102 protein-coding genes, 5 tRNA genes, 4 pseudogenes and 1 riboswitch (1 of these 112 running past the window's edge) are annotated in these 114,791 nt (G+C 69.7%); of the genes and pseudogenes, 81 read left to right on the top strand and 30 right to left on the bottom strand.

Translation table 11 applies throughout. The features are described 5' to 3' along the window. Window positions 1-589 carry the 3' portion of a class I SAM-dependent methyltransferase gene (locus ACFYWY_RS16415; RefSeq protein WP_389186039.1) on the top strand. The gene continues 35 nt to the left of window position 1, outside the view, so 589 of the gene's 624 nt are visible here — the last part of the coding sequence; the start codon falls outside the window, past its left edge; its stop codon occupies window positions 587-589. A 99-nt stretch (window positions 590-688) separates the two neighbouring features. Here ACFYWY_RS16415 and ACFYWY_RS16410 read toward each other — a convergent pair whose 3' ends face one another. Further along, the gene (locus ACFYWY_RS16410) at window positions 689-1,309 is read right to left on the bottom strand and encodes a YceI family protein (protein WP_389186036.1); all 621 of its coding nucleotides are present in this window, start codon (window positions 1,307-1,309) and stop codon (window positions 689-691) included. A 252-nt stretch (window positions 1,310-1,561) separates the two neighbouring features. Between ACFYWY_RS16410 and ACFYWY_RS16405 the strand changes: the two genes are divergently transcribed. After that, window positions 1,562-2,074 (top strand): hypothetical protein, encoded by a 513-nt coding sequence (locus ACFYWY_RS16405; protein WP_389186033.1) that lies wholly within the window; start codon window positions 1,562-1,564, stop codon window positions 2,072-2,074. A 75-nt stretch (window positions 2,075-2,149) separates the two neighbouring features. Here the strand turns inward: ACFYWY_RS16405 and ACFYWY_RS16400 are convergent, their stop codons facing one another. After that, window positions 2,150-3,361: a glycoside hydrolase family 64 protein gene (locus ACFYWY_RS16400; RefSeq protein ID WP_389186360.1), complete on the bottom strand. Its 1,212-nt coding sequence runs from the start codon at window positions 3,359-3,361 to the stop codon at window positions 2,150-2,152. Window positions 3,362-3,593: 232 nt separating this feature from the next. Between ACFYWY_RS16400 and ACFYWY_RS16395 the strand changes: the two genes are divergently transcribed. The 4 genes from ACFYWY_RS16395 to ACFYWY_RS16380 all read left to right on the top strand — a co-directional run bounded on the left by ACFYWY_RS16395 (window position 3,594) and on the right by ACFYWY_RS16380 (window position 11,946). Beyond that, window positions 3,594-7,409, top strand: a complete 3,816-nt coding sequence (locus ACFYWY_RS16395; RefSeq protein WP_389186030.1) for an endo-alpha-N-acetylgalactosaminidase family protein — start codon at window positions 3,594-3,596, stop codon at window positions 7,407-7,409. A 151-nt stretch (window positions 7,410-7,560) separates the two neighbouring features. Continuing rightward, complete coding sequence (locus ACFYWY_RS16390; RefSeq protein WP_389186357.1) at window positions 7,561-9,969, top strand: polysaccharide lyase 8 family protein; 2,409 nt, start codon at window positions 7,561-7,563, stop codon at window positions 9,967-9,969. Window positions 9,970-10,123: 154 nt separating this feature from the next. Then, window positions 10,124-11,707: an acyl-CoA carboxylase subunit beta gene (locus tag ACFYWY_RS16385; protein ID WP_389186027.1), complete on the top strand. Its 1,584-nt coding sequence runs from the start codon at window positions 10,124-10,126 to the stop codon at window positions 11,705-11,707. A gap of 26 nt (window positions 11,708-11,733) precedes the next feature. After that, window positions 11,734-11,946, top strand: a complete 213-nt coding sequence (locus tag ACFYWY_RS16380; protein WP_389186023.1) for an acyl-CoA carboxylase subunit epsilon — start codon at window positions 11,734-11,736, stop codon at window positions 11,944-11,946. Window positions 11,947-12,234: 288 nt separating this feature from the next. On the opposite strand, the gene ACFYWY_RS16375 is transcribed toward ACFYWY_RS16380, so the two are convergent. The 8 genes from ACFYWY_RS16375 to ACFYWY_RS16340 form a co-directional block, all read right to left on the bottom strand. Next, the gene (locus ACFYWY_RS16375; RefSeq protein WP_050791473.1) at window positions 12,235-12,816 is read right to left on the bottom strand and encodes an ATP/GTP-binding protein; all 582 of its coding nucleotides are present in this window, start codon (window positions 12,814-12,816) and stop codon (window positions 12,235-12,237) included. Continuing rightward, on the bottom strand, window positions 12,797-13,354 hold the full coding sequence (locus tag ACFYWY_RS16370; protein ID WP_389186018.1) for a DUF742 domain-containing protein: 558 nt from the start codon (window positions 13,352-13,354) through the stop codon (window positions 12,797-12,799). Before ACFYWY_RS16370 ends, ACFYWY_RS16375 begins: the two co-directional genes overlap by 20 nt. A gap of 92 nt (window positions 13,355-13,446) precedes the next feature. Then, window positions 13,447-13,860 (bottom strand): roadblock/LC7 domain-containing protein, encoded by a 414-nt coding sequence (locus ACFYWY_RS16365; RefSeq protein WP_307665799.1) that lies wholly within the window; start codon window positions 13,858-13,860, stop codon window positions 13,447-13,449. A 10-nt stretch (window positions 13,861-13,870) separates the two neighbouring features. Continuing rightward, window positions 13,871-17,011 (bottom strand): nitrate- and nitrite sensing domain-containing protein, encoded by a 3,141-nt coding sequence (locus tag ACFYWY_RS16360; RefSeq protein ID WP_389186015.1) that lies wholly within the window; start codon window positions 17,009-17,011, stop codon window positions 13,871-13,873. Between the two features lie 360 nt (window positions 17,012-17,371). Further along, window positions 17,372-17,953 (bottom strand): ATP/GTP-binding protein, encoded by a 582-nt coding sequence (locus ACFYWY_RS16355; RefSeq protein WP_307660891.1) that lies wholly within the window; start codon window positions 17,951-17,953, stop codon window positions 17,372-17,374. Then, window positions 17,934-18,341, bottom strand: a complete 408-nt coding sequence (locus ACFYWY_RS16350; protein ID WP_389186010.1) for a DUF742 domain-containing protein — start codon at window positions 18,339-18,341, stop codon at window positions 17,934-17,936. The genes ACFYWY_RS16355 and ACFYWY_RS16350 overlap by 20 nt, the downstream gene beginning before the upstream one ends. Window positions 18,342-18,468: 127 nt before the next feature. Then, window positions 18,469-18,882, bottom strand: a complete 414-nt coding sequence (locus ACFYWY_RS16345) for a roadblock/LC7 domain-containing protein (RefSeq protein WP_005311457.1) — start codon at window positions 18,880-18,882, stop codon at window positions 18,469-18,471. 9 nt (window positions 18,883-18,891) lie between these two features. Beyond that, the gene (locus tag ACFYWY_RS16340) at window positions 18,892-22,473 is read right to left on the bottom strand and encodes a nitrate- and nitrite sensing domain-containing protein (RefSeq protein ID WP_389186007.1); all 3,582 of its coding nucleotides are present in this window, start codon (window positions 22,471-22,473) and stop codon (window positions 18,892-18,894) included. 591 nt (window positions 22,474-23,064) lie between these two features. Between ACFYWY_RS16340 and ACFYWY_RS16335 the strand changes: the two genes are divergently transcribed. The 11 genes from ACFYWY_RS16335 (at window position 23,065) to ACFYWY_RS16285 (ending at window position 28,390) form a co-directional block, all read left to right on the top strand. Continuing rightward, on the top strand, window positions 23,065-23,223 hold the full coding sequence (locus ACFYWY_RS16335; RefSeq protein ID WP_389186370.1) for a hypothetical protein: 159 nt from the start codon (window positions 23,065-23,067) through the stop codon (window positions 23,221-23,223). A gap of 80 nt (window positions 23,224-23,303) precedes the next feature. Further along, window positions 23,304-24,089 carry a fumarylacetoacetate hydrolase family protein gene (locus ACFYWY_RS16330; protein WP_389186004.1) on the top strand — a complete coding sequence of 262 codons (786 nt, stop codon included), beginning with the start codon at window positions 23,304-23,306 and terminating at the stop codon, window positions 24,087-24,089. Next, complete coding sequence (gene gltX, locus ACFYWY_RS16325; RefSeq protein ID WP_389186001.1) at window positions 24,082-25,557, top strand: glutamate--tRNA ligase; 1,476 nt, start codon at window positions 24,082-24,084, stop codon at window positions 25,555-25,557. Before ACFYWY_RS16330 ends, gltX begins: the two co-directional genes overlap by 8 nt. Window positions 25,558-25,641: 84 nt before the next feature. Then, complete coding sequence (locus ACFYWY_RS16320; RefSeq protein ID WP_389185998.1) at window positions 25,642-26,361, top strand: HAD family hydrolase; 720 nt, start codon at window positions 25,642-25,644, stop codon at window positions 26,359-26,361. Between the two features lie 88 nt (window positions 26,362-26,449). Continuing rightward, window positions 26,450-26,521: transfer RNA gene (locus tag ACFYWY_RS16315), tRNA-Gln, on the top strand. Between the two features lie 22 nt (window positions 26,522-26,543). Then, window positions 26,544-26,616: transfer RNA gene (locus ACFYWY_RS16310), tRNA-Glu, on the top strand. An 83-nt stretch (window positions 26,617-26,699) separates the two neighbouring features. Next, a tRNA-Glu gene (locus ACFYWY_RS16305) sits at window positions 26,700-26,772 on the top strand. Between the two features lie 16 nt (window positions 26,773-26,788). Then, window positions 26,789-26,860, top strand: a tRNA-Gln gene (locus ACFYWY_RS16300). Window positions 26,861-26,881: 21 nt separating this feature from the next. Then, a tRNA-Glu gene (locus tag ACFYWY_RS16295) sits at window positions 26,882-26,954 on the top strand. Window positions 26,955-27,072: 118 nt separating this feature from the next. After that, window positions 27,073-27,426 (top strand): STAS domain-containing protein, encoded by a 354-nt coding sequence (locus ACFYWY_RS16290; RefSeq protein ID WP_389185995.1) that lies wholly within the window; start codon window positions 27,073-27,075, stop codon window positions 27,424-27,426. Then, window positions 27,416-28,390 carry an anti-sigma factor RsbA family regulatory protein gene (locus ACFYWY_RS16285; RefSeq protein ID WP_389185993.1) on the top strand — a complete coding sequence of 325 codons (975 nt, stop codon included), beginning with the start codon at window positions 27,416-27,418 and terminating at the stop codon, window positions 28,388-28,390. The genes ACFYWY_RS16290 and ACFYWY_RS16285 overlap by 11 nt, the downstream gene beginning before the upstream one ends. 70 nt (window positions 28,391-28,460) lie before the next feature. On the opposite strand, the gene ndgR is transcribed toward ACFYWY_RS16285, so the two are convergent. After that, window positions 28,461-29,177, bottom strand: a complete 717-nt coding sequence (ndgR, locus tag ACFYWY_RS16280) for an IclR family transcriptional regulator NdgR (RefSeq protein ID WP_389185990.1) — start codon at window positions 29,175-29,177, stop codon at window positions 28,461-28,463. 144 nt (window positions 29,178-29,321) lie between these two features. Between ndgR and leuC the strand changes: the two genes are divergently transcribed. The 4 genes from leuC (at window position 29,322) to ACFYWY_RS16260 (ending at window position 32,459) form a co-directional block, all read left to right on the top strand. Beyond that, window positions 29,322-30,746 carry a 3-isopropylmalate dehydratase large subunit gene (gene leuC / locus ACFYWY_RS16275; protein ID WP_389185987.1) on the top strand — a complete coding sequence of 475 codons (1,425 nt, stop codon included), beginning with the start codon at window positions 29,322-29,324 and terminating at the stop codon, window positions 30,744-30,746. A gap of 6 nt (window positions 30,747-30,752) precedes the next feature. Then, window positions 30,753-31,346 carry a 3-isopropylmalate dehydratase small subunit gene (gene leuD / locus ACFYWY_RS16270; protein WP_389185985.1) on the top strand — a complete coding sequence of 198 codons (594 nt, stop codon included), beginning with the start codon at window positions 30,753-30,755 and terminating at the stop codon, window positions 31,344-31,346. 104 nt (window positions 31,347-31,450) lie between these two features. Further along, window positions 31,451-31,678: a hypothetical protein gene (locus ACFYWY_RS16265; RefSeq protein ID WP_307660880.1), complete on the top strand. Its 228-nt coding sequence runs from the start codon at window positions 31,451-31,453 to the stop codon at window positions 31,676-31,678. A 142-nt stretch (window positions 31,679-31,820) separates the two neighbouring features. After that, window positions 31,821-32,459, top strand: coding sequence for an HU family DNA-binding protein (locus ACFYWY_RS16260; protein ID WP_389185981.1), 639 nt, complete (start codon window positions 31,821-31,823; stop codon window positions 32,457-32,459). Between the two features lie 136 nt (window positions 32,460-32,595). On the opposite strand, the gene ACFYWY_RS16255 is transcribed toward ACFYWY_RS16260, so the two are convergent. Both ACFYWY_RS16255 and cofC read right to left on the bottom strand, forming a co-directional pair. Beyond that, entirely contained in the window at window positions 32,596-32,799 is a 204-nt protein-coding gene (locus tag ACFYWY_RS16255; RefSeq protein ID WP_389185978.1) for a hypothetical protein, read from the bottom strand. A 22-nt stretch (window positions 32,800-32,821) separates the two neighbouring features. After that, a complete protein-coding gene (cofC, locus tag ACFYWY_RS16250) occupies window positions 32,822-33,505 on the bottom strand; it encodes a 2-phospho-L-lactate guanylyltransferase (protein ID WP_389185975.1) in 684 nt (227 codons plus the stop codon). Window positions 33,506-33,653: 148 nt separating this feature from the next. Between cofC and ACFYWY_RS16245 the strand changes: the two genes are divergently transcribed. From ACFYWY_RS16245 to ACFYWY_RS16235, 3 genes are all read left to right on the top strand, one after another. After that, a complete protein-coding gene (locus tag ACFYWY_RS16245; RefSeq protein WP_389185972.1) occupies window positions 33,654-34,406 on the top strand; it encodes a lysophospholipid acyltransferase family protein in 753 nt (250 codons plus the stop codon). After that, window positions 34,403-35,416, top strand: coding sequence for an NAD(P)H-dependent glycerol-3-phosphate dehydrogenase (locus ACFYWY_RS16240; RefSeq protein ID WP_389185970.1), 1,014 nt, complete (start codon window positions 34,403-34,405; stop codon window positions 35,414-35,416). Before ACFYWY_RS16245 ends, ACFYWY_RS16240 begins: the two co-directional genes overlap by 4 nt. A 65-nt stretch (window positions 35,417-35,481) precedes the next feature. Then, window positions 35,482-36,639 carry a D-alanine--D-alanine ligase family protein gene (locus ACFYWY_RS16235; RefSeq protein WP_389185967.1) on the top strand — a complete coding sequence of 386 codons (1,158 nt, stop codon included), beginning with the start codon at window positions 35,482-35,484 and terminating at the stop codon, window positions 36,637-36,639. Window positions 36,640-36,651: 12 nt separating this feature from the next. Here ACFYWY_RS16235 and ACFYWY_RS16230 read toward each other — a convergent pair whose 3' ends face one another. Then, window positions 36,652-37,134: a DUF3515 domain-containing protein gene (locus ACFYWY_RS16230; protein WP_389185964.1), complete on the bottom strand. Its 483-nt coding sequence runs from the start codon at window positions 37,132-37,134 to the stop codon at window positions 36,652-36,654. Window positions 37,135-37,154: 20 nt separating this feature from the next. After that, window positions 37,155-37,388 (bottom strand): Lrp/AsnC family transcriptional regulator, encoded by a 234-nt coding sequence (locus tag ACFYWY_RS16225; protein WP_108152814.1) that lies wholly within the window; start codon window positions 37,386-37,388, stop codon window positions 37,155-37,157. Window positions 37,389-37,615: 227 nt separating this feature from the next. Here ACFYWY_RS16225 and ACFYWY_RS16220 point away from each other — a divergent pair, with 227 nt between their 5' ends. Together ACFYWY_RS16220 and thiD are read left to right on the top strand one after the other, a co-directional pair. Further along, a complete protein-coding gene (locus tag ACFYWY_RS16220) occupies window positions 37,616-38,587 on the top strand; it encodes a thiamine-phosphate kinase (protein WP_307660873.1) in 972 nt (323 codons plus the stop codon). Between the two features lie 10 nt (window positions 38,588-38,597). Next, a complete protein-coding gene (gene thiD / locus ACFYWY_RS16215) occupies window positions 38,598-39,410 on the top strand; it encodes a bifunctional hydroxymethylpyrimidine kinase/phosphomethylpyrimidine kinase (RefSeq protein ID WP_389185960.1) in 813 nt (270 codons plus the stop codon). Between the two features lie 117 nt (window positions 39,411-39,527). On the opposite strand, the gene rpmB is transcribed toward thiD, so the two are convergent. After that, window positions 39,528-39,713, bottom strand: a complete 186-nt coding sequence (rpmB, locus tag ACFYWY_RS16210; RefSeq protein ID WP_215097120.1) for a 50S ribosomal protein L28 — start codon at window positions 39,711-39,713, stop codon at window positions 39,528-39,530. Window positions 39,714-39,971: 258 nt separating this feature from the next. Between rpmB and ACFYWY_RS16205 the strand changes: the two genes are divergently transcribed. From ACFYWY_RS16205 to mutM, 9 genes are all read left to right on the top strand, one after another. Next, on the top strand, window positions 39,972-41,564 hold the full coding sequence (locus ACFYWY_RS16205; protein WP_389185957.1) for a DAK2 domain-containing protein: 1,593 nt from the start codon (window positions 39,972-39,974) through the stop codon (window positions 41,562-41,564). Window positions 41,565-41,669: 105 nt separating this feature from the next. Beyond that, entirely contained in the window at window positions 41,670-43,853 is a 2,184-nt protein-coding gene (gene recG / locus ACFYWY_RS16200; protein ID WP_389185954.1) for an ATP-dependent DNA helicase RecG, read from the top strand. 143 nt (window positions 43,854-43,996) lie between these two features. Next, complete coding sequence (gene rsmD, locus ACFYWY_RS16195) at window positions 43,997-44,581, top strand: 16S rRNA (guanine(966)-N(2))-methyltransferase RsmD (protein ID WP_389185951.1); 585 nt, start codon at window positions 43,997-43,999, stop codon at window positions 44,579-44,581. Between the two features lie 26 nt (window positions 44,582-44,607). Beyond that, complete coding sequence (gene coaD / locus ACFYWY_RS16190; RefSeq protein WP_389186353.1) at window positions 44,608-45,087, top strand: pantetheine-phosphate adenylyltransferase; 480 nt, start codon at window positions 44,608-44,610, stop codon at window positions 45,085-45,087. A gap of 97 nt (window positions 45,088-45,184) precedes the next feature. Beyond that, window positions 45,185-46,273 (top strand): cell division initiation protein, encoded by a 1,089-nt coding sequence (locus tag ACFYWY_RS16185; protein ID WP_389185948.1) that lies wholly within the window; start codon window positions 45,185-45,187, stop codon window positions 46,271-46,273. 179 nt (window positions 46,274-46,452) lie between these two features. Further along, entirely contained in the window at window positions 46,453-47,058 is a 606-nt protein-coding gene (locus ACFYWY_RS16180) for a YceD family protein (RefSeq protein WP_389185944.1), read from the top strand. 2 nt (window positions 47,059-47,060) lie between these two features. Further along, a complete protein-coding gene (gene rpmF / locus ACFYWY_RS16175; protein WP_053675094.1) occupies window positions 47,061-47,234 on the top strand; it encodes a 50S ribosomal protein L32 in 174 nt (57 codons plus the stop codon). Window positions 47,235-47,253: 19 nt separating this feature from the next. After that, window positions 47,254-48,153, top strand: a complete 900-nt coding sequence (rnc, locus tag ACFYWY_RS16170) for a ribonuclease III (RefSeq protein WP_389185940.1) — start codon at window positions 47,254-47,256, stop codon at window positions 48,151-48,153. Window positions 48,154-48,279: 126 nt separating this feature from the next. Beyond that, complete coding sequence (mutM, locus tag ACFYWY_RS16165) at window positions 48,280-49,149, top strand: bifunctional DNA-formamidopyrimidine glycosylase/DNA-(apurinic or apyrimidinic site) lyase (protein ID WP_389185937.1); 870 nt, start codon at window positions 48,280-48,282, stop codon at window positions 49,147-49,149. On the opposite strand, the gene ACFYWY_RS16160 is transcribed toward mutM, so the two are convergent. After that, the gene (locus tag ACFYWY_RS16160) at window positions 49,113-49,499 is read right to left on the bottom strand and encodes a winged helix-turn-helix transcriptional regulator (protein WP_389185934.1); all 387 of its coding nucleotides are present in this window, start codon (window positions 49,497-49,499) and stop codon (window positions 49,113-49,115) included. The genes mutM and ACFYWY_RS16160 overlap by 37 nt on opposite strands. Before the next feature lie 55 nt (window positions 49,500-49,554). Next, window positions 49,555-50,361 (bottom strand): CAP domain-containing protein, encoded by an 807-nt coding sequence (locus ACFYWY_RS16155; RefSeq protein WP_389185931.1) that lies wholly within the window; start codon window positions 50,359-50,361, stop codon window positions 49,555-49,557. A 150-nt stretch (window positions 50,362-50,511) separates the two neighbouring features. On the opposite strand from ACFYWY_RS16155, the gene ACFYWY_RS16150 reads away from it, so the two are divergent. From ACFYWY_RS16150 to ACFYWY_RS16135, 4 genes are all read left to right on the top strand, one after another. Further along, window positions 50,512-50,793 (top strand): acylphosphatase, encoded by a 282-nt coding sequence (locus tag ACFYWY_RS16150; RefSeq protein WP_389185928.1) that lies wholly within the window; start codon window positions 50,512-50,514, stop codon window positions 50,791-50,793. A gap of 392 nt (window positions 50,794-51,185) precedes the next feature. After that, complete coding sequence (locus ACFYWY_RS16145) at window positions 51,186-51,404, top strand: hypothetical protein (protein ID WP_389185925.1); 219 nt, start codon at window positions 51,186-51,188, stop codon at window positions 51,402-51,404. Between the two features lie 161 nt (window positions 51,405-51,565). After that, window positions 51,566-55,120: a chromosome segregation protein SMC gene (smc, locus tag ACFYWY_RS16140; protein WP_389185922.1), complete on the top strand. Its 3,555-nt coding sequence runs from the start codon at window positions 51,566-51,568 to the stop codon at window positions 55,118-55,120. A gap of 215 nt (window positions 55,121-55,335) precedes the next feature. After that, window positions 55,336-56,757: a sugar porter family MFS transporter gene (locus ACFYWY_RS16135; RefSeq protein ID WP_389185919.1), complete on the top strand. Its 1,422-nt coding sequence runs from the start codon at window positions 55,336-55,338 to the stop codon at window positions 56,755-56,757. Window positions 56,758-56,837: 80 nt separating this feature from the next. On the opposite strand, the gene ACFYWY_RS16130 is transcribed toward ACFYWY_RS16135, so the two are convergent. Then, the gene (locus tag ACFYWY_RS16130) at window positions 56,838-57,809 is read right to left on the bottom strand and encodes an LLM class flavin-dependent oxidoreductase (protein WP_389185916.1); all 972 of its coding nucleotides are present in this window, start codon (window positions 57,807-57,809) and stop codon (window positions 56,838-56,840) included. A 121-nt stretch (window positions 57,810-57,930) separates the two neighbouring features. Beyond that, window positions 57,931-59,388, bottom strand: a complete 1,458-nt coding sequence (locus ACFYWY_RS16125) for a cytosine permease (RefSeq protein WP_389185913.1) — start codon at window positions 59,386-59,388, stop codon at window positions 57,931-57,933. 163 nt (window positions 59,389-59,551) lie between these two features. On the opposite strand from ACFYWY_RS16125, the gene ftsY reads away from it, so the two are divergent. Continuing rightward, window positions 59,552-60,775, top strand: a complete 1,224-nt coding sequence (gene ftsY, locus ACFYWY_RS16120) for a signal recognition particle-docking protein FtsY (protein ID WP_389185910.1) — start codon at window positions 59,552-59,554, stop codon at window positions 60,773-60,775. A 79-nt stretch (window positions 60,776-60,854) separates the two neighbouring features. Here the strand turns inward: ftsY and ACFYWY_RS16115 are convergent, their stop codons facing one another. Further along, complete coding sequence (locus tag ACFYWY_RS16115) at window positions 60,855-61,508, bottom strand: bifunctional DNA primase/polymerase (protein ID WP_389185907.1); 654 nt, start codon at window positions 61,506-61,508, stop codon at window positions 60,855-60,857. Window positions 61,509-61,936: 428 nt separating this feature from the next. Here ACFYWY_RS16115 and ACFYWY_RS16110 point away from each other — a divergent pair, with 428 nt between their 5' ends. From ACFYWY_RS16110 to ftsH, 6 genes are all read left to right on the top strand, one after another. Continuing rightward, entirely contained in the window at window positions 61,937-63,412 is a 1,476-nt protein-coding gene (locus ACFYWY_RS16110; RefSeq protein ID WP_389185904.1) for a hypothetical protein, read from the top strand. Between the two features lie 329 nt (window positions 63,413-63,741). Then, on the top strand, window positions 63,742-65,100 hold the full coding sequence (locus ACFYWY_RS16105) for an ammonium transporter (protein ID WP_389185901.1): 1,359 nt from the start codon (window positions 63,742-63,744) through the stop codon (window positions 65,098-65,100). Beyond that, on the top strand, window positions 65,097-65,435 hold the full coding sequence (locus tag ACFYWY_RS16100; protein WP_064070309.1) for a P-II family nitrogen regulator: 339 nt from the start codon (window positions 65,097-65,099) through the stop codon (window positions 65,433-65,435). The genes ACFYWY_RS16105 and ACFYWY_RS16100 overlap by 4 nt, the downstream gene beginning before the upstream one ends. Window positions 65,436-65,461: 26 nt before the next feature. Beyond that, a complete protein-coding gene (locus ACFYWY_RS16095) occupies window positions 65,462-67,915 on the top strand; it encodes a [protein-PII] uridylyltransferase (RefSeq protein ID WP_389185897.1) in 2,454 nt (817 codons plus the stop codon). 97 nt (window positions 67,916-68,012) lie between these two features. Next, the gene (gene ffh, locus ACFYWY_RS16090) at window positions 68,013-69,563 is read left to right on the top strand and encodes a signal recognition particle protein (RefSeq protein ID WP_389185894.1); all 1,551 of its coding nucleotides are present in this window, start codon (window positions 68,013-68,015) and stop codon (window positions 69,561-69,563) included. 192 nt (window positions 69,564-69,755) lie between these two features. Next, the gene (gene ftsH, locus ACFYWY_RS16085) at window positions 69,756-71,648 is read left to right on the top strand and encodes an ATP-dependent zinc metalloprotease FtsH (RefSeq protein ID WP_389185891.1); all 1,893 of its coding nucleotides are present in this window, start codon (window positions 69,756-69,758) and stop codon (window positions 71,646-71,648) included. A gap of 257 nt (window positions 71,649-71,905) precedes the next feature. Here the strand turns inward: ftsH and ACFYWY_RS16080 are convergent, their stop codons facing one another. Continuing rightward, window positions 71,906-72,754 (bottom strand): SAM-dependent methyltransferase, encoded by an 849-nt coding sequence (locus ACFYWY_RS16080; protein ID WP_389185888.1) that lies wholly within the window; start codon window positions 72,752-72,754, stop codon window positions 71,906-71,908. A 208-nt stretch (window positions 72,755-72,962) separates the two neighbouring features. Here ACFYWY_RS16080 and proS point away from each other — a divergent pair, with 208 nt between their 5' ends. The 21 genes and pseudogenes from proS to ACFYWY_RS15975 all read left to right on the top strand — a co-directional run bounded on the left by proS (window position 72,963) and on the right by ACFYWY_RS15975 (window position 91,722). Next, window positions 72,963-74,375 carry a proline--tRNA ligase gene (proS, locus tag ACFYWY_RS16075; RefSeq protein WP_389185885.1) on the top strand — a complete coding sequence of 471 codons (1,413 nt, stop codon included), beginning with the start codon at window positions 72,963-72,965 and terminating at the stop codon, window positions 74,373-74,375. Window positions 74,376-74,614: 239 nt separating this feature from the next. Next, on the top strand, window positions 74,615-75,208 hold the full coding sequence (locus ACFYWY_RS16070) for a hypothetical protein (RefSeq protein ID WP_389185882.1): 594 nt from the start codon (window positions 74,615-74,617) through the stop codon (window positions 75,206-75,208). 219 nt (window positions 75,209-75,427) lie between these two features. Beyond that, entirely contained in the window at window positions 75,428-75,868 is a 441-nt protein-coding gene (gene rpsP / locus ACFYWY_RS16065; RefSeq protein WP_389185879.1) for a 30S ribosomal protein S16, read from the top strand. A gap of 2 nt (window positions 75,869-75,870) precedes the next feature. Continuing rightward, entirely contained in the window at window positions 75,871-76,110 is a 240-nt protein-coding gene (locus tag ACFYWY_RS16060) for an RNA-binding protein (RefSeq protein WP_018850017.1), read from the top strand. Window positions 76,111-76,269: 159 nt separating this feature from the next. Next, entirely contained in the window at window positions 76,270-76,815 is a 546-nt protein-coding gene (rimM, locus tag ACFYWY_RS16055) for a ribosome maturation factor RimM (RefSeq protein ID WP_389185875.1), read from the top strand. After that, complete coding sequence (gene trmD / locus ACFYWY_RS16050) at window positions 76,815-77,636, top strand: tRNA (guanosine(37)-N1)-methyltransferase TrmD (RefSeq protein ID WP_389185872.1); 822 nt, start codon at window positions 76,815-76,817, stop codon at window positions 77,634-77,636. The genes rimM and trmD overlap by 1 nt, the downstream gene beginning before the upstream one ends. A gap of 131 nt (window positions 77,637-77,767) precedes the next feature. Beyond that, complete coding sequence (rplS, locus tag ACFYWY_RS16045; RefSeq protein ID WP_389185869.1) at window positions 77,768-78,118, top strand: 50S ribosomal protein L19; 351 nt, start codon at window positions 77,768-77,770, stop codon at window positions 78,116-78,118. Between the two features lie 71 nt (window positions 78,119-78,189). After that, entirely contained in the window at window positions 78,190-78,993 is an 804-nt protein-coding gene (lepB, locus tag ACFYWY_RS16040) for a signal peptidase I (protein WP_389185866.1), read from the top strand. Beyond that, window positions 78,986-79,991 (top strand): annotated as a pseudogene (gene lepB / locus ACFYWY_RS16035) (signal peptidase I); the annotation flags it as partial. The gene lepB (ACFYWY_RS16040) and the pseudogene lepB (ACFYWY_RS16035), both read left to right, overlap by 8 nt. Further along, entirely contained in the window at window positions 79,954-80,883 is a 930-nt protein-coding gene (gene lepB, locus ACFYWY_RS16030; RefSeq protein WP_389185863.1) for a signal peptidase I, read from the top strand. The pseudogene lepB (ACFYWY_RS16035) and the gene lepB (ACFYWY_RS16030), both read left to right, overlap by 38 nt. Before the next feature lie 72 nt (window positions 80,884-80,955). After that, window positions 80,956-81,735 (top strand): signal peptidase I, encoded by a 780-nt coding sequence (gene lepB, locus ACFYWY_RS16025; RefSeq protein WP_389185860.1) that lies wholly within the window; start codon window positions 80,956-80,958, stop codon window positions 81,733-81,735. 109 nt (window positions 81,736-81,844) lie between these two features. Further along, complete coding sequence (locus ACFYWY_RS16020) at window positions 81,845-82,363, top strand: NUDIX hydrolase (RefSeq protein ID WP_389186349.1); 519 nt, start codon at window positions 81,845-81,847, stop codon at window positions 82,361-82,363. Between the two features lie 54 nt (window positions 82,364-82,417). After that, window positions 82,418-82,726: a DUF2469 domain-containing protein gene (locus ACFYWY_RS16015; RefSeq protein WP_005311352.1), complete on the top strand. Its 309-nt coding sequence runs from the start codon at window positions 82,418-82,420 to the stop codon at window positions 82,724-82,726. A gap of 99 nt (window positions 82,727-82,825) precedes the next feature. Further along, a complete protein-coding gene (locus ACFYWY_RS16010; protein WP_389185857.1) occupies window positions 82,826-83,197 on the top strand; it encodes a YraN family protein in 372 nt (123 codons plus the stop codon). Beyond that, window positions 83,197-84,813 (top strand): YifB family Mg chelatase-like AAA ATPase, encoded by a 1,617-nt coding sequence (locus ACFYWY_RS16005; RefSeq protein WP_389185854.1) that lies wholly within the window; start codon window positions 83,197-83,199, stop codon window positions 84,811-84,813. The genes ACFYWY_RS16010 and ACFYWY_RS16005 overlap by 1 nt, the downstream gene beginning before the upstream one ends. Further along, window positions 84,813-85,310: pseudogene (locus ACFYWY_RS16000) on the top strand (DNA-processing protein DprA); the annotation flags it as partial. The gene ACFYWY_RS16005 and the pseudogene ACFYWY_RS16000, both read left to right, overlap by 1 nt. Before the next feature lie 298 nt (window positions 85,311-85,608). Then, window positions 85,609-86,934: a hypothetical protein gene (locus ACFYWY_RS15995; protein ID WP_389185851.1), complete on the top strand. Its 1,326-nt coding sequence runs from the start codon at window positions 85,609-85,611 to the stop codon at window positions 86,932-86,934. Next, a complete protein-coding gene (locus ACFYWY_RS15990) occupies window positions 86,931-88,847 on the top strand; it encodes a hypothetical protein (protein WP_389185848.1) in 1,917 nt (638 codons plus the stop codon). Before ACFYWY_RS15995 ends, ACFYWY_RS15990 begins: the two co-directional genes overlap by 4 nt. After that, a complete protein-coding gene (locus ACFYWY_RS15985; RefSeq protein ID WP_389185845.1) occupies window positions 88,844-90,994 on the top strand; it encodes a hypothetical protein in 2,151 nt (716 codons plus the stop codon). The genes ACFYWY_RS15990 and ACFYWY_RS15985 overlap by 4 nt, the downstream gene beginning before the upstream one ends. Beyond that, entirely contained in the window at window positions 90,991-91,482 is a 492-nt protein-coding gene (locus ACFYWY_RS15980; RefSeq protein WP_389185842.1) for a hypothetical protein, read from the top strand. Before ACFYWY_RS15985 ends, ACFYWY_RS15980 begins: the two co-directional genes overlap by 4 nt. 93 nt (window positions 91,483-91,575) lie before the next feature. Beyond that, window positions 91,576-91,722 carry a hypothetical protein gene (locus ACFYWY_RS15975; protein WP_389185839.1) on the top strand — a complete coding sequence of 49 codons (147 nt, stop codon included), beginning with the start codon at window positions 91,576-91,578 and terminating at the stop codon, window positions 91,720-91,722. 80 nt (window positions 91,723-91,802) lie between these two features. Here ACFYWY_RS15975 and ACFYWY_RS15970 read toward each other — a convergent pair whose 3' ends face one another. Next, on the bottom strand, window positions 91,803-91,994 hold the full coding sequence (locus ACFYWY_RS15970) for a hypothetical protein (RefSeq protein ID WP_389185836.1): 192 nt from the start codon (window positions 91,992-91,994) through the stop codon (window positions 91,803-91,805). Between the two features lie 259 nt (window positions 91,995-92,253). Here ACFYWY_RS15970 and ACFYWY_RS15965 point away from each other — a divergent pair, with 259 nt between their 5' ends. The 4 genes and pseudogenes from ACFYWY_RS15965 to ACFYWY_RS15950 all read left to right on the top strand — a co-directional run bounded on the left by ACFYWY_RS15965 (window position 92,254) and on the right by ACFYWY_RS15950 (window position 95,775). After that, window positions 92,254-93,252, top strand: coding sequence for a hypothetical protein (locus ACFYWY_RS15965; protein ID WP_389185833.1), 999 nt, complete (start codon window positions 92,254-92,256; stop codon window positions 93,250-93,252). Window positions 93,253-93,393: 141 nt separating this feature from the next. After that, a pseudogene (locus ACFYWY_RS15960) lies at window positions 93,394-94,077 on the top strand (DNA-processing protein DprA); the annotation flags it as partial. Between the two features lie 242 nt (window positions 94,078-94,319). Next, window positions 94,320-95,156 carry an RNA polymerase sigma factor WhiG gene (whiG, locus tag ACFYWY_RS15955; protein ID WP_307660839.1) on the top strand — a complete coding sequence of 279 codons (837 nt, stop codon included), beginning with the start codon at window positions 94,320-94,322 and terminating at the stop codon, window positions 95,154-95,156. Between the two features lie 61 nt (window positions 95,157-95,217). Further along, window positions 95,218-95,775: a TetR/AcrR family transcriptional regulator gene (locus ACFYWY_RS15950; RefSeq protein WP_389186347.1), complete on the top strand. Its 558-nt coding sequence runs from the start codon at window positions 95,218-95,220 to the stop codon at window positions 95,773-95,775. A 299-nt stretch (window positions 95,776-96,074) separates the two neighbouring features. On the opposite strand, the pseudogene ACFYWY_RS15945 reads toward ACFYWY_RS15950, so the two are convergent. After that, a pseudogene (locus ACFYWY_RS15945) lies at window positions 96,075-96,653 on the bottom strand (M23 family metallopeptidase); the annotation flags it as partial. A 258-nt stretch (window positions 96,654-96,911) separates the two neighbouring features. Between ACFYWY_RS15945 and rpsB the strand changes: the two are divergent. The 9 genes from rpsB to ACFYWY_RS15900 all read left to right on the top strand — a co-directional run bounded on the left by rpsB (window position 96,912) and on the right by ACFYWY_RS15900 (window position 106,734). Further along, window positions 96,912-97,856: a 30S ribosomal protein S2 gene (rpsB, locus tag ACFYWY_RS15940; protein ID WP_389185829.1), complete on the top strand. Its 945-nt coding sequence runs from the start codon at window positions 96,912-96,914 to the stop codon at window positions 97,854-97,856. Between the two features lie 106 nt (window positions 97,857-97,962). Next, the gene (gene tsf, locus ACFYWY_RS15935) at window positions 97,963-98,808 is read left to right on the top strand and encodes a translation elongation factor Ts (protein WP_389185826.1); all 846 of its coding nucleotides are present in this window, start codon (window positions 97,963-97,965) and stop codon (window positions 98,806-98,808) included. A gap of 159 nt (window positions 98,809-98,967) precedes the next feature. Beyond that, window positions 98,968-99,750, top strand: coding sequence for a UMP kinase (pyrH, locus tag ACFYWY_RS15930; RefSeq protein ID WP_389185823.1), 783 nt, complete (start codon window positions 98,968-98,970; stop codon window positions 99,748-99,750). Between the two features lie 127 nt (window positions 99,751-99,877). Beyond that, a complete protein-coding gene (frr, locus tag ACFYWY_RS15925; RefSeq protein WP_389185821.1) occupies window positions 99,878-100,435 on the top strand; it encodes a ribosome recycling factor in 558 nt (185 codons plus the stop codon). After that, window positions 100,435-101,553 (top strand): phosphatidate cytidylyltransferase, encoded by a 1,119-nt coding sequence (locus ACFYWY_RS15920; RefSeq protein ID WP_389185818.1) that lies wholly within the window; start codon window positions 100,435-100,437, stop codon window positions 101,551-101,553. Before frr ends, ACFYWY_RS15920 begins: the two co-directional genes overlap by 1 nt. A gap of 88 nt (window positions 101,554-101,641) precedes the next feature. Further along, window positions 101,642-102,748 (top strand): 23S rRNA (adenine(2503)-C(2))-methyltransferase RlmN, encoded by a 1,107-nt coding sequence (rlmN, locus tag ACFYWY_RS15915; RefSeq protein ID WP_389185815.1) that lies wholly within the window; start codon window positions 101,642-101,644, stop codon window positions 102,746-102,748. 19 nt (window positions 102,749-102,767) lie between these two features. Further along, window positions 102,768-102,889, top strand: a riboswitch (TPP riboswitch). Window positions 102,890-102,956: 67 nt separating this feature from the next. Continuing rightward, window positions 102,957-104,048, top strand: a complete 1,092-nt coding sequence (locus ACFYWY_RS15910; protein ID WP_389185812.1) for a thiamine ABC transporter substrate binding subunit — start codon at window positions 102,957-102,959, stop codon at window positions 104,046-104,048. A gap of 38 nt (window positions 104,049-104,086) precedes the next feature. Next, window positions 104,087-105,703, top strand: coding sequence for an ABC transporter permease (locus ACFYWY_RS15905; RefSeq protein ID WP_389185809.1), 1,617 nt, complete (start codon window positions 104,087-104,089; stop codon window positions 105,701-105,703). Further along, a complete protein-coding gene (locus tag ACFYWY_RS15900; RefSeq protein WP_389185806.1) occupies window positions 105,703-106,734 on the top strand; it encodes an ABC transporter ATP-binding protein in 1,032 nt (343 codons plus the stop codon). The genes ACFYWY_RS15905 and ACFYWY_RS15900 overlap by 1 nt, the downstream gene beginning before the upstream one ends. A 193-nt stretch (window positions 106,735-106,927) precedes the next feature. Here the strand turns inward: ACFYWY_RS15900 and ACFYWY_RS15895 are convergent, their stop codons facing one another. From ACFYWY_RS15895 to ACFYWY_RS15870, 6 genes are all read right to left on the bottom strand, one after another. After that, a complete protein-coding gene (locus ACFYWY_RS15895; RefSeq protein ID WP_389185803.1) occupies window positions 106,928-107,848 on the bottom strand; it encodes a hypothetical protein in 921 nt (306 codons plus the stop codon). Between the two features lie 83 nt (window positions 107,849-107,931). Beyond that, on the bottom strand, window positions 107,932-109,059 hold the full coding sequence (locus ACFYWY_RS15890) for an LOG family protein (RefSeq protein WP_389185800.1): 1,128 nt from the start codon (window positions 109,057-109,059) through the stop codon (window positions 107,932-107,934). Between the two features lie 69 nt (window positions 109,060-109,128). Continuing rightward, window positions 109,129-110,274 (bottom strand): hypothetical protein, encoded by a 1,146-nt coding sequence (locus ACFYWY_RS15885; RefSeq protein ID WP_389185797.1) that lies wholly within the window; start codon window positions 110,272-110,274, stop codon window positions 109,129-109,131. Then, the gene (locus tag ACFYWY_RS15880; RefSeq protein ID WP_389185794.1) at window positions 110,256-110,984 is read right to left on the bottom strand and encodes an ABC transporter ATP-binding protein; all 729 of its coding nucleotides are present in this window, start codon (window positions 110,982-110,984) and stop codon (window positions 110,256-110,258) included. Before ACFYWY_RS15880 ends, ACFYWY_RS15885 begins: the two co-directional genes overlap by 19 nt. Before the next feature lie 189 nt (window positions 110,985-111,173). Then, window positions 111,174-112,553 carry an aspartate aminotransferase family protein gene (locus ACFYWY_RS15875; RefSeq protein ID WP_389185791.1) on the bottom strand — a complete coding sequence of 460 codons (1,380 nt, stop codon included), beginning with the start codon at window positions 112,551-112,553 and terminating at the stop codon, window positions 111,174-111,176. After that, the gene (locus tag ACFYWY_RS15870) at window positions 112,538-113,029 is read right to left on the bottom strand and encodes an Lrp/AsnC family transcriptional regulator (protein WP_389185788.1); all 492 of its coding nucleotides are present in this window, start codon (window positions 113,027-113,029) and stop codon (window positions 112,538-112,540) included. Before ACFYWY_RS15870 ends, ACFYWY_RS15875 begins: the two co-directional genes overlap by 16 nt. A 180-nt stretch (window positions 113,030-113,209) precedes the next feature. On the opposite strand from ACFYWY_RS15870, the gene ACFYWY_RS15865 reads away from it, so the two are divergent. Then, complete coding sequence (locus tag ACFYWY_RS15865; RefSeq protein WP_389186344.1) at window positions 113,210-114,649, top strand: gamma-aminobutyraldehyde dehydrogenase; 1,440 nt, start codon at window positions 113,210-113,212, stop codon at window positions 114,647-114,649. Window positions 114,650-114,791 lie beyond the last annotated feature (142 nt).

Raw genomic sequence — 114,791 nt, 5'->3', positions numbered from 1 at the left:
CGTCAACGTCGCCTGCGGGGTCAAGGCAGCCGAACCGCTACGACGCCGCGTCTGCGAGGGCCTGGCGGGCGAAGTGGTCGAGATCGGATTCGGTTCGGGGCACAACGTCCCCTACTACCCGGCGGCCGTCACCGGCGTGACCGCGATCGAGCCCTCCGATGTCGGATGGCGACTTGCCCGCGAACGCGTCAGGGCGGCGAGCGTCCCGGTGCGGCGCTCCGGTCTGGACGGCCAGTCCCTGCCGTTCCAGGACGACAGTTTTGACGCCGCCCTGTCCACCTGGACGCTGTGCACCATCCCCGACGCCGTTGCCGCCCTGCGCGAGGTGCGGCGCGTGCTCAAGCCCGGAGGGACCCTGCACTTCCTGGAGCACGGGCTGGCTCCGGAAGAGGACGAAAACGTACGCCGCTGGCAACGACGGCTCGAACCGATGGAGAAACGGCTCTTCGGCGGGTGCCACCTCACCCGGCAGACCGTCGACATGCTGACGACCGCGGGGTTCACGATCACGGCGCTCGACGTCTTCTACGAGGAGGGCCTGCCGAAGTTCATGGGTGCCGACTCCCTCGGCACCGCCCTGTCTCGCTAGTCAGCGCTCCCGTACAAAATCGGTGTACGGGTATGACCGAGCGCCCGCCCTGGCCGTGGGGGACAGCAGGACGGGCGCGCTCAGGGGTCGGACCGACCGTCAGGCGGCGGCTTTGATCGCGGAGATGTCGAAGCTCAGCTTGACCTTGTCGCTGACCATGACGCCGCCGGTCTCCAGCGCCGCGTTCCAGGTCAGGCCCCAGTCGGTGCGCAGGATCTCGGCGCTGCCCTCGAAGCCGACACGCTCGTTGCCGTAGACATCGGTGGCGGAGCCGTTGAACTCCAGGTCGATGGCGAGCGGACGCGTGACGTCCTTGATCGTCAGGTCGCCGGTGATGCGGTACGAATCGCCGCCGAGCTGCTCCGCGCTCGTCGAGCGGAACGACATCAGCGGGAACTTCTCGGCCTCGAAGAAGTCGCCGGTGCGCAGGTGGGCGTCACGGTCCGCGATGCCCGTGTCGACGCTGGCGATCTGCACGTCGATCTCGGCGGTGGAGTGGTGGGGGTCGGTGCCGTTCAGCTGAAGGCTGCCCGAGAAGTCGCCGAACGCGCCGCGGACGTTGGTCACCATTGCGTGCCGGACGGTGAAGCCGATGCTGCTGTGGGCCGGGTCGATGGCGTATTCGCCGGTCAGCGCGGTCAGCGCGGGGTCGACGTCGAGCGTGGCGGTGGGGGTGGCGGTGGTGGTGGCGGTGTCGGTCTTGCGGTTGAAGAGACCCATGACGCGCTCCTTGGGGGACGTAGTGGCGTGTTGTTTAAGCTTCAACAGAGTCGACCCTAGACCTATTCCGTTTAAAGTTCAACATCTTCTCCAGAGGTTCACCCAGAGGTACGCGGCCGCCCTCTGGCGGACGCGCGTAGAACTCGGGCACCATCTCCTTGCTCCACCTGCACAGCCGTCCCGCCGGAAATGCACCGGTCCACGCCGGAACGCACAGTCCTCAACGGTCATCAGCAGGAGGGATCCCCCGCCATGAAAGTCCGCTCCGCACTCAGCGCGCTCGTGCTCGTTCTCGGCGCGCTCTTCGCCCCCGGATTCGGCGTCATCAGCGGCGCGACCGAAGCACACGCCGTCACCAAGATCAGCCACGCCACAGCGACCTCGATGTTCCGCTCGTCGGGAATCACCTGGTCCTCGTCGGGCGGCTGCTCCGACCGCAACAACCCGACGTGTACGTCCTTCTCGCAGCTCAACCTCGCCAGTGCGAAGGGAGCGCAGACCCTCAAGAGCGCGAGCGGCTGTGCGCTCAACATCACCGGTGGCACGGAGACCGGGCACGCGGGCGGCACGTACTCGCACTGGAACGGCTACAAGCTCGACTACAGCAAGTACACCTGCGTCGGGAACTACATCAGGAACACCTTCACCTATATCGGCGCGCGTCCGGGCGACGGTGCCCCGCAGTGGAGGTCCGGCTCCGGAAACATCTACGCGGACGAGGGCAACCACTGGGACGTCCTGTACTACAACTGCGGCGGCTGCTGAGCCGGTGCGGACGTGCGGGTGCCCGGCCGGTTCCCCCACGCCGGCCGGGCACCCGTCCGCGTCACGAGCCGAGGCTCAGGATCCGACGGTCAGCGTGAAGCGCCGCGGGTTGCCGTCGTGCGCCGCGCCGGAGACGTCCGGCTGGCCGTCCGGGCGGACGTCGTCGTACGGGAAGGCGTAGCCGATCGGGGTGTTGGCGTGCACGGCCCGGGAGAAGTGGTTCGTCGCCGGGTCGCGGTAGTAGTCGGCCGAGGTCGCCCCGTTCGGCTGGTCGGGGTGGGTCAGCAGGGTCGTCCGGTTGAACCCGGCGGCGAGCCTGGCCAGCAGGGCCTTCTTGTCGTCGGAGTCGCCGGGGTTGTTGGCGAAGGGCCCGTGGTTGCAGCTGAAGATGTCCTTCGAGGTGGGCTTGGCGAAGGTGTGGCCGCCGGTGAAGGTCAGCACGCCGCCGTTCACCCGCCCCGTGCGCACGCCGCGGCCGCCCTGGAGGTCGATCCGCAGGTCGGTGGAGCGGTACTTGTCCCAGACCCGGTTGATGTAGTTGTCGAACACGTTCCGGAAGGGCATCTCGGCGGGCCGGTCGAAGAACGGCGCCATCAGGTTCTGCGGCGAGATGACCCGTAGCACCTGGCCGCCCGAGCCGCGGATGACCAGCTTGTCCCAGGGCTGGCCGTCGCGGCGCGTCTGGGCCACGAGCTCGTCGGCGATCTTCTGGAGCGCGCCGTTCGGAAGCGTGGCGACCGTGTGGGTGGCGTCGCCGGTCAGCTTGAGGCCGATGGGGAGGGCGGTCACCAGGTCGACGTAGCTGATGTTGGCGTAGAGCTGTGTCGGGTTGAAGGTGAATTCCGCGAAGGACCAGGTGCGGCCGTAGTTGGCGTCGGAGCTGGTCGCGAAGGCCGGCTCGACGAGGGCGGGACCCGGGTTGACGAAGAAGTTCAGCTTGTTGTCGCGTACGAAATAGACGCGGGCGCCGAACATCTGAGGCAGGGACAGCACGACCGGGCCCGCGCCCGCCGCGCGCAGCGGGATGGCGCAGTCGACGGGGAGCGGGGTCTGGGGCGCGGAGGGGGACTCGGGGTAGTAGACGCCGCCGCCCGGGCGGAGCAGTACCCAGCGTCCGGTGCCCTGCTCGTGGCCGGTGACGTAGGCGTTGACCTTACCGGGCAAGGACTTGTTCTCCAGGGCCAGTTCGCAGGTGGGGGGCGCGGCCTTGGCGCGGGGGCTGAGAGCGCTTCCCCAGACGGGATAGGTGAGCGCGGTAGCGGCTGCGGCGGTGCCGGACAGGAACATTCTGCGGGAAATCACGGATGTACTCCTGTACTTGTGGGGGATCCACCACTCTTGCGACGGCGGGAGCGGTCGTCAATAGATGTGACTGAGAGCGCTCTCACATTCTTTGTCGCTTCACAAGTTGTCGATCGTGGAGGGGACTTGGACTAACGCGCGGCGGTAGTTGGACTGCTGGCCACAGGAGCGCACGACTTCGTTGACGGTGGCGAAAGCGACGGGCTAGTCAGTCCCCATGCCACAAAGACTCCGAGCGGCGTGCGCGCTTGCCGTCGCCTCATCCGCCGTGTTCGCCCTGGCCGGGCCCACGCTCCCGGCCGCAGCCGACGACGAGGCGTCCGTCGTCATCGGCTCAGGACAGCTCTCCGTCGCCGTCGCCGAGGACTTCCCGAGGGTGGTGTCGTACACCGACCGTGCCAGCGGGGCCACGCTCCTCGGGAGCACGAACGCGGTCGCGGAGATCACCCTCAACGGCAAGGCGTACGCCGTGCAGTTGAAGGGCGCGCCCGCCGTCACGGCGTCGAGCGCCGCGTACACCCTGACCTTCGGCGACCTGCCCGGCGTCGAGATCGACGCGACGCTCAGCGTCTCCGGCCGGACCACAGCCTTCAAGGTCACTGCCGTCCGCGACACCGAGGCCTTCCGGGTCTCCACCATCGACATCCCCGGACACGACCTGGTCTCGGTCGGCAGCACAGACGCCGGAGCCGCGACAGCCTTCACCCGGCTCGATCCGGACTCGACGAAGACCGCCGACGTCTTCGCCCCGGTCACGCCCGGCACCGCGGCGGACGCGGCACCGGTCGGAGCCTCGTACGCCCTGGTCAATACGGGACAGCTGGCAGCGGCCGTCGAGTCCAACTCAAGCTACGACAAGCCGGCCGGCGCGACCGGCGGCGACGACGCCCGCTTCTGGCACCAGGCCCGCAAGGCCGCCGACGGCAGCACCCGCGTCGGCGTCTGGTCCGGACAGTGGACCTACCGGGGGAGTGGCGCCCCGAAGCCGGAGAGCGGCAAGGATCTCCCCTGGGCGAAGGTCGTCGTCACGCCCGATGCCAACGGCGACCGGAAGGTCGACTGGCAGGACGGCGCGGTCGCCTTCCGCGCCATCGGGGTCAGGGCCCCGGGCAGTGAGCAGACGCCGGACCGGGTGATCACCCATATCCCGTTCAACTTCGCCAGTCAGGCCACCCACCCCTTCCTGCGCACCCTCGACGACGTCAAGCGCATCTCGCTCGCCACCGACGGGCTCGGCCAGCTCGCGGTGCTCAAGGGGTACGGGTCCGAGGGCCACGACTCGGCCCACCCCGACTACGGCGGCAACTACAACAAGCGCGCCGGGGGGCTCGCCGACCTCAACACGCTGCTGAAGGACGGCAGGAAGTGGGGCGCGACCTTCGGCGTGCACGTCAACGCCACCGAGTCGTACCCCGAGGCGAAGAATTTCAGCGAGAGCCTCGTCGACAAGACGAAGCCCGGCTGGAACTGGCTCAACCAGAGCTACTACATCGACCAGCGCCGCGACATCAACAGCGGCGATCTGGCACGCAGATTCCAGCAGCTGAGGGACGAGACCGACCGCAATCTCTCCTTCCTGTACATCGATGTCTACTACACGCACGGCTGGATCGCCGACAAGACGATGCAGGCCGTGCAGGCACAGGGCTGGAACGTCGGCACCGAGTGGGCCGACAAGTTCGAGCGGGCCTCGCTCTGGTCGCACTGGGCCAATGACCTGGACTACGGCGGAGCCACCAACAAGGGCCTCAACTCCCAGATCATCCGGTTCATCCGCAACAGCGAGAAGGACGTCTGGAACAACCACCCGGTCCTTGGCCAGACCGCCCTCGAAGACTTCGAAGGCTGGACCGGCGAGACTGACTGGAACGCCTTCTACGACAACGTCTGGCAGCGCGATCTGCCCGCCAAGTACCTCCAGCAGGAGCAGATCACCCGCTGGGACGGCAATGACGTGATGTTCACCGGCGGTGTGCGCGGCACGGTCGAGGACGGCCGCCGCACCTTCTACGACCACGGCCGCAAGGTCCTGGACGGCGAGCGCTATCTGCTCCCGTGGGACGGCGGCAGGAAGCTGTACCACTACAACAAGGCCGGTGGCAGGAGCAGTTGGACCGTGAGCGGCGCGTCGTCGTACACGGTCCACAAGCTCACCGACAACGGACGCGTGAAGGCCGGGACCGTACGGCCGGTGCAGGGCCGGATCACCCTGACCGCGGCCGCCGGGCAGCCGTACGTCCTCTACCCGGACCGCGCGCCCGCCGCGCAGAACCCGAAGTGGGGCGCGGGCGGCCCGGTCGCCGACCCCGGCTTCAACGACGCCGCCCTCGCCGCCTGGTCCACGCGCGGCGCGGTCGCCCGCGACACCGACGACCACGGCCGCAACAGCGCCGCGCTCAGCGGTACGGGCACCGCGTCGCTCTCGCAGCGGATCACGGGACTCGAAGCCGGCAAGCGGTACACCGCGTCCGCCTGGGTCGAGGTCGAACCGGGGAAGTCGCGCCGTACGACGCTGTCCATCGGCGGGAAATCGGTCGCCGTCGACCGCTCGACCGCCAAGAACCAGGTGGCCGCGTCCGACTGGCACGGCAGCTACTTCCAGCGGGCCAAGGTGAACTTCACCGCACCGGCGGGCGGCGTCGCGACACTCAAGGCCGAGGCGGCGCAGGGCAGTCCGGCGACGGTACGGATCGATGACGTACGGCTCGTCGCCAATGCGCCGACGAGCCGGTCAGGCGCGCTGGTCCACGAGGACTTCGAGGCCGTCGACCAGGGCTGGGGCCCCTTCCTCAAGGGCGACGCGGGCGGGGTCACCGACCCCCGCACGCATGTGAGCCAACTGCACGCCCCCTACACCCAGGCCGGCTGGAACGGAAAGCGGATCGACGATGTGCTGGGCGGGACCGAGTCGCTCAAGTCGCACGAGGAGAACGCCGGTCTCGTCTACCGCACCGCGCCCTGGACCGTCCCGATGCGGGACGGGCGCAACTACCGGGTCGAATACGACTACCAGTCGAGCCACGGGGGCGCGTACGAGTGGGTCACCGGATACGACGGCGGCACCAAGGCCGTCGAGACCCGCCGTACGCCGATCGGAGAGCAGCGGACGACCGGCCACTTCAGCGAGACCGTGACCGCGGGCTGCGGCGGCACCTGGACCGGGCTGCGCAAACGCGGCGACGCCCCGGACGGCGCGGACTTCGTGCTCGACGGCTTCACCGTCACCGATCTGGGCCCGGCCACCGAGCATGCGGCGTGCGGGACGCTGGCCGTCACGGCGGGCGAGGCCCTGGAGCCGGGTCACAAGAACGAGGTCACGGCCGCCTTCACCAACAACGAGGCGACTGCCGTGAGCGGTGTCTCGGTCGGGCTCACGCTCCCCGAGGGCTGGACGGCGGAGCCTGTGGGTCCGGTGACCTTCGACTCGGTCGCGGCGGGTGCGCGGGCGACCGGTACCTGGCAGGTGACGCCGCCGGTGGACGCCGCGTACCGGACGTACACGATCGGCGGGGCTGCTTCGTACGCGGTGGGCGGGGCCTCCCGGAAGCTCACGGCCGCGACCTCGGTGCGCACCCTGCCGCCACCGCCCGCCACTGACGCGTGGGCGAGCGACCTCGACTGGACGGCGTCCGAGAACGGCTGGGGACCGGTCGAGCGTGACCTGTCCAACGGCGAGACGGGCACGGGCGACGGCAGCCCGCTGAAGATCGGCACAGTGGCCTACGAGAAGGGACTCGGCAGCCATGCCCCCGCGAAGATCCGTTACTACCTCGGCGGAAAATGCACCTCCTTCACTGCCGATGTGGGTGTGGACGACGTCCAGACGTCGCGCGGCAGCGTGCAGTTCAGCGTCCTGACGGACGGCGCGGAGAAGGTGAAGTCGCCGGTCCTGATGGCTGCCGACGCCGCTTGGTCGCTCACTGCCGATGTCACCGGGGCCAAGTACGTCGACCTGGTCGTCGGTGACGGCGGCGACGGGAACGGCAATGACCACGCCGACTGGGGGAGTGCCCGCTTCCACTGCGGGGGCTGAGGAACGGCGCTTGCCCCTCGTGCTGAGGACGAACCGAGGGGCAAGCGCTTTCTCGCCTGGTCTGTCATGCCCATTGAAGGGACGGCGAAGGACTGCTAGACCAACGGGCAACCGGTCTACACCACTCCTGTCTCCGGAGGCTCCCGTGTCCGTGCCGCTCCCACCCGCATGGTCCCGCCGCACCTTCCTCGCCGCCACCGCGGGAGCAAGCGCTCTCACCCTGGGATTCACTTCCCGGGGACACGCCGCCGGACAGGACGAGTACGAGACGCTGCGCCTGCGCTGGCTGGAGATCAGCCTCGGGACCGGCTACGACCCGGCCGTGGAGCCCTACGCCTCCCGCCTCGCCGAGACCGGCGAGCTGGCCGCCGGATTCCGCGCGGCCATGGCCCCCACCGACACCTCCCTGTGGCCCGGCTACACCTTCGACCCGCCCTCCGGCATCACTCAGAGCTACAGCCGCCTGTGGACCATGACCCAGGCGTACGCGCAGCGGGGCACAGGCCGCACCGGCGACGCCGGGCTCCTCGCCGACATCATCCGCGGCCTCGACCACCTGGCCGCGAAGATCTACAACCCCTCCACCACCCGCTACGGCAACTGGTGGGAGTGGCAGATAGGCAGCCCCCGCCTCCTCATGGACATCGTCGCCGTCCTTGAGGACAAGCTCACCCAGGACCGGCGCGACGCCGCCTTCGCCGCCGTCGACCACTTCATCCCCGACGCGATGCTCGGCGACTACAGCGGCACATCCACCGGCGCCAACCGCGTCGACCTCTGCCGCTCCGTTGCCCTTCGCGGCGTCCTCGGCAGGGCCCCGGAGAAGATCGCACTCGCCCGGGACGCCCTCTCGCCCGTTTTCCCGTACGTCACCAAGGGCGACGGCCTCTACGCCGACGGGTCGTTCATCCAGCACACCTGGGTCGCCTACTCCGGCACGTACGGACAGGTCGTGCTCGACGGCCTCGGCCGCCTCTTCGCCCTGCTCGCGGGCTCTCCCTGGGCCGTCACCGACCCCAACCGCCAGATCATCCTGGACAGCGTCGAGCACGCGTACGCGCCTCTGATCTACGACGGGCTGATGATGGACAGCGTCAACGGCCGTGCCATCAGCCGGGGTTACCTCAAGAACGACGAGCGCAGGATCATGCGCAGCGACCACTTCCACGGGCAGGGCCTGATCGCCGCGATCGCCCTGCTCGCGGGCGGAGCCTCCGCCGCGGAGCGGGAGCGCTGGCACGCCAGGATCAAGGGCTGGATCGAGCGGGACACGGTGACACCGATCCTCACCGGCCGGCAGTTCGGCGTCGCCGACCTCTCCCGGCTGCACGCGGTCGCCGCGTCGCCCGTCCCGGCCGCGCCCGAGCCGGTCGGCCACCAGCTCTTCGCCTCGATGGACCGAGCCGTGCACCGCCGCCCCGGCTGGGCCGCGAACATCTCCATGGCCTCAGAGCGGATCTCGTACTACGAGTGCGGCAACGGCGAGAATCCGCGCGGCTGGCACACCGGAGCCGGAATGCTCTACTGGTGGCCGGGCGAGGCCGCGGGCGGCAGGTCCGCCGGGGTCGCCGGGGCCGCCGATGCCGACCGGGCCGACCGGGCCGACGGGGCCGACGGGGCCGACCAGTACACAGACTGGTTCTGGCCGACCGTCGACTTCTACCGGCTTCCCGGAACGACCGTGTCGACCAAGCGACTTGCCGACCGGGCGGGCGGCGAATGGGGCGTGCCCAAGCCCGCGGCGAAGTGGGTGGGCGGGGTGAGCGACGGCGAGTTCGCGGCCGTCGGCCAGCATCTGCTGGGCCTCGGCTCCACTCTCGAGGCCCGTAAGTCGTGGTTCTGCGTCGCCGACGAGGTCGTCTGCCTCGGAGCGGGCATCACCAGCAGCGACGGGGTGCCCGTCGAGACCGTCGTCGACAACCGCAACCTCGGCGAGGGCGGAACCAACGCCCTGACCGTCGGTCCCCGCTGGGCGCACCTCGAAGGCCACGGCGGCTGGATCTTCCCCGGCGGCACCGGCCGGCTGCGCACCCTGCGCGACGACCGCACCGGCGCCTGGAGCGACATCAACACCACCAGCTCCACCGAGCGCGTCACCCGCCGCTTCCAGACCCTCTGGTTCGACCACGGCACCGACCCGGTGGACGCCTCGTACGCGTATCTGCTGCTGCCGGGAGCGAGCCGCCGCACCGTCACCGCGCGCGCCCGCGACGGCCGTCGGGTGGAGATTCTCGCCAACAGCGAGGCCTGCCAGGCGGTCGCCGTCCGCTCCCTGGGGCTGACCGCCGCGAACTTCTGGCAGCCCGGTACGGTGGGCCCGCTCACCGCGACCGCGCCGGCGAGTGTCCTCGTTCGGAGTAATCACCGCACGGCAAATCTTCATATCAGCGAGCCGCCGCGCACCGGGGTGCCGCTGGAGATCACCTGGCACCACCCGGTGCACAAGGTGAACAGCAAGGATGCGTCCGTGGAGGTGCTCGCCACCGGCCGGTCGCTGCGGCTGCGAATCACCGGAGGCACCGCTGGAGTCAGTCACCACTGTGAGGTGGCTCTCAGGTGAATACCTTGTGGAACCTCCACAAAGCTTAGTGGCCGTGAGCTGGTACTAGGGCTGCAGTGCACGATGGTTCTGTTAAAGGGCGACAGGAGAAACGTCCTGAGACTGTACGGAGTCAACGGCAGGGTTTTCTTGGTCGGATCCGTAGGGTCGATGCATGACCGTTTTGGACGAGACCACCGGCGAGCCGAATGACGCGCGCGGGCGTGTGGCCGAGCTGCACGCCCTGCGCGACGAGGCACACCGCGGCCCCAGCGACCGTGCGACCCAGGCGCAGCACGCCAAGGGCAAGCTGACTGCCCGCGAGCGCATCGCGCTGCTGCTGGACGAGGGTTCGTTCAAGGAGGTCGAGCAGCTGCGCCGGCACCGCGCGACCGGCTTCGGCCTGGAGGCCAAGAAGCCGTACACCGACGGTGTCATCACCGGCTGGGGCACGGTCGAGGGCCGCACGGTGTTCGTCTACGCGCACGACTTCCGGATCTTCGGCGGCGCGCTCGGCGAGGCGCACGCCACCAAGATCCACAAAATCATGGACATGGCCATCTCGGCCGGGGCTCCGCTGGTCTCGCTGAACGACGGCGCCGGCGCCCGTATTCAGGAGGGCGTCTCCGCGCTCGCCGGCTACGGCGGCATCTTCCAGCGCAACACCCGCGCCTCGGGCGTCATCCCGCAGATCAGCGTGATGCTCGGCCCGTGCGCGGGCGGCGCGGCGTACTCGCCGGCGCTCACCGACTTCGTGTTCATGGTCCGCGAGACCTCGCAGATGTTCATCACCGGACCTGACGTCGTCAAGGCCGTCACCGGCGAGGAGATCAGCCAGAACGGCCTGGGCGGCGCGGACGTCCACGCCGAGACGTCGGGCGTCGCGCACTTCGCGTACGACGACGAGGAGACCTGCATCGCCGAGGTGCGCTACCTGCTGGCGATGCTCCCCTCCAACAACCGCGAGAACCCGCCGGTCGCCCACGCAGAGGACGCCGCGGACCGGCGTTCCGAAGTCCTGCTGGACCTGGTGCCGGCCGACGGGAACCGCCCGTACGACATGCACAAGGTCATCGAGGAGCTCGTCGACGACGGCGACTTCCTCGAGATCCACGAGCGCTGGGCGCGCAACATCATCTGCGCCCTGGCCCGGCTCAACGGCCAGGTGGTCGGCATCGTTGCCAACCAGCCGCAGTCCCTGGCCGGTGTCCTGGACATCGAAGCCTCCGAGAAGGCCGCACGCTTTGTGCAGATGTGCGACGCTTTCAATATCCCGATCATCACCCTTCTGGACGTACCGGGCTTCCTGCCCGGCGTCGACCAGGAACACGGTGGGATCATCCGGCACGGCGCGAAGCTGCTGTATGCGTACTGCAACGCGACCGTGCCCAGGATCTCGCTGATCCTCCGCAAGGCGTACGGCGGTGCCTACATCGTCATGGACTCCCAGTCCATCGGTGCGGACCTCACCTACGCCTGGCCGACCAACGAGATCGCGGTGATGGGCGCCGAGGGTGCCGCCAATGTCATCTTCCGCAGGCAGATCGCCGAAGCCGAGGACCCCGAGGCCATGCGCACCCGCATGGTCAAGGAGTACAAGGCCGAGCTGATGCATCCGTACTACGCGGCGGAGCGTGGCCTGGTCGACGACGTCATCGACCCGGCCGAGACCCGCGAGGTGCTGATCGCATCTCTCGCGATGCTCCGTACAAAGCACGCCGACCTGCCGTCCCGCAAGCACGGCAACCCCCCGCAGTAACCCTGCGAGACTGGAGCCCGAAGGCCATGAGCACTCCTGACGAGTCGTCCTCCTCCCTGCTGCGCGTCGAGAAGGGGCACGCCGACCCCGAGGAGCTGGCGGCGATCACCGCGGTGCTGCTCGCGCGGGCGGCGTCCCAGCCGGAGACCGAGGCGGCGCATCGCGGCCGCTCCACGGCGGGCTGGCGGCGCCTTGAGCGGCAGCGGGGCTTCCGCTCGGCGCACAGCTGGCAGGGCTGAGGCTGTCGCGTTTCCTTGACCCCAGCGCCCGGCACGGGCGCTGGGGTCTCGCCGTCTCCCCGGGCCTGCGGCCCCGCGCCGCAAACTCCCCCGGACTTCGTCCGAATCAAGCCCGTTGGGGGTCCCCCCGGACGAAGTCTGGGGGAGATTGAGGACAACGCCCGAAGGGCGTACGGGGTCCGGCGGCTTGGCCCCACCACGCGGCGGAGCCGCACATCGACACAGCAGGACGCCCCCGCGCTCCAAGCAGGAGGCGAGGGCGTCCGAGGCACGCGGCCGCGGTACCGGCTACCGCAGGCGCGCCATCAGTGCGTGCTCGACCAGCGTGATCAGCGCGCTCTTCGCGTCCGCACGGTGGCGCGCGTCGGTCGTGATGATCGGGGTGTCGGGCCCGATCTGCAGCGCCTCCCGCACTTCCTCCGGGTTGTACGGCTGGTGTCCGTCGAAGCCGTTGAGAGCTATGACGAAGGGCAGGCCGCTGTTCTCGAAGTAGTCGACCGCCGGGAAGCAGTCCGCGAGACGACGCGTGTCCACCAGTACCACCGCGCCGATCGCGCCGCGGACCAGGTCGTCCCACATGAACCAGAAGCGGTCCTGTCCGGGCGTGCCGAACAGGTACAGGATCAGGTCCTGGTCCAGGGTGATACGGCCGAAGTCCATGGCCACCGTCGTGGTGGTCTTGTCCCCGGTGTGGGTCAGGTCGTCGATGCCGGCGGATGCGCTCGTCATGACGGCTTCGGTACGCAGCGGGTTGATCTCCGAGACGGCGCCGACGAACGTGGTCTTGCCCACGCCGAAGCCGCCCGCCACCACGATCTTTGCGCTGGTGGTTGAGCGGGCTGCACCGCCGCTAGAGCTTGCGAAGTCCACTGAGCACCCTTTCGAGCAGTGTCACGGCTGGCTGGCCGCCGGCGGCCTCGTCGCCGCCGGGCTGGTGAATGGCGACAAGTCCGGCCTCCGCCAGGTCGGCGACGAGGATCCGGGCAACGCCGAGGGGAATGGTGAGAAGTGCCGAGATCTCGGCGACCGACTTGATCTCGATGCACAGCCGGCAGATCCGCTGGTGCTCGGGCAACTGCCCTTGCAGCCTTGACGGTTCGGCCGTGGTACTGACCAGTGCCTCAATGGCGAGCTGGTAGCGCGGCCGGGTCCGGCCGCCGGTCATGGCGTACGGGCGCACCAACGGGTTGTGCGTGCCCGTAGAGGGTGCGGGCTCCGCCCGCCGCTGCACCGGCTGGATCCGCGGCTGCTGCGGCTGGTCGTACGAGGGGTCGTACGGCGACTGCTGGTAGGGCGGCTGGGCGCCCTGTCTGCTCGGCGCGGAGGGAAAGTTGAAGCGGTTCTGGGAGTGATCACCCGGCGGTTGGTGAGCACCGTCATAGGGGCGTCCGCCCGGGGGTGTTGCCACGTTTCCTCCTCCGACTGCCGGTCGCCGGTCCATGTCCCTGTGGAGCCGCGCCACCGCACCCTATGGTGCGGTGGCGTGAAACGCACTGTCTGTTAATTGAGAAGACTGCCCTGGAGCTCCGCACGGAGGTCCGGGGTCAACACACTGCCCGCACGGTCCACCAGCAGAGCCATCTCGTAACCCACCAGGCCGATGTCGGCCTCCGGGTGCGCGAGCACGGCAAGCGAGGAACCGTCGGAGATGGACATGAGGAAGAGGAAGCCCCGATCCATCTCCACCACTGTCTGGTTGACCGCGCCGCCTTCGAAAATCCGGGACGCCCCCGCGGTCAGCGAGGTCAGACCGGAGGCGACCGCCGCCAGCTGATCGGCTCGGTCCCGCGGGAAACCTTCGGACATCGCCAGCAGGAGTCCGTCGGCGGAGACCACCACCGTGTGGGACACCCCAGGGGTGTTGTCCACGAAGTTGGTGATCAACCAGTTCAGATTCTGCGCCGCCTGGCTCATCGGGCTCACACTAACGCTCCTGGTTGTAGGTACTGCCCGAGCCGAAGCCCGGTCCGTTCGTGTCCGTTCCGGCGCTGCGTCCCTGCTGGACGCCGCGCCGCAGATTGCTCAACCTGCCACGTACGTCCTCCGGGGCGCGGGAGACCTGGGGGCCGCCCTGCGGCGTCTGCTCGGCGGTGCCCTCGACGAGATTGGCCTTGGGCACTCGCCGCGGAAGACCGGAGGGGGTTACCCCGCCCGCCTTCGGCTCGCGGAGCTTCTCCGCCCGCTGCCAGCGCTGGTCGTTGGTCGAGCGCCAGTCCTCGGGGCCGGCGCCGTTGCCGGCCGCCTCGGCCTGACCGCCCTGCGGAGCTTGCTGGGCCTGCTCCGCGGGCTGCTGCCACTGTTGCTGGGGCTGCGGCTGCTGGGTGCCGCCGCGCCGCGGCAGACCGGCGTCGGTCAGCGCGTGGCTGCTGCTCGGAGAGGGTCCCGGACGTTCGAAGCCTACGCGCTCCGGGGCGCTCGTGGGAGCGCCGGGGGCAGATTCCGATTCGGGCCGGTACTCCGGCTCGTACGCACCCTGGTACGTACCTTGCTCCGGCCACTCTGCCTGGTGGGACTGGGTGTCGAACTGCCCGTCGTACTGCGGCTCCGGCGTCTGCGAAGCCTGGTAAGTGGCTTCCGCATATGCCGATTCATGCTGCTCCTGGGGCCCCGGGTACCCGCCCGGCGACTGGTAGCCGTCGTACGCCTGCGGCTGCTCCTGGGCGTAGTCCTGCGCGTACTCCTGGCCGTACTCGGGGGCGTACTGCTGCTGCTCCTGCGAGTACTGGGCCTCGTCCCGGTAGAGCGGCCGCTCGCCGCCCTGAGCCTGCGCCTCCAGCTGCGCACGGCGCTCCTCGCGCAACAGCGAGCGGCCCACCGGGTCGAGCTTCGGAGCATCCTCGTAGCGGGAGTCGTCGAAGCCGAGCTCGGCGGCGGTACGCATCGGGGCACTCTGGATCGGGGCAGGCTCGAAAACCTGCTGCTCCGGAATGATCTGGGAGACCGTGAAGTCGTCCTCGGGCAGCGGCTCGCCACCGCCACCGTGGGTGATGGCGTCGGGCAGCATGACCAGCGAGGTGGTGCCGGCTTGCTCGCCCGAGGGGCGCAGCTGGACGCGGACGCCGTGCCGGTCGGCAAGGCGGCCGACCACGAACAGGCCCATGCGCTGCGAGACGGCGGCGTCCACCGTCGGCGGGTTGGCCAGCTTGTGGTTGATGTCCGCGAAGTCCTCGGCGGTCAGGCCGATGCCCTTGTCGTGGATCTCGATCATCACGCGGCCGTCGGGCAGACGGGTCGCGGTGACGCGCACCTTCGTCTGCGGCGAGGAGAACGTGGTGGCGTTCTCCAGCAGCTCGGCCAGCAGGTGCACAAGGTCGGTCACGGACTGGCCGTGGATGTCCGTCTCCGGGACGCCGGTCAGCTCGATGCGCTCGTACGACTCCACCTCGGAGGAGGCGGCGCGCAGCACGTCGACCAGCGGCACCGGCTGGTTCCAGCGGCGGCCCGGCTCCTCGCCGGCGAGGACCAGGAGGTTCTCGCCGTTGCGGCGCATACGGGTCGCCAGGTGGTCCAGCTTGAAGAGGTTCTCCAGCTGGTCCGGGTCGGCCTCGTTGTTCTCCAGGTCGGTGATCAGGGTCAGCTGGCCCTCGATCAGCGACTGGTTGCGGCGCGACAGGTTGGTGAAGATCGCGTTGACGTTGCCACGGAGCATGGCCTGCTCGGCGGCGAGCCGCACGGCCTCGCGGTGGACCTGGTCGAAGGCGCGGGCGACTTCGCCGATCTCGTCCTGGCTGTCGATCGGGATCGGCTGCACGCGGGTGTCGACGCGGCCCGGCTCCGTACGCGAGAGCTGGTCGACCAGCATCGGCAGGCGCTGCTCGGCGATGCCGAAGGCGGCGGTGCGCAGCTGGCGCATCGAGCGGCTCATCTGGCGGGCCATGAGGCCGGCCAGGATGAAGGCGGTGAGCAGGGCGATGACGACGATGGCGCCGTTGGTGATGGCGTCGGCCTTGGCGTCGTCGGAGATCGCCGCCGCCTCGGTCACGGCCTTGTCGACGAGTTCGTTCTCGATCTCGGTGTAGCCGTCGAACTTGGCGGTGGACGCGCCCATCCAGGTCTCGGGAGTGACGTCGAGCTTCCTCAGCTCCTTGGGGCTCAGCCCCTCGCCGATCTTGGCGGACATGCCCGCCAGAACCTGGCCGCTCTTGTCCCGCGGGGGGTTGAGGCCCAGGGCCTTGAGCTGCTTCTCGCCCGCGGCGGCCTTGCCCGCCATGATCTGCTTCAGCTTGTCCGTGTCGGCCTGGGTGCCGCCGGAGACGTACTCCGCGATCGCGATCTGCTCGAGGTAGTTGTACGAGTTGAACGCAATGGTCTGCTTGGCGCGGACGGTGTCGTCCGAGCTGGGGCGGACCAGCAGGTGAACGCCGATGGAGCGCTGGAGCGACGCGGCGGCCTTGGCCAGCTGGACCGCGTAGACCGTACGGCCGTAGGCGGTGATGTTGCCGGTGCCGAGGCCGAGCTCGTTGGAGAACTCCATCAGCGAGTGCTGGACCCTGACGTAGCCCTCTTCGGTGTTCACCGGGTCGAGGGCCTTGGTGTACGCGACCTGGCGGAGCTTGGCGAGGGTCGGCTCCTCCGAGCGGAAGAGACTCAGACGGCGATCCAGGCCCTGCTTGTCGGGCATTCCCTGGACGGCCTGATCGAACTTTTTCTTCGCGGCGTCCGTTGTCTCGTACGACTTGGTGACGGCCGGCTTCTGGCGGTCCGCCTCGCTGGTGGCGGAGAGCAGCGTCGCGGCCGTGAGGTCACGCTCGTTGAGCAGCGCCTGGCCGTACTCCGAGGCGGCGCGCACGATCAGCGCCGTCTTCTCGGCGTCCTGCGCCTCGTCCCAGGTGTCGATGGAGGACTTGACCTGGAAGCCGCCCATCACCAGACCGACGAGCACGGGTATGAGGAGGATCGCGTTCAGACGGGTGGGCACCCGCCAGTTTCGCGGGGACAGCCGGCTGGAGCTTCCGGCGGCCGGGGGCGGACCGGGCGCATCCGCAGGCGACGCCGCTGTGCGCGGCGGCGGGGTGAAGTTGCCCCGCGCCTGCTGCTCTGCGGAGCTCGTCATGCTTCGCCTCACTCGACCAACAACCTCTCGGCGTCGGCACCTACGCTGTGCCGTGTTTCGTTCAGAGCTCTACTACTAGGTAGTTCGCCAGATTCCAGCACGTCGAGTGGCCCCCTTCCAAACAGTTGGAATCAGCCATTCCGAGTGGTGCAGGCCTCAGATAAAACGGGCATAAGGAGCGAGCCCCGTCAAATGGCGAGGCCAATGTGAGCGCAGTGGTACCGCCCGTACGCACCGGGTGTCCGAGGCCTGGTAATTCTCTTTCGAAACGTTATGAACACGGAGGCGGACCGTGTCAATCGACACAGCCCGCCCCCTCACAACTACGACAACTGCCGTACGCCGTCTTCCACTTGACCGTCCAGTGACCGTCTACTTGAGCCGTGCCATCAGTGCGTGCTCGACCAGCGTGATCAGCGCGCTCTTCGCGTCCGCACGGTGGCGCGCGTCGGTGGTGATGATCGGAGCGTCCGGACCGATCTGGAGAGCTTCGCGCACCTCCTCCGGATTGTACGGCTGGTGTCCCTCGAAGCCGTTGAGAGCGACGACGAAGGGCAGGCCGCTGTTCTCGAAGTAGTCGACCGCCGGGAAGCAGTCCGCGAGACGACGCGTGTCCACCAGTACCACCGCGCCGATCGCGCCGCGGACCAGGTCGTCCCACATGAACCAGAAGCGGTCCTGTCCGGGCGTGCCGAACAGGTACAGGATCAGGTCCTGGTCCAGGGTGATACGGCCGAAGTCCATGGCGACGGTGGTCGTCGTCTTGTCCCCGGTGTGGGTCAGGTCGTCGATGCCGGCGGATGCGCTCGTCATGACGGCTTCGGTACGCAGCGGGTTGATCTCCGAGACGGCGCCGACGAACGTGGTCTTGCCCACGCCGAAGCCGCCCGCCACCACGATCTTCGCGCTGGTGGTTGAGCGGGCTGCACCGCCGCTAGATCTTGCGAAGTCCACTGAGCACCCTTTCGAGCAGTGTCACATCCGGCGTGCCGCCGGCCTCTCCGTTGCCCGGCTGATGGATCGCCACCATGCCCGCCTCCGCCAGGTCGGCCACGAGGATCCGGGCCACCCCCAGGGGCATCGACAGTAGCGCCGAGACCTCGGCCACGGACTTGACCTCACGGCACAGGTGGCAGATCCGCTGGTGCTCGGGGAGCAGTGTCCCGAGGTGCGCCGGGTCGGCCGTGGTGCTGACCAGCGCCTCTATGGCGAGCTGGTAGCGCGGCCGGGTCCGGCCTCCGGTCATGGCGTACGGACGGACCAGCGGCTGATCGCCCTCAAATCCGTACGACGCGTCGACTGAGGCGCCGTACGGATCGTAAGAGGCGGGTGGCGGGGTCATGAATCCTCCGGGCGTGACAGCAAGTGGTCGGCGAGCCGTCTGAGTGGGCCGGTGGGGGGCCTGTGGGCGACCTGACGGTGACTGTGCGTTGGCGTATGGCAGAAGCACCTGTGTGGGGTGGGCAGGTTCAGTGCAACAGGCTTCCCTGGAGCTCGGCGCGCAGGTCCGGAGTGAGGACGCTGCCCGCCCGGTCCACCAGGAGAGCCATCTCGTAGCCCACGAGGCCGATGTCGCAATCTGGGTGTGCGAGCACGGCCAGCGAGGAGCCGTCGGAGACGGACATGAGGAAGAGGAAGCCGCGCTCCATCTCGACAACGGTCTGGCTGACCGGGCCGCCTTCGAAGATCCGGGACGCCCCCGCGGTCAGCGAGGTCAGCCCGGACGCCACAGCCGCCAGTTGGTCGGCGCGGTCGCGGGGAAATCCTTCGGACATTGCCAGCAGAAGACCGTCGGCGGAGACCACCACCGTGTGGGACACCCCAGGGGTGTTGTCCACAAAATTGGTGATCAACCAGTTCAGATTCTGCGCCGCCTGGCTCATCGGGCTCAACTAACGCTCCTGCTGGTGAGTGGGGCCGAGGTTGAAGCTGCCGGTCGTCGAGCTGTTCTGCTGACGGCCCTGCTGAATGCCCCGACGGAGATTGGTCAGTCGGCCACGTACATCGTCCGGCGCACGCGAAACCTGCGGACCGGCCTGGTTGTTCTGCTCCTGTGCGGTGCCCGGCACAAGGTTGGCGCGCGGGACCCGGCGGGGCAGACCAGAGGTGGTGACGCCGCCGGCCGCGGGCTTCCTGACCCGCTCGGCCTGGCGTACCAACTCGTCATTGGGCGAGGCGCGCCAGGCGGCAGCACTCGCGTTGGGCGCGTTGCCCGGGGTCACCGGGGTCTGCGCCGGGGAGCGCTGCGGCATCGGCGGAACGGGACGGTCCGCCGGCTGCGGCGGCTGCTGCTGTGCCGGCTGACCGCCCTGCTGGCCGTTCTGAGCGCCGTGGAACCAGTTCGTCTCGAGCGTGTCGTACAGCGGCGTACGGCCGTCGCCGGGACCGGCAGGCGGGAGCGCCTCGGGCTGCGGCTGCGGGGGCAGCGCTCCCCCATGGCCTCCGGCGTGGGAGGTGCCCCCAGCGGGGCGCGGCGCGAAGCCGGCGTCGTCCCGCCCGCCGCGCTGGCGCGGTGCCTGCGGCGAGTTGAAATCGGGACGGGCGAACTGAGCGGTGGACGCCGGGTCCTGGGAGCCGGCCGGCGAGCCGTTCAGGTCCTGGCGGCCGTACTGGCCCGTGGACGAGGGGTCGGGCGTGCCGTACACATCGCCGCGTACGAACTGCCCGGTGGAGCCCGAAGCGGCGCCCGTGTTGGCGCCCCGCGGGGGCGCGGCGTTGAAATCGGGCCGTGCGAACTCCGCCGTCGAGCCCGGACCGCGGTTGGAGTCGCTGTCCTCGTGGCCACGCGGCGCGTCCGCCGCCGGACGCTGCTGCGGGGCGACCGGCTGCTCGTTGCCCCAGCTCGCGGCCTGAGGGCGCTGCGGGCGCTGGGGCTCCTCGCGACGCGGGCTGCCGCCGGGGAGCTCGGCGCGGGGGCCGCCGGAGGGCGGCAGCTGCCGGCCTCGGTCGCCCGCGGCCGGAGGACCCTGCTGGAGGCCGTTCTGGCGTGCTTCGTTACGGGCAGGAGGGTTCTGCGCCCCGCGGCCCGCACTCGAGCCGAAGGCGCCGGCGAGACCGCCGCCACCCTGACCGCCCTGCTGACCCTGACCCGGGCGCGCAGTCCCGTCACGGCCCGGCAGCGCGGCGCGCGGCGCACCGGCACCGAGCCGCCCGCCCGCGGGCGCACCGCCGAGACCGGCGCCAGGCGCGCCGCCGAGACCGGGGCGACCGCCGCCGCCCCCACCGGGACCACCGCCCGGACGGCCGCCGAGGCTCGCGGGACCGCCCTGCGCCGGGGGAACGGCGCCCTGGCCGCCCGTACCGGGCATGGCCGGGGCCTTCTTGCCGCCGTGGGCGACATCGACGGGGAGCATGACCAGCGCGGTCGTGCCACCGGAGTCGGAGGGGCGCAGCTGGATGCGGATGCCGTGCCGCAGGGACAGCCGGCCGACCACGAACAGACCCATGCGGCGCGAGACCGAGACGTCCACGGTGGGCGGCGACGCCAGCCGCTCGTTGATCGCGGCGAGGTCCTCGGGGGAGAGGCCGATGCCGGTGTCGTGGATCTCGACCAGGACGCGGCCGTCGGGCAGCGCGTGACCGGTGACGCGGACCTTGGTCTGCGGCGAGGAGAACGAGGTCGCGTTCTCGAGCAGCTCGGCCAGGAGGTGCACAAGGTCGTTGACGACGCGGCCCGCGACCTCGGTCGCGGGGACCGCGGCCAGTTCGATGCGCTCGTACTGCTCCACCTCGGAGGCGGCGGCACGGAGCACGTCGACCAGCGGGACCGGCCGGGTCCACCGGCGGCCGGGCTCCTCGCCCGCGAGGACGAGGAGGTTTTCGCCGTTCCGGCGCATACGGGTCGCGAGGTGGTCCAGCTTGAAGAGGGAGGACAGCTGGTCCGGGTCGGCCTCGCGGGACTCCAGTTCGGAGATGAGCGAGAGCTGACGCTGGATGAGGCCCTGGCTGCGGCGCGAGAGGTTGGTGAACATCGCGTTGACGTTGCCTCGCAGCAGCGCCTGCTCGGCGGCCAGCCGGACCGCTTCCCGGTGTACGTCGTCGAAGGCCGCGGCCACCTGGCCGATCTCGTCCCTGGAGTGCACACCGACGGACACGACGGAGGTGTCGACGTCCTGCGGGTCGGCCTCGGAGAGCTGCTTGACCAGCTCGGGCAGCCGCTCCTGGGCGACCTTGGTCGCGGTGTCCTGCAGTCGGCGCAGCGAGCGGATCATGGAGCGGGCCACGACGAAGGCGCCGACGAGGGAGACGCCGAGGACGACGAGGATCAGCGCACCGTTGATGATCGCGTCGCGCTGGGACTGCTCGCGCAGCTCACGGGCCTTGGCCTCCATCTCGCCGAGCAGCGTGGCCTCGATGGTCTTCATGGCGTTGATGCGGACCGAGTAGTCGTCGGTCCAGTCCAGGTGCGAGCGCTTGTCCAGGCTGGCCAGACCGTTCACGTTGTCCAGCGCGCGCTTGGCGTACAGCTCCGACGCGGTGATCGTCGGGTTGCCGTTCTCCATCGGCTCTGTCAGCTCGTCGGCGTTGCCGCCGGAGGACTCGTAGATCGACTTGAAGGCCTTGAGCGCGGTCTTGCCGTTATCGCGGGCGGCCTTGCCGTAGAGCCGGTCGTTCTCCTCGAGGCCAGGACCGTCCTTGTCGGCGCCGCCCGGCAGCGCGGCGGCGATGATCGCGCGCTGGATGGAGGCGTACTCCTTGGCGGCGGAGAAGGCCGCCAGGGCGCGCGTCCGCTTGATCATCTCAGGGTTGCTGGTCGCCTGCGCCATGTCCTGGGAGAGGGTCAGCAGCGATTCGATCAGCCGGCTGTAGCCCTCCACGGTCAGGGAGTGCGGGTTGCCATCGTTGTAGGCGGTCTCACGGATGCCGTTGAGCTGGTTGACCTGGACGGCGATCTGGTTCGCGTTGGCGCGGATGCTCTCCAGCGAGTCGTCCTCGTCCGTGTTGGGGATCTCACGGGTGGCTTCGAGGAACGACTTCCTGGCCCGGTCGGTCGCGGCTCGCGGGCCCTTGACCTTGAAGTCGACCGGGGTCTTGTTGGACAGCGGACCCGCCGACAGGTCCCGCTCCGACTGGAGCGCCTGCGCAAGCTCGGTCGCCTGCTTGGTCATCTTGGTGAGCAGCTGCATGTGATCCAGCTGCCGCATGTCGTCCATGGACTCGTTGATACGGAGTCCGCCCAGCGTGGTCGCGGCGACGACCGGCAGGGTCAGCAGGGAGACCAGACGCGTGCTGATGCGCCAGTTGCGCAGTGCTATTCGCGAACCGGTGTCCGTGGGCCCCTTCGGCTTCAGCGGGGCCTTGGGCGCGTCGCCGCCGGGTGCCGCCGCGCCGGGGCGCGTGGCACCGCCGCCGCTGTCGCCGGGCGCTGCCGGTCCCTGGTTCTGGGTGTGCCGGGGCGAGGATCCGCGGTCGGTCCCGCCGCGCGGCTCCTGTTCCGCCGCAGCGCTGCCATCCCTCTTGAAACGTCCCTGCACTAGCGTCGCAACCTCTGGACCAGGCGTCCCTCCGCTCGCACGGCGGGACGGTGTCGGCGTCGTGGGGCGAAGAACGCGCCCCAGTGGTGGTCGTGAGTGACCGGCGCTGCTCCCCCTTCTCCGCCGCACATGGCGCTGCGTTGCGCCTCTTGCGCGCCGGACTGAAACCGCGGCGGTGCGTGGAATTCCAGCACAGTGCCGGATCTCCAACAAGGGCCGTGTACCGGGCTGTGACCTGGGTGACGCGGTGTGAGCATTGCGTCACAAGGCGTAGAAAGAGTTCGCGGAGGAAACGGACTTTTGCTTACGAGTCACTTAGGGGTGGGGGGTGTCCCAGTCGCCATGATCAGGAGCGGAATGCTGCCTTCAGGGAGGTAATGTCCGTTTCTCTGTGGGTAGTTGACTGTCTGGAATGACCGAATTGACCGTCAACTCGTGAGGAAACTCACATGGAGATCGCGGTCTCCCGCCGCCTTTCCCGGGGAATTGGATGTTTAGCCTGACGCTTTACAGGGATGGGAAATCCGTCAACCGGCGCTCACCTGGGTGCCCGTACTCCGACAGGGTCTGAAACAGCAAATGAAGACGACGATGTTCCGCAACATAGCCAACCCCCGGCGCACTACTCTCGCGCACCTCAAGGACGCCGAGGAACTCCAGACGCCGGAGCAGCCGGAGCACTCGCTCGATCTTCCCGCACAGACGGCCAACCCCCGCCGCACGATCCTCGTGGACGCCCCCGCCCAGTAATGCGCCGGGCGGTGCCCGCACCCGCGTTAGCCTGGAGCGTCACACTCCAGTCAGCGTAAGTAGAGGGGCACCCGCATCCCGTGCGCATCGCCAGGTTCTCCATCGACGGCAATGTCGCCTTCGGCGCGGTCGAGGGCGAAGGCACCGGTGACTCAGCCGGCCTCGTCCTCGACATCATCAAGGGCATCCCGTTCGCGGACTTCGAGCTCTCCGGCACGAAGGTCCCGCTGAGCAAGGTCCGGCTGCTGCCGCCCGTGCTTCCCAACAAGGTCGTGGCCTTCGGCCGCAACTACGCGGAGCACGCGGCGGAGCTCGGCCACGAGGTCCCCGACGCGCCGTTCGCGTTCTTCAAGCCGTCCACCTCGGTGGTCGGCCCCGGCGACCCGATCGCGTACCCCTCCTTCTCGAACGAACTGCACCACGAGGCCGAGCTGGCCGTGGTCATCGGCCGGATGTGCCGCGAGGTCCCGCGCGAGCGCGTCAAGGACGTCATCCTCGGCTACACCTGCGCCAATGACGTCACCGCGCGCGACGTGCAAAAGCGCGAGAAGCAGTGGGCCAGGGCCAAGGGCTTCGACAGCTCCTGCCCGCTCGGCCCCTGGGTGGAGACCGACCTCGACCCGAGCGACCTGACAATCCAGTGCACGGTCAACGGCGAACAACGCCAGCTCGGCCGTACGAGCCAGATGATCCACTCCATCGAGGACCTGATCGTCAACATCACAGAGGCCATGACGCTGCTCCCCGGCGACGTGATCCTCACCGGCACCCCCGCCGGGGTCGGCCCTCTCAACGTCGGCGACGAGGTCTCCGTCACCATTCAAGGCATCGGCACTCTCACCAATAAGGTGATCAAGCGTGGCTAACGCGAACGTCCGCGTACGTTTCTGTCCCTCGCCGACCGGCAACCCGCATGTGGGTCTGGTCCGCACCGCCCTGTTCAACTGGGCCTTCGCCCGGCACAACGGCGGCACCATGGTCTTCCGTATCGAGGACACCGACGCGGCCCGCGACTCCGAGGAGTCGTACGACCAGCTGCTCGACTCGATGCGCTGGCTCGGCCTGGACTGGGACGAGGGCCCCGAGGCAGGCGGCCCGCACGCCCCCTACCGCCAGTCGCAGCGGATGGACATCTACCGGGACGTCGCCCAGAAGCTGATGGCCGGCGGCTACGCGTACGAGTGCTTCTGCACCGCCGTCGAGCTCGAGGCCCGCCGGGACGCCGCCCGCCTGGCCGGCAAGCCGTCCGGCTACGACGGCACCTGCCGCAACCTCTCCGCCGAGCGCATCGCGCGGTACAAGGCAGAAGACCGTCCGGCCATCGTCCGCTTCAAGATGCCCGACGAGCCGATCACCTTCACGGACCTGGTCCGCGGCGAGCTCACCTTCACCCCGGACAACGTCCCGGACTACGGCATCGTCCGAGCCAACGGCGCCCCGCTCTACACCCTGGTCAACCCGGTCGACGACGCGCTGATGGAGATCACGCACGTCCTGCGCGGCGAGGACCTGCTGTCCTCCACCCCGCGCCAGATCGCGCTCTACAAGGCGCTGATCGAGCTGGGCATCGCCAAGGAGACGCCTGCCTTCGGGCATCTGCCGTACGTCATGGGCGAGGGCAACAAGAAGCTGTCCAAGCGCGACCCGCAGGCATCCCTCAACGTCTACCGCGAGCGCGGCTTCCTCCCCGAGGGCCTGCTCAACTATCTCTCGCTGCTCGGCTGGTCCTTCTCCGCCGACCAGGACGTCTTCTCGGTCGCCGACCTGGTCGAGAGGTTCGACATCGCGGACGTCAACGCCAACCCGGCCCGCTTCGACCTGAAGAAGGCGGAGGCGATCAACGCCGACCACATCCGTCGGCTGGATGTGAAGGACTTCATCGAGGCGTGCCGCCCCTGGCTGCAGCCCCCGCACGCCAACTGGGCCCCGGAGAAGTTCGACGAGGCGGCCTGGCAGGCGATCGCCCCGCACGCCCAGACCCGCCTCACCGTGCTGTCGGACATCACCGCCAATGTCGACTTCCTGTTCCTTCACGCCCCGGTCGAGGACGAGGCGTCCTGGGCGAAGGCGATGAAGGAGGGCTCGGACGCCCTGCTCCGTACGGCCCGCGAGAAGCTCGCCGACACGGACTGGTCCAGCCCGGAGTCGCTCAAGAACGCGGTCCTCGCGGCGGGCGAGGAGCACGGCCTGAAGCTCGGCAAGGCCCAGGCCCCGGTCCGCGTCGCGGTCACCGGCCGCACGGTGGGCCTGCCGCTCTTCGAGTCGCTGGAGATCCTGGGCAAGGAGAAGACGTTGTCGCGCATCGACGCGGCGCTGGCGAAGCTGACGGCCTGAGCCCGGCTCGGGGGCTGAGACATCAGCGGCTTCGCCGCAGGCCCGAACCCCCGGCAAGGGGCGGCGCGCGGGTACCGTCGGATCATGGGTATCCGCGCGGTCCTCTGGGACATCGACGACACGATCTTCGACTACACCAGCGCCGACCGCGTCGGCATGCGAGAGCATCTGCAGACCGAGGGCCTGCCCGGCGGATACGAATCCGTGGGGCAGGCCCTCGACTCGTGGCGGGAGATCACCGAGCTCCACTGGGCCCGGTTCGCCGCCGGCGAGACCGACTTCCCGGGGCAGCGCCGGGACCGCGTGCGCGGCTTTCTCGGTACGCCGCTGAGCGACGCCGAGGCCGATGCCTGGTTCGACCGGCATGTCGCCCACTACGAGGCCGCCTGGTCGCTCTTCCCCGACACCGTGCCCGTGCTGGACCTGCTCGCGGACGACTACCGCCACGCCGTCCTGTCCAACTCCAGCATCCACAACCAGGACCGCAAGCTGCGCGTTCTCGGCGTACGGGACCGGTTCGAGGCCGTCGTGTGCGCCGTCGAACTGGGCGTGTCCAAGCCCGAACCCGGCGCCTTCCACGCCGCCTGCGACGAGCTCGCCCTCGCGCCGCACGAGGTCGCCTATGTAGGGGACCATCCCGACATCGACGCCCAGGGCGCCGTCGCCGCCGGACTGGCCGGGATCTGGCTGGACCGCACCGGTCTTGGGGGCCGGCCCGAGCTCACCCGCATCACCGCACTCGACCAGCTCCCTGGCCTGCTGCGCGGCAATACCCGTTTTGGAGCGCCGGACACCTTCAGGTAATGTTCTTCCTGCGCCGCCCGGGAGGGCCGAGAGGTCCGGCCGGAAAGCGCAAGCCAAACAGACCCCCCTCCAGGGGGTTGAGTTTTGGTGGGCTATGGTGTAATTGGCAGCACGACGGTTTCTGGTTCCGTTAGTCTAGGTTCGAGTCCTGGTAGCCCAGCTCGCAGAAGTTCTTCTGCAAAGCCCCCGTTGTGTAGCGGCCCAGCACGCTGCCCTCTCAAGGCAGTAGCGCCGGTTCGAATCCGGTCGGGGGTACGGATCCATCCCGTTGATCACCAGGGTCGCACCCGATGATCATGCGGTGACATCACCCGGCTCCGCCGGGTGGGATCGCTAGGGCCCCCGTTGTGTAGCGGCCTAGCACGCCGCCCTCTCAAGGCGGTAGCGCCGGTTCGAATCCGGTCGGGGGTACTGGTCTAAACCACCATGGCCTATGGTGTAATTGGCAACACTACGGTTTCTGGTACCGTCATTCTAGGTTCGAGTCCTGGTAGGCCAGCTCGCGGAGCTCATCCGCAAGGCCCCCGTTGTGTAGCGGCCTAGCACGCCGCCCTCTCAAGGCGGTAGCGCCGGTTCGAATCCGGTCGGGGGTACGCATCGAAGAGGCCCTCCGCGCATGCGGAGGGCCTCTTCGCGTCAGCCGCGCATCCTCCTCCGCCCTCCTCCGTCCGCCTCCTTCCGCCGGCGCTCACAGCGGCCCATACTCCGCGCATGGAGGCTGCCGACGCGGAACCACTCGTACGCACAGCGGAGTTACGCATCACCCGCATCAGCCGGCCGCCCGGGCTGAGGATCGAGGGCGTGGTGGACGTCCACACGCACCGTCATCTGCGCGGCGCGCTCGACGTCATCGCGTCCGTCGAAGGCGATCTGCAACTCGAGCTCTCCCGGCTGGAGTTCCTCGATCTCGGCGGACTGCGCATGCTGATCGGCTTCGCCGGGACGCGAAACTCGGGCCACCGCGTGGAGTTGACCGGCCTCGCCCCGCATCTGCGGAATGTGATCGCGCTGGTCGGCTGGGACGACACACCCGGTCTGTGGCTGGGGGACCACCGTGTCAACTGACCCGTCCCACAACGGATTTGTCCACCAGGCCTGCCTGTACAGCGACGAAGAGGAATTCCTGGCGACGGCAGTGCCGTTCGCCGAAGAAGGGCTGACGGCGGGGGAGCCGGTGCTCGCCGTGACCACCTCCGCCAACATCCAACTCCTGCGGGAGGCACTGGGGGAGTTGGCCCTCGCTCTCGACACCGCCGACACCGCCCACTTCGGCCGCCGGCCTGTGAGCCGGGTCGCCGGGTTCCTGCGGTACTCGAACCGGTACGGGGCGCCCGGCCGCCCGGTGCGGATGATCGCCGAGCCGGTCTGGGCGGGAAAGTGCGCACGCCAGATCACCGAGGGGAAGCGGATGGAGTCCGGGCTCAATGTGCTGCTCGCGCACACCGACGCCCGGCTGATCTGCGCGTACGACACGAGGACCGTGCCCGACCACGTCGTGGAGGCCGCCTGGGCAACCCACCCGCGCCATGTGGTGGGGGACCTGGTACTGCCCTGCGGGACGTACACGGACCCCGAGGTCTATGCGCCGGCCGGTCAGGACCCGCTCCCGCCACCGCCCGCGGGCGCCGCGCTCCTCGAACCGCCGGCCTCTCTCGCCGCGGTACGGAGCTTCGCGCGGCTGCGGGCCCGCGCGGCGGGTCTGGCCGGGGAGCGGGTGGCGCTGGCCGAGACGCTGGCCAACGAGGCGCTGACCTGGCTGCTGGCGCACGGTTCGGCCGATGCGGAGCTACGGGTCTGGGAGGAGCCGGGCGCCGTGGTGTGGGACCTGCTGGCCCTGAACCGCGAGGCGGCGCTGCCAGGGCCCTACGCGGGCTTCGTGCCGCCGGGGCCGGAGGCGGGGCAGCACGACGGGCTCTGGCTGCTGCGGAGTCTGTGCGAGGCGGTGGAGCTGCGCGGCGAGGACGGTGGCGGGCTGCGCCTGCGACTGCACTGCGCGGGGCCGCGCACCCTCCAGTCGCCCTGGCACTGAAGCCCCCACAACGCGTCCGGCCGGCCCGCTGCGGCGTGGTGGCGGCCGGCCGGTATGTGATCGGCGACCATCAGCTGGGTCGGCGCAGCGCCTCGCTCAGGCGGGCCGCGGCGTCGATGACCGCCTGCGCGTGCATCCGGCCCGGGTGCCGGGTCAGACGCTCGATCGGCCCGGATACCGAGACGGCGGCGACCACGCGGTTCGAGGGGCCGCGCACGGGCGCGGAGACCGATGCCACGCCCGGCTCGCGCTCACCGATCGACTGGGCCCAGCCCCGGCGCCGTACGCCGGACAGGGCCGTGGCCGTGAAACGGGCGCCCTGCAGTCCGCGGTGCAGCCGCTCCGGCTCCTCCCAGGCCATCAGGATCTGCGCCGACGAGCCGGCCTTCATGGTGAGCGTGGAGCCGACCGGCACGGTGTCCCGCAGTCCGGACAGCCGCTCGGCCGCGGCCACGCAGATCCGCATGTCTCCCTGCCGGCGGTAGAGCTGCGCGCTCTCGCCGGTGACATCGCGCAGATGCGTGAGCACGGGCCCGGCCGTGGCCAGCAGCCGGTCCTCGCCCGCCGCGGCGGCGAGCTCCGCCAGCCGCGGGCCCAGGATGAACCGGCCCTGTATGTCCCTCGCCACCATCCGGTGGTGTTCCAGTGCCACGGCAAGGCGATGTGCCGTGGGTCGCGCAAGCCCTGTCGCCGCGACCAGCCCGGCGAGGGTGGCCGGACCGGACTCCAGTGCGCTCAGTACCAGAGCTGCCTTGTCGAGAACGCCGACGCCGCTAGAGTTGTCCATGCAACGATATTCACGTCTCACACTGTGAAACGCAAGTTCAATTTTTGCGAGAACCCGCCACTCTGGAGTTGCGACCCGCGGACCAACGGGCTCGCGACAAGATCTCTAGTTGTGTCGGCGGCACAGTCGGCCGGAGGGAAAGCGATGGGTAGGACACTCGCGGAGAAGGTCTGGGACGACCATGTCGTCCGGCGCGCCGAGGGCGAGCCCGACCTCCTCTTCATCGATCTGCACCTGCTGCACGAGGTGACCAGCCCCCAGGCCTTCGACGGGCTGCGCCTCAACGGCCGCCAGGTGCGCAGGCTCGACCTCACCATCGCGACCGAGGATCACAACACCCCGACCATCGACATCGACAAGCCCATCGCCGACCCGGTTTCCCGCGTCCAGTTGGAGACGCTTCGCAAGAACTGCGCCGACTTCGGCGTACGTCTGCATCCGCTGGGCGACGTCGAGCAGGGCGTCGTCCACGTCGTGGGCCCGCAGCTGGGCCTGACCCAGCCCGGCACCACCGTGGTCTGCGGCGACTCGCACACCTCCACTCACGGCGCTTTCGGCGCGCTGGCGTTCGGCATCGGCACCTCCCAGGTGGAGCATGTGCTGGCCACCCAGACGCTGCCGCTGGCCCGCCCCAAGACCATGGCCATCACGATCGAGGGCGAACTGCCCGACACCGTCACCGCCAAGGACCTGATCCTGGCGATCATCGCGAAGATCGGCACCGGCGGCGGCCAGGGCTACATCCTGGAATACCGCGGCTCCGCCATTGAGAAGCTCTCGATGGAAGCGCGGATGACCATCTGCAACATGTCGATCGAGGCGGGCGCCCGGGCGGGCATGATCGCCCCCGACGAGACCACTTTCGACTATCTGCGGGGCCGTGACCACGCCCCCAGGGACGCCGAGTGGGATGCCGCTGTCGAGTACTGGAAGACGCTGCGCACCGACGACGACGCCATCTTCGACGCCGAGGTGTTCATCGACGCCGCAGAACTGGCGCCGTTCGTCACCTGGGGCACCAACCCGGGCCAGGGCGCGCCCCTGTCGGCGAACGTCCCCGACCCGGCTTCGTACGAGGACGCTTCGGAGCGGCACGCGGCCGAAAAGGCCCTGGAATACATGGGGTTGAGCGCCGGCCAGCCGCTGCGCGACATCAAGGTCGACACCGTCTTCGTAGGCTCCTGCACCAACGGCCGTATCGAGGACCTGCGCAACGCGGCCGCCATTGTGGAAGGCCGCAAAGTCGCCGACGGCGTACGGATGCTGGTGGTCCCCGGCTCCGTACGGGTCGCGCTGCAAGCCGTCGCGGAGGGCCTGGACAAGGTCTTCACCGCTGCCGGCGCCGAATGGCGGCACGCGGGCTGCTCGATGTGTCTGGGCATGAACCCCGACCAACTGGCTCCCGGCGAGCGCTCCGCGTCCACCTCCAACCGCAACTTCGAGGGCAGGCAGGGCAAGGGCGGACGCACCCATCTGGTCTCGCCCCAGGTCGCCGCGGCCACCGCGGTACTGGGCCATCTGGCCTCGCCCGCCGACCTGTCCGAAGCCCCTGCGACCGCCGGAGTCTGAGCAACCATGGAAGCTTTCACCACGCACACCGGCCGGGCCGTCCCGCTGCGCCGCAGCAACGTCGACACCGACCAGATCATCCCGGCCCACTGGCTGAAGAAGGTCACCCGCGACGGCTTCGAGGACGGGCTCTTCGAGGCCTGGCGCAAGGATTCGTCGTTCATCCTCAACCAGCCCGAGCGGCAGGGCGCCACGGTCCTGGTGGCCGGCCCGGACTTCGGTACCGGCTCCTCCCGCGAGCACGCTGTGTGGGCCCTGCAGAACTTCGGCTTCAAGGCCGTCATCTGCTCCCGGTTCGCCGACATCTTCCGGGGCAACTCGCTCAAGAACGGCCTGCTGACGGTGGTTCTGGACCAGAAGGTCGTGGACGCGCTCTGGGAGGTCACAGAAGCCGACCCGACTGCCGAAATCACCGTGGACTTGGAGCGGCGGCAGGTGCTGGCGGAGGGAATCACCGCCGACTTCGAGCTCGACGAGAACGCCCGCTGGCGGCTGCTGAACGGTCTTGACGACATCAGCCTCACCCTTCAGAACGAAGCGGACATCGCGGCTTACGAGGCATCCCGACCGGCCTTCAAGCCCCGCACTATTGAGGCCTGAGCAGCGCTTTTCCCGTACTGCGCCCCCCACCGTCCGGTGGGGGGCGCAGTCGCTTGTTGAGACCCCGCCGGGCGACAACTCGCCTCAGATGGCACAATCGGTGCATGGAACGCGACAGCCAACTCGAGCTCTACGAGGCAGTCGCCGCCCGATTGAAGCAAGCGCACACAAGGGTGCGTGAACTGCAAGTCCCGGAGGGCGTAAGGATGGCGCTGTCCCGGAAGCTGCTGGTCGTCACGGCCGCGGCGAAGCACGATCTCCCGGATGCGGCAAGGCGTCTGGACCGCTTCATGAAGGACCTCGACGAGGGCCGATTCCCTGAAGGCGACTGACACCCAAAGTTCCGCGACGGTCGACTTCGTTGCGGCACTAGGGTGATTAGCCCGTTTCGTGTTTGATTTGCGGTATATATCTGCCTAACGTGCGAAAAAGCCTGGACGCATTCGTTCCGGCAATGTCTCCGAAGGGGAAGACGTGAACAAGGCGCAGCTCGTAGAAGCGATTGCCGACAAGGTCGGCGGCCGTCAGCAGGCCGCCGAGGCTGTCGACGCGGTACTTGACGCGATCGTCCGCGCAGTTGTCGGCGGAGACCGGGTTTCGGTCACCGGCTTCGGCTCGTTCGAGAAAGTCGACCGTCCTGCTCGTTACGCCCGCAACCCGCAGACGGGTGAGCGCGTACGGGTCAAGAAGACCTCGGTGCCGCGATTCCGTGCGGGCCAGGGCTTCAAGGACCTGGTGAGCGGCTCGAAGAAGCTCCCGAGGGGTGGCGAGGTCGCCGTCAAGAAGGCTCCCAAGGGCAGCCTTTCGGGTGGGGCTCCCAGCCGTACGACCGCCAAGGCCGCGGCCAAGAAGGCCACCGCCCGGAAGGCAGCGGTGAAGAAGGCCGCGGTCAAGAAGACGGTGGCGAAGAAGGTCGCGGCGAAGAAGGCCGTCAAGAAGACGGCGGCGAAGAAGGTCGCGGCGAAGAAGGTCGCGGCCAAGAAGACCGCCGCCAAGAAGGCGACCGCCAAGAAGACCGCGCCGGCCAAGAAGGCCACGGCCAAGAAGGCGCCCGCCAGGAAGACGACGGCGCGCAAGACGACCGCCAAGAAGACCACAGCCAGGAAGAAGTAAGCGGCAAAGGGTCACAGAGCCACTCACGCGCCGGGCCGGGCTTCCCTTCGGGGAGCCCGGCCCGCGGCGTTGAAAAGGGGCAGACCGTTAAAGAGGGGCTGAGGGGAAGGGGCAGAGGGGCAGACGGGGGCAGCGGTCAGAGGGTCTGCAGCGTCACCAGGGTGATCCGCAGCGACGCGCCATCGCCCTCGGTCTCGATGCGCACGCGCTGGCCCGGCCGGAGCAGCCGCAGACCGCCCGCGTCGAAGGCCGCGGCGTCGAACTCCACCGGGGTGCCGTCGTCGAGCAGCACGCTCCCGCTGCGGGTCTCGGAGTCGTATGTGTACGAGGTCGCCTGCATACGGGCCAGCCTAGCCGTGGCCTCAGCTGTCCAGAGCATGGGCACCGGCCGCCCAGCGCTCCGCGGTCCGCGGTCCCACTCCCAGGGCGAGCGCGGCCGCCAGATCGTCCCCCGTGTCCACGTCCTGCCGTACCGAATCGACGCCTTCGAGCAGGATTTCCGCGGCTCCCGATGCGGAATGCCGACGCCGGGAACGGCCGCCGAAAGCGGGGCGCAATTCCATGCCGGGCGCGGCCGAGAGCAATGTCGTGCCGATTCCGGCCGCATCCGCCAGAAATGCCCGGGGAAATACCGAAGCGCGCGCAAGGACCCGTGCCAATTCCGCGGGACGCAATGCGGGCAGATCGGCGTTGAGCGCGGCCACCGCCACTCCGGGCCGTAGTGATCGCACCGCCTGTGCCCCGTGCGCCAGCGCCGCGTTGAGGCCCGCCGCCGGGGAGTCCGGAACGATCCGCGCCCCCAGCGAGGCCAGCTCGGCCGTGGCCGCCGGGTCGTCCGTGACGACTGCCACATCCCGCACGGCTTCGCAGGCCAGCGCCGCGGCCACGGTGTCCTGGGCGAACGCGAGCGCGAGATGCGGCCGCAAAATGTCGTCGGCGGCCTTGGCGAGCCTGCTCTTGGCCAGTACAAGGGGCTTCAGCGGGACAACGAGGGACCAGCGGACCTTCGAGTCGGTGTTCGTGGCGTGCTCTCCGTCCATGCGCATCGGGCTCCATTGTGGCGCGAGCCCGCGAAGGTCCTGAGGGTCGGGCCCTGGACCGGGGCGTACGGTGTCCTCGACAGACCAGGGGCCTGGGGCGACACTTGACCCCCAGCAGCCGGGCAGTGACCCGGCAACAGAGGAGGGTGTCCGAGTGTCCCGCCGTAGAATCGGCTTCTGGTACCGCCTGGCGGCGGCCATCTCGAAACCGCCGTTGTTGGTTCTGTTCAAGCGGGACTGGCGGGGGATGGAAAACATTCCGGCGGACGGCGGATTCATCACCGCCGTCAATCACAACTCGTATCTCGACATGTTCTCGTACGGCCACTTCCAGTACAACACCGGACGTGTGCCCCGATTCCTCGCCAAGGCCGCGCTCTTCGAGGCGCCCGTTGTGGGAACCCTGCTGCGAGGCACCGGCCAGATTCCCGTCTACCGCGAGTCCTCCAATGCCGTCGGCGCCTTCCGCGCCGCTGTGAATGCGGTGGAGCGCGGTGAATGCGTCGCCTTCTACCCGGAGGGCACTCTCACCCGCGATCCCGGCATGTGGCCGATGACAGGGAAGACCGGAGTCGCACGCGCGGCTCTGCTGACCAAGGCGCCCGTCATTCCGATCGCGCAGTGGGGCGCCAACTTGGCGATGCCGCCGTACGCGCAGGAGAAGAAGGTCCGCTTCTTTCCGCGCAAGACACTTCAGGTGACGGCGGGTCCGCCGGTCGACCTCGACCGCTTCTACGGCGAGGAGCCGACGCCCGAGGTGCTGAGGGAGGCCACGGAGGCCATCATGACCGCGGTCACCGGGCTGCTGGAGGAACTGCGGGGCGAACAGGCGCCCGCGGAGCCGTACGATCTGCGCCAAGTACTCGCACAGCAGCGCCGCAAGGCCGCCGAGGAGGGCACCAAGTGACGCGCGCAGCCACCAAGGCAGCGGTATTCGGAACAGGCTCGTGGGGTACGGCCTTCGGCATGGTGCTCGCGGACGCGGGCTGCGAGGTGACCCTCTGGGGCCGTCGCGCCGAACTCGTCGACGCCGTCAACACCTCCCGTACCAACCCCGACTATCTGCCGGGAATTGAGCTCCCCTCCTCGCTCCGGGCGACCACCGACCCGGCCGTGGCCCTGCGCGGTGCGGACTTCACCGTCCTCGCCGTCCCCTCCCAGACGCTCCGCGGCAACCTCGCCGATTGGGCGCCCAAGCTGCCCGCCGACACCGTCCTCGTCTCCCTGATGAAGGGCGTCGAACTCGGCACCGCCAAGCGCATGAGCGAGGTCATCGAAGAGGTCGCCGGGGTTCCCGCCGAGCGCGTCGCGGTGATCACAGGCCCCAACCTCGCCAAGGAGATCGCCCAGCGCCGGCCTGCCGCGGCCGTCGTCGCCTGCCGCGACGAAGCTGTCGCCCAGCGGCTCCAGTCCGCCTGTCACACCCCGTACTTCCGCCCGTACACCAACACGGACGTGGTGGGCTGCGAACTGGGCGGCGCCGTCAAGAACGTCATCGGCCTCGCCGTCGGCATCGCGGACGGCATGGGACTCGGCGACAACGCGAAGGGCTCGCTGATCACCCGCGGCCTGGCCGAGACCACCCGCCTCGGACTGGCGATGGGCGCGGATCCGCTGACCTTCTCCGGCCTCGCCGGACTCGGCGATCTCGTGGCCACCTGCTGCTCGCCGCTCTCCCGCAACCACACCTTCGGCACCAACCTCGGCCGCGGCATGACGCTCCAGGAGACCATCGCGGTCACCAGCCAGACCGCGGAGGGCGTCAAGTCCTGTGAATCGGTGCTCGATCTGGCGCGCCGGCACGGCGTCGACATGCCGATCACCGAAACCGTCGTCGGCATCGTCCACGAGGGCAAGCCGCCGGTCGTCGCGCTCAAGGAGCTGATGTCGCGCGCGGCCAAGCCCGAGCGCCGCTGACTCGGCAAGCAGTGCCCTGTGGGGGATCCCCCCACGCCGCCGGTAGCGGGTAGTCTCATCGCGATATGAGCAGCGAGAACCTCCCCCAGAGCCCTGAGCAGCAGCTCCGCAAGCCGCGCGTAGCCGTCGTCTTCGGCGGTCGCAGCTCCGAACACGGGATCTCCGTGGTCACCGCCGGCGCCGTCCTGCGCGCCATCGACCGTACGAAGTACGACGTACTGCCGATCGGCATCACGACGGACGGCCGCTGGGCGCTGACCGCCGACGAACCGGACCGGATGGCGATCACCGACCGGCGGACGCCGAGCGTGGACCAGCTCGCCGACTCGACCGAGGGCGGTGTCGTGCTCTCCGTCGACCCCGCCAGCCGCGAGGTCGTCTACAGCGAACCGGGCGCCGTGCCCAAGGCGCTCGGCGAGGTCGACGTCGTCTTCCCGATGCTGCACGGCCCGTACGGCGAGGACGGCACCCTCCAGGGCCTCCTCGAGCTCGCCGGGGTCCCGTACGTCGGCTCGGGCGTCCTCGCCTCGGCAGTGGGCCAGGACAAGGAGTACATGAAGCGCGTCTTCATCTCCTTCGGCCTGCCCGTCGGCCCGTACGAGGTGATCCGCCCCCGCGAGTGGGAGCTCGACGCGGCCGCCGCCCGCAAGAAGATCATCGACTTCGCGGGCGAGCACGGCTGGCCGCTCTTCGTGAAGCCCGCCCGCGCCGGGTCCTCGATGGGCATCACCAAGGTCGACGACATCTCCGGACTGGACGAGGCGATCCAGGAGGCGCAGCGCCACGACCCCAAGATCCTCGTGGAGTCGCTGCTGCGCGGTCGCGAGATCGAGTGCGGCGTCCTGGAGTTCGAGGACGGCCCGCGTGCCAGCGTCCCGGCCGAGATCCCGTCGGTCACGGCCCACGAGTTCTACGACTTCGAGGCCAAGTACATCGACTCCGCGGCCGGTCTGGTGCCCGCGCCGCTGACCGAAGAGCAGACCGCCGAGGTGCGCCGCCTCGCGGTCGAGGCCTTCGACGCCGCGTCCTGCGAGGGACTGGTCCGCGCGGACTTCTTCCTGCAGGAGAACGGCGAGTTCGTCATCAACGAGATCAACACCATGCCCGGCTTCACGCCGATCTCGATGTACCCGCGGATGTGGCAGGAGAGCGGCGTCGGCTATTCCGAGCTGGTCGACCGGCTGATCCAGGCGGCGCTGCGCCGTCCGACCGGGCTGCGCTAGGGATCAAAGGGCTCAGGGAACGTCGAGCGTGGCCGGCACCGTCTTCTTGACGGCGTCGGCCAGTTCGGCGAGCGGCGTGATGTCGTGGGCGTACCGCTTGTCCATCGTGACCTCGACATAGGTCTTGCGGTACGTGGTGGTGAAGCGCGGCCCCTCGGGCTCCTCCTCCAGCAGCCAGTTGACGCCGTTCGCCTCCACGCCCTGCGACTGGGGGGCGCTCATCTCCTCCGGCCGGGGGACGCCGCAGCGCAGTACGATCGCGGCATCGCCCCAGCCGGCGGTCAGTTCGGAAGCCGGCTCAGGGTCGTTACGGTCCTGCCCGGCCACCGACTTCGGAAGCTCCTTGTGCAGCGCGCCGCACAGGGCGGCCTCCTCCGCCGGGGGGCTGGGAACCGTGATCGACGCCGCTGCGTCCGTGGAGGAGCAGCCCGCGGCAGCCAGCAGCATCAGCGCGGCAGCGGACAGACAGAGGGGCCGACGGCGGGAAATCGTCACCGGCCAAGCGTAGACGGGGGCTACAGGTGCACGACCGGGCAGGTCAGGGTGCGGGTGATGCCGTCCACTTGCTGGACCTTGGCGACCACCATGCGACCGAGATCGTCGACCGTCTCGGCCTGGGCACGCACAATCACGTCGTACGGACCGGTTACGTCCTCGGCCTGGATCACTCCCGGAATCTTGCCGATGGTCTCGGCGACGGTCGACGCCTTGCCCACCTCGGTCTGAATGAGGATGTACGCCTGTACCACGGAACCTCCAGGGCGGCCACGAGGATCATGTGGGGGGAAGGGACGCCACGGTATCGCGTCGCCGAGGGCCGCGGGGAGACCCGCGCGCCGGGTGACGCCCGCAGCGTGGCGTACGGAAAGAAGAAGTTGGCGTATCTCTTGACGGTACCTACGGCCCAGACGGCTCGCGACCGCAAGCAAGCAGCACTGCCGGGCACTCCGGCAGGACGACGGAGAGGTGAGACTCGGTGAAGGGCACTGTGGGCGAGTTGGGGGAGTTCGGGCTCATCAGGGAACTCACCTCACGGCTCACCTCCACCCCCGCGGTCCGGCTCGGACCCGGCGACGACGCCGCGGTCGTGGCCGCACCCGACCGCAGGGTGGTGGCGAGCACGGACGTCCTGCTGGAGGGACGGCACTTCCGCCGCGACTGGTCGACCGCGTACGACGTCGGCCGCAAGGCCGCCGCCCAGAACCTGGCAGACATCGCGGCGATGGGCGCGGTCCCGACCGCGCTGCTGCTCGGCCTGGTCGTACCGGCCGAACTCCCGGTCACCTGGGCCACCGAGCTGATGGACGGCATCCGCGACGAGTGCCAGGTCGCCGGAGCCGCGGTGGTCGGCGGCGATGTCGTACGCGGCGATGTCATCACCCTCGCGATCACCGCGCTCGGCGATCTGCGCAACCACGAACCGGTCACCCGGGCCGGCGCCAAGCCCGGCGATGTCGTCGCGTACACCGGCTGGTTGGGCTGGTCGGCCGCCGGGCACGCGGTGCTCTCCCGGGGCTTCCGCTCGCCGCGCGCCTTTGTCGAGGCGCACCGGCGGCCCGAGCCGCCGTACCACGCGGGACCGGCGGCGGCCGGCCTCGGCGCCACCGCCATGTGCGACATCAGCGACGGACTCGTCGCCGACCTCGGGCACATCGCGGAGGCCAGCAAGGTCCGGATCGACCTGCGCTCGGGCTCCATCGACATCCCCTCGCAGATGAACGACATCGGCCAGGCCGTCGGCGTCGACCCGCTGCAGTGGGTGCTGACCGGGGGAGAGGACCACGCGATCGTCGCGACCTTCCCGCCGGACGTGAAGCTGCCGGCCCGCTGGAAGGTGATCGGCGAGGTGCTCAACCCGTCGGCGCTGCCGCAGGTGACGGTCGACGGTGCGCCGTGGACCAGCAAGGGCGGCTGGGACCACTTCGGGGACATCGAGGACGGCAAGTAGATTCGGGCGCATGGACACAGCTCCCCGCGTACATCCCCCTGCGCCTCCTCGCGTGCTGACCGTCGCCGGGTCCGACTCCGGCGGCGGCGCGGGCATTCAGGCCGACCTCAAGACGATGCTGGCGCTCGGCGTGCACGGCATGAGCGTGCTCACCGCGGTTACGGCGCAGAACTCCCTGGGTGTGCAGGGCGCGTGGGAGCTGCCGGTCGATGCGGTACGGGCCCAGTACCGCAGCGTCGTCGACGACATAGGCGTACAGGCCGTGAAGACCGGAATGCTGGCGTCCGCGCCGCTCGTCGAGACGGTCGCAGAGCTGTTGGCCGGTACGGACGCACCGGTGGTCGTCGACCCGGTGGGGGTCTCCAAGCACGGCGACCCGCTGCTGGCCGCCTCCGCACTCGACTCCGTACGCAAGAAGCTGCTGCCGGTCGCCACCGTCGCCACGCCGAATCTGGACGAGGTCGCTCAGCTGACGGGCGTGGTGGTCGAGGACGAGAGGGGGATGCGGCGGGCCGCGGACGCCGTGCTCGGCCTCGGACCGCGCTGGGCGCTGATCAAGGGCGGGCATCTCGCGGGCGACGCGGTGGACCTGCTGACGGACGGCGCGCAGGAACACTGGCTGCGCGCGCCCCGGTACGACAACCGGCACACCCACGGGACGGGCTGCACCCTGGCGTCCGCGGTCGCGTCGGGTCTGGCGAAGGGGTTGGGAGTCCCGGAGGCCGTGCGGGCCGCGAAGGAGTACGTCACCGGGGCGATCGCGGCCGGATTCCCGCTGGGAGGCGGGATCGGCCCGGTCGATCACGCCTGGCGCTTCCGGTGACCCTTGCGGTGACCGTCGTACGAGCACGGACGGACGGGCACGCCAAAAAGCCGGTCCACCGAGGTGGACCGGCTTTCAGGGCAACCGGAGGGGCTGCGCTACGACGAACAGTCGGCGTTAGCGCGAGACCTTGCCGGCCTTGATGCACGAGGTGCAGGCGTTGAGCCGCTTCGGCGTCCCACTGACCACGGCACGCACACGCTGGATGTTCGGGTTCCAGCGACGGGACGTACGGCGGTGCGAGTGCGAGATGCTGTTGCCGAAGCCCGGCCCCTTGCCGCAGACGTCGCAGTTGGCAGCCACGGGTCACTCCAAAGACTTCAGATGCACTTACAGTGAATTCCGGCGCGCCGGATCAGTGATCTGATTGGTGGCTTTGCCGGGGGAATGGCCCGACTTTCATCGGGCAACCGGAGCAGCATACAACGACTGCGTCCGAGATACGAAACTACCATGGCTTCTCCCGCCCCCGCCCCGGACCCCGCTCCCGACCGGGGTCTACCCTGCGGTGCAACCCCGCTGCCCACGGCCCTTTCCGGGCCGCTCAAGGAGGATCACCAGGTGCCGCAGACCCTCGACGCCGCAGCGGTACGCACCTGGTGCTCACTGGCGCTGGAGGCCCTGGGCCGTGAGCGCGAGGAGATCGACGCGATCAATGTCTACCCGGTCGCAGACGGGGACACCGGCACAAACCTGTATCTGACCGTGGAGTCCGCGGCCCAGGCCGTGGAGGCGGTCTTCGCCGCGCACGAGACCGGGTCGTCGACGCCCGCGCCGGCCGACGTGGTGCGGGCGATGGCCCACGGGGCGCTGATCGGCGCCCGCGGGAACTCCGGGACGATCCTGGCGCAACTGCTGCGGGGCATGGCGGAGCGGCTGGGAGACGGAGATCACCTGGCCGGTGCGCTGCGCCGGGCCGCCACTCTGGCGCGCGAGGCCGTCGCGCATCCCGTCGAGGGCACGATCCTGAGCGTGGCGAGGGCGGCGGCGCAGGCCGCGGACGCGTCTCCGCAGAACGCGGTGCGGGCGGCGTACGAGGGGGCGCGGCAGGCACTGGACGCCACCCCGGGGCAGCTCGCCGTGCTGGAGCGCGCGGGGGTCGTGGACGCGGGAGGGCGCGGGCTGCTCATGGTGCTCGGGGCACTGGTCGAGGCGGTGACCGGCGAGGCCCCGGTCGTGCCCGTGCTGGCTCATGTACGTCATGACCTCGGCGACCCGGACCTGGAGCCGTGCGCCGACGGAGGCCCGGCCTTCGAGGTGATCTACCTCCTGGAGGCGGACGACGCGGCGGTGGCCCGGCTGCGGACCCGGCTCGACGGGCTCGGCGACTCGCTCGTCGTCGTCGGCGGGGACGGCCTGTGGAACGTCCACGTACATGTCGACGACGCGGGCGCGGCGGTGGAGGCGGGCGTCGAGGCGGGGCGGCCGTACCGGATCCGCATCACGCACTTCGACACCGCGGCGGTGCCCCGGGAGCGGGAACAGGTGCAGCGGGCGGTCGTCGTGGTCGTCCCCGGGGAAGGCCTGTCGGTCCTGTGCGCCGAGGCGGGCGCCACAACGGTGCTCGCCCGCCCGGGGGAGCCGCCGGCCAGCGGCGAACTGGTCGACGCGATCCGCCGCGCCCACGCGCGCGAGGTGGTCCTCCTCCCGAACTCCGCGGAGCTCCGCCACACCGCCGCGGCGGCCGCCGAACAGGCCCGCACGGAGGGCGTACGCGTCGCCCTCATCCCGACCCGCGCGGCGGTCCAGGGCATCGCGGCCCTCGCCGTGCACGAGCCGGACCGCCGGTTCGACGAGGACGTGGTCGCCATGACGGCGGCGGCGGGCGCTACGCGCTACGCCGAACTCGCCGTCGCGGAACGGCAGTCGTGGACGACGGCGGGCGTGTGCCAGGCCGGAGACGTCCTGGGCCTGATCGACGGCGACGTCGCGGTGATCGGCGCGGACCTGGCGGCCACCGCGGAGGCGGTGCTGGACAGGATGCTGGCGGCAGGGGGCGAGCTGGTGACGCTGATCCTGGGAGAGGACGTCCCGGACGGCGACGCGGTGGCGGCGCGCCTGGAGAGGTTCGTACGGGACGGCTACCTGGCGGTGGACACGCTGGTGTACCGGGGCGGGCGGGGGTCGACACCGCTGCTCGTCGGAGTGGAGTAGGGGTGGAGCAGGGGTGGCGCAGGGGTCGCGCAGCGCGGCTCGCGGCACCGTGGTGACCAGCGGATATCCACAGGTGCGCGACGTCTGTCAGTGGTGTGGTGTGCAATGGATCGCGTGCCCGCGCTCGACGAACCTCTGAAGAACACGCTCGGCGCCGCCACCGCGAAGGTGATGGCCGAGCATCTCGACCTGCATACGGTCGGCGACCTCCTGCACCACTACCCCCGTCGGTACGAGGAGCGCGGCCAGCTGACCAGGCTGGCCGAGCTGCCGCTGGACGAGGACGTCACCGTCGTCGCTCAGGTCGCCGACTCCCGCGTGCTGAAGTTCAACCACGGCCGTGGCCAGCGCCTGGAGATCACCCTCACCGACGGCAGCGGCCGGCTCCAGCTGGTCTTCTTCGGACGGGGAATCCACAAGCCGCACAAGGACCTGCCGCCGGGCAGCCGCGGGATGTTCGCCGGCAAGGTGTCCGTCTTCAACCACAAGCTGCAGCTCGCGCACCCCACGTATGTACCGCTCGGCGCGGACAGCGGCGACGACGCCGTGGACGCCTTCGCGGGCAAGCTGATCCCCATCTATCCGGCCTGCAAGGGTCTGGAGTCCTGGAAGATCACCAAAGCGGTGGACGCAGTGCTGCCCAGGGCCGTCGAAGCCGTCGATCCACTGCCGCCCGCGCTGCGCGACGGACGCGGGTTCGCGTCGCTGCCCGAAGCACTGCTCAAGATCCACCGGCCGGACACCAGGGCGGACATCGAAGACGCACGGCAGCGCCTGAAGTGGGACGAGGCGTTCGTGCTCCAGGTCGCCCTCGCCCGCCGGCGGTACGCCGACACCCAACTCCCCGCCGTGGCACGCAAACCCAGGCCGGACGGACTGCTCGACACCTTCGACGCCAAGCTGCCCTTCACCCTCACCGACGGCCAGCAGAAGGTCTCCAAGGAGATCTTCGACGATCTGGCGACCGAGCACCCGATGCACCGCCTCCTTCAGGGCGAGGTCGGATCGGGCAAGACGATGGTCGCGCTGCGGGCGATGCTCACCGTCGTCGATTCGGGCGGCCAGGCAGCGATGCTCGCGCCCACCGAAGTCCTCGCGCAGCAGCACCACCGCTCGATCACCGAGATGATGGGCGAGCTGGCCGAGGGGGGAATGCTCGGCGGCGCCGAGCACTCCACCAAGGTGGTCCTGCTGACCGGCTCGATGGGCGCGGCCGTGCGGCGGCAGGCGCTGCTCGACCTGGTGACCGGCGAGGCCGGGATCGTGATCGGCACGCACGCGCTGATCGAGGACAAGGTGCAGTTCCACGATCTGGGCCTGGTCGTCGTCGACGAGCAGCACCGCTTCGGCGTGGAGCAGCGTGACGCCCTGCGCTCCAAGGGCAAGCAGCCGCCGCACCTGCTCGTCATGACCGCCACCCCCATTCCCCGTACGGTCGCGATGACGGTCTTCGGCGATCTGGAGACCTCGGTCCTGGACCAGCTGCCGGCCGGGCGTTCGCCGATTGCCAGCCATGTCGTCCCCGCCCAGGACAAGCCGCACTTCCTGGCGCGCGCCTGGGAGCGCATGCGCGAGGAAGTGGAGAAGGGACACCAGGCGTATGTCGTGTGTCCCCGCATCGGCGACGACGAGGACGATCCGAAGAAGAAGTCCGCCGAGGACGAGGCCGAGAAGCGCCCGCCGCTGGCCGTCATCGAGATCGCCGAGCAGCTCGCCAAGGGGCCGCTGAGCGGCCTGCGCGTCGAGGTGCTGCACGGGCGGATGCAGCCCGACGACAAGGACGACGTCATGCGCCGGTTCGCGGCCGGCGATGTGGACGTCCTGGTCGCCACCACCGTCATCGAGGTCGGTGTCAACGTACCCAACGCCACCGCCATGGTGATCATGGATGCGGACCGGTTCGGCGTATCGCAGCTGCACCAGCTGCGCGGCCGGGTCGGCCGTGGCTCGGCCCCCGGTCTGTGCCTGCTGGTCACCGAGATGCCCGAGGCGAGCCCCGCCCGGGCCCGGCTCGGCGCGGTCGCCGCCACCCTCGACGGCTTCGAGCTCTCCCGCATCGACCTCGAACAGCGCCGCGAGGGCGATGTGCTCGGCCAGGCCCAGTCCGGCGTGCGCTCCTCGCTGCGGATGCTCACCGTCATCGACGACGAGGAAGTCATCGCGGCCGCCCGCGAGGAGGCGGTGTCGATCGTCGCCGAGGACCCGGACCTCGAGCGGCTGCCCGAACTGCGTACGGCGCTGGACGCGCTGCTGGACACGGAGCGGGAGCAGTACCTCGACAAGGGCTGAGGGCGCGGAGGAGAACGGTCCGCCTCGCACCGGCCGGGCGGTCCGCCTCGCACCGGCCGCCGCCGAAGCAATGCCGAAGCAATATCGTGGGGTGTGCACCCGCCGTATCCGCACCCCCCACAACCCGACGAGGACCCACAGCCATGACCCGCGTGATCGCCGGCGCGGCCGGCGGACGCCGTATCGCCGTCCCGCCCGGCACCGGCACCCGCCCCACATCCGACCGCGCTCGCGAGGGGCTCTTCTCCAGCTGGGAGTCGCTCCTCGGCACGCTGAGCGGGATCCGAGTCGCCGATCTGTACGCCGGCTCCGGCGCCGTCGGCCTGGAGGCGCTCTCCCGCGGCGCGTCCCACGCCCTCCTCATCGAGGCCGACAGCCGCGCCGCCCGTATCGTCCGGGAGAACGTCCGGGCTCTCGGCCTGCCCGGCGCCGAGGTACGCAGCGGCAAAGCGGAACAGATCGTGACGGGTCCGGCCCCCGACGACCCGTACGACGTCGTCTTCCTCGACCCTCCGTACGCCGTCACCGACGACGATCTTCGCGAGATTCTGCTCACACTCCGCGCCCAGGGCTGGCTCGCGGACGATGCTCTCGCCACCGTGGAGCGCAGCACCAGAGGCGGCGAATTCATATGGCCGCAGGGCTTCGAGCCATTGCGGGCCCGTCGTTACGGCGAGGGCACGCTTTGGTACGGTCGCGCCGCCTCTACGTGCGAAGACGCACCATGACCGGACCGGAGAGCGAGGGACGTAAGTTGCGCCGCGCAGTCTGTCCGGGGTCATTCGACCCCATCACCAATGGACACCTCGACATCATTGCCCGCGCCTCCAAGCTGTACGACGTCGTACATGTCGCGGTGATGATCAACCAGTCCAAGCAGGGACTGTTCACCGTCGAAGAGCGGATGGACATGATCCGCCAGGTCACCCGCGAGTACGGGAACGTCGAGGTGGAGTCCCACCACGGCCTTCTCGTCGACTTCTGCAAGCAGCGCGACATCCCGGCCATCGTCAAGGGCCTGCGGGCGGTCAGCGACTTCGACTACGAACTGCAGATGGCCCAGATGAACAACGGCCTCTCAGGCGTCGAGACCCTCTTCGTCCCGACCAACCCCACCTACAGCTTCCTCTCCTCCAGTCTGGTCAAGGAGGTCGCCGCCTGGGGCGGCGACGTCTCCCACCTGCTGCCGCCCGTGGTCCACGAGGCACTGACCCGGCGCCTCGCCGAGAAGTGACGGCTGACAGGCCGTCACCCGGTGTCGGACGGGCACCGGCTGCCCGTACAGTCGTCCCGTCCGTCTTCCATCAGCTGTAGAGAGTGGCGAACACACGGTGGACGTCCAAAAGAAGCTCGACGAGATCGTCGAGGCGGTCGGGAACGCCCGGTCCATGCCCATGTCGGCCTCCTGCGTGGTCAACCGCGCCGAGCTGCTCGCCATGCTCGAAGAGGTCAGGCAGGCCCTGCCGGGATCCCTGGCGCAGGCCCAGGAGCTGATCGGCGGCCGTGAGCAGTTGGTCGAGCAGGCCCGCCAGGAGGCCGAGCGGATCATCGAGAGCGCCCACGCCGAGCGCGGCTCGCTGATCTCGGACACGCAGGTCGCCCGCCAGTCCCAGGACGAGGCGGACCGCATCCTCGCCGAGGCCCGCCGGGATGCCGAGGAGATCCGCGCCGAGGCCGACGACTACGTCGACTCCAAGCTCGCCAACTTCGAGGTCGTCCTCACCAAGACCATCGGCTCCGTCGACCGAGGCCGCGAGAAGCTGCTCGGCCGCGGCCCCGGCCTGGACGAGCAGGGTTACATCGACCCTGCCGAGGACGACGCCCCTGAGTACAGCGCGGACCCGCAGACCCTGATCCAGCGCGCGGACGAGTACGTCGACGCCAAGCTCGGCGCCTTCGAAGCGGTCCTCTCCAAGACCCGTGACGCGGTCGGCCGCGGCCGGCAGAAGCTGCACGGCCGGACCACCAGCGACGCCCTCGGCGAGCACATGGCCGCCCAGGACGCGGCGGGCCCGCAGCAGCACGCGAGCGACTCGGACTATCTGGCCGGTCTCGCGGAGCTGGCCGAGCCGCAGCTGCAGCACCAGGCCCAGCCGCACCAGTACCAGCCGCAAGCCGAGCAGCAACCGCAGATCCCGGCCCAGGCCCCGGCCCAGGTCCCGCAGCCGCAGCACGACCCGTACGCCTACCAGCCGCAGGAGGCGTACGCCGGCTATCAGACCGATCCGTACGCCGCCTACCAGCAGCAGGGCTACGACCAGCAGTACGCCCAGCCGGACCCGTACGCCTACCAGCAGCCCGAGCAGCAGCAGGTCCAGCAGCAGCCGGTGCAGCAGCAGGGCGCCCTCGACGAGACCAGCCTGTTCGACACCAGCATGATCGACCTCGAGCAGCTGCGCCGTTACGAGCAGGGGCGCTGAAGAAGCCCCCCGGAAGCACGGATTGGGTCTACGGCGGCCAGTCCAGTATCCTGGCTCTTCGGTCGCGCGTAGTTCCGCGATCCCGGCTGCCCGCTTCGTCTCCGAATCGGGACGGCCCCTCCCCACGATCCGAAAGCAGGAAAGCCCTGAGCACGCACCTCGACCATCGCAACCCCCTCGTGTTCGACACACACGAGCTGGGGCGGCGTCCCGGTGCGCTCCAGCGGCTGACCCGCTCGGTCCCGACCCCCAAGGACTTCGGTATCGAAGGGGTCATCGGCGTGCCTCTGGGCGCGCCCGTGGAGCTCGACGTCCGCCTGGAGTCGGTCATGGAAGGTGTGCTTGTCACAGGCACCGCCCGTGCAACGGCCGAGGGGGAGTGCGTAAGGTGTCTGGAGCCGTTGCGCCAGGAGGTTGCGGCGGATTTCCAGGAGATGTTCACGTACCCCGACGCCGACGACCGGAGCCGCAGTCGCACTGCGGAGCCCGTCGACGACGCCGAGGACGAGGACAGGCTTTTTCTCGAGGACGGTCTGTTCGACCTCGAGCCCGTGCTGCGTGATGCGGTGGTGCTTGCACTGCCGATGCAGCCGGTGTGCCGGGAGACCTGTGCCGGTCTGTGCCCCCAGTGCGGGGTCAGGCTGGACGAGAACCCGGACCACCACCACGATGCCGTCGACGTTCGTTGGGCGGCTTTGCAGGGACTCGCCGAGACCATTCAGGACGGCGAGAAGGACAACATGGGCGGCGCCGAAGCGGGCGTCGACGAGAAGCAGGAGAAGTAGCCGTGGCTGTTCCGAAGCGGAAGATGTCGCGCAGCAACACGCGCCACCGCCGGTCGCAGTGGAAGGCTGCGGTCCCCAACCTGGTTTCGTGTGAGCGTTGCCAGGAGCCGAAGCTGCAGCACATCGCGTGCCCGAGCTGCGGCACCTACAACAAGCGCCAGGTCCTCGAGGTCTGAGCGGCTGGTGAGAGGCCCGATGTCTGAGCTGTCCAATGCCAAGAAGCAGGCAGACGCAGTAAACACAGCCAACGCAGCCTCGTCCCACACGCTTCTGGAAGGGCGGCTCGGGTATCACCTCGAGTCCGCCCTTCTGGTGCGTGCGCTGACCCACCGTTCGTACGCGTACGAGAACGGCGGTCTGCCCACCAATGAGCGGCTCGAATTCCTCGGGGATTCGGTGCTCGGTCTGGTGGTCACCGACACGCTGTACCGCACCCACCCCGACCTGCCCGAAGGCCAGCTGGCCAAGTTGCGGGCCGCGGTGGTCAATTCGCGTGCGCTGGCGGAGGTCGGGCGCGGCCTCGAACTCGGCTCCTTCATCCGGCTCGGCCGGGGCGAAGAGGGCACGGGGGGCCGGGACAAGGCGTCCATCCTCGCCGACACCCTGGAAGCGGTGATCGGTGCGGTCTATCTCGACCAGGGCCTCGAGGCGGCCTCGGAGCTGGTGCACCGCCTCTTCGACCCGCTTATCGAGAAGTCCTCGAACCTTGGCGCGGGCCTGGACTGGAAGACCAGCCTCCAGGAGCTCACCGCCGCCGAGGGGCTCGGAGTCCCGGAGCATCTCGTCACCGAGACCGGCCCGGACCACGAGAAGACCTTCACTGCTGCCGCCCGCGTCGGTGGTGTCTCGTACGGCACCGGCACCGGCCGCAGCAAGAAGGAAGCGGAGCAGCAGGCGGCAGAATCCGCCTGGCGGGAGATCCGTGCCGCCGCGGACGAGCGCCTGGCCGCGGCGAAGGCCGAAGCGGAAGTGGCGGCCGACGCGACGCCCGAGACGTCTTATGTCGCCGATGCCGCCGACGAATCCGACGATTCCGACGGAAGGGCCGCCGACGCCCTTTCGGCCTCGGAACCCGCGGACCGGGCCACGGCCTGAGTCGACGTTTCCGCTTTCCCGTGAGGCCCCTCGCTCCCCCCGGAGCGCAAGGGGCCTCACCGGTTTCGCCGTCGGGCACAGCGGTACGCTGCGGGCATCACCGTGAGAGTTGCCCGAAGGAGCCCCGTGCCCGAGCTGCCCGAGGTCGAAGTCGTACGTCGTGGCCTTCAGCGCTGGGTCAGCGGCCGTACGATCGCCGAGGTGCAGGTCCTGCACCCGCGGGCGGTCCGCCGCCATCCGGCCGGCGCCGGCGACTTCGCGGCACGTCTCAAAGGACACAGCGTCGGCATCGCCCGCCGCCGCGGCAAGTATCTCTGGCTGCCGCTTGCGGACACGGACGCCTCGATCCTCGGTCATCTGGGCATGAGCGGGCAGCTGCTCGTCCAGCCCGAGGGCGCCGTCGATGAGAAGCATCTGCGGATCCGGATCCGTTTCGACGACCCTCTCGGCACCGAGCTGCGCTTCGTCGACCAGCGCACCTTCGGCGGTCTTTCGCTGCACGACAACACACCCGAGGGGCTCCCCGAAGTCATCGCGCACATCGCCCGCGATCCGCTCGACCCGGCCTTCGACGACGCGGCCTTTCACACCGCGCTGCGCCTGCGCCGTACGACCGTCAAGCGCGCGCTGCTGGACCAGTCGCTGATCAGCGGGGTCGGGAACATCTACGCGGACGAGGCGCTGTGGCGCGCGAAGCTCCACTACGAGCGCCCCACCGCGACCCTCGCACGCCCCCGCTCGACCGAACTGCTCCGGCATGTACGGGACGTGATGAACGCGGCCCTGGCCGTCGGTGGCACTAGCTTCGACAGCCTCTATGTGAACGTGAACGGCGAATCAGGCTATTTCGACCGGTCGTTGGACGCCTACGGGCGAGAGGACGAGCCCTGCCGTCGCTGCGGCACCCCCATGCGCCGACGCCCCTGGATGAACCGCTCCAGCTACTTCTGCCCGCGCTGTCAGCGGCCGCCACGGCCGACGAGCACGCTGTCGTAACGCTCGCGCGCCGCCAGCACCTCGGGCATCCGGCCCTCCACCAGGTGAATCAGTCCGAGCAGCCGCTCGGCCACGGCGCGTCCCAGTGGGGTCAGCTCATAGTCCACCCGCGGAGGATTGGTGGGCTGTGCGTCCCTGTGAACCAGACCGTCGCGCTCCAGGGCGTGCAGTGTCTGGGAGAGCATCTTCTCGCTCACGCCGTCGACGCGCCGCCGCAGTTCGTTGAAGCGGAGGGTCCCCTCGTACAGGGCCCCGACGGTCAGGCTGCCCCAGCGGCCCGTCACATGCTCGAGCGTGCCGCGCGAGGGGCACTGCTTCGAGAACACGTCAAAGGGGTTGCCGTCGTCCATGACGGCCACCTTACTCCGGCGCAGCACTGACCAGGAGAAAGTGAGACGCAGGGCCTCAGAAGCCGAAGTCCTGTGTCCACCACGGGCCGCCGTCACCCAGGTGCACACCGACGCCCAGCGTCTTGTAGTCGCAGTTGAGTATGTTCGCGCGGTGGCCGTCGCTGTTCATCCAGGAGTTCATCACAGCGGCCGCGTCGGCCTGCCCGCGGGCGATGTTCTCGCCGCCGAGCCCCTGTACGCCGGCCTTCGCAGCGCGGTCCCAGGGGGTCGCGCCTGTGGGGTCCGTGTGGTCGAAGAAGCCACGCGCGGCCATGTCGGAGCTGAAGTCGCCGGCCAGATCCGCCAGTGAGGCATCGGACCGTACCGGGCTGCACCCGACCTTCGCGCGCTCCTTGTTGACCATGCTGACCACCTGGGCCTCGATGGCCGCAGCGCCCGGGGCCACAGGCTTGGCCCGCTCGGCCGAACGGTTGGGGGCGCGCGTCTCGGTACGGGACGGAGGCGCGCTGCTCTCCTTCTTCTCCGGGGCCTTCGTCTGCTTCGAGGGCGTCACCGACGGCTTGGTCGGCGTGGGGGAGGGGGTCTTCGACGGCGCCTGCGGGCGCGGGACGCTCGGGCTCGCGGAGGCCGAGGCCCCGTTCGTCGGCTCGGCGCTCGCGTCGCCCTGCGTCTGCAGCTTCGCCGAGCCTTCGGTGCGCACCTGCCCGCCCGACTCGCTGCCGCCGCTGAATGTGAACTTGTCGCCGCCCGGCAGCAAGCCTGACGCGACGGCCACGGCGCCTACCGCCATGGCTGCGGAAGCACCGAGCAGTCCGGTGCGTACGGGCACAGCTGCCCGCTTCTTCCGGCTATGGCGTCCCATCTGCAGTGCCTTCCTCAGCTCGACGATGCTCGACGGTCGAATATCAAAGCAGACTCACCCAAACGGGTGAGTTTCATTGCGACCGGACTGTACGCCATGACGCGTGGGGGCGAAGTGCTCAGAGAGGAATTGGCCGGTTAGCTTGCACCCATGGATGATGTTGCACGGTTCACCGCCTGGGTACGCGGCCGAGTGCAGGGAGTGGGCTTCCGCTGGTTCACCAGGGCAAATGCCCTGGAGATCGGCGGCCTCACGGGATTCGCGATCAATCTCGACGACGGCAGAGTGCAGGTTGTGGCAGAAGGGCCACGTGAGAATTGCCACCGTTTGCTGGAGTGGCTGCGCTCCGACGACACACCCGGGCGGGTCGATGGTGTCACTGAGATCTGGGGCACTCCGCGCGGCGGTTACGAGGACTTCGCGATCCGCTGAAGATCACCACGGATTTCGTCGCCGCGACGGTCCAGAACGCATGCCTCAGGCACCCGCCTTTGACGGAAATGACCTGGTGGTTGCCAAGAAGGGCTTGTGGTGCGAGGCTGCGCCAGGAAGAATGATCTCTACGCCCCAAGGGCCCCGCAGATGAGGCTCCGCCGCACGTTCCGCGGCCGGATGCCCCCGGGTTTGCCCGCTGATACGGGGTGTGATCGTGTTGACCGTCAAACTTTTTGGTGAGACTCTGGAAGTCCCCGCGCACCTTAGCTGTTTGGCAGTAAGAACCGCAGCAATATCAGCAGTAACAAGCACTGCCGGACACCGCGGGTGCGAATCCCTCACGACCCACACCGCATCGGTCGGTCACTCAGTGTGGAGGACCATCCATCATGGCAAAGGCGCTTCTCGGTTACGTCGGCGGTTCCGACCCGCGACTCCTCGCCGAGATGCGACGGCTTCAGCAGCGCGTCCAGGACCTCGAATCCGAGCTTGTACGGATCCAGTCCGAGAACGACGCGCTCAACGCTGCCGCCGCTCAGCACCCCGGAGAGTCGCTGCTTGACGGCATCGACATCGACGTACCCCAGGCGGAGCCTGCGCTCACCTGAGCACGGCGATCTTCTGGAGATACATCGCGCAAGATATGCAAGGGACGCCTCGGCGTCCCTTCTTTCTTTGCCGGCTCGCCCCCTAAGGTGCTTCGCTTAACGTCTGATGTGCCCTGCACCTTCATGGGTGAAACCGCGAGTGAAAGGTAGAGTCCGGCGGCGTGCACCTCAAGGCCATGACCCTGCGCGGGTTCAAATCCTTCGCCTCCGCCACCACGCTGCGGTTCGAGCCGGGCATCACCTGTGTCGTCGGGCCCAACGGCTCCGGCAAGTCCAATGTGGTGGACGCGCTCTCCTGGGTCATGGGTGAGCAGGGAGCCAAGTCGCTGCGCGGCGGCAAGATGGAGGACGTCATCTTCGCCGGGACGACCGGGCGGCCCCCGCTCGGCCGCGCCGAGGTCTCCCTCACCATCGACAACTCCGACGGCGCGCTCCCCATCGACTACGCCGAGGTCACCATCACGCGGATCATGTTCCGCAACGGCGGCAGCGAGTACCAGCTCAACGGCGACACGTGCCGGCTCCTGGACATCCAGGAACTGCTGTCCGACTCAGGCATCGGCCGCGAGATGCACGTCATCGTCGGGCAGGGCCAGCTCGACTCCGTACTGCACGCCGATCCGATGGGCCGCAGGGCCTTCATCGAGGAGGCCGCCGGCGTCCTCAAGCACCGCAAGCGCAAGGAGAAGGCGCTGCGGAAGCTGGACGCGATGCAGGCCAACCTGGCCCGCGTACAGGACCTGACCGACGAACTGCGCAGGCAGCTCAAGCCGCTGGGGCGGCAGGCCGCGGTCGCGCGGCGGGCCGCCGTCATCCAGGCCGATCTGCGCGACGCCCGGCTCCGGCTGCTCGCCGACGACCTCGTACGGCTGCGGGAAGCGCTGCGCAGCGAGATCGCCGACGAGGCCGCGCTCAAGGAACGCAAGGACGCCGCAGAGGCGGAGCTCAAGGCGGCACTGAGCCGAGAGGCGGATCTGGAGGACGACGTACGGCGCCTCGCCCCGCGGCTGCAGCGGGCGCAGCAGAGCTGGTACGAGCTGTCCCAGCTCGCCGAGCGGGTGCGCGGCACGATCTCGCTGGCCGACGCGCGGGTGAAGAGCGCCAGCGCAGCCCCCGCGGACGAGCGGCGCGGCCGGGACCCCGAGGACATGGAGCGCGAGGCCGCCAGGATCCGCGAGCAGGAAGCGGAGCTCGAGGCCGCGATGGAGGCGGCCGAGCGCGCGCTGGAGGACACCGTCGCGCACCGCGCCGAGCTGGAGCGGGAGCTGGCCGTCGAGGAGCGGCGGCTCAAGGATGTCGCGCGGGCGATCGCCGACCGGCGCGAGGGACTGGCCCGCCTGGGCGGTCAGGTCAACGCCGCCCGTTCGCGGGCCGGGTCGGCGCAGGCCGAGATCGACCGGCTGGCCGCCGCACGCGACGAGGCCCAGGAGCGGGCTGTGGCCGCGCAGGAGGAGTACGAGCAGCTCAAGGCAGAGGTCGACGGGCTCGACGCCGACGACTCCGCGCTCGGCGAGCAGCACGAGGCGGCCAGGCGTGAACTGGCGGAGGCGGAAGCGGCACTGAGCGCGGCCCGCGAGGCCCTGACCGCCGCCGAACGCAAGCGCGCAGCCGTGGCTGCCCGCCGCGAGGCGCTCGCCCTGGGCCTGCGCCGCAAGGACGGCACGGGCGCGCTGCTCGCCGCGAAGGACCGGCTGAGCGGTCTGCTCGGCCCGGCGTCCGAGTTCCTCACCGTGGCTTCCGGCTATGAGGTGCCGGTCGCGGCGGCGCTGGGCGCGGCCGCGGACGCCGTCGCCGTGTCGGCTCCGGCGACCGCCGCGGAGGCGCTGCGGCTGCTCCGCAAGACGGACGCGGGGCGCGCGGCGATACTGCTGAGCGGCGCCCCTGAATCCGTAACCCCCCAGCCGCGCGCGGACGGGCATGCGTACGCCGCCGATCTGGTGCGCGGTCCCGATGAGCTGATGCCCGCCGTGCGCCGTCTGCTGCGGGGCACGGTCGTCGTCGGGACGCTGGAGGACGCCGAGGATCTGGTCTACTCGCGGCCCGAACTCACCGCCGTGACCGCCGAAGGCGACATCCTCGGGGCCCATTTCGCGCAGGGCGGCTCCGCCGGAGCGCCGAGCCTGCTCGAGGTGCAGGCATCCGTCGACGAGGCGGCCGCCGAGCTGGAGGAGCTGGCCGTCCAGTGCGAGGAGCTGGCCGCCGCACAGCAGCAGGCCACCGGGCGTCGCCGTGAGTGTGCCGCGCTGGTGGAGGAGTTGGGGGAGCGCCGCCGGGCCGCCGACCGTGAGAAGTCGGCCGTGTCGGGACAGCTGGGACGGCTCGCCGGACAGGCCCGCGGCGCCGCGGGCGAGGCCGAGCGGACGACCGCGGCAGCCGCCAGGGCGCAAGAGGCGCTGGAGCGGGCGCGGGAGGAGGCCGAGGAGCTGGCCGAGAGGCTGCTCGTCGCCGAGGAGGCTCCCATCGAGGAGGAGCCCGATACGCATGTACGGGACCGGCTCGCCGCCGACGGCGCCAACGCACGCCAGACCGAGATGGAGGCCCGCCTCCAGGTCCGTACGCATGAGGAGCGCGTCAAGGGGCTCGCGGGGCGCGCGGACGCACTCGACCGGGGAGCGCGCGCCGAGCGCGAGGCGCGGGCGCGCGCCGAACAGAGACGCGCCCGGCTGCGCCACGAGGCGGAGGTCGCGTCCGCTGTGGCGAGCGGTGCCCGCCAGCTGCTGGCGCATGTCGAGGTCTCGCTGGTGCGGGCCGAGGCGGAGCGGGTCACGGCAGAGGCGGCCAAGGCCGAGCGCGAACAGGAGTTGAGCGCAGCCCGCAACCAGGGGCGCGACCTCAAGGGCGAGCTCGACAAACTCACGGATTCAGTTCACCGCGGCGAGGTACTCGGGGCGGAGAAGCGGCTGCGGATCGAGCAGTTGGAGACCAGGGCTCTGGAGGAGCTCGGCGTGGAACCGGCCGGGCTGATCGCGGAGTACGGGCCCGACCAGCTGGTGCCGCCGTCACCGCCCGCCGAGGGAGAGGACCTGCCCGATGACCCCGGGCACCCGCGCAACCAGCAGAAACCCTTCGTACGCGGCGAGCAGGAGAAGCGGCTCAAGTCCGCCGAAAGGGCGTATCAGCAGCTCGGGAAGGTGAATCCGCTTGCCCTGGAGGAGTTCTCCGCGCTGGAGGAGCGCCACAAGTTCCTCTCCGAGCAGCTTGAAGACCTGAAGAAGACCAGGGCCGACCTACTTCAGGTGATCAAGGAAGTCGACGAGCGCGTCGAGCAGGTCTTCACCGATGCGTACCGGGACACGGCCCGCCAGTTCGAGGGTGTCTTCTCGCGGCTCTTCCCGGGCGGCGAGGGCAGGCTGATCCTGACCGATCCCGACAACATGCTCACCACGGGCGTGGACGTCGAGGCGCGGCCGCCGGGCAAGAAGGTCAAGCGGCTCTCGCTGCTGTCGGGCGGCGAGCGGTCGCTGACCGCCGTCGCGCTACTGGTGTCGATCTTCAAGGCCCGGCCGAGCCCGTTCTATGTGATGGACGAGGTCGAGGCGGCGCTGGACGACACCAACCTCCAGCGGCTGATCCGGATCATGCAGGAGCTCCAGGAGTCCTCGCAGCTGATCGTCATCACGCACCAGAAGCGGACGATGGAGGTCGCTGACGCGCTGTACGGCGTCTCCATGCAGGGCGACGGCGTCTCCAAGGTCATCAGCCAGCGTCTTCGCTGACAGTCGCGCTGACTAATCTTCAAGTGTTGAACACAAGTCGACATGCCGTCGGTCGGGATTTCTTGGGTAGCGGGTATTGACTTCGAAACTTGAACGAATAGCCTCTGTCACGTTGCATTTACCTTCAAGTGGTGGGCAACGTGAAGTTGTGCGCCACTTGAAGGGCTCGCCCCGCCCACGCCCGGCGACGCTGCCGGACGGCCCCAGGAGTTCACGTGACCAGCACCTCGCAGCCGCCTCCGGCATCGGGAGCCCGCGAAGCCCACCCCGACCATATCGGGCATGTCATCTTCATCACGGCGGCGGCCGCGATGGGCGGTTTCCTCTTCGGTTACGACAGTTCCGTGATCAACGGCGCCGTCGAGGCCATCCGGGACCGCTACGAGATCGGTTCGGGAACGCTCGCCCAGGTCATCGCCATCGCCCTGATCGGCTGCGCCATCGGCGCGGCCACCGCCGGCCGGATCGCCGACCGCATCGGCCGCATCCGCTGTATGCAGATCGCCGCCGTGCTCTTCACCGTCAGCGCGGTGGGTTCCGCCCTGCCCTTCGCCCTCTACGACCTCGCCTTCTGGCGCATCGTCGGCGGCTTCGCCATCGGCATGGCCTCGGTCATCGGCCCGGCCTACATCGCCGAGGTGTCCCCGGCCGCGTACCGGGGCAGGCTCGCCTCCTTCCAGCAGGCCGCGATCGTCATCGGCATCGCCGTCTCCCAGCTGGTCAACTACGGCATCCTGCAGCTCGCCGACGGTGAGCAGCGCGGCGAGATCGGCGGGATCGAGGCCTGGCAGTGGATGCTCGGCGTCATGGTCGTCCCCGCGATGCTGTACGGCCTGCTCTCCTTCGCGATCCCCGAGTCGCCCCGCTACCTGATCTCCGTCGGCAAGGTCGACAGGGCGAAGGAAGTCCTCACCGAGGTCGAGGGCCACAACGTGAACCTGGACGCCCGCGTCGCCGAGATCGATCTCGCGATGCGCCGCGAGCACAAGTCGAGCTTCAAAGACCTGCTGGGCAGCCGCTTCAACTTCCTGCCCATCGTGTGGATCGGCATCGGACTCTCCCTCTTCCAGCAGCTTGTCGGCATCAACGTCGTCTTCTACTACTCCGCGGCGCTGTGGCAGTCGGTCGGCATCGACCCGGCCGAGTCCTTCTTCTACTCGTTCACCACGTCGATCATCAACATCATCGGCACCGTGATCGCGATGGTCCTGGTCGACCGGGTCGGCCGGCGTCCGCTCGCCCTCGTCGGCTCGACCGGTATGGCGATCGCTCTCGCCTTCGAGGCCTGGGCCTTCTCCTCCGACCTCGTCGACGGCAAACTGCCCACCACCCAGGGCGCCGTCGCCCTGATCGCCGCGCATGTCTTCGTGCTCTTCTTCGCCCTCTCGTGGGGCGTCGTGGTCTGGGTCTTCCTGGGCGAGATGTTCCCGAACCGGATCCGCGCGGCGGCACTCGGCGTCGCCGCGTCCGCGCAGTGGATCGCCAACTGGGTCATCACCGCGAGCTTCCCGAGCCTGGCGGACTGGAACCTCTCCGGCACGTACATCATCTACACAGCCTTCGCCGCGCTCTCGATCCCCTTCGTACTTCTGTTCGTCAAGGAGACCAAGGGCAAGGCGTTGGAGGAGATGGGCTAAACCCCGCTGCCCCTCTCCTCACCACGGAACTGCCCCGGCTCAGCTCATGAGCCGGGGCAGTACGTGTGCGCCGGGCAGGCTCAGCCCGTGAGCCGGGGGAGCACGTTCTCGGCGAAGAGCTGGAGGCTGCGCCAGCCCTCGTCCACCGGCATGCCGCCGCACAGCGGATGCAGTACCAGACTGTCCCCGCCGAGCGCCACACACTCGTCCGGCGTGACGATCCGGTACACGCCCTCGTCGCGCAGCTCCTCGACCGTCGTCGCCTTCGAACGCACCGCGGAGCGGATGTCCTTCGACTGCCAGGAGGCGTACATCCGCGCCTCGTGCAGGAAGTGCCCGCCGTACTCGGCCCAGGCGCGGTCCGGGTCCTCCGCGAGATGCAGGAGCGTCGTCCTCTGCGCCGGCATCATCGTCCAGCCCTCGGTCCCGTACCGCTCGCGCTGCTCGTGGTAGTACGCCTCGAGCTCCGGCAGATGCGCGCTGGGGAAGAACGGCAGACCGAGCCGGGCCGCGCGCCGGGCCGCCGCTCGCGAGGAGCCGCCCACCAGCAGCGTCGGATGCGGCTGGGTGTACGGACGAGGGGTCACCCGAACGGTCCGGCCGCGGTACGTGAACGGTTCACCGGTCCACGCCGTCAGCAGCGTCTCGAGCAGCTCGTCCTGGAGCTTGCCGCGACGGGTCCACTCCACCCCCAACTGCTCGTACTCCTCCGGCCGGTAGCCGATGCCGGCGACCGTGATCAGACGGCCCCTGCCGATCAGGTCGAGTACGGCGATGTCCTCGGCCAGCCGCAGCGGATCGTAGAGCGGGCCGATGATCGCGGAGACGGTGACCGCGATCCGGCGCGTGGAGCCGAGGACCGCTCCGGCGAAGACGAAGGGGGACGGCAGCCAGTTGTTCTCGGCGCCGTGGTGCTCCTCGGTCTGGATCGTGGCGACGCCGCGGTCGTCGGCGTAGACGGCCATCTCCAGGGCGGCGCGGTAGCGAGCCGCGAGGGTCTCGGGCGTCGCGTCGGGATCGGCGAGATTGAAGCGGGCCACTGTGAAGGCCATGGGAACGTCCCCCTCCGCCGGGTGTGCTGTGTCTGCCCGGAGGACAACCCCCGGGCCCCCGGCCGAAAGACAGGTCGGCGGGCTGAACGGACAGCGAAGAGGGACGGTAGCTGACGAAGCGTCAGATGGACAGAGTCGCGGACTCGGGTTCTGCGGCGCGGGCCGCCGGGATCGGCTCGGGCACCGCGAACCGGGTACGCGGCAGCACCGCGTACAGCGCCGCCGAGAGGACGATCGTGGCCGCCCAGCCCAGGCCGTGCTCCCCGATCCAGGTCGAGGCGAGCGGACCGGTGAACCAGTCGACCCTGGTGAAGAGCAGACCGACCAGCAGCGCGAGCGCCCACGCCGTCATCGCCTGCCAGGCGAAGCCGCCCCGGTACCAGTAGGCACTGGTGCGCGTGGTGTTCATCAGTGCCTCGCCGTCGTACGTACGCCGGCGCAGCATGTCCACACCGAAGACGCCGATCCACGCCGAGAACGCCACCGCGAGCAGCGTCAGGAAGGAGATGAACGAGCCGATGAAGCTGGTCGCCACCACCATCAGCAGGAAGCCGAAGACCAGGCTGATGACGGCGTTCACGCTGACCGCCCAGGCGCGCGGGACCTTGATGCCCAGGGTCTGCGCGGTGAAGCCCGCCGAGTACATCGACATCGAGTTGATCAGCAACATGCCGACCAGCGCGGTCAGCAGATACGGAACCGCGATCCACATCGGCAGGATCTGGCCGATGAACGCGACCGGGTCGGTGGCGCTCGCCAGGTCCGGCGTCGAGACCGCCATCACCGCGCCCATCAGCACCATCGGCAGTACGACGATCCCTGCGCCGCCGACCGTCGAGCCGACCATCGCCCTGCCGGAGGCGGAGCGCGGGAGGTAGCGGGTGAAGTCCGGGCCCGAGGGGACCCAGCTGATGCCGCCCGCCGCGATGGTGCCGATACCCGCGACCATCATCGCCGTCGACCCGGCCGGCTTGCCGAAGACCGCGGACCAGTCGGTGTTCGCGACCAGATGGACGAGCACCAGCACGCTGAACGCGCCGAAGAGATATGTCGACCACTTGCTGCACACGCGCAGCGCGCTGATGCCGAGCCCGGAGACCAGGAAGGTGCCGGCGACGAAGAGCAGCAGGGTGACCACGATCAGCGCGGTGCTGCTCCTGACACCGAAGAGCAGATCCAGCACGGTCAGCACGGCATACGCGCCGGTGACCGCGTTGATCGTCTCCCAGCCCCAGCGCGCGATCCAGATGAGCGAGCCGGGGAAGAGATTTCCGCGCTGGCCGAAGACCGCGCGGGACAGTGCCATGCCGGGGGAGCCGCCGCGCTTGCCGGCGATGGAGATCAGGCCCACGATTCCGTACGAGACCAGGGGCGCCGCGATCCCGACGACCAGTACCTGCCAGAAGTTCAGGCCGTTGAAGACGATCAGGCCCGCGCCCATCGTGAGCAACAGCACACTGATATTGGCTGCGACCCAGGTGGGGAAGAGTTCGCGTACGTGTCCGGTGCGCTCGGCGTCGGGGACGGGTTCGAGGCCACGGGTCTCTATCGCGCCTTCGGCTTCGGAGGCGTGGGGCATGGAAGAGCTCCGTACAGAGGTGGGGGACGGGGGCCCGCCGGCAGAAGGCCGGAACAACCAGCATCGCCCGTACCCCCCAAAAGGTCCAAATGGGCTCCGAGGTCCTCGTGGGATCCGCCGGGGCTGCTGCGGGTGAGCGGTCGTGGCCGATACTGGGGGGGTTATGGAAATCCTCATTCTTGCTGTAGTCATCGCCCTGGTCGCGGTCGGCGCGATCAGCGGGCTCGTGGTCAGCAGCCGCAAGAAGAAGCAGCTGCCGCCCTCCGCGCCGTCGAGCACGCCGACCATCACTGCCCCGCCCGCCGAACCTCAGGTCGGTGAGGACGCGGCGCCGACGGTCGAAGAGCCACGCCGCACGATCGAGGAGGTCGACCTCCCCGACGCCGCCGAGGCCGTCGAGACCCCGGCCGCCGTCGAGGATCCGGTCGTCGCGGCGCCGCCGGTCCCCGAGATCGAGATCCCCGAGCCGACCGCCGGCCGTCTGGTCCGGCTCCGCGCCCGCCTCGCCCGGTCCCAGAACACGCTCGGCAAGGGGCTGCTCACGCTCCTGTCCCGAGACAACCTCGACGAGGAGACCTGGGAGGAGATCGAGGACACCCTGCTCACCGCGGACGTCGGCGTCACGCCGACCCAGGAGCTGGTCGAGCGGCTGCGCGAGCGCGTGAGGGTCCTCGGCACGCGTACGCCCGACGAACTGCGCGCACTGCTGCGCGAGGAACTGCTGCATCTGCTCGGCACCGACTTCGACCGGGCGGTGAAGACCGAGAGCGGTCTGGACACACCGGGCGTCGTCATGGTCGTCGGCGTCAACGGCACCGGAAAGACCACCACGACCGGCAAGCTGGCGCGGGTGCTCGTCGCGGACGGCCGCTCCGTGGTGCTCGGCGCGGCGGACACGTTCCGCGCGGCGGCCGCGGACCAGCTCCAGACCTGGGGCGAGCGGGTCGGCGCGCGCACGGTGCGCGGCCCCGAGGGCGGCGACCCGGCGTCGATCGCGTTCGACGCGGTCAAGGAAGGCATCGCCGAGGGCGCCGACGTCGTACTGATCGACACGGCGGGCCGACTGCACACCAAGACGGGCCTGATGGACGAGCTCGGCAAGGTCAAGCGCGTCGTCGAGAAGCACGGACCGCTGGACGAGATCCTGCTGGTCCTGGACGCCACGACGGGGCAGAACGGTCTGGTGCAGGCGCGGGTGTTCGCGGAGGTCGTGGACATCACCGGCATCGTGCTGACGAAGCTGGACGGCACGGCCAAGGGCGGCATCGTGATCGCGGTCCAGCGCGAACTGGGCGTACCGGTGAAGCTGGTTGGCCTGGGCGAGGGGCCGGACGATCTGGCGCCGTTCGAGCCGGAGGCGTTCGTCGACGCGCTGATCGGCGACTAGGGGGTCCCTGCCGCCATCAACGCTCACATGCCGGATATTTTCCAGCCGGTCCGGCATGTGAGCGTTTGAAGACATGCCCCTACGGGCGCAGGCGGTGGCAGACGTACGCCAGCGTGCCCAGCAGCAGACGCGCCTGCGGCGGTGCCGACGCCGTGTCCAGGGACGGGGGCCGCAGCCAGCCGACCGGGCCCAGGCCCGCGTGGTCGGAGGGCGGGGCCGTGATGTGAGCGCCCGGGCCCAGGCAGTGCAGGTCCAGGTCCGCGTCGTCCCAGCCCATCCGGTACAGCAGGTCCGGGAGCTCATCGGCGGCGCCGGGGGCGACGAAGAACTGGCAGCGGCCGTCCGGCGTGGCCGTCACCGGGCCGATCGGCAGCCCCATCCGCTCCAGGCGCACCAGCGCACGGCGGCCGGCCGGGGCGGCGATGTCGAGGATGTCGAAGGCGCGGCCGACCGGCAGCAGCAGTGAAGCGCCCGGCACCTCCGACAGCGCCTTGGTGACCTCGTCCAGCGTCGCGCCCGCGCGCACCTCGGGAGCGAAGTCGAGTGGATGTGCTCCGGGGGACGCGCAGTCCGCCGCCCCGCAGGAGCATTCGCCGGACGCCGCTCGCGCCCCTGGCGCCACGTCCCAGCCCCACAGCCCTGTGTACTCCGCCGCCACTGTGCACTCTGTGGTGCGGCCGCGGCGCCGTGAGCCGGACCGCATCTCCCGGATGCCGCCGATCGTGAAGCCCATGCCCCCTCCAACGGGTCTGAATCGCCGGTGGTTACGACCCGAAGTCTCCTCGTTACACTGCGTCGCAACCGGTGTAGGTCCGGTGGCGCACAGTGGCGCGAGGGGTGGTGCGGACCAGGCCGCGCGCCTGTGCGTGCACCGCTCCGCCACATCGCGATCGTCGTATGTCAAGTGAATCGCGCCCGGCGGCAAGGGAGTTCATTCGAAGGGGTGGCGAATGGTGGCGTTTCTGCAATTGCGCTCGCGAGAGGGGTGATCGTGGGATTACTTTCAGTACACGAACCCTGGAGCTTTGCGACTCGTGGGTATGCCGGTGGCAACTCGGTTTCCTGTTCGGTGGGGCGCAACCTCCGCACGGATGGTCTCAACTCGCGTCATTCTGGTAGGGGTTCGGTGCGACAAAGGCTTCAGCGGATGGGGGCGTTCCAGTGGACGGCAGCGGCGCAAGCGGTACGGATACCGGCAAGCGCCCGAACGAGCAGTTGAGCTCATGGTTCGTGCGCAGCGGTTGGTCGAAGGGCGAACTCGCGCGCCAAGTGAACCGCCGGGCGCGCCAGATGGGCGCACACCACATCAGCACCGACACCTCGCGCGTGCGCCGGTGGCTCGACGGTGAGCAGCCGCGCGAGCCGATTCCGCGGATTCTCTCCGAGCTGTTCTCCGAGCGCTTCGGCACCGTCGTCGCCATCGAGGACATCGGACTGCGATCGGCGCACCGGTCACCGGCGGTGTCCGGGGTGGATCTCCCCTGGGCGGGCGCCGAGACCGTCGCCCTGCTGAGTGAGTTCTCGCGCAGCGACCTGATGCTGGCGCGGCGCGGTTTTCTCGGGACCTCGCTCGCCCTGGCCGCGGGACCCGCACTCATCGAGCCGATGCAGCGCTGGCTGGTGCCCTCCCCGGCGGGCGATCCCGGGCAGCAGGCGCCCCTCGCCGCCCTGCGCAGGGCTTCGCGGCTCTCCAAGCCCGAACTGGACCTGCTGGAGTCCACCACCGCGATGTTCCGCCAGTGGGACGCGCAGTGCGGCGGCGGGCTGCGACGCAAGGCCGTCGTGGGCCAACTGCACGAAGTCACCGATCTGCTGCAGGAGCCGCAGCCCCAGGCCACCTCGCAGCGGCTGTTCAGGTGCGCCGCCGAGCTCGCCGAGCTGGCCGGCTGGATGAGTTACGACGTCGGCCTGCAGCCCACCGCGCAGAAGTACTTCGTGCTCGCCCTGCACGCCGCCAAGGAGGCGGGCGACAAGCCCCTCGGCTCGTACGTCCTGTCCTCCATGAGCCGCCAGATGATCCACCTCGGGCGGCCCGACGACGCCCTGGAGCTCGTCCATCTCGCGCAGTACGGCAGCCGCGACTGCGCGACCCCGCGCACCCAGGCGATGCTGTATGCGATGGAGGCCCGCGCTTACGCCAATATGGGCCAGCCCAGCAAGTGCAAGCGAGCCGTCCGGATGGCCGAGGACACCTTCGCCGACGCAGGTCTCGACGGCGAGCCCGAGCCCGACTGGATCCGCTTCTTCTCCGAGGCCGAGCTCAACGGGGAGAACGCCCACTCGTACCGCGACCTGGCCTATGTGGCGGGCCGCAGCCCCACCTACGCCTCGCTCGCCGAGCCCGTCATGCGGCGCGCCGTCGAGCTCTTCGGCCAGGACGACGAGCACCAGCGGTCGTACGCACTCAACCTGGTCGGCATGGCCACGGTTCATCTGCTGAAGAGGGAGCCCGAGCAGTCCACGGAACTGGCAGGTCAGGCGCTCAAGATCGCCAAGCGGGTGCGCTCCGAGCGGGTCAATACCCGGCTGCGCAAGACCGTCGACACCGCGGCCCGGGACTTCGGCGACGTGGCCGAGGTCGCCCACTTCACCGACCTGCTGACCTCCCAGCTGCCCGAGACCGCGGAAGCGGTCTGAGCGGGCTGCGCCACCGGGCCCCGGCCGCGGCGCTCACCCCGGACAACCCGACTCGGCTCCCCCGTGCCAGGTCAGCAGGGTGGGCGTCGCGGTCGGTTCTTGATGCGCGCAGAGGATCCCGAGGACAGTGCGCAGAGGATACTCCCGGCCCTCGCGCCCGACCCACCTGTTCATAGCCGCGTAACACGCCGGACCCCTTCGTCACTGCGGCGAAACATCGTGCGGCATTGGCGGAAACCGCGCTGCGTCAATCTCAGGGCGCATAACCGGCCCGCCCTTCCGCTCAGGCTTCGCCCGCACGCGGCCGCACCGACGACGAGGAGACGCCGATGCCTCAAGGCATCTCGACGCTAGCCGCAGACGCCCCGACGCTGTCTGCCGCCAATACCGGCTTCATGCTCATCTGTTCCGCCCTGGTGATGATCATGACGCCGGGCCTCGCCTTCTTCTACGGAGGCATGGTCCGGGTCAAGAGCACCCTCAACATGCTGATGATGAGCTTCATCAGCCTCGGGATCGTCACCATCCTGTGGGTGGTGTACGGATTCAGCCTCGCCTTCGGCACCGACAAGGGCTCCATCATCGGCTGGAGCGCCGACTACGTCGGGCTCAGTGGCATCGGCATCACCCAACTGTGGGACGGCTACACCATCCCGGTGTACGTCTTCGCCGTCTTCCAGCTGATGTTCGCGATCATCACGCCCGCGCTGATCAGCGGTGCGCTCGCCGACCGCGTGAAGTTCACCGCCTGGGCGCTGTTCATCACGCTGTGGGTCACCGTCGTCTACTTCCCGGTCGCGCACTGGGTGTGGGGCGCGGGCGGCTGGCTCTTCGAGCTCGGCGTGATCGACTTCGCGGGCGGCACCGCCGTCCACATCAACGCCGGTGCCGCGGCCCTCGGCGTGATCCTCGTCATCGGCAAGCGCGTCGGCTTCAAGAAGGACCCGATGCGGCCGCACAGCCTGCCGCTGGTGATGCTCGGCGCCGGTCTGCTGTGGTTCGGCTGGTTCGGCTTCAACGCCGGCTCGTGGCTGGGCAACGACGACGGTGTCGGCGCGGTGATGTTCGTCAACACCCAGGTCGCCACCGCGGCAGCGATGCTCGCCTGGCTGGCTTACGAGAAGATCCGCCACGGCGCCTTCACCACCCTCGGCGCCGCCTCCGGCGCGGTCGCGGGTCTGGTCGCCATCACCCCGTCCGGCGGCGCCGTGAGCCCGCTCGGCGCGATCGCCGTCGGCGTCATCGCCGGTGTGCTCTGCGCCATGGCCGTCGGCCTGAAGTTCAAGTTCGGTTACGACGACTCGCTCGACGTCGTCGGCGTCCACCTCGTCGGCGGTGTCGTCGGCTCGCTGCTCGTCGGATTCTTCGCCACCGGCGGCGTCCAGAACGACGTCAAGGGCCTCTTCTACGGCGGCGGCCTCGACCAGCTCGGCAAGCAGGCCGTCGGTGTCGGCGCTGTACTGGCCTACTCTCTGGTGGCATCGGCTCTGCTCGCCTTCGTCCTCGACAAGACGATCGGCATGCGGGTCGAGGAGGACGTCGAGGTCTCCGGCATCGACCAGGACGAGCACGCCGAGACGGCGTACGACTTCAGCGGTGCCGGCGGCGGCGCCGGCTCCCGTAAGGCCGTGCCCGCCGCGGGCGACTCCGTGGCAGCCGCGGCTCAGACCAAGAAGGTGGACGCATGAAGCTCATCACCGCCGTCGTGAAGCCGCACCGGCTCGACGAGATCAAGGAGGCCCTGCAGGCCTTCGGAGTCCAGGGGCTCACGGTCACGGAGGCCAGTGGATACGGCCGCCAGCGCGGTCACACCGAGGTCTACCGCGGTGCGGAGTACACCGTCGACCTGGTGCCGAAGATCCGCATTGAGGTACTGGTCGAGGACGGCGACGCCGAACAGCTCATCGACGTGGTCGTCAAGGCGGCCCGTACAGGCAAGATCGGTGACGGCAAGGTGTGGAGCGTCCCCGTCGAGACAGCGGTACGGGTGCGGACCGGCGAACGCGGCCCGGACGCGCTGTAATCGCAGAGCAGAACAGGAGCTGCTGGGTGACGAGCCTGGATGTGACCACCGAAGCGGAAGACTCGGGACCCAGCGGCTACGCGGCGGCCCGGCTGCGCCTTCTCACCGAGAAGGCGCAGCCCGGGCCGCCGCGCCGTGCTGCCCTGGCCCGACTGACCGACGGCTGGCTGAACGCGCTGTTCACCACCGCCGCTCTGGAGGCCGGGGTGCGGGGCGCGGCGCTCGTCGCCGTCGGCGGCTACGGGCGCGGCGAACTCTCGCCACGCAGCGACCTCGATCTGCTCCTGCTGCACGACGGGCGGGCGGACGCGGGCGACATCGCCGCCCTCGCGGACCGGATGTGGTACCCGGTATGGGATCTGGGGCTCGCACTCGACCACTCCGTACGCACTCCCGGTGAGGCCCGCAAGACAGCGGGCGAGGACCTCAAGGTGCAGCTCGGGCTGCTGGACGCGCGCCATGTCGCGGGCGATCTGGGCCTGCTGGCCGGGGTGCGCACGGCTGTGCTGGCCGACTGGCGCAACCAGGCACCCAAGCGGCTGCCCGAGCTGGACGAGCTCTGCCGTGAACGGGCCGAGCGCCAGGGCGAGTTGCAGTTCCTCCTGGAGCCGGACCTGAAGGAGGCGCGCGGCGGGCTGCGCGACGCCACCGCACTGCGCGCCGTCGCCGCTTCCTGGCTCGCCGACGCGCCCCGCGAAGGACTCGCCGAAGCCCGCCGGACGCTGCTGGACGCCCGGGACGTGCTGCATCTGACCACAGGGCGGGCCACCGACCGGCTCGCCCTGCAGGAACAGGACCAAGTCGCCGCCGAACTCGGCCTGTTGGACGCCGACGCGCTGCTGCGGCAGGTGTACGAAGCGGCGCGCACCGTCTCGTACGCCACGGACGTCACTTGGCGCGAGGTGAACCGCGTACTCAGGTCACGCGCCGTACGGCCCCGGCTGCGGGCGATGCTGGGCGGCGGCCGCAGCCCCCAGCCCGAGCGCACCCCGCTCGCAGAGGGCGTCGTCGAGCAGGACGGCGAGGTGGTGCTCGCCCGCGCGGCGCGGCCCGAACGCGATCCGGTACTCCCGCTGCGGGCCGCCGCGGCCGCCGCCCAGTCCGGGCTGCCGATCTCCCTGTACGCGGTACGGCGGCTCGCGGCCACCACCCGCCCGCTGCCTGTGCCGTGGCCCGCCGAAGCCCGCGAGGAGCTCATCACCCTGCTCGGCGCGGGGGAGCCGACGATCGCGGTCTGGGAGGCGCTCGAGGCCGAGGGCCTGATCACCCAGCTGCTGCCCGACTGGGAACGCGTACGGTGCCGGCCGCAGCGCAACCCCGTACACACCTGGACCGTCGACAGGCATCTCGTCGAGGCAGCGGTCAAGGCGTCCTCGCTGACCCGCCGGGTGGGCCGCCCCGATCTGCTGCTGATCGCGGCCCTGCTGCACGACATCGGCAAGGGCTGGCCCGGTGACCACTCGGTGGCGGGCGAGACCATCGCCAAGGACGTCGCCGCCCGGATCGGATTCGACCGCGCCGACGTGGCCGTCATCGCCACACTCGTACGCCACCACCTGCTGCTCGTCGAGACCGCCACCCGGCGCGATCTGGACGACCCGGCCACGGTCGCCTCCGTCGCCGAGGTCGTCGGATCGGCCGGCACGCTCGAGCTGCTGCACGCCCTGACGGAGGCCGACGCGCTCGCCACGGGGCCCGCCGCCTGGTCCTCCTGGCGCGGTTCGCTCGTCGACGACCTGGTGCGACGGGTCGCGGCCGTCCTTGCGGGCGCCGCGCCGACCGAGCCGGAGCCCGCCGCGCCGAGCGCCGAGCAGGAACGCCTCGCCATCGAGGCGCTGCGTACCGGCGAACCCGTGCTCGCGCTGCACGCCCAGACCGAGCCGGCGGCCGGTGACGAACCCGAACCCGTCGGCGTCGAGCTGCTGATCGCGCTGCCCGACCAGCCGGGGGTGCTGCCCGCAGCGGCCGGGGTGCTGGCCCTGCACCGGCTGACCGTCCGGGCCGCCGACCTGCGCTCCATCGAACTGCCCGGCGAACTCGGCGGGCCCGGTGACGTACTGCTGCTGAGCTGGCGGGTGGCGGCGGAGTACGGCTCCCTGCCGCAGGCGGCCCGGCTCCGCGCCGACCTCGTACGGGCCCTGGACGGCTCGCTCGACATCCCGGCCAGGCTCGCTGAGCGCGAGGCCGCCTATCCGCGCCGCCGCGGCGTCCAGGCCCCGCCCCCGCGGGTGACCGTCGCGCCCGCGGGCTCGCGGCTCGCCACCGTGATCGAGGTCCGCGCCCAGGACGCCCCCGGCCTGCTGCACCGCATCGGCCGCGCGCTGGACGAATCGGCGCTACGGGTACGCAGCGCCCATGTCTCCACGCTCGGCGCGAACGCGGTCGACGCCTTCTATGTGACAGGCCCGGAAGGGGCGCCGCTGCCCGCCGGGGAGGCCGCAGAGACGGCCCGTGCGCTGGAGGCGGTGCTACGCGCCTGACGTGAGACACCCCACGGGGCAGACCCCACCGCGCGCGGCCGGATACCCTGGGGGGCACTGTCCGCCCGCTCCCGACACCTGAGGATCCGCGACCGCCGTGTTCGACACCCTCTCCGACCGCCTTGCCGCGACATTCAAGAACCTCCGGGGCAAGGGCCGCCTGTCCGAGGCGGACATCGACGCCACGGCGCGCGAGATCCGTATCGCGCTGCTCGAGGCGGATGTCGCGCTGCCCGTCGTCCGGGCCTTCATCAAGCAGGTCAAGGAGCGCGCGAGTGGCGCCGAGGTCTCCCAGGCGCTGAATCCGGCCCAGCAGGTCATCAAGATCGTCAACGAGGAGCTCGTCGGCATCCTCGGCGGCGAGACCCGCCGCCTCCGGTTCGCCAAGCAGCCGCCGACCGTGATCATGCTCGCGGGTCTGCAGGGCGCCGGTAAGACGACCCTGGCCGGAAAGCTGGGCCTGTGGCTCAAGGGCCAGGGGCACTCGCCGCTGCTCGTCGCCTGTGACCTCCAGCGCCCCAACGCGGTCACCCAGCTCTCCGTGGTCGCCGATCGCGCGGGCGTCGCGGTCTACGCACCGGAGCCGGGCAACGGCGTCGGCGACCCGGTCAAGGTCGCCAAGGACTCCATCGAGCACGCCAGGAGCAAGCAGTACGACGTGGTCATCGTCGACACCGCCGGCCGCCTCGGCATCGACCAGGAGCTGATGCAGCAGGCCGCGGACATTCGCGACGCCGTCAGCCCCGACGAGGTCCTCTTCATCGTCGACGCGATGATCGGTCAGGACGCGGTCAACACCGCAGAGGCGTTCCGCGACGGCGTCGGCTTCGACGGCGTGGTGCTCTCCAAGCTCGACGGTGACGCCCGCGGCGGCGCGGCGCTCTCGATTGCCCACGTCACCGGCCGCCAGATCATGTTCGCCTCCAACGGCGAGAAGCTGGACGACTTCGACGCGTTCCACCCGGACCGCATGGCGTCCCGCATCCTCGGTATGGGCGACATGCTGTCGCTGATCGAGAAGGCCGAGCAGACCTTCAGCCAGGAAGAGGCCGCCAAAATGGCCTCCAAGCTGGCGAGCAGCAAGGGCAAGGACTTCACGCTCGACGACTTCCTGGCCCAGATGGAGCAGGTCAGGAAGATGGGCTCCATCTCCAAGCTGCTCGGGATGCTGCCCGGCATGGGGCAGATCAAGGACCAGATCAACAACATCGACGAGCGGGACGTGGACCGTACCGCCGCGATCATCAAGTCGATGACGCCCGGCGAGCGTCAGGAGCCGACGATCATCAACGGCTCGCGCCGTGCCCGTATCGCCAAGGGCTCCGGTGTCGAGGTCAGCGCCGTGAAGGGCCTGGTGGAGCGGTTCTTCGAGGCCCGCAAGATGATGTCGAAGATGGCGCAGGGTGGCGGGATGCCGGGTATGCCCGGGATGCCCGGCATGGGTGGCGGTCCCGGCCGCCAGAAGAAGCAGATCAAGCAGGCCAAGGGCAAGCGCAAGAGCGGCAACCCGATGAAGCGCAAGGCCGAGGAGCAGGCGGCCGCGGCGCGCCGCGAGCAGGCGGCGCAGGGCAACGCGTTCGGTCTGCCGGCCGGTGAGGCGGCTCAGGACTTCGAACTGCCCGACGAGTTCAAGAAGTTCATGGGCTGACAGGCCGACGCGCTGAGCTGACACGCTGACACCAGCCCCGAAGGGCCCGCGGCCGGACCGGCCGCGGGCCCTTCGCATGCTCGGTCCGGCGAGGTGACGGGTCCTCGCCGGTCCGGCGGCTTCGGCTGGCGACCCCTGGGGATCTGTGCGGTCATGGGCACAGGCGCCGAGTCACGGCAGAGGAGAGAAGGCGTGGCCAACCCCGTACCCCCACGCGACCGGACCGACCAGCCGTGGCGCTCCGAGGGCGCGCCTTCTCCCAGGAAGATGCCCGGAGGCTGGGGCGGCCTGATTATCACCGCGCTCGTCGTCTTTCTGGCCGCCAATCTGCTGCTGTCCTTCTTCGGCGGCGGGGGCGGGCCCGCCATCTCCTACACGGAGTTCAGCAAGCAGGTCAGAAACGGCAACGTCGCGAAGGTCTACGCCAGGGGCGACACGATCCAGGGCGAGCTCAAGCGGAAGGCGCCTCTCCCTGACGGCAAGGGCGAGTACACCGAGTTCACGACCCATCGGCCTGCCTTCGCCGACGACAAGCTCTGGTCCGAGCTGAGCAGGCGGAACGTCACCGTGACGGCGGAGCCGGTCGTCACCGCGGGACGTGGCGTTCTGGCCAATCTGCTGATCTCGCTCGCGCTGATGCTGATCCTCGTACTGCTGTGGCTGTACATCGCCCGGCGGATGGGCGCGACGCTGGGCGGTGGAGTGCTCGGCCGCAAGCCGAAGCCGGTGGAGGTCGAGCCGGGCAAGCGCACCACCTTCGACGACGTGGCCGGCATCGACGCGGTCAAGGCCGAGCTCGACGACATCGTCGACTTCCTCAAGGACCCGCAGGTGTACCGGAAGATGGGCGCGAGGATGCCCGGCGGCGTACTGCTCTCGGGACCGCCCGGCACCGGGAAGACGCTGCTGGCACGGGCAGTGGCAGGCGAGGCCGGGGTGCCCTTCTTCTCCGCGTCCGCCTCGGAGTTCATCGAGATGATCGTCGGCGTCGGCCGGGTCCGTGGACTCTTCGCCGAGGCGCGCAAGGTCGCCCCCGCCATCGTCTTCATCGACGAGATCGACACGATCGGGCGGGTGCGGGGCGGCGGCGCGGGCGTGGGCGGGCACGACGAGCGTGAGCAGACGCTCAACCAGATCCTCACCGAGATGGACGGCTTCAGCGGCTCGGAGGGCGTGGTCGTATTCGCCGCCACCAACCGCGCCGACGTTCTCGACCCCACGCTGACCCGGCCCGGCCGTTTCGACCGGATCGTTCAGGTCTCCCCGCCCGACCGCGCCGGCCGCGAGGCCATCCTCAAGATCCACACCCGGCGGGTCCCACTGGCCGAGGACGTCGACCTGGCCGAGACCGCCAGTTCGACGCCGGGGATGACGGGCGCGGATCTCGCCAATCTGGTCAACGAGGCCGCGCTCCTCGCGGTCAAGCGCAAACAGTCGGCAGTCACCCGGTCCGACCTCTTCGCCGCCCTGGAAAGGGTCCAGCTCGGCGCGGAACGCCCGCTGGTCATGCCGGAGGAGGACCGCAGACGCACTGCCTACCACGAGAGCGGGCACGCGCTGCTCGGCATGCTCCAGCCGGGCGCGGACCCGGTCCGCAAGCTCACCATCGTGCCGCGCGGCCGGGCGCTGGGCGTCACGCTCTCCACGCCCGACGCGGACAGGTACGCGTACACCGAGGAGTACCTGCGCGGCCGCATCGTCGGCGCGCTGGGCGGTATGGCGGCGGAGCACGTGGTCTTCGACGTGATCACGACGGGCTCGGAGAGCGACCTGGAACAGGTCACGCACCTGGCCAGAGGCATGGTCGGCCGCTGGGGCATGAGCGAACGGGTCGGCAGACTGACAGCGATCCCGAACGACGCCCAGCAGGCGTACGGCCTCTGCGCCGCCCCGGCGACGCTGGACACGGTGGAGCACGAGATGCGCCGGATCGTCGAGGAGTGCTACGAGAGCGCGTGCCGCCAACTGCGCGACAACCGCGACCGTTTGGACGCGCTGGTGCGGGCTCTGCTGGAGAACGAAACACTGGAGGAGTCGGCGGCGTACCGCGCGGCGGGCATCTCACGCCTGGACAAGCCGGAGTAGTGCCTCGGCGGGGCGGGCGGCGTGAAGTCGCCCGCGTCGGGCGTCACGCGCGCCTCTGGCGCGGGCAGTTGCTCGCAGGGGCGGGGCGAAGCTGCCGCTCAGGAACGCGCGTGCGGCGGCGCGAAGCTGCCGCCCCGTGCCCTCGCACCGCGGCGCGAGGCTGCCGATCCGGGGTCCGGGGCTTGCCCCGGTTGTGGGAAGGGGCGGGGAGGGGAAGGCCCCGCGCAGCGGAACCGCACCCGCAGCCCCGCCCACCCTCACCGCGTCCGCGCGATCAGGTACCGGAACACATTCGGCATCCACACCGTGCCGTCCCGCCGCCGATACGCATGCAGCGCTTCCTTGATCTCCTTCTCCACCTGCGACTGGTCCGTCGCCCGCACCGCCGCCGCGTACAACCCCGTCGACAGCAGCCCCCGCACCGCGCTCTCCGTGTCCGCGTAGCCGAAGGGGCACGCCACCCGGCCCGAGCCGTCCGGCTTCAGGCCCGCCTGGGCCGCGACGTCCTCCAAGTCGTCCCGGAGCGCCGGGCGCCAGCCGCCCTTCCGTAACCGGTCGGTCAGGCGGCCCGCCACCCGCAGCACACCCGACGTCGCGCACCGCTCCGGCGGACCCCAGCCCGTGAGCACCACCGCGCTGCCGTGCTCCGCCAGTTCGACGGCGGCCGCGAGAGCCGGTCCAAGGCCCTCCGAGTCACCCGCCACGCAGCCGATCGGCTGAAACGCGGTGATCAGGTTGTACGGACCCCGCTCCGAATCCGCCGCGGCCGCCGCACCGCCTTCCATCACCTCGACTTCCCGCGCAGGCGCCCCCGCGTCCGGAGCCATCCGTTCCCGCGCCAGCGCGAGCCGTTCGCGGTCCGTGTCGACCCCGGTCGCCCGTGCCCCGTGCCCCGCCGCGATCAGCAGCGCGAGACCGGACCCGCAGTCGAGGCCGAGCAGCCGCGTCCCGGAGCCGACCTCCAGGCGCTCGTACACCGCCTCGTACAGCGGCACCAGCATCCGTTCCTGGATCTCGGCCCAGTCCCGGGCCCGCGCGCACGTCTCCGCCGGAGATGGAGACGTGGACGACGCGTGGGGTCGGTGCTGGACGAGCGTTGGTGTCATCGAAAGCGCCCCAATCCGCCAAAGGTCAGCCGAGCCCTGAAGGACAGCCCCCCGTGTGCGTACGCCTGCGCTCCCCCCGTAAGCCAGAGAACTCCGCATGCGCCCGCAAGTCCAGGGGTTGGGTGGCAATGCTTGCGTGCCCCGGGCGTGCGCCCTCGGGCGCCGGCCGATTCACGCTCGGCCCCGGTGTCGCCGTACGATGCGCGCCATGGCAAAGGCACCCGTTCTCACGCCCCAGTCGGAAGACTTCCCGCGCTGGTACCAGGACCTGATCAACAAGGCCGAACTGGCGGACAACGGCCCGGTGCGCGGCACCATGGTCATCCGGCCGTACGGCTACGGCCTGTGGGAGCGGATGCAGCAGGAGATGGACGCCCGGATCAAGGACGCGGGCGCCCAGAACGCCTACTTCCCGCTCTTCATCCCACAGTCTTACCTGACTCGGGAAGCTGAGCACGTCGAGGGCTTCGCACCCGAGCTCGCGGTCGTCACACACGGTGGCGGAAAGGAGCTCGAGGAGCCGGTCGTCGTACGCCCCACGTCCGAGACGATCATCAACGAGTACTTCTCGAAGTGGGTGCAGAGCTACCGCGATCTGCCTCTCCTGATCAACCAGTGGGCCAATGTGGTCCGTTGGGAGATGCGCCCGCGCATCTTCCTGCGTACGACCGAATTCCTCTGGCAGGAGGGCCACACCGCCCACGCCACCTACGAGGACGCCCGCGACTACGCCGCCTACATCCACAAGCACGTCTACGCGGACTTCATGATCAACGTCCTTGGCATCGACGTGGTGCTCGGCCGCAAGACGCCCAAGGAGCGCTTCGCCGGGGCCATCAACACCCTCACGCTCGAAGCCATGATGGGCGACGGCAAGGCTCTTCAGATGGGTACGAGCCATGAGCTCGGCATCAACTTCTCCAAGGCCTTCAACACCACGTATCTGTCGAAGGACGGCAAGCAGGAGCTGGCCTGGCAGACCTCCTGGGGCTCGTCCACCAGGATGGTCGGCGGCCTGATCATGTCGCACGGCGACGACGACGGACTGCGCGTCCCGCCACGTCTCGCGGCCGTCCAGGTCGTCGTCATGGCCATCAAGGGCGACGAGGCGGTCGCCAAGGTCCGTGAGATCGGCGACCGGCTGAAGGCCGCGGGCCTGCGCGTGCAGATCGACGACCGCACCGACACCCCCTTCGGCCGCCGCGCGGTCGACTGGGAGCTCAAGGGCGTTCCGGTGCGCATCGAGGTCGGCCCGCGCGACCTGGAGGCCGGCACCGCGATGCTGGCCCGCCGCATCCCCGGGGGCAAGGAGCCGGTGCGGATCGAGGCGTTGGCCGAGCTGCTGCCCAAGGTGTTCGAGGAGGACCAGGCGCAGCTGCTGAAGGAGTCGCGCGACCGGCGCGAGTCCCGTACGACCGACGTGACGACGATCGAGGAAGCCGCCGAGGCGGCGGTCGCCGGCGGTTGGGCCCGTATCCCCTGGTCGACCCTGGGCCAGGAAGGCGAGGACAAGCTCGCCGAGCAGGCCGTGTCCGTACGGTGTCTGGTGGCCGAGGACGGGTCGGTTCCCGAGGCCGACGACGCACCGGGTACTGTCGCGATCGTGGCCCGCGCCTACTGAGGCGGCCCGCTGAGAGCGCACGCGGCCCGAATCGGGCAGCCGCCCCGGCGCACGGCCCTCGTCTATGCGCTGGGGCGTACGCGCCGCTACGTACCACCTTGGTGTGAGCTGGGAAGCTTCTCCGCAGATCAGCGCACCCGCCCTCGTCCGGACGCATCAACGGCAACTGACTGGTACGTGCAAATTATTTGGGATGCCCCGGAATGGAACCCGCGAGCACCCCGGCTCGTTATCACGACGTGAGCACGACACCACCTGTTCTCGCCGCAGAGCTGGCACAGGCGTGGGCCGATATTCAGCGGCACCACCCCGAGCTGCCGGATCTTGCCGCGCCAGAGTCCCTGATCGGAGAGTCCTCGTCCGCCTGCGGCCACGAGCTCTCCTTCGAGCGACTGCTCCACGAGGCAGTCCATGGCATCGCCGCCGCCCGAGGTGTCCGCGACACCTCTCGCGCCGGCCGCTATCACAACCGCCGATTCCTGGCGATCGCCGAGGAGATGGGCCTGGACCATGTCGACGAGCCGCACCCCAGCAGCGGCTTCTCGCTGGTCGTGCTCAACGCAGAGGCGAAGCGGCGGTACCGACCCACGATCGAGAGGCTGCAGCGCGCCCTGAGAGCGCACACCGTCGCGACGGCCTCCGACACCAAGCGCAGCTTCCGCGGGCCGGCCGCCCGGCACGGCTCGTCCGGGGGTGGCGTGCGCGTCAAGGCCGTGTGCGACTGCGGACGCAATGTCCGGGTTGTCCCGTCCGTTCTCGCCCAGGCTCCCATCGTCTGCGGCGGCTGCGGCAAGCCCTTCCGTATCCCGGAAGTAGTCGCCGCCGCGAGCTGATGGCCTCCGCCCGCCGGGTCGGGCCGCCGACGGGGGCGGTGCGACACCGGCCGGGTGCGAGCCCGCCGCAGGTCTGTGGCACAATGTCTAGCTGTACTCGACAGCCGCACAGGAACCCTCTCGCCTCCGGCTGACGCGTCCATCGGGCACCCGAGTACCGCAACCCCACGTGGCATCTCGTTGTGCCCAACCACGTCAAGACCAGGAGACACCACTTCCGTGGCAGTCAAGATCAAGCTGAAGCGTCTGGGCAAGATCCGTTCGCCTCACTACCGCATCGTCGTCGCCGACTCCCGTACCCGCCGTGACGGCCGGGCCATCGAGGAGATCGGTCTGTACCACCCGGTGCAGAACCCGTCGCGCATCGAGGTCAACTCGGAGCGCGCCCAGTACTGGCTGTCCGTCGGCGCTCAGCCGACCGAGCCGGTTCTCGCGATCCTGAAGCTCACCGGTGACTGGCAGGCGCACAAGGGTCTGCCGGCCCCGCCGCCGCTGCTCGTCGCGGAGCCGAAGAACAAGCGCGCCGCGTTCGAGGCCTTCACCAAGGGTCTCGAGGGTGACGAGCCGAAGGGTGAGGCCATCACCCCGAAGGCGAAGAAGGCCGACAAGAAGGCGGACGAGGCTGCTGAGGCCCCGTCCACCGAGTCGACCGAGGCCTGAGCATGCTCGAGGAGGCTCTCGAGCACCTCGTGAAGGGCATCGTCGACAACCCGGACGATGTGCAAGTGGCCTCGCGCAATCTGCGTCGCGGTCGCGTGCTCGAGGTCCGGGTCCACCCCGACGATCTCGGTAAGGTGATCGGCCGCAATGGCCGCACCGCACGCGCCCTGCGCACCGTCGTGGGCGCCATCGGTGGCCGTGGCATCCGCGTCGACCTCGTCGACGTGGACCAGGTTCACTGACAAACGCAGCACCGGCACGGGCCGGGGAGGGCCTTTTGCCCCTTCCCGGCTCGTGGCGTTTGCGACCATGAGTCCACGACCACAATCATCGATTGAAGAACCACGACGGTGCGAACCAGGTCCGCGAGAGCGGCGGCGGTTCAGCCGTGAAGGAGAGCAGTGCAGCTGGTAGTCGCGCGGATCGGCCGCGCCCACGGCATCAAGGGCGAGGTCACCGTCGAGGTGCGCACGGACGAGCCGGAGCTGCGGCTCGCGCCCGGCGCCGTACTGGCCACCGACCCGGCCACCACCGGACCGCTGACGATCGAGACCGGCCGGGTGCACAGCGGCCGACTGCTGCTGCGCTTCGAGGGCGTACGGGACCGCAACGCCGCCGAAGCCCTGCGCAACACCCTGCTGATCGCCGAGGTGGACCCGGAGGAACTCCCCGAGGATCCCGAGGAGTTCTACGACCATCAGCTGATGGACCTCGATGTCGTCCTCGCCGACGGCACCGAGATCGGCCGGATCACCGAGATCAGCCATCTGCCCTCGCAGGACCTGTTCATCGTCGAGCGGCCCGACGGCAGCGAGGTGATGATCCCCTTCGTCGAGAAGATCGTGACCGAGATCGACCTCGAGGAGCAGCGCGCCGTCATCGACCCGCCGCCCGGGCTGATCGACGACAGCGAGGCGGAGATCGCATCGTCGAGGGACGACGCCTGATGCGGCTCGACGTCGTCACGATCTTCCCCGAGTACCTGGAACCGCTGAACGTCTCGCTCGTCGGCAAGGCACGCGCGCGTGGGCAGCTCGACGTCCATGTGCACGACCTGCGCGAGTGGACGTACGACCGGCACAACACCGTCGACGACACCCCCTACGGCGGCGGCCCCGGCATGGTCATGAAGACCGACCCCTGGGGCGACGCCCTCGACGACGCGCTGGCGAGCGGCTACGAGGCGGGCGCGCACGGCCCTGTCATGGTGGTGCCCACCCCCAGCGGCCGCCCCTTCACCCAGGAACTCGCCGTCGAGCTCTCCGAGCGGCCGTGGCTGATCTTCACTCCCGCTCGCTACGAGGGCATCGACCGCCGTGTCATCGAGGAGTACGCCACCCGGATACCGGTCTACGAGGTGTCCGTCGGCGACTACGTCCTGGCCGGTGGCGAGGCGGCCGTACTGGTGATCACCGAGGCCGTGGCGCGGCTGCTGCCCGGGGTCCTGGGCAACGTCGAGTCGCACCGGGACGACTCCTTCGCGCCCGGCGCGATGGCCAATCTGCTCGAAGGTCCCGTCTACACCAAGCCGCCCGAGTGGCGCGGACGCGCCATCCCTGAGGTGCTGGTCAGCGGGCATCACGGGAAGATCGCGCGCTGGCGGCGGGACGAGGCGATCCGCCGTACGGCCCTCAACCGGCCCGACCTGATTGAGCGTTGCGACCCCGCCGTCTTCGACAAGAAGGACCGGGAGATCCTCTCCATCCTGGGCTGGGCGCCGGAGCCCGGCGGCCGATTTTGGCGCAGGCCCGAGGCCGTGGAAGAATAGGCCGCTGCTGTACGTCCAGTGGGCGCCCCTGCCACAGGGGGAACGACGCCCGCCCGACGTGGACGGCACCCTGATTCTCATCTCGATCATTCCGCTGATGACCTGTGGCATCGGCGAGGAAGCAGACCTTCATGGCCAGCCTGCTCGACTCCGTCAACTCCGCGTCGCTGCGCAGCGACCTCCCCGCCTTCCGTCCCGGCGACACCGTGAACGTCCACGTTCGCGTCATCGAGGGCAACCGCTCGCGTATCCAGCAGTTCAAGGGCGTTGTCATCCGCCGCCAGGGCTCGGGCGTCAGCGAGTCCTTCACGGTCCGCAAGGTCTCTTTCTCCGTCGGCGTCGAGCGCACCTTCCCGGTGCACAGCCCGATCTTCGAGAAGATCGAGCTCGTCACCCGCGGTGACGTCCGTCGCGCCAAGCTCTACTTCCTGCGCGACCTGCGCGGCAAGGCTGCCAAGATCAAGGAGAAGCGCGACAACTGAGCTACGGCTCACACCTCGCGCCGAACTTTGGACCAAGCAGCCACAGGGCGGCCGGATAGGCTCTGCCCCTGATGGACACCGAAGCGAAGCACACGGAGCGCGACCGCTCTTCCGCCCCCGAAGCCGGGGAAGAGGGAGAGGGGTCGCGTTCTGTGCGTTCATCGCGCCCCTCCGCGCTGCTGGGCAGACGTCTCTCCGGCATCTCCTGGCGCGGTGCCGGGCTGCTCGGCCTCGCCTGCACCGTCGTTGTGCTGCTGTTCAGTCACTTTGTGGTGCAGCCCTTCCAGATCCCCAGCAGTTCCATGGAGCCCACCCTTCAGGTCGGCGACCGGGTGCTGGTGAACAAGCTGGCGTACCGTTTTGGTTCAGAGCCCCAGCGGGGAGACGTCGTCGTCTTCGACGGCACCGGATCCTTCGTACAGGAGGGCCTGGAGGAGAATCCGGTCAGCGCACTGACCCGCGGCGCGCTCGCGGCGCTGGGGCTGGCCGAGCCCGCCGAGACCGACTTCGTCAAGCGCGTCGTCGGTGTGGGCGGTGACCGCGTGGTCTGCTGCGACAAGGGGGGCAGGGTCGAGGTGAACGGCGTACCGGTCGACGAGAGATATCTCCATCCCGACGACGTCCCCTCCGAGGTCCCCTTCGACATCGTCGTTCCGCAGGGCACTCTGTGGGTCATGGGAGACCACCGGAGCCACTCGCGTGACTCCCGCGACCATCTCGGGGAGCCCGGCGGCGGCATGGTGCCCGTCGACAAGGTGATCGGCAGGGCGGACTGGGTCGGCTGGCCGATCGGGCACTGGACCTCGCTCGAGGGGGCCGACGTCTTCGCGGCCGTACCTGAGGCGGAACGAATGCCGGACGGCGCCCATGGGTAACCGCGGGCGTCGTGCGAGTCACCGGGCCGACACCCGGCTGCCGACCGGAACCCGGCCGACGGACGGCGCCCGGACGCTGCCCGGCCGGGCGGAGCGGCGCAGGCTCGCGCAGAAGGTGAAGCGCAAGCGCCGCCGGTCGGCCGTGAAGGAGATACCCCTCCTGATCACCGTCGCGCTGATGATCGCGCTGGTCCTGAAGACGTTCCTGGTGCAGGCCTTCGTGATCCCGTCGGGCTCGATGGAGCAGACCATTCGGATCCAGGACCGCGTACTGGTGGACAAGCTCACCCCGTGGTTCGGCTCCAAGCCGCAGCGCGGTGATGTCGTCGTCTTCAAGGATCCCGGCGGCTGGCTCCAGCAGGAGCAGGCTCCCAAGAAGGACGACCCGATCGTCGTCAAGCAGGTCAAGCAGGGCTTGAGCTTCATAGGACTGCTGCCGTCGGACGACGAGCAGGACCTGATCAAGCGGGTGGTCGCGGTCGGCGGGGACACCGTCAAGTGCTGCGACAAGGACGGGCGGGTCACCGTCAACGGCGTACCGCTCATCGAGCCGTATCTGAACCCCGGAAACGTTCCCTCAACGCTCAAGTTCGAGGTCAAGGTGCCGGCCGGGCGGATCTTCGTGCTGGGCGACCACCGGGCCAACTCTGCGGACTCGCGCTTCCACCTGGACGAGAAGGACCGGGGCACCGTCTCGGAGGAGGAGGTCGTCGGGCGAGCTGTCGTCATCGCCTGGCCGGTCAGCCACTGGCGCAAACTGGAAGAGCCGGAGACGTACGCATCCGTCCCGAACGCGCGTGCCGGGTCGACCGCAGCACTCTCCCCGTCGAATAGGGTGTCACCTCAGGATCTGAACGGGATGATCCTGCTCCCGAGCCCTGCGGAACTCCCGCTCGTTATGGGAGTGGTGGGCTTGCTCCGACTCCGGGGCAGGCGGTTCGCACGGAGTGAGGAGTGGATGTGGGGGATGTGGCCGTCGGCGCACGATCCGGACACGATGAGCCGGAGGAAAGGCCGGGGAAGCTCGCCGAGCCGCCCGCGGCTGTGACGGACGAATCGGCGGCTCGGACGCCGGGGACGACGGGGACGATGGACGCCGAGGACGGATCCTCCGAGGGCAGTGGTACGGGACAGAAGCAGCAGCGATCCTTCTGGAAGGAACTGCCGCTCCTGATCGGTATCGCGCTGCTTCTCGCGCTCCTCATCAAGACTTTCCTGGTGCAGGCCTTCTCGATCCCCTCCGACTCGATGCAGAACACCCTGCAGCGCGGCGACCGGGTGCTGGTCGACAAACTCACCCCGTGGTTCGGCTCGGAGCCCGAGCGCGGTGAGGTCGTCGTCTTCCACGACCCGGGCGGCTGGCTGGACGGTGAGCCCACCCCCCAGCCCAATCCCGTGCAGAACTTCCTCAGCTTCATCGGCCTGATGCCGTCCTCCGAGGAGAAGGACCTGATCAAGCGGACGATCGCGATCGCCGGCGACACGGTGGAGTGCAAGAAGGGCGGCCCGGTCAAGGTCAACGGGAAGGCGCTCGACGAGCCGTACATCTTCCCCGGCAGTACCCCCTGCGACGACCAGCCCTTCGGGCCCTTCAAGGTGCCGAAGGACCGGATCTGGGTGATGGGCGACAACCGTCAGAACTCCCGCGACTCCCGTTACCACATGGAAGACGTGAACAGCGGCTTCGTACCGGTCGACAAGGTCGTCGGACGTGCTGTCGTGGTGGCCTGGCCGCTGAACCGCTGGTCGACGCTGCCGGTGCCCGCCACCTTCGACCAGGCCGGGATCAACACCGCTGCCGCCGTCATGTCGGCCGGTCCCGTGCTGGGTATTGTGCCCTTCGCGCTGTGGCGCCGCAGGAAGCTGACCGCGGGGCATACCGCCGGGTAGGGTGCCGTCCCAGATCGCCGATCTCCGAGGATGGCTCTCGGGGACCGAATCTCCGAGGTGGGGAGCGCTGGGATGAGCGGAAAAGGACGTACGGACGACGGCCGCGGCCGGCTCGGCAGTGCATTGTCGGGCCTGGCCGTGGCCGTCGGCTGTGTGCTCTTCCTCGGAGGGTTCATCTGGGGGGCCGTGGTCTACCAGCCTTACACCGTGCCGACCGACTCGATGTCCCCGACCGTGATGGCGGGTGACCGGGTGCTGGCGCAGCGGATAGACGGCGGCCAGGTGCGGCGCGGCGACATCGTGGTGTTCCGCGATGCGCAGTGGGGCGACATGCCGATGGTGAAGCGGGTGGTCGGCGTGGGCGGCGACAAGATCGCCTGCTGCGGCGACCGCGGCAAGCTGACGGTCAACGGCACGGCGGTTGAGGAACCGTATCTGCGCAACAAGGGGCTCGCGTCGCGGGACAGCTTCACGGCCACGGTCCCCAAGGGGCAGCTGTTCCTGCTGGGAGACGAGCGCAGTGGCTCGCTGGACTCCCGCGTACACCTCCAGGACCCGGGGCAGGGGTCGGTGCCGCGCTCGGCGGTGACGGCGCGGCTGGACGCTGTGGCCTGGCCGCTGGACGGCGGTCTGCTGGACCGGCCCCAGGGCTTCGCGGCGCTGCCGGGCGGGGTGTCGCAGCCGGGTCCGGTGAAGCTGATGGTCGGGTCGGTGGCGGCCGGAGCCCTGTTGATCCTGGCCGGTGCGGCGTACGGACCGATCGCGCGGCGGCTTTCGGGGAAGAGGCGCGGGGCGTCGGGCAGCGGACGCGGGGGCGCGGGGCGCGGAACGGCGGCCGCCGGTGTCGGCTGAGGGCCGCGGGGGCGAGGACCACGAGGCCGAGCTGCGGGGCCGCGACGGCGGGCGGGCCGCCGAGGGCGAACTGCGGGGCCGCGACGGCGGGCCGGCCGCCGAGGGCGAACTGCGGGCCTCTGAGGCCGAACTGCGGGCCCCCGAGGGTGACCTGCGGAAGGTCGCACGGGTCGTGCTGCTCGATCCGCAGGACCGCATTCTGCTGATGCACGGGTACGAGCCCGAGGATCCGGCCGACCGCTGGTGGTTCACACCGGGCGGCGGTCTGGAGGGCGACGAGACCCGACAGCAGGCCGCGCTGCGCGAGCTGGCCGAGGAGACTGGGATCACAGAGGTGGAACTGGGGCCGGTGCTGTGGCGCCGGACCTGCTCGTTTCCGTTCGACGGACGACGCTGGGACCAGGACGAGTGGTACTTCCTGGCACGTACCGCGCAAACGGTGACGGCCCCGCACGGGCTGACCGAGCTCGAGCAACGCAGTGTCGCTGGGCTGAGGTGGTGGACCTACGCCGAACTGTCGGCGGCGCGTGAGACGGTGTATCCGACCAGGCTCGCCGAGCTGCTGCGCACGCTGTTCGACGAGGGTCCTCCGAGTGCGCCGATGGTCCTGGCCCCAGAAATCGTCTAGGGGCGCAGGGGCTGGAGCACAATAGGGGGACGCACGGCTGAAGGGGAACATGCCATGAGCGCCGAGGACCTCGAGAAGTACGAGACCGAGATGGAGCTGAAGCTCTACCGGGAGTACCGAGACGTCGTCGGACTGTTCAAATATGTGATCGAGACCGAGCGTCGCTTCTACCTCACCAATGACTACGAGATGCAGGTGCATTCCGTACAGGGCGAGGTCTTCTTCGAAGTGTCGATGGCGGACGCGTGGGTCTGGGACATGTACCGACCGGCCAGGTTCGTCAAGCAGGTCCGGGTGCTCACGTTCAAGGACGTGAATATCGAGGAGCTGAACAAGAGCGATCTCGAGCTCCCGGGCAGCTGACGCTCGGGTGGTCGAGTTATCCACAATGGATGGGTTACCCACCAAGATCCACTAGGGGTGGGCTGACGCGTCACAGTCGGTGCCGGAGGTGGTGCCGATATGAACGCGACGGGGGCACTCGGGCGGTACGGCGAGGATCTGGCGGCACGATTGCTGGCCGAGGCCGGCATGACGGTGCTGGCACGGAACTGGCGCTGTGGGCGGGCCGGTGAGATCGACATCGTCGCCCGGGACGGCGACGCGGTGGTTGTCTGCGAGGTCAAGACCCGCAGAGCCGGCATGTACGGACCGTACGAGCATCCGATGGCCGCGGTCACGCCGACGAAGGCGGAGCGGCTGCGACAGCTCGCCGAATGCTGGCTGGAGCGGCACGGCGGACCGCCGCCCGGCGGGGTGCGCATCGATCTGGTGGGTGTGGTGCTGCCCCGACGCGGCGCACCGCTCGTCGAGCATGCGCGGGGGGTGGCCTGATGGGATTCGCGCGTTCCTGTTCCGTGGCGCTGGTCGGCGTCGAGGGCGTGGTGGTCGAGGTCCAGGCGGACCTGGAGCCGGGCGTGGCGGCGTTCACGCTGGTGGGGTTACCTGACAAGAGCCTGGTGGAGAGCCGGGACCGGGTCAGGGCGGCGGTGGTGAACTCCGGCGCCGAGTGGCCGCAGAAGAAGCTCACGGTGGGGCTCAGCCCGGCGTCCGTGCCGAAGAGCGGAAGCGGGTTCGATCTCGCCGTGGCCTGTGCCGTGCTGGGCGCGGCGGAGCGCATCGACCCCAAGGACATCGCCGATCTGGTGCTGATCGGCGAGCTGGGCCTGGACGGCCGGGTGCGGCCGGTGCGCGGGGTGCTGCCCGCCGTCCTCGCGGCCGCCGAGGCGGGCTACCGGCAGGTGGTCGTCCCCGAGCAGACCGCGGGGGAGGCCTCGCTGGTGCCGGGAGTCTCGGTCCTCGGTGTGCGGAGCCTGCGGCAGCTCATCGCCGTACTGACCAATGAACCGGTGCCCGAGGAGGTGCCGGTCCCGGAGGGCAGCCCGGATCCCATGCTGGCCGGGCTGATGGTGCCCGGCGCGGGGGTGGGCACGGGGCTGGCGAGGGAGCCGGCGGACGGCCCCGACCTGGCTGATGTCGCCGGGCAGCACGCGGCACGCACGGCGCTGGAGGTCGCGGCCGCGGGCGGCCACCATCTGCTGCTGCACGGACCGCCGGGCGCGGGCAAGACCATGCTGGCGGAGCGGCTGCCCGGGGTTCTGCCGCCGCTGACCAGACGGGAGTCCCTGGAGGTCACGGCCGTGCACTCGGTGGCGGGCATCCTGCCGCCGGGGGAGCCCCTGGTGCGTACGCCGCCGTACTGCGCGCCCCACCACTCGGCGACGATGCAGTCGCTGGTCGGCGGGGGCAACGGGGTGCCGAGGCCCGGAGCGGTGTCGCTGGCCCACCGGGGCGTGCTGTTTCTCGACGAGACTCCCGAGTTCTCGGGCAAGGCGCTGGACGCCCTGCGTCAGCCGCTGGAGTCGGGGCATGTGGTGGTGGCGCGCAGCGCGGGGGTGGTGCGGTTGCCTGCCCGCTTTCTGATGGTCCTTGCTGCCAACCCCTGCCCTTGCGGGCGGCACACGCTGCAGGGGGCGGGGTGCGAATGCCCGCCGTCGGCGATCCGGCGGTATCAGGCGCGGCTGTCCGGGCCGCTGCTCGACAGGGTCGATCTGCGGGTCGAGGTCGAGCCCGTCAACCGCAACGATCTGCTCTGCCAGGGCGGCCGCGGCGAGCCGACGGCGGTCGTCGCGGCACGGGTCCGGGAGGCCAGGGAGCGCGCCGCGGCCCGGCTGCGGGACACCCCCTGGAGCGCCAACAGCGAAGTACCGGGCCATGAGCTGCGTACGCGCTGGCTGGTCGCGCCCGGGGCGCTGGCCGCGGCCGAGCGGGACTTGGAGCGGGGTCTGCTCACGGCACGCGGGCTCGACCGGGTGCTGCGGGTGGCGTGGACGATCGCGGACCTGGCGGCACGGGACCGGCCGCAGGCGTACGACGTGGACCTGGCCCTGGAGCTGCGCACCGGGATCTCGCGCGGTGCGCCCATGCCGGCCCGCGGGGGAGGGCGCTGATGCGCGAAGCGGGGGCGAGCGCGGGGGCGGGGGAGAAGGAGCGGATCGCGCGGGCCGCGCTGACGCGGGTGATCGAGCCGGGCGACGAGCACGGCGGGCGGTGGCTGCGCCAGTTCGGGGCCAGGGAGCTCTTGGCGCGGCTCACCTCGGCGGAGCACGAGGACCCGGCGCTGCCCGGGGCCACGGCGCGGCGGCTGGCGGGCTACCGGATGCGGGCGGCGGCGGCCCAGCCGGACCGGGATCTGGCGGCGGTCGCCGCGTTCGGAGGGCGCTTCATCTGTCCGGGCGACCAGGAATGGCCCACCCAGCTCGACGACCTCGGGGACGCCAGACCTATCGGACTCTGGACACGAGGCGGGGCCGACCTGCGGAAATGGGCGCTGCGCTCCGTCGCAGTCGTCGGGGCCAGAGCCTGCACGCCGTACGGTGCGCACATAGCGGCCGGCCTCGGTTCGGGGCTCGCGGAGCGCGGCTGGGTCGTGGTGTCGGGAGCGGCATTGCTTCTCTAGCGAGTCCTGTGTTGTTGCAGATCCGTGTTGCTGAGGATCGGGTACAGCGGGGGTCACCTGTTCGGGTGAACGGTTGCCGTTGAGGCGCCGGTGTGACGTGGGGCTATGCAGGATCCGTGATGTGAGATGGAAGGTCTACTTTCACGGGGAACAGGTGGATCTTCTCCCCAGGTATGGCGATCCGGTCGTGTTGCAACACCAGGACGTCCTGTTGCGGGCTGCGGCACGGCCGCGGAGGGCCGGTCAGCCCTTCCTGCTCAATCCTCTGGGCGCCCCAGATCTTCGAGTGAACGCCTGGTTCGACAGCGATGAGGTCCGTGACCTAGAGCGGAACACTTGGCGGAAGTACGCGTACAGCCTCGTGGTGTGGCTGAGCTTCCTGTGGGCGTACGGGCGGCCGTGGGACGACGTCGAGCCGACCGCGGTGGAGGCCTTCAAGACCTGGCGGATGCTGGACGGGCGCAACACGCGCTTGGTGGAGTCGGGCACCTACAGCGACAACATCATCAACGTCCGCCTGTTCTATCTGTGGGCGGCGAACGAGTTCCAGATCCCCAACCCGATCCGGACCCGCCCGGGTCGGGGCAAGCGCCGGGACGGCACACGGTCGGAGAAGGTGGTGACCGACCCGAAGGCGACGCGGGACCGGGATGTGAAGTGGTTCGACCCGGCGGGCTACGAGCGCTATCGGGACTGCGGGCTGCTCGGGCAGGCGCTGGAGGGCGACGAGGACCCGGGCTGGCGGGGACGCAACGGGCAGCGCAACGCAGCCTTCGCGGACTGCCTCTACAACTCGGGGCTGCGGCTGGAGGAGGGCGGTTCGCTGCTGCTGGTCGAGCTCCCGCCGGACGACCCCAGCCGCGGCTTCTACACCTGCCGCCTGGCCGAGAAGACGGCCAAGGGCAAAGTGGCGCGCAAGTTCTGGATGTCGCGCAAGGGCCTGGTGCCGGTGCTGAACTACTGCGAGGGCGAGCGGGCCACGGCGGTGCGGCGGGCCCAGGCCGCCGGGCGCTATGAGCGCATGACGGGGACTCGCTTGCTGACGCGGATGCTGTCCGGGCGGCGGGCGAGGCTGGTCGGGCAGGACGGCGTGGTGGAAGAGGTGCCCCTCGACTCGCTGACGCCGGCGGCCCGCCGGATGCTGCTGCGCGAGACGCCGCTGGGGCTGGAGCCTGTGGCGCTGTGGCTGAACGAGGACGGGATGCCGCGGGATCCGCACGGGTGGCAGCACATCTTCACCCAGGCCAACAAGCGGCTGCGGGACGACCTGAGGGTGGAGGGGTTTGCCGGGGCCGCTCACATGCTCCGCCACAGCGTCGCGCTGCGCTGGTTCTCGGTGGGCCGGCTGCTGTTCGACAAGAAGTTCGCGCACTTGGACGGGGAGGAACTGCGCGATCTGCGCTATGAGTTCGGCAGCACCTGGGACCTGGTGCGGCTGATGCTCGGGCATGCGGATCAGCGCACGACCAAGGAGACGTACTTGGAGCCGTTCGAGGCTCTGGAGCTGGAGTTGCTGCTGATGCATGCCGACAACAGCGGCATCCCGGACCTGATGGCGGCGGTCTACGGCGCCGACCGACGGGTGCTGGGCGATCCGGTGGCGGCCCCGTGAGCCCGGGGCGCCAGGCGGAGATGCCGGAGACGGGCTATGCCCCGCCGCAGCGGCTTTTCTTGGAGGACGGCGAGTGCCGAGTGCGGTTCTTCTCCGAGCAGGACCCCGACGAGGTGGTCGATTACGACTTCACGACGTTCCCGGTGGCCCGCCCGCTGCAGGAGGCGTTCGCCCGGGCCTTCGACGCGCATGTGGGGCCGGCGGGAAACGTGAAGGCGTCCGGCGCTGCAGGCAACGCCTTTCGGCAGTTGGGCTACTTCATCGACGTCCTGCTCTTCGACGAGGAACGTCCGCAGGTCCCGCAGGATCTGGCGCCGCGGCACCTGAAAGCGTTCTTGCTGAACAGGGGCGACGCGCCGACCGCCGCAATGGCGGTGGGCCTGCTGCGATCCCTGCTGGCGAACATGGAGGGGCTGACACCGCAGTTCGCCGCCCAGTGCGCACAGTGGGTGCCGGACCGCCGGGAGAAGATCGTTTCGCGGGGCAGCTACAGCCCGGCCGAGGAGAAGGCGATCCTGGAGGCCGCGCGGAAGGTGGTGCGGGCAGCCGCGAGGCGCATCAGGGAGTCCCGTGAACTGCTGGAGCGGTGGCGTGAGGGTGGCATCTCACGCGAGGACGAGCCGGTGCTCTACGAGTACGGCTCGATCCTCGACATGGTCGAGACGACCGGAGAGATGCCGCGCAACAAGTGGGGCAACGGCCTGGCGTCGTGGATCGTCCCGCACGGAACCGTGACCGACCTGACCACCCGGCTGCACCTGAGCCGGGACGAGACCTGCGCTTTGGTGATTCTGCTGGTCCGGCTCACCGGCGAGAACGGCTCGACGATCATCAAGGCGCCGGCCGCCTTCCACCGTCCTGACGGCGGGGCCGGGCCGCTGGCCACGGTCCAGGTCGACTTGAGCAAGCCGCGACGGGGACGGCGGCGCTACATGACGGTCGCACTGAGCGACTTGCCATCGTGGGCGGCGGCGCCGGAGGAGGGCGAGCTGTCGGCCCGCGACGAGCTGCACACTCCGTTCGGCCTCTACATGCTGGCGCTGGAGCTCACCGCCTCGTCGCGGCGGATCAAGGGCAGTGACCGGCTGCTGGTCTACTGGGTTCCCAAGGCCGGAAAGGGCCCTCAGGCCAAGCGGTCGGCGGTGATCAACCGCCGCAACGAGTGCGGGCGGGGTTTCCGCGATCAGCTGTCCGACTCGGCGGTCGGCGTCTGGGGCGCCAGTTTGAACCTGGTCGCTGAGGAGCCGGACGAGGACGGCAATCCGCAGCGGCTGATCGTGGGCGTCGGACGGATGCGGGTCACCCACGGGGCACGGGAACAGAAGCCGGTAGCCCAGACCAGGGAGACGCTGGCGAACATCTACCTGCGGCGGGACAAGTCGAGTCTGCGCGAGTACCAGAAGCTGGTCGCCGACGTGCTGGAGAAGGAAGTCACCAAGGCCCGCACCGCGGGCCGCATCACACGGCTGAGCACGGCGGACGTCGCCGAGGCCCTGCGCGACCCGGAGACGGTCGCCAAACGCTTCGGTGTGACCACGGAGATGATGCGGATGCTGGTGGCCCGGGACGCCGACACCGTGCTGGCCGCCTGCGCGGACAACGAGAACAGCCCGCACAGCCCGCCCGGCGAGCCCTGCCGGGCATCGTTCCTGAAGTGCTTGGAATGCCCGTGCGCCCGCGCGATGCCCCATCACCTGCCGCTTCAGGTGGTGGCCCGGGACATGATCGACGAACGGCGCACGCACATGACGGCCCTGCGCTGGGCCGAGCGGTTCGCTCTGCCCTTCGAGGAGCTGGAAGACCTGATCCGGCTGGCCGGCAAACCAGCCGAGGACCGGGCCCGCACGGCGGCCGGTGAGGAAGAGCGAGAACTGGTACGGCGGCTGGTGGACGGGGAGCTGGACGAGCGATGAATACCGACGACGCCGTTCTTGAGTCGAAAGAGATCTTCGTGCCCGGCCCCGGCACGGTGGTTCTGCAGAACCGGCAACTGAGGGAGGGCACGGACCGCTCGACGTTGTCGGTGGTGGGCGACATGCGCTGGAACCTGCGGCCGGCGATCCTTGAGGATCACATGAAGTCGGTCAGCATCAACTTCGCGTTGGTGCCCGAGCGGTTCCGCGATATCGCCAAGATCTACATCTGGATGGAACTGAACTGCGACGAGGATCTGAAGATCCTTCGCCGGGCAACGATCAACGGCAAGCTGGCCGTTTACACGATGCTTTCCCAGCTCCGCTGCCTGCGCGGGCTGCTGGACTGGATGGACGTCTACGGGTTCACCTCGATCGCGGAGGTGACGCCGGAGGACCTGGAGGACTACCTCGACGCGGTGCGGGATGCGGAGCTCACCCACGGCAACCGTTCAGATCTGTTGCAGGCCGTTCGCCGGTTGTGGGCCTTCCGCGAGCTGCTGCCAGCCGAGGGGCGGCTGCCCGAAATGCCGCCCTGGGGCGGGAAGGACTCCAGGATCCTGCTGGGCAAGTCCCAGCGGGACCGGGAGAACGCCACCGCCCGCATCCAGGAGACGACGATGGCGATGGCGGTGTTGTGGGCGGCCCGGTTCGTCGAGGACTTCGCCGAGGACATCATCGTGGCCGTGGAGGAGTTCCGGCCGCTGTTCGGTCTCAAGCCCGGCCGCTACAGCCCCGGCCCGCACCGCCGGATCCGGACTCCGGGCAAAGCCGGGGCAACCCCGGAGATCGGAGCTTTGATCGAATCCTTCCGCGCGGGAGGCCGTGACCTGCCCGGCAGGCGGCGGGAGGACGGCACCTGGGAGCCGGACTGGCCGTTCCTCTCTAAGCTCCTGGACATCTCGCCCACCGCGATGCAGAAAAACCAGGCATACCGGAACATGTTCCTCTCCTCTGGCATCCCCGTCGCCCGCGGCACCTTCCTGGCGGCCCGCCCGAAGGGACTCCTGGACGGCGAGCCCTGGACGAAGAACATCGCCTACAGCGACGTCGAGAAGCTGGTGCGGACGCTGTCGACCGCGTGCTTCCTTCTGGTGGCCTACCTGACCGGCTGCCGCCCCGGGGAGGCAGTCAGCCTGCGGCGCGGCTGCCTGCGCCGGGACAAGGTGACGAAGCTGTGGGAGGTCCACGGCCGGAAGTGGAAGAACGCCCGCGACGAGAACGGCGCCAAGATCCCCGAGGGCCAGTTCCGCGACGAGCCGTGGATCGCTCCCGATCTGGTCGCCGCAGCGATCGGAGTCCAAGAACGCCTTCACGACGCCGAGGCCCTCTTTCCCGTCTGGCTGGTGGCGGACGAGCGTGATCAGCACGAAGGCGGCGAGGCCCGCACCCTCGGCTCGATCAACGACGATCTGAACCGCTTCATCGCCTGGGTGAATGCCTTCTGCGGCCGGCACGGCCGCAGCGACGTGATCCCCGTCGATCCGCAGCGGCTGACGATCTCACGCCTGAGACGCACACTGGCGTGGTTCATCTGCCGCCGCCCGCGCGGCATGGTCGCCGCGGCGATCCAGTACGGGCATCTGCGGGTCCAGATCACCCAGGGCTATGCCGGCACCTACGCGTCGGGCTTCCCCGACGACCTCGCGTTCGAGCGGTGGCTGACCCGGCTGGAAGACCTGCAGGACGCCGACCGGCGTCTTAAAGCCGGCGAGCACGTCAGCGGCCCGGCCGCGGGCGCCTACCGGTCGCGGGTGAGCGGAGGGGCGAGGAAGTTCGCCGGGCGGGTGTTACGGACCGGGGCGGAGGCGAGGCACGTGATGGCGAACCCCTCGCTGCAGATCTACCCGGGCAACGGAATGACCTGTGTCTTCGCCGCCGCGACGGCACGCTGCGAGCTGGAGCCCTCCCTCGACGACGCACGGGTCACCCCGGACACCGAGGGCTGTCACCCGGCCTGCGGCAACATCTGCCGCACCGAGGAGAACATCGACGAACTGCGGGCCGAGGCCGCCGAGTTGCGGATCAAGGTCGCTGATGAGGCGAGCCCGCCGATCCGCTGGGAGCGTGAACGCCGCCGCCTGGCCCACCTGGACCAGCTCATCGACGAGCACGAGCGTGGGCGCCTGGGAGGGGATACGCGGTGAAGGCGGAGCAGGATCCGCCGCAGGAGTTGTGCCTCAAGCTGCGGGCGGCCGCCGACCGGCTGCTGGCCGGCACCCCGCTGCACTCCTCGGGCAAGCTCACCATTCTCGACCTCGCCGAGGAAGCCCAGGTCAAGCGGTGGCTGCTGACGCACAAGTATCCGACCATGCTCATGGCCAAGTACCAGGCGGAGTTCAAGGCTGCCCGGCACAAGAGCGAGCCGGTCAAGAAGGCCGAGGGGGAGAGCGACAAGCTCCGCGAAGACCTGACCAGGGTCCGCAAGGAGAAGCGGCAGTTGGCGGACCTGCTGGGCACCTACGCGGTCATGATCGAGCAGTTGGCCCGGGAACGGGCCGAGGCGATCGCCGAGCGCGATGAGGCCCTGGCCGCCCGGGACGCCGCGCTGGGCGTCACCGCCCTGAACCCGCCACCGCAGCGGACGGCCCCCGCCGGCCGGGCTCACCGCCCGCTCCCGCGCGGTCGGCGCTGATTCTGATCCATCCTGGACCCGAACGTGTGGGAATGGCGGTTCGCATGGCGAGTGGTGAGGCGATTTGCCTAGGCGCCGGAGGAACACGCGGACGTGCTGGAGGTTTTGCATGCGCTCGCCGCGGTCCTGGGGGTCGACGCGGGACAGCTGGAGAAGATCCGCGAGGTCAAGGAGCGAGTGAGCGCGGCGGCTTCGCGGACCGGATCGTCTGGACCGGCAACCGCTGACGCAAACCGCTGACCACGGTCTGCGCGGAAGGTGGGGCGGGCCGGGTGGCCGGAGCTCGACAGCTTCCGGCCACCTCGGGAGATGGCAAGTGACTAGTCCACGATCACGTGCATTCCTCCGGCCACCGTGAGGAAGGTCCCGATCGCTGCCGGGAGGCCCCCCGCGGTCGCGACGGCGACAGCCGCCACCGCTGCGACCGCGATGATCACTGCCCAACGGAGCGGCAGTCGCTCCGGCTGACGCTCGGGCTCGTGCGAATTGCGAGAGTTGCGTACGCTCGGCAAAGGTGTGTCTCCTTCTTGCTTACCTGCTGAGGGGTGAGGCACCGGATGAGTGGCCCCCGGCTGGTCCCCGGGGGCCATCCGCATTCCTGCGGCCAACCGCGCCTGCGCTTCTTACTGGTGCCGAGCATGCCTGCGGAGGGTCGGGAGGTGCGAGTACACTGGCAGCGCGTCTTGATCCGCCAGTGAGGGCTCCATTGATTACGGTGACCGTGTAACTGGCGGATCAAGACGTTCAGATCAGCAAGGGGAAGTTGTTTCCATGATCTTTTTCCATGATCTTCAGCCCCTCTCCGCGGGTGAGCGCAAGCGCTACGAAGCCCGCCGCGTGAAGCTTGAGAAGAGCGAGGCCGAGGTCAGCAAGGCGTGTGAGAAGTTCGCCGAGGTCGAGACCGGAAGACAGCTGCGAGTCCGGTCCGAGTTCATGTTCCGCGCCGAGTCGGCCGAGCTCCCCGGGGATCCCTCGGACAGGCGCCTTCCACCGCCGCAGGATCGTCCGCCATCGACGCGCCTGCCCTCTCCCCGCGGGATCGCCCTCAGGGCCTATCTCACGGCCCTGTTCGTGGCCCAGTCACGAAATCCCGGCACCCACCCGGGCAACCCCCTGCCCTTGAACAACATCGACACAGTGAGCTGGGTCGACCTGTTCGCCACGCCATCAGAGCTGAGCCGGAAGGGCGACAGGAACTACGTCACCGTGCGCGACAAGAAGGTGCGGCAGCTGCACAGCGCCTTGGACCGCCTGTCGGGAGACGCGTTCCAACTCATTCACTTGCCCAATCGGAATAAGGGCAGGGGCAAGTACGAAGGGTTCCAGCTCCTCCACGAGCGCGGCGCGCCATACGAGGGTGGCAGCAACCCCGACCGCTACATGGTGGCGGAGGAGAGGGTCCCGTGGCTGCCAGCAGGGCTGTTCCACAACGGATGGATCCATCTACTGGAAGACACCGAGATCAACTTCCTGCTGATGCTGGCCTGGCTCCACTACCGATTCGGTGCCCAGCCCGTATTCGTCGCTAGTGACATCCGGCTCCGGCAGTTCGGCCTCGGCAAGGACGCATACGAGGCCCACAGAATGCTGAACCGGTTCGGTCTTGTGGATGTGGAGGAGGACCCTAACCGGCACCTCGATGGCTACCTCGTCACCGGGTACAACGAGGGAACCATGCCAAAACTCCACCGCTTCGAGCTTCGTCGCGAAGGCTTCGACGAGCAGGCCGTGCCCAAGATCCGCTCAGCGATCGAGCGGCGTTTGCGCTGATCACAGCGTCGCCCTCACCGGTGATAGCGCAACACCTGGACCAGCCCGAGGCCCGGGCCTCGGGCCCTGTTCGCCAACCTCTGCCGTCTTAGAGGGCCTCAGGGAGGCGCAGAGCAACACGCGCAGACCGGCTAGAGAACTTTCGGGGTCGACGGCTCCGCGCACCGCGGTGCGCTGTCGGCAGGTGGAGCCACCGTCGCCGTACTCGCCTGCGGTGTCGACGTCGTCTATCCGCGCGGCCATGCCGAATTGATCGGGCGCATCGCCGAACAGGGCCTGGTCATCGGGGAGTTGCCGCCTGGTGGCCATCCCACGCCCAGCAGATTCATCCTGCGAAACCGCGTGATCGCCGCGCTGACCAGGGGCACCGTCGTCGTCGAGGCCGAGTACCGCAGCGGTTCGCTGGTCACGGCGCGCAGCGCGCAGAAGCTCGGCCGCTTCACGATGGGGGTTCCTGGGCCTGTCACCAGCGGTCTCTCCGCCGGTGTGCACGAACTCCTGCGCGGTGAGGGCGTGCTGGTCACCGATGCCGACGAAGTGGCCGAGCTGGTCGGCGGCATCGGCGAGCTGGCGCCGGACAGACGTGGTCCTGTGCTCCCCAGGGATCTGCTGGATCCCATGAGCGCACGGGTTCTTGAGGCCCTTCCGGCCCGCGGCGCGGTCGGTGGGGAGCAGGTGGCCCGCGGCGCCGGGACGACGACCGACGAGACGCTCGGCAGGCTGTACGAACTGCACTCACTGGGCTTCGTGGAACGGCACGGGGACGGCTGGCAGTTGACGCACACGGGCATCGGCGGTTCGAACGCGCGGCGAGGCGGTCCTTGACCTGGAGCATTCGGGTGAAAAGGTGATGGCGATGACCTTTGCAGGCCTGTCGGCGACACCTGAGGGGCCGGCGCCAGCAGCGTCGGCCCCGGTTCGAAGGTATGGGCGACGGCAGGTACCCGCACAGGTTCGTTCCCCCGTCCTTCGCCCACCGCAACACCGCAGTCACGCTACGCTCACCTCGATTCCGGCCCAGACGCTCGTCCCCTCCCCCCTCACAGCAGAACGGCTCAAGGCAACGCATGCCCCAGCACACCTCCGGGTCTGACCGCGCGGCAGTGCCACCCGCTGCCCGTGGCACCGTGCGGCCCCCCGCTCCGTCGTCGCTCGACGAGCTGTGGCGGTCGTACAAGGCCACGGGTGACGAGCGGCTGCGGGAGCAGTTGATCCTGCACTACTCGCCGCTGGTGAAGTACGTCGCGGGCCGGGTGAGCGTCGGCCTGCCGCCCAACGTCGAACAGGCGGACTTCGTCTCCTCCGGAGTCTTCGGACTCATCGACGCCATTGAGAAGTTCGACATCGAACGATCCATCAAGTTCGAGACATACGCGATCACCCGGATCCGCGGCGCGATGATCGACGAACTCCGCGCGCTGGACTGGATCCCGCGCTCCGTACGGCAGAAGGCCAGGGCCGTGGAGCGCGCCTACGCCACGCTCGAAGCGCAGCTGAGACGTACGCCTTCGGAGTGCGAGGTCGCCGCCGAGATGGGCATTGCGGTCGAGGAACTGCATGTGGTTTTCAGCCAGTTGTCGCTGGCCAACGTCGTCGCGCTGGAGGAGCTGCTGCACGTCGGCGGCGAAGGCGGCGACCGGCTCAGCCTGATGGACACCCTCGAGGACACCGCCGCCGACAACCCGGTCGAAGTGGCCGAGGACAGGGAGTTGCGCCGGCTGCTCGCGCGCGCCATCAACACCCTGCCGGAGCGCGAGAAGACCGTCGTCACCCTCTACTACTACGAGGGCCTCACCCTCGCCGAGATCGGCAATGTCCTCGGCGTCACGGAGAGCAGGGTCAGCCAGATCCATACGAAGTCGGTGCTCCAGCTGCGGGCGAAGCTGGCCGACGTCGGACGTTGACACTGAATCGTCCCTGCCTCATCCGTAGAGTGGAGGCGTGCCCAGGATTCGAGCGGCCTCCGTGGCCGAGCACCGGACCATGCAGCGCGGCGCCCTGCTGGACGCCGCGCGCTCCCTGCTGTCCGAGGGCGGTACGGAGGCGCTGACCTTTCCCGCCCTCGCCGAGCGCACGGGCCTGGCCAGGTCCTCCGTCTATGAGTACTTCCGCTCGCGCGCCGCGGTCGTCGAGGAGCTCTGCGCGGTCGACTTCCCGGTCTGGGCGGCGGAGGTCGAGGCCGCGATGCAGCAGGCCGACACGGCGGAGGGCAAGGTCGAGGCGTACGTGCGCCAGCAGCTGGAGCTCGTCGGCGATCGGCGCCACCGGGCCGTTGTCGCGATCTCCGCGAGCGAGCTGGACGCCGGGGCGCGGGAGAAGATCCGTGCCGCGCACGGCGGGCTGATCGCGATGATCGTGGAGGCGCTCGCCGAGCTGGGCCACGAACAGCCCCGGCTGGCGGCGATGCTGCTGCAGGGCGTGGTGGACGCCGCGGTGCGCCGCATCGAGATCGGCGCGGCGGAGGACCCGTCGGCGATCGCCGAGGCGGCGGTGTCGATGGCCCTGCGGGGCGTGCGGGGCTGACCCCGCAAGGAGCCCGCGGACCCCGCCCCGCAACGGCTCCGTGGACCGGGACGGCTCCGTGGACCGGCGCGGCTCGGTGGACCGGGACGGCTCCGTGGACCGGCGCGGCTCGGTGGACCGGGACGGCTCCGTGGACCGGGACGGCCTAGCGCGCCTGGCTCTCGAGTCCGGCGCAGGACCCGGTGCGTCAGCGCGACCGTGATCAGCAGCCACACCGCGTGCAGCGCAGTCCCCGACGACCCCGCGAGAACCGGCGCTGCCACCCGCGCGGCGACCGGGGCGACAGACGCCTCAAGAGGCGGGACGCCGAGCACCGGCAGCAGCCGGGACGGAGAACGGCGCAGCAGCCAGGGCGGCAGCAGGGACAGCGGATCCAGATACTCCGCCCCGCGCAGCAGCCCCCAGTGCAGACAGCCCTTGGCACAGTGCGAAGGTCCCGGCTCGACGGTGGCCACCACCTGGCCCGCGCTCACCTCAGCGCCCTCCGGGAGCAGCGGGCGCACCGGTTCGTACGTCGTGCGCAGCGGCGGTTCACCCGTACCGGTGAGGGTGATGGACAGGACGCCGCGTCCCGCGACGCGGCCCGCGAAGAAGACCTGGCCGGGCGCCGCCGCCCGTACAGGGGTGCCCGGCGGCGCGGCCAGATCCACGCCGCGGTGCCCGGGCCCGTATGCCGAGTCCGGCGGATCCCAGCCGCGTAGGACCACGGGCCGCGGCGGACCCACCGGCCAGCTCCGGTCGGGATCGAGGGCAGACGCCGGAGGCGCGCTCAGCAGGGCAACGCCAAGGGCAACGACAATGGCGACAACAGGTACGAGAAGGCTTACGAGAAGGCTTACGAGAAGGCTTACGAGAAGTCTGCGGACTAAGCGGTACATGGCACAGACCGTCCCGCGGAACCCCGCGACCGCGTGGATCATGGTCCCGATCTGTGGAGTACTGACCGGTTGTGGACAGCGCCGTCACCCGGCACCGCGCCGGTCCCGTACACTTCTTCTGGCGATCCGGGTCACCGGGTCGACTTCGCACGCCCCGCCACCACACCCTCTTCAGGTCGGTGGCCGCGCTCCTCGGTCCCTTGTGGCACGGCGCGTCGGGGCGTCAGGACACAACCGAGAATCCAAGGAGATACGGCCATGGCCGTCGTCACGATGCGGGAGCTGCTGGAAAGCGGCGTCCACTTCGGTCACCAGACCCGTCGTTGGAACCCGAAGATGAAGCGATTCATCTTCACGGAGCGCAACGGCATCTACATCATCGACCTGCTCCAGTCGCTGTCGTACATCGACCGCGCCTACGAGTTCGTCAAGGAGACCGTCGCACACGGCGGCTCCATCATGTTCGTCGGCACCAAGAAGCAGGCCCAGGAGGCCATCGCCGAGCAGGCGACGCGCGTTGGCATGCCGTACGTCAACCAGCGTTGGCTGGGCGGCATGCTCACCAACTTCTCCACCGTCTACAAGCGCCTTCAGCGTCTGAAGGAGCTCGAGCAGATCGACTTCGAGGATGTGGCCGCGTCCGGCCTCACCAAGAAGGAGCTCCTGGTCCTCTCCCGCGAGAAGGCCAAGCTGGAGAAGACCCTTGGTGGTATCCGCGAGATGCAGAAGGTGCCCAGCGCCGTCTGGATCGTCGACACCAAGAAGGAGCACATCGCCGTCGGTGAGGCGCGCAAGCTCCACATCCCGGTCGTCGCGATCCTGGACACCAACTGCGACCCCGACGAGGTCGACTACAAGATCCCGGGCAACGACGACGCGATCCGTTCCGTCACCCTGCTCACCCGCGTGATCGCCGACGCCGTCGCCGAGGGCCTCATCGCCCGCTCCGGCGTCGCCACCGGCGACTCCAAGCCGGGCGAGAAGGCCGCCGGCGAGCCGCTCGCCGAGTGGGAGCGTGACCTCCTCGAGGGCGAGAAGAAGGCCGACTCCGACGAGACTGCCGAGGCTCCCGCCGAGGCCGAGAAGCCGGCCGAGGCCGCTGCTGAGGCTCCGGCCGCTGAGGCGCCCGCTGCCGAGGCTCCGGCTGCCGAGGCCCCGGCCGCCGAGGCTGAGAAGCCGGCCGCGGACGCCGAGCAGGCCTGACCGCACAGGTTCGGTAGTTGACGGCGGGGGGCGGTGCCACAAGCACCGGCCCCCGCCGCTCACCCGTAGATCTTCGACTTTCGACTTTCGAGAGAGAATCAAGGACATGGCGAACTACACCGCCGCTGACGTCAAGAAGCTCCGCGAGCTCACCGGCGCCGGCATGATGGACTGCAAGAAGGCGCTGGACGAGGCCGAGGGCAACGTCGACAAGGCAGTCGAGGCGCTGCGCATCAAGGGCCAGAAGGGCGTCGCCAAGCGCGAGGGCCGCTCCGCCGAGAACGGTGCCGTCGTCTCCCTGATCGCCGACGACAACACCTCGGGTGTCCTCGTCGAGCTGAAGTGCGAGACGGACTTCGTCGCCAAGGGCGACAAGTTCCAGGCAGTCGCCAATGCGCTCGCCGCCCACGTCGCCGCGACCTCCCCGGCCGACATCGAGGCGCTGCTCGCCTCCGAGATCGAGCCCGGCAAGACCGTCCAGGCGTACGTCGACGAGGCCAACGCCAACCTCGGCGAGAAGATCGTTCTGGACCGCTTCGCGCAGTTCACCGGCGGGTACGTCGCCGCGTACATGCACCGCACGATGCCCGACCTCCCGCCGCAGATCGGCGTCCTCGTCGAGCTCGACAAGGGGACCGACGAGGCCGCTGCGGTCGCCAAGGGCGTCGCGCAGCACATCGCCGCCTTCGCGCCGAAGTACCTCTCCCGCGAGGACGTCCCGGCCGACGTCGTCGAGGCCGAGCGCCGCGTCGCCGAGGAGACCACGCGCCAGGAGGGCAAGCCCGAGGCCGCCCTGCCGAAGATCGTCGAGGGTCGCCTCAACGGCTTCTTCAAGGACGCCACCCTCCTTGGCCAGCCGTACGCGCTCGACAACAAGAAGTCTGTCCAGAAGGTCCTGGACGAGGCCGGTGTCACGCTGAAGCGCTTCGCGCGCATCAAGGTCGGCATCTGACCCGTTAAGCGATCGACACGGGAGCCCGCTAGGGTTTCTTACGCAGTCACCGGTCGCGCTCGCGCCGGACGACCGCAGATCTGACGAGGAGGCCATTGCCGACAGGGATACCAGTACCCACGGCAATGGCCTTCTTCGTATGTGCACGAGGAGATCTCCATGAACAAGGGCGCGGACGCCAACCAGGCTGCCGATGACAAGAGCGACCACGACGTCAAGAAGGTCGGGCGCTTCATGCTGAAGCTGTCCGGTGAGGCCTTCGCCGGCGGTGGGGGGCTCGGTGTAGACCCCGACGTCGTACACGCAATGGCGCGCGAGATCGCCGCGGTTGTCCGCGACGGTGCTCAGATCGCGGTCGTCATCGGCGGCGGCAACTTCTTCCGCGGGGCCGAGCTGCAGCAGCGCGGCATGGACCGGGCCCGCTCCGACTACATGGGCATGCTCGGCACGGTGATGAACTGCCTCGCCCTCCAGGACTTCCTGGAGAAGGAGGGCATCGACTCCCGCGTCCAGACCGCCATCACCATGGGCCAGGTCGCGGAGCCGTATATCCCGCTGCGCGCAGTACGCCACCTGGAGAAGGGCCGCGTCGTCATCTTCGGCGCCGGTATGGGCATGCCCTACTTCTCCACCGACACCACCGCGGCGCAGCGCGCCCTGGAGATCGACGCCGAGGCCCTGCTGATGGGCAAGAACGGCGTCGACGGGGTCTACGACTCCGACCCCAAGACCAATCCCGACGCGGTGAAGTTCGACGCGCTGGAGTACGGCGAGGTGCTCTCCCGCAACCTCAAGGTCGCCGACGCCACCGCCATTACGCTCTGCCGCGACAACGCTCTTCCGATCCTCGTCTTCGAACTGCTCGCCGAGGGCAATATCGCCCGGGCCGTCAAGGGTGAGAAGATCGGCACGCTCGTGAGCGACCAGGGCACTCGGGCCTGACCCGGGGGACGACCCTCGAGGGATGGACAAAGTCCTGCCGGTCGGACACCGTGCAGGGAAGACGCGACACAGGGTTCCGCCGGCCCAGTTTGACGCCGGGCCTACTCAAGACACGCAGGAGCAAGTGGTGATCGAAGAGACCCTCCTCGAGGCCGAGGAGAAGATGGAGAAGGCCGTCCTGGTCGCCAAGGATGACTTCGCCGCGATCCGCACCGGACGTGCGCACCCGGCGATGTTCAACAAGATCGTGGCGGACTACTACGGTGCGCTGACCCCGATCAACCAGCTGGCCTCGTTCTCGGTTCCCGAGGCGCGGATGGCCGTGGTGACGCCGTTCGACAAGAGCGCGCTGCGCAACATCGAGCAGGCGATCCGCGACTCCGACCTCGGCGTCAACCCGAGCAACGACGGCAATATCATCCGGGTGGTGTTCCCGGAGCTCACGCAGGACCGCCGCAAGGAGTTCATCAAGGTCGCCAAGACCAAGGCCGAGGACTCCAAGATCTCGATCCGCTCCGTGCGCCGCAAGGCCAAGGAGACCATCGACAAGCTGATCAAGGACGGCGAGGTCGGCGAGGACGAGGGCCGCCGCGGAGAGAAGGAGCTCGACGACACCACCGCGAAGTACGTCTCGCAGGTGGACGAGCTGCTCAAGCACAAGGAAGCCGAGCTGCTCGAGGTCTGATGAACGACTCTTCCTGGGGGGCCCCGCCGAGAGCCGGTTTCTGGGGACCGCCCGACCAGGGGCCTGCCCCGGCGGGTCCCGCATACGATGAGCATGACGCACAGCAGACTCGGCCCATGCCCATCGTGCCGGACTTTCCCGACGCAGGTAGAGACGCCGAAGACCGCGACGACCGCGATCGCCGCGACGACAGCAACGACCGCGACCGGGGGGCCGCTCGGCTGGGCGGCCCCCCGTTCCGCGACGAGATTCCGCAGGAGCCCATGCCCACCCCGCCGTCGGCGGCCGAGCCGCCGCAGAAGAAACGGGCCGGCCGTGATCTGCGGGCGGCCATAGGGGTCGGCGCCGGTCTCGGCGCTGTGATCGTTGCGTCGCTCTTCATCGTCAAGGCCGTGTTCGTCGGCGTGATAGCGGTCGCCGTCGTGGTCGGGCTGTGGGAACTCACTTCGCGGCTGGAGGAGCGCAGGCAGATCAAGGCTCCGCTGGTGCCGCTCGCGGTGGGCGGCGCGGCGATGGTGGTGGCCGGCTATGTGCGCGGCGCGGAGGGCGCCTGGGTCGCCATGGCGCTCACAGCGCTGGCGGTGCTGGTCTGGCGGATGACCGAGCCTCCCGACGGCTATCTGAAGGATGTCACGGCGGGCGTCTTCGCAGCTTTCTACGTTCCTTTCCTGGCGACGTTCGTCGCGATGATGCTCACTGCGGACGACGGTCCGCAGCGGGTGCTCACCTTCCTGCTGCTGACCGTGGTCAGCGACACGGGCGCGTACGCCGTCGGCTGGCGCTTCGGCAGCCACAAGCTCGCGCCGCGCATCAGCCCCGGGAAGACCCGCGAGGGCCTGGGCGGCGCGGTGGCGTTCGCGATGGGCGCGGGTGCGTTGTGCATGCAGTTCCTCATCGAGGACGGCACCTGGTGGCAGGGTCTGCTGCTGGGCTTCGCGGTCGCGGTCAGCGCCACGCTCGGCGACCTGGGCGAGTCGATGATCAAGCGGGACCTGGGCATCAAGGACATGGGCACCCTGCTCCCGGGGCATGGCGGCATCATGGACCGGCTGGATTCCCTGCTGCCCACGGCTCCGGTGGTGTGGCTGCTGATGGTGATCTTCGTCGGATCCGGCTGACCCATCTGACCTGCACTTTTATGCATGAGGGGCTCGCTGTCCACAGGCGGCGGGCCCCTCTTCGTATCTCTGCGACACTGGTATCACCATGCCCAAGCCCGGAGAACTCACTTTCGTCGCGCCCCGCGGAGCCAAGAAGCCCCCGCGGCACCTCGCCGACCTCACGCCCGCCGAGCGCAAGGACGCCGTCGCCGCGATCGGCGAGAAGCCGTTTCGCGCCAAGCAGCTCTCGCAGCACTACTTCGCGCGGTACGCCCACGACCCCGCCCAGTGGACCGACATACCCGCCGCCGCGCGAGAGAAGCTCGCGTCCGAGCTGCTGCCCGATCTGATGTCGGTCGTACGGCACATCTCGTGCGACGACGACACCACCCGCAAGACGCTGTGGCGGCTGCACGACGGCACGCTCGTGGAGTCCGTGCTGATGCGCTACCCCGACCGGGTGACGATGTGCATCTCGTCGCAGGCCGGCTGCGGGATGAACTGCCCCTTCTGCGCGACCGGGCAGGCGGGGCTCGACCGCAATCTGTCGACCGCCGAGATCGTGCACCAGATCGTCGACGGCATGCGCGCTCTGCGAGACGGCGAGGTGCCGGGAGGCCCGACGCGGCTGTCCAACATCGTCTTCATGGGTATGGGCGAGCCGCTCGCCAACTACAAGCGGGTCGTCGGCTCCATCCGGCGCCTCACCGACCCCGAGCCTGACGGGCTCGGGCTCTCACAGCGCGGCATCACCGTGTCGACCGTCGGCCTGGTTCCCGCGATGCTGCGCTTCGCCGACGAGGGCTTCAAGTGCCGTCTCGCCGTCTCGCTGCACGCGCCGGACGATGAGCTGCGCGACACGCTCGTCCCGGTCAACACCCGCTGGAACGTACGGGAGGTGCTGGACGCCGCCTGGGAGTACGCGGAGAAGTCCGGCCGCCGTATCTCCATCGAGTACGCACTGATCAGGGACATCAACGACCAGGCGTGGCGGGGCGATCTGCTGGGCCGCCTCCTCAAGGGCAAGCGGGTCCATGTGAACCTGATCCCGCTCAACCCGACGCCTGGATCGAAGTGGACGGCCTCCCGTCCCGAGGACGAGAAGGCGTTCGTGGAGGCCATCGCGGCCCATGGCGTGCCCGTCACCGTCCGCGACACCCGTGGCCAGGAGATCGACGGAGCGTGCGGACAGCTCGCGGCATCCGAGCGGTAATCTTGGCTCGGACATTTTCATATTCCGACAGGGGAGCGCCACAGCGCTGAGAGTGCGACCGCTATGAACAAGCACAGCGGTCGCAGACCCTCTGAACCTTGCCCAGGTCATTCTGGGTAGGAAGTTCGGACACCACTCAAGCTGTTGCGCCCTGCTCACCTTGTGAGCAGGGCCGCGTCTCTTCCTGGTCACTCCAGGAGGAATCTCAGTGAGCACCACCAAGAAGCTGACGGTTACCGCCGTCGCCGCCGCTCTCGGCATATCCACCCTCGCGGCCTGCGGCGGGGAGTCCAAGGACTCCTCCTCCGGCGGCTCGAAGTCCAAGACCGTGACGCTCGTCAGCCATGACTCCTTCGCCGCCACCCCGGCCGTGCTGAAGGAGTTCACCCAGGAGACCGGCTACACGGTCAAGGTACTGAAGAGCGGTGACGCGGGTGCGGCGCTCAACAAGGAGATCCTCACCAAGGGCTCCCCGCAGGGCGATGTCTTCTTCGGCGTCGACAACACCCTGCTCTCGCGGGCGCTCGACCACGACCTGTTCACGCCGTACGTCGCCAAGGGCCTCGGCCAGGTGCCCGAAGAGGTGCAGCTCGACAAGGACAAGCACCGTGTCACGCCCGTCGACACCGGCGACATCTGCGTCAACTACGACAAGAAGTACTTCGCCGACAAGAAGCTCGCGCCCCCGCAGTCCTTCGACGACCTGATCAAGCCCGAGTACAAGAACCTCCTCGTCACCGAGAATGTCGCGACCTCGTCGCCCGGTCTCGGCTTCCTCCTCGGCAGCGTCGGCCATTACGGCGACGAAGGCTGGCAGGACTTCTGGAAGAAGCTGAAGGCCAACGGCGTCAAGGTCGTCGACGGCTGGGAGCAGGCGTACAACGAGGAGTTCTCCGGTTCGGCCGGTGGCAAGAAGGCCAAGGCGGACCGGCCGCTGGTCGTCTCGTACGCCTCCAGCCCGCCGGCCGAGGTGCTTTTCGCCGAGCCGCAGCCGACCGAGGCACCCACCGGTGTCGCGACGGGAACCTGCTTCCGCCAGACGGAGTTCGCGGGTCTTCTCGACGGCGCGAAGAACGAGGCGGGCGGCAAGGCCCTGCTGGACTTCCTGGTCTCCAAGAAGTTCCAGGAGGACATGCCGCTGAACATGTTCGTGAACCCGGTGGTCAAGGATGCGAAGCTGCCCGAGCTGTTCACCAAGTTCGGCGCGGTCGTCGACAAGCCGGAGACCGTCGCGCCCGACAAGATCGCCAAGAACCGTGAGCAGTGGGTTCAGTCGTGGTCCTCGCTCGTACTGAAGTAAGCAGGTCCGTCCGCGGGAATGCGGCGCGGCTCGGGCTGATGGCCGGGCCCGTCGCGTTCTTCGCGGTCTTCTTCGCCTACCCCGTCGTCGCGATCGTGGGCCGCGGTCTGGAGATCGACGGGGTATGGCAGTTCGGGCGGATCGGCGAGGTGCTGGGCCGCTCGGACATTCAGCAGGTGCTGTGGTTCACCACCTGGCAGGCGCTCGCCTCCACCGCGCTCACCCTGCTGATCGCGCTGCCCGGCGCGTACGTCTTCGCCCGCCTCGATTTTCCCGGGAAGCGGCTGCTGCGGGCGGTGGTCACTGTTCCGTTCGTGCTGCCGACCGTCGTCGTGGGGACGGCGTTCCTGGCGCTGCTGGGTCGCGGCGGGCTGCTCGACGAGCTGTGGGGCGTCAGGCTGGACACGACTGTCTGGGCGATCCTGCTCGCCCATGTCTTCTTCAACTACGCCGTGGTCGTACGGACCGTGGGCGGACTGTGGTCGCAACTCGACCCGCGTCAGGAGGAGGCCGCGCGAGTCCTGGGCGCCGGGCGGCTGACGGCCTGGCGACGGGTGACGCTGCCCGCGCTCGCGCCCGCCGTGGCCGCGGCGGCCCTGATCGTCTTTCTGTTCACCTTCACCTCCTTCGGTGTCGTACAGATCCTCGGCGGGCCGGGCTTGTCCACAGTTGAGGTGGAGATCTACCGGCAGACGGCTCAACTGCTGGATCTGCCCACGGCGGCGGTGCTCACACTGCTGCAGTTCGCCGCGGTCGGCGCGATCCTCGCCGTGCACGCGCGGACGGTTCGGCGGCGGGAGACAGCGCTGAAGCTGGTGGACCCGGCGCAGACCGCGCGGCGACCGCGTGGGGCGGGGCAGTGGGCGCTGCTCGGCGCGGTGCTCGCCACGATCCTGCTGCTGCTCCTGGCCCCGCTCGGCGTCCTGGTCGAGCGCTCCTTCGACGGTCCCGGCGGTTATGGCTTCGGCTACTACCGGGCGCTCGCCTCCGACGATGCGAGCGGTGGGGTGTTCCTCGTACCGCCCATCGACGCCGTGTGGAACTCGCTGCGTTACGCGCTCGTCGCGACCGCCATCGCGCTCGCCGTCGGCGGTCTCGCCGCGACCGCGCTCACCCGGAAGGCGGGCCGACTGGTGCGCGGCTTCGACGCGCTGCTGATGCTGCCGCTCGGCGTGTCCGCGGTGACCGTCGGCTTCGGGTTCCTCATCACCCTCGACAAGCCGCCGCTCGATCTGCGTGGGGCCTGGATTCTGGTGCCGCTCGCCCAGGCACTGGTCGGCGTGCCTTTCGTCGTACGCATCATGCTGCCGGTCCTGCGAGCGGTGGACGAACGACTGCGGGAGGCCGCGGCGGTGCTCGGCGCGTCCCCGCTGCGTGTGTGGCGGGAGGTGGACCTGCCGCTGGTGCGGCGGGCGCTGCTGATCGCCGCGGGGTTCGCATTCGCCGTGTCGCTCGGCGAGTTCGGGGCGACCGTCTTCATCGCCAGGCCCGACAATCCGACGCTGCCGGTGGCCGTGGCACGCCTTCTTGGCCGGCCCGGTGAGCTCAACTACGGGCAGGCGATGGCGCTGAGCACGATCTTGATGGTGGTGTGCGCGGCGGCGCTGCTGCTCCTCGAACGCATCCGAACCGACAAGACCTCCGGGGAGTTCTGATGGCCTTGCTGCGACTGGAGGGCGTGACCGTACGGTTCGGGGCGCGGACGGCGCTCGACTCGGTGGATCTGGACGTCGCCGAGCACGAGATCGTCTGTGTGCTGGGACCGAGCGGCAGCGGCAAGTCCACGCTGCTGCGGATCGTCGCCGGGCTCCAGACCGCAGACGCAGGGCGGGTGCTGCTGTCCGGCGCCGACCAGGCCGGGGTGCCGGTGCACCGCCGTGGTGTGGGCCTGATGTTCCAGGACCACCAGCTCTTCCCGCAGCGCGACGTGGGCGGCAACGTCGCCTTCGGGCTGCGGATGCACGGCAGCGGCCGGGCCGAACAGGGCCGCCGCGTCGATGAGTTGCTGGAGCTCGTCGGGCTGCCGGCCGCGCAGCGCCGGGCCGTTGCCTCGCTGTCCGGCGGGGAGCAGCAGCGAGTGGCGCTGGCCCGGGCGCTCGCGCCGGAGCCCCGGCTGCTGATGCTGGACGAGCCGCTCGGCCAGCTGGACCGCGGGCTGCGCGAGCGTCTCGTCGTCGAACTGCGCGGGCTGTTCGGACGGTTGGGCACCACCGTGCTCGCCGTCACCCACGACCAGGGTGAGGCCTTCGCGCTCGCCGACCGCGTCGTCGTCATGCGGGACGGACGGATCGCCCAGGCGGGCACGCCGCTGGAGGTCTGGGAGCGGCCCGCCTCCGAGTTCGTGGCCCGCTTCCTCGGCTTCGACAATGTGGTGGCGGCGACGGTGAGCGGCACCGCCGCCGACACGGTGTGGGGCAAGATCCCGGTGCCGGAGGGGGCGCCCCAGGGCGAGTGCAAGGTGCTGGTCCGGCCCGCCGGGGTGCGGCTGGCCTCCGCCTCGGAGGGGCTGCCCTGCACGGTCGAGGGGCGTACTTTCCGGGGCAACCACGTGGCCGTACAGCTGCGGCCCTGGGACGGGCCGCAGTTGGAGGCGGAGTGCTCGCTTCGGGACACGCCGGAGGAAGGGGCCGAGGTGGGGGTCGTCTTCGCCGCCGCCGACGTGGTGGTGCTGGACCCTGCCGGGTGAGACACGTGGCGGTGCCGGACCCTGCCGGGTGAGCTATTCGCTCGCGCAGGCGGCGGCGATCGCGAGGCTGTCCTCGTACACCCGGTAGCGGGTGATCAGACCCTCCTCGACGGTCAGCCGCATCGCGACGGGCGACCGGAAGGACTTAGAAGGTCCTGGACGGTGGCGCGGGTGCGGTCGGTCGGCCGGACGGCTAGGGGACGGTGACCAGTTCATCGGGGTGCGACTCGGCCGGCTCCGGTTCCTTGCCGTGGGCCTCGGGTGCGCCGAACCAGGCCACCGCGACCGCGCCCGCCACCGCCAGTACGAAGCCGAGAATCGCCATCCAGGCGAACCCGTGTCGGGACGAGTCGCCCAGCCACAGCACGCCGATCATGCCCGGCAGCACGGTCTCGCCCACGACCAGCGCCGCTGTCGCGCCGTTCACCGAGCCGATCTGCAGGGCGACGGTGTGCAGATACATGCCGCCGATCCCGGCCACCAGGATCGCGTACAGCGCCGGGTCCGAGAGCAGGGCGCCCAGGTCGAAGGGGTCGATGCCGTTCAGTACGCGTACGCCGACGCCCAGCGCGCCGAAGCCGAGGCCGGACAGCAGACCCGCCAGGATCGCGGCGCGCGCGCCGAGGAGGCGTACGGCTACGGTGCCGCCGACCATCAGCAGCAGCGAGATCGCCAGCAGCCACCAGTGGGTCGCGATCGGGGTATGGCCGCTGCCCTCCGGGCCCGCAGCCGTGGCCAGCAGCACCAGGGCCGAGCAGACGACGCCGATGGAGGTCCACTCGGCGCGGTTCAGCCTGATGCCCAGCAACCGCACGCTCAGCACCGCAGTGATCACCAGGTTCGCGCTGATCACGGTCTGCGAGAGGAACAGCGGGAGCAGGCGGGCGGCCAGTGCGCCCAGGCCGAAGCCGACGAAGTCCAGGATCGTGCCGACGATGAACTCCCAGGTCATCGCGGCCTGCGCGGTGGAGGACAAGTTCGGCCCGCCGTGCTGGGTGACGCCCGCAGCGGCCGCCGTGCGGCGGGCGGCCTTGCGGGATCCCACGGCTTGCAGCACCGACCCCGTGCCGTAACAGATCGAGGCCGCGACAGCGGTCAGTAGGCCGATCAGCACCAGGGGCTCCGTTCACGTGGGGTCAGTCCAACTGCCAGACGTGAGTTCGGGGCCGGAAGTTGCTTTTGCTTTCGTGCCGCTCGTCACCCGAGGCCGGTGAGGCGGCGCAGCGCGCCAGGCGCCTCGTCGACCGAATCGACGAGCGCGATACGGGACTCCATGGAGCGGCCCGCGGCGAGCGACTGGAGCAGCGGCCAGGTGGGGAGCCGCTCCGTCCAGTGCGTTCGGTTGACGAGGACCATGGGGGTCGGCTCGCCGCGGGACTCGTAGTAGTTCGGGGTCGCGTTGTCGAAGATCTCCTGGACCGTGCCCGCGGCGCCGGGCAGGAAGATCACGCCGGCGTTGCAGCGGGCGAGGAGGCCGTCCTCGCGGGTGGCGTTGGCGAAGTACTTGGCGATGTGGCCGGCGAAGGCGTTCGGCGGCTCGTGGCCGTAGAACCAGGTGGGGATGCCGACGGAGTCACCGCCGCCGGGCCAGCGGCCTCGCACCTCGAACGCAGCGCCCGCCCAGTCGGAGATCGAGGGGATGAACGAGGGGGCCTTGGCGAGGAGTTCGAGCGCCTCGTCGAGCATCTCGTCGGTGTGCGGGGCGGCGTACGCACCGAGGTTCGCGGCCTCCATGGCACCGGGTCCGCCACCGGTGGCGACGGTGAAGCCGGCCCTCGCGAGGGCCCGTCCGAGGCGTGCGGCGCCGGCGTACGCGTCTGTGCCGCGGGCCATCGCGTGGCCGCCCATCACGCCCACGACCCGGGCGCCGACGAGGAGTTCGTCCAGGGCGTCGGAGATCGCGTCGTCGTGGATCGACCGGAGCATCGAGGCGAAAATGTCGCCGTCAGCCTTGGTCCGCTGGAACCAGTCGTAGGCGAGGGCGTCGGGCGTGGCTTCGTAGCCGTCGGCGGCGAGGCCTTCGAAGAGCTCGTCGGGGGAGTAGAGGAGCCCGCGGTACGGGTCGAAGGGCAGATCGGGGACGGGCGGAAATACCAGCGCGCCGTCGGCCCTGACCTTGGCGGCGGCGTCGGGATGCATGGGGCAGCCGAGGAAGACGGCGCCGGTGGTGTCGGCGGAGAGCAGCGCGAAGGTGCGGTCTGTCAGGTCGACGGACTGGACGCGGTGCCCGACGAGTGAGCCGTGGGCGACGACGTGGTCGAACTCCTCGAGGGTCTCTGTCTCGCGATCGTCGCTGTGGGCCTGCCGTCCGTGTCCATGCACCATGCGGCCACGATAGGCCCTGCGGGTGGGGCGGCGCGGGCCGCGTACGCCGTCGGCCGGCCGCCCAGGTGCTCAGCTTGAGAACGGGACCGCTGCCAGGGCCGTCACCGCCCAGGTCAGCGGGGCGAAAACCGCCAGAAGTGCCGCCGCGCGCAGGGCGGTTGCGTGGCGCAGGACTCTCGCGGGGATGCCCAGGCTGCGCAGCGAGTCCCTGGTCATGGCGCGGGTCTGCCCGGCGTCCAGAACCGAGACCATCAGCGTCGCGGTCGTGCACGTCACCACCAGTGCCGCGCCCAGGCCGGTCAGCAGGCCGAGGGAGGGTTCGGCCGCGCCGTCGTACAGGGTGCCGGCCGCGATCGCCGCCGACGCGACCGCGCACACCACGCCGAGCGGGCGGCCGATGCGGCTGGCTTCCGCCATCAGGATGCGGCCCGCCAGCAGCCGGGTCGCGCCCGGGCGCAGCGCCTGGAGGAGGCGGCCGCTGAAGTGTGCGATGCCCGGGCCCGCCAGGGCCAGGCCCAGCGCGGTGAGGGTCCAGCCGGCGAGGACGCCGACCGGGTTGCCGTCGATCTTGCCGGGGAGGGGGAGCGGTGAGCCGGCGCCGCTGCGGCTCGTGTACGTCTCGACGGCCATGCCCACGGCGATCAGCGCGACGCCCCACGGCAGCTCGGTCGGTGCGGCGGACGACGCGTCCGGCGCCGGAGGCACCCGGCGCGGGCGCATGGCCAGCGCCGCGGCGACCGAGGCCAGCAGCGGCACCACCGCGAGGAGCGTCAGCGCGGCCGCCAGCGGCAGCGGCTGGTCCGCGGCCAGCAGCTCGGCCGCTGCCCCGTCGAACGGAAGCCCCGTCAGATCGCCCCGCAGATGGAGGAAGACGAGCAGCGCGATCATGCTGCCGAGCGTGCCGGAGACGGCCGTGGAGACAGCGGCCAGGGCGGTGAGCCTGGCGGGCCCCAGGCCGACCGCCGAGAGGCCCGGCCTCGGCCGCGTACTGGGATCCGTGCGAGCCACCGCCACCGCGAAGTGCACCGTCGCCGCGAGCGGGATCAGGCACCAGAGCAGCCGGAGCCCAGAGGTGCCCGAGTCGGTGGGATGGGACAGCGCGTAGGTCAGCGTGCACAGCAGCAGGAAGCCCACACCCGCCGACGCCGCCGCCACCATCAGCCGGCGCAGCAGCACGAGAGGGTGCGTACCGCGGGCTAGACGGAGAGCGAGCACTCGGCTCGGCCTTCCGCGTCGGCGGTCGCGAGCGAGTTGACGCGCCGGCCGTCCACGAGCGTGACCGAGCGGTCCGCGAGCGTCGCCACCTCCGGGTCGTGCGTGGCGAGCACGACGGTGATCCGGTGCGAGCGGGCCGCGGCCGTCAGCGTACGCAGCACCTGCGCCCCGTCCGCGCGGTGCAGTGTCGCCGTCGGCTCGTCGGCGAACAGCACCAGCGGTGTGCTGACCAGCGCCCGCGCCGTGGCGACCCGCTGCCGCTGCGCCTGCAGCAGCGCATGCGGTCGCAGCCGGGCGCACGCGCCGATGTCGAGCCGATCCAGCCACTCCATCGCCGTGGCCTTCGCGCGGCGGTGCGAGGCGCCGCGCAGCAGCAGCGGCAGGGCCGCGTTCTCCCACGCCGTCAGCTCGGGGACGAGCGTCGGCTCGGGGTCGATCCAGCCGAACCGGCTGCGCCGGAGCCGCTCGCGCAGCAGCGGGGTCAGCGTGTGCACGGGGGAGCTGTTGAACCACACCTCGCCCTTGTCGGCGACGAGTTGGCCGGACAGACACCGCAGCAGCGTCGTCTTACCGCTGCCGCGCGGACCGTACACGGCGAGGATCTCGCCCTCGCGCACACCCAGCGATACGCCGACGAGCGCGGGCGAGCCGCTGTGGGAGTGGTGCAGGGAACGTGCCCAGAGCACATCGTTGTCCGGCGGGGCCACCATGGCGTACACCTCGGTTCTGATCAGATTTCTCCTCCCCCGTACGGGGGAACGAAGTCAGGGCCGATCGGTCACTCGGCACGGTAAGGATTCAGAACCGGCGTATCGGGAAGCACGCGGCCCGGGTGCACCGCATCCCACTCGGATGGCCGAATGAGATGCCGGTGCCCCGGGCCGTAAGCGGCTGAACGGTCAGAGCTTCGCCCATGCCTCCGTGAGGACCGTACGCAGAATCTGCTCGATCTCGTCGAACGTCGACTGGTCGGCGATCAGCGGCGGCGCCAGCTGCACGACCGGGTCACCGCGGTCGTCGGCACGGCAGTACAGACCGTTCTCGTACAGCGCCTTGGAGAGGAAGCCGTAGAGCACGCGCTCGGTCTCCTCGTCCGTGAAGGACTCCTTGGTGACCTTGTCCTTCACCAGCTCGATGCCGTAGAAGAAGCCGTTTCCGCGGACGTCGCCGACGATCGGCAGGTCGTGCAGCTTCTGCAGCGTGGACAGGAAGTTGCCCTCGTTGTCCAGGACGTGCTGGTTGAGGCCCTCGCGCTCGAAGATGTCGAGGTTGGCCAGGCCCACCGCGGCGGAGACCGGGTGGCCGCCGAAGGTGTAGCCGTGCAGGAAGGTGTTGTCACCCTTGTAGAACGGCTCTGCGAGGCGGTCGGAGATGATGCACGCGCCGATCGGGGAGTAGCCCGAGGTCATGCCCTTGGCGCAGGTGATCATGTCCGGTACGTAGCCGAACTTGTCGCAGGCGAACGTCGTGCCGAGCCGGCCGAAGGCGCAGATGACCTCGTCCGACACGAGCAGCACGTCGTACTGGTCGCAGATCTCACGGACCCGCTGGAAGTACCCGGGCGGCGGCGGGAAGCAGCCACCGGCGTTCTGTACCGGCTCCAGGAAGACCGCCGCGACCGTGTCGGCGCCCTCGAAGAGGATCTGCTGCTCGATCTGGTCGGCGGCCCAGCGGCCGAAGGCCTCCGGGTCGTCGCCGTGGATCGGCGCGCGGTAGATGTTGGTGTTCGGCACCTTGCGCGCGCCGGGGACCAGCGGCTCGAAAGGTGCCTTGAGCGCGGGCAGGCCGGTGATGGACAGGGCGCCCTGCGGAGTGCCGTGGTAGGCGACCGCACGCGAGATGACCTTGTACTTGGTGTGCTTGCCCTGCAGCTTGAAGTACTGCTTCGCCAGCTTCCAGGCGGTCTCGACGGCCTCGCCGCCGCCGGTGGTGAAGAAGACCTTGTTGAGGTCGCCGGGGGCGTGGTGCGCGAGCCGCTCGGCGAGTTCCACGGCCTTGGGGTGGGCGTAGGACCACACCGGGAAGAAGGCGAGCTCCTGCGCCTGCTTGAAGGCGGCCTCGGCGAGCTCTACCCGTCCGTGGCCGGCGTTGACCACGAAGAGGCCGGCGAGGCCGTCGAGGTAGCGCTTGCCCTTGTCGTCGTAGATGTAGGTGCCCTCACCACGCACGATGGTGGGGACGGGTGCGTTCTCGTACGACGACATGCGGGTGAAGTGCATCCACAGGTGGTCGTAGGCGGCTTTGGAGAGGTCCTTGCTCACGGCTATCGGGTTCCCCACATATAGGTCTGCTTCTTGAGCTTGAGGTAGACGAAGCTCTCGGTGGTGCGCACGCCGGGGAGCGCGCGTATCCGTTTGTTGATCACTTCGAGCAGGTGGTCGTCGTCCTCGCAGACGATCTCCACCATGAGGTCGAACGAGCCCGCGGTCATCACCACGTACTCGCACTCGGCCATGGCGGTGAGCGCGTCGGCCACCGGGTCGACGTCTCCCTCGACCGTGATGCCGACCATCGCCTGGCGTCGCAGGCCCACGGTGAGTGGGTCCGTGACTGCGACGATCTGCATCACGCCCTGGTCGAGCAGCTTCTGGACGCGCTGCCGGACGGCCGCTTCCGACAGGCCGACGGCCTTGCCGATGGCGGCGTACGGACGGCGACCGTCCTCCTGGAGCTGTTCGATGATTGCGAGGGAGACGGCATCGATGGTCGAAGACGATCCGCCGCCGTTCCTGGAGTCTGCGTTGCGACTGGCCACGAGCTCACTCTGCACTGCGACTCGTCTGTCCCGCAAGCCCCGAGCGATGAAATTCGTTGTTCTGAGGCCGCAATCTCACTGATTCCGAAGTTGCGGAGGGTTGGGGCTGTCGAAAGCGTCACGTAGGAGATTAGGGTGGAGGTCTCACCCATCGGACATCTGACAGGAGGGGTGGCAACAGTGACCACCGAGCTGCGTCGTCTGCGCAACTACATCAACGGGGAGTTCCGGGACGCCGCCGACGGGCGGACAATCGAGGTCGTCAACCCGGCCACCGGTGACGTGTACGCCACGTCGCCGCTCTCCGGGCAGGCCGACGTCGACGCCGCCATGGACGCTGCCGCGGCCGCCTTCCCCGGCTGGCGCGACACCACCCCGGCCGAGCGCCAGAAGGTCCTGCTGAAGATCGCGGACGCCTTCGAGGAGCGGGCCGAGGACCTGATCGCGGCCGAGTCGGAGAACACCGGCAAGCCGCTCGAGCTCACCCGCACCGAAGAGATCCCGCCGATGGTGGACCAGATCCGCTTCTTCGCGGGCGCGGCGCGGATGCTGGAGGGCCGGTCGGCCGGCGAGTACATGGAGGGCTTCACCTCCATCGTCCGGCGTGAGCCGGTCGGCGTCTGCGCGCAGGTCGCGCCGTGGAACTACCCGATGATGATGGCCGTCTGGAAGTTCGCGCCGGCGCTGGCGGCGGGCAACACCGTCGTCATCAAGCCGTCCGACACGACGCCCGCGTCGACGGTCCTGATCGCCGAGATCATCGGCTCGATCGTGCCGAAGGGCGTCTTCAACGTCATCTGCGGTGACCGGGAGACCGGCCGCGCCATGGTCGAGCACCCGACCCCGGCGATGGCGTCCATCACCGGTTCCGTACGGGCGGGCATGCAGGTCGCCGCGTCCGCGGCCAAGGACGTCAAGCGCGTCCATCTCGAGCTGGGCGGCAAGGCGCCGGTCGTCGTCTTCGAGGACACCGACATCGCCAAGGCCGTCGAGGACATCTCGGTGGCGGGCTACTTCAACGCGGGCCAGGACTGTACGGCCGCGACGCGCGTCCTCGTGCACGAGTCGATCCACGACGAGTTCGTGTCGGCGCTGGCGAAGGCGGCGGCGGACACGAAGACGGGCGCGCCGGACGACGCGGACGTGCTGTACGGCCCGCTGAACAACGCGAACCAGCTGGCGCAGGTCTCGGGCTTCATCGACCGGCTGCCGGCGCACGCGAAGGTCGAGGCGGGCGGCCACCGGGTCGGCGACAAGGGCTACTTCTACTCGGCGACGGTCGTCTCCGGACTGAAGCAGGACGACGAGATCATCCAGAACGAGGTCTTCGGCCCGGTCATCACGGTGCAGTCGTTCTCGGACGAGGCGCAGGCGCTTGCCTGGGCGAACGGCGTGGAGTTCGCGCTGGCGTCGTCGGTGTGGACGAAGGACCACGCGCGGGCGATGCGGATGTCCAAGGCGCTGGACTTCGGGTGTGTGTGGATCAACACGCACATCCCGCTGGTGGCGGAGATGCCGCACGGCGGCTTCAAGAAGTCGGGGTACGGGAAGGACCTGTCGGCGTACGGGTTCGACGACTACACGCGGATCAAGCACGTGATGACGTCGCTGGACGCGTAGTTACTGGGCGGGGGGGGGGGGGGGGGGGGGCCCCCCCCCCCCCCCCCCCCCACACCCCCGGGGGGGCCCCCCCCCCCCCCCCCCCCGGGGGGCCCCCCCCCCCCCCCCCCCCCCCCCCCCGGCCCCCCCCCCCCCCCCCCCC

It is taken from the genome of Streptomyces sp. NPDC002870 (assembly GCF_042888505.1).
Taxonomy (GTDB): domain Bacteria; phylum Actinomycetota; class Actinomycetes; order Streptomycetales; family Streptomycetaceae; genus Streptomyces.
The sequence above is the reverse complement of the archived record's forward strand: the minus strand, read 5'-3'. Positions and strand labels throughout refer to the sequence as shown.

What these genes read in the sequence shown, in the direction of transcription:
- rnc (WP_389185940.1), top strand. Translation starts at nt 47,254, where the DNA reads ATGTCTGAGCTGTCCAATGCCAAGAAGCAGGCAGACGCAGTAAACACA.
- ACFYWY_RS16410 (WP_389186036.1), bottom strand. Translation starts at nt 1,309, where the DNA reads ATGGGTCTCTTCAACCGCAAGACCGACACCGCCACCACCACCGCCACC.
- ACFYWY_RS15880 (WP_389185794.1), bottom strand. Translation starts at nt 110,984, where the DNA reads ATGGTGGCCCCGCCGGACAACGATGTGCTCTGGGCACGTTCCCTGCAC.
- ACFYWY_RS15985 (WP_389185845.1), top strand. Translation starts at nt 88,844, where the DNA reads ATGAATACCGACGACGCCGTTCTTGAGTCGAAAGAGATCTTCGTGCCC.
- ACFYWY_RS16405 (WP_389186033.1), top strand. Translation starts at nt 1,562, where the DNA reads ATGAAAGTCCGCTCCGCACTCAGCGCGCTCGTGCTCGTTCTCGGCGCG.
- ACFYWY_RS15905 (WP_389185809.1), top strand. Translation starts at nt 104,087, where the DNA reads ATGGCCGGGCCCGTCGCGTTCTTCGCGGTCTTCTTCGCCTACCCCGTC.
- ACFYWY_RS16010 (WP_389185857.1), top strand. Translation starts at nt 82,826, where the DNA reads ATGAACGCGACGGGGGCACTCGGGCGGTACGGCGAGGATCTGGCGGCA.
- ndgR (WP_389185990.1), bottom strand. Translation starts at nt 29,177, where the DNA reads ATGGACAACTCTAGCGGCGTCGGCGTTCTCGACAAGGCAGCTCTGGTA.
- ACFYWY_RS16400 (WP_389186360.1), bottom strand. Translation starts at nt 3,361, where the DNA reads ATGTTCCTGTCCGGCACCGCCGCAGCCGCTACCGCGCTCACCTATCCC.
- ACFYWY_RS16335 (WP_389186370.1), top strand. Translation starts at nt 23,065, where the DNA reads ATGTTCCGCAACATAGCCAACCCCCGGCGCACTACTCTCGCGCACCTC.
- ACFYWY_RS16100 (WP_064070309.1), top strand. Translation starts at nt 65,097, where the DNA reads ATGAAGCTCATCACCGCCGTCGTGAAGCCGCACCGGCTCGACGAGATC.
- ACFYWY_RS16005 (WP_389185854.1), top strand. Translation starts at nt 83,197, where the DNA reads ATGGGATTCGCGCGTTCCTGTTCCGTGGCGCTGGTCGGCGTCGAGGGC.
- ACFYWY_RS16145 (WP_389185925.1), top strand. Translation starts at nt 51,186, where the DNA reads ATGGCAAAGGCGCTTCTCGGTTACGTCGGCGGTTCCGACCCGCGACTC.
- rsmD (WP_389185951.1), top strand. Translation starts at nt 43,997, where the DNA reads ATGACCCGCGTGATCGCCGGCGCGGCCGGCGGACGCCGTATCGCCGTC.
- lepB (WP_389185860.1), top strand. Translation starts at nt 80,956, where the DNA reads ATGAGCGGAAAAGGACGTACGGACGACGGCCGCGGCCGGCTCGGCAGT.
- rplS (WP_389185869.1), top strand. Translation starts at nt 77,768, where the DNA reads ATGGCCAGCCTGCTCGACTCCGTCAACTCCGCGTCGCTGCGCAGCGAC.
- leuC (WP_389185987.1), top strand. Translation starts at nt 29,322, where the DNA reads ATGGGTAGGACACTCGCGGAGAAGGTCTGGGACGACCATGTCGTCCGG.
- lepB (WP_389185866.1), top strand. Translation starts at nt 78,190, where the DNA reads ATGGACACCGAAGCGAAGCACACGGAGCGCGACCGCTCTTCCGCCCCC.
- ACFYWY_RS16105 (WP_389185901.1), top strand. Translation starts at nt 63,742, where the DNA reads ATGCCTCAAGGCATCTCGACGCTAGCCGCAGACGCCCCGACGCTGTCT.
- ACFYWY_RS16365 (WP_307665799.1), bottom strand. Translation starts at nt 13,860, where the DNA reads ATGAGCCAGGCGGCGCAGAATCTGAACTGGTTGATCACCAACTTCGTG.
- rlmN (WP_389185815.1), top strand. Translation starts at nt 101,642, where the DNA reads ATGCCCAAGCCCGGAGAACTCACTTTCGTCGCGCCCCGCGGAGCCAAG.
- ACFYWY_RS16380 (WP_389186023.1), top strand. Translation starts at nt 11,734, where the DNA reads ATGAGCACTCCTGACGAGTCGTCCTCCTCCCTGCTGCGCGTCGAGAAG.
- thiD (WP_389185960.1), top strand. Translation starts at nt 38,598, where the DNA reads ATGGACACAGCTCCCCGCGTACATCCCCCTGCGCCTCCTCGCGTGCTG.
- ACFYWY_RS16160 (WP_389185934.1), bottom strand. Translation starts at nt 49,499, where the DNA reads ATGGACGACGGCAACCCCTTTGACGTGTTCTCGAAGCAGTGCCCCTCG.
- ACFYWY_RS16130 (WP_389185916.1), bottom strand. Translation starts at nt 57,809, where the DNA reads ATGGCCTTCACAGTGGCCCGCTTCAATCTCGCCGATCCCGACGCGACG.
- ACFYWY_RS16150 (WP_389185928.1), top strand. Translation starts at nt 50,512, where the DNA reads ATGGATGATGTTGCACGGTTCACCGCCTGGGTACGCGGCCGAGTGCAG.
- recG (WP_389185954.1), top strand. Translation starts at nt 41,670, where the DNA reads ATGGATCGCGTGCCCGCGCTCGACGAACCTCTGAAGAACACGCTCGGC.
- ACFYWY_RS15965 (WP_389185833.1), top strand. Translation starts at nt 92,254, where the DNA reads ATGATCTTTTTCCATGATCTTCAGCCCCTCTCCGCGGGTGAGCGCAAG.
- ACFYWY_RS16395 (WP_389186030.1), top strand. Translation starts at nt 3,594, where the DNA reads ATGCCACAAAGACTCCGAGCGGCGTGCGCGCTTGCCGTCGCCTCATCC.
- ACFYWY_RS15900 (WP_389185806.1), top strand. Translation starts at nt 105,703, where the DNA reads ATGGCCTTGCTGCGACTGGAGGGCGTGACCGTACGGTTCGGGGCGCGG.
- ACFYWY_RS16345 (WP_005311457.1), bottom strand. Translation starts at nt 18,882, where the DNA reads ATGAGCCAGGCGGCGCAGAATCTGAACTGGTTGATCACCAATTTTGTG.
- ACFYWY_RS16115 (WP_389185907.1), bottom strand. Translation starts at nt 61,508, where the DNA reads ATGGGCTTCACGATCGGCGGCATCCGGGAGATGCGGTCCGGCTCACGG.
- ACFYWY_RS16350 (WP_389186010.1), bottom strand. Translation starts at nt 18,341, where the DNA reads ATGACCCCGCCACCCGCCTCTTACGATCCGTACGGCGCCTCAGTCGAC.
- rpsB (WP_389185829.1), top strand. Translation starts at nt 96,912, where the DNA reads ATGGCCGTCGTCACGATGCGGGAGCTGCTGGAAAGCGGCGTCCACTTC.
- cofC (WP_389185975.1), bottom strand. Translation starts at nt 33,505, where the DNA reads ATGCGCATGGACGGAGAGCACGCCACGAACACCGACTCGAAGGTCCGC.
- proS (WP_389185885.1), top strand. Translation starts at nt 72,963, where the DNA reads ATGGCAAAGGCACCCGTTCTCACGCCCCAGTCGGAAGACTTCCCGCGC.
- ACFYWY_RS16080 (WP_389185888.1), bottom strand. Translation starts at nt 72,754, where the DNA reads ATGACACCAACGCTCGTCCAGCACCGACCCCACGCGTCGTCCACGTCT.
- ACFYWY_RS16385 (WP_389186027.1), top strand. Translation starts at nt 10,124, where the DNA reads ATGACCGTTTTGGACGAGACCACCGGCGAGCCGAATGACGCGCGCGGG.
- ACFYWY_RS16255 (WP_389185978.1), bottom strand. Translation starts at nt 32,799, where the DNA reads ATGCAGGCGACCTCGTACACATACGACTCCGAGACCCGCAGCGGGAGC.
- ftsY (WP_389185910.1), top strand. Translation starts at nt 59,552, where the DNA reads ATGGAAATCCTCATTCTTGCTGTAGTCATCGCCCTGGTCGCGGTCGGC.
- whiG (WP_307660839.1), top strand. Translation starts at nt 94,320, where the DNA reads ATGCCCCAGCACACCTCCGGGTCTGACCGCGCGGCAGTGCCACCCGCT.
- tsf (WP_389185826.1), top strand. Translation starts at nt 97,963, where the DNA reads ATGGCGAACTACACCGCCGCTGACGTCAAGAAGCTCCGCGAGCTCACC.
- ACFYWY_RS16320 (WP_389185998.1), top strand. Translation starts at nt 25,642, where the DNA reads ATGGGTATCCGCGCGGTCCTCTGGGACATCGACGACACGATCTTCGAC.
- ACFYWY_RS15920 (WP_389185818.1), top strand. Translation starts at nt 100,435, where the DNA reads ATGAACGACTCTTCCTGGGGGGCCCCGCCGAGAGCCGGTTTCTGGGGA.
- leuD (WP_389185985.1), top strand. Translation starts at nt 30,753, where the DNA reads ATGGAAGCTTTCACCACGCACACCGGCCGGGCCGTCCCGCTGCGCCGC.
- ACFYWY_RS16015 (WP_005311352.1), top strand. Translation starts at nt 82,418, where the DNA reads ATGAGCGCCGAGGACCTCGAGAAGTACGAGACCGAGATGGAGCTGAAG.
- ACFYWY_RS15890 (WP_389185800.1), bottom strand. Translation starts at nt 109,059, where the DNA reads ATGGTGCATGGACACGGACGGCAGGCCCACAGCGACGATCGCGAGACA.
- pyrH (WP_389185823.1), top strand. Translation starts at nt 98,968, where the DNA reads ATGAACAAGGGCGCGGACGCCAACCAGGCTGCCGATGACAAGAGCGAC.
- ACFYWY_RS16265 (WP_307660880.1), top strand. Translation starts at nt 31,451, where the DNA reads ATGGAACGCGACAGCCAACTCGAGCTCTACGAGGCAGTCGCCGCCCGA.
- ACFYWY_RS16155 (WP_389185931.1), bottom strand. Translation starts at nt 50,361, where the DNA reads ATGGGACGCCATAGCCGGAAGAAGCGGGCAGCTGTGCCCGTACGCACC.
- trmD (WP_389185872.1), top strand. Translation starts at nt 76,815, where the DNA reads ATGCGGCTCGACGTCGTCACGATCTTCCCCGAGTACCTGGAACCGCTG.
- ACFYWY_RS16060 (WP_018850017.1), top strand. Translation starts at nt 75,871, where the DNA reads ATGCTCGAGGAGGCTCTCGAGCACCTCGTGAAGGGCATCGTCGACAAC.
- ACFYWY_RS16125 (WP_389185913.1), bottom strand. Translation starts at nt 59,388, where the DNA reads ATGCCCCACGCCTCCGAAGCCGAAGGCGCGATAGAGACCCGTGGCCTC.
- ACFYWY_RS16235 (WP_389185967.1), top strand. Translation starts at nt 35,482, where the DNA reads ATGAGCAGCGAGAACCTCCCCCAGAGCCCTGAGCAGCAGCTCCGCAAG.
- ACFYWY_RS16290 (WP_389185995.1), top strand. Translation starts at nt 27,073, where the DNA reads ATGGAGGCTGCCGACGCGGAACCACTCGTACGCACAGCGGAGTTACGC.